The organism is Cellulomonas gilvus ATCC 13127 (assembly GCF_000218545.1).
In the GTDB taxonomy this organism is placed as follows: domain Bacteria; phylum Actinomycetota; class Actinomycetes; order Actinomycetales; family Cellulomonadaceae; genus Cellulomonas; species Cellulomonas gilvus.
On the sequence record NC_015671.1, the window covers coordinates 228,270 to 340,017 of the forward strand.

Consider the following 111,748-nt stretch of genomic DNA (forward strand, 5'->3'; position numbering starts at 1 on the left):
CGTCGTGGCCGCCCACCCCCACCAGCGCGGTGGAGGAGGCCGGGATGAACACCATCGACATGCCGACGCTCAGCACGACGAGCGCGGGCAGCACCGTGGTCCAGTAGTTCGAGTCCGGCTGGGTCCGGGTCAGCAGCAGCATCCCGACGATGCCGGCGGTGAGGCCGACCACGAGCAGCGGCTTGGGTCCCACGCGCGGCAGGAGCTGCGCGACGAGCCCGGCGACCAGGATCAGCGAGACGCTGAACGGGAGGAACGCGAAGCCCGCCTTCATGGGCTCGTACCCCAGCACGTACTGGAAGTAGAACGTCATGAACAGGAACATCGAGAACAGGCCCGCGCCCACCAGCAGGAAGATCAGGTAGGAGCCGCCGCGGTTGCGGTCGAGCACGATGCGCAGCGGCAGCAGCGGGTTGGCGACCCGCCGCTCGAGGAGCACGAACCCGACCAGGAGCGCGGCCGCCACCGCGAGCAGCGTCACCACCAGCGGGTCGGTCCAGCCGACCGCCTGGGGCAGGCCCGCGGCGTTCGTGGTCTGCTTGGCCGCCTCGGTGAAGGCGTACACGAGGACCACCAGGCCGACGCTCGACAGCAGCGCCCCGGGGATGTCGAAGTGGCGGTCACCGGTGGCGCGGGACTCACGCAGCACCCGGATGCCCACGACCGCGGTGACGAGCGCGATGGGCAGGTTCACGTACAGGCACCAGCGCCAGTCGAGGTACTCGGTGAGCGCCCCGCCCGCGAGCAGGCCGATCGCGGCGCCACCGCCGGAGATCGCACCGAAGACGCCGAACGCCTTGGCACGCTCGCGCGCCTCGGTGAACGTGACCGTGATGAGCGCGAGCGCGGCCGGGGCGAGCAGCGCACCGAAGACGCCCTGCAGGGCACGGGCGCCGAACAGCATGCCCGCGTTCTGCGCGGCACCGCCCAGGGCGGATGCCACCGCGAAGCCGATCAGGCCGATCAGCATCGCGCGCTTGCGGCCCAGGTAGTCGGCCACGCGCCCGCCGAGCAGGAGCAGTCCGCCGAACGCGAGCGTGTAGGCCGTCACGCCCCACTGGACGTCGGCGTCGGCGATGCGGAGGTCCGCCCCGGCCGACGGCAGCGCGATGTTCATGATGGACGCGTCGAGCACCAGCATGAGCTGGGTGACGGCGATGACGGCCAGGATCCGCCAGCGTCGGGGATCGGGTGCGGACGTCTCCAGCGGCGGTGCCGCCGTGACCGGGGACGTCGCCTTGGCGACGCTCACGGGCTCGGTCATGGTGTCTCCAACAGGTCACGGGCGCGCGGGCGCGCCGAGGAAGGCAAGGGGTGGTGGGCGACGATGCCGAGTGGCGGTGCCGACGCTAATGAGAGGGTCTGACACGCCCGGTTCGTCCGGTGCGACGGCGGCTGACCCAGCGTCTCGTCGGACGGGGTCCAGAAGACTCCCGGCGCCCGCGCGAGGTCAACGCAATTGGCTCACAGCAGAACGGTTGCTGCGAGCATCGACAGTGCGCCCACCTGCGGCGTCAGGCGTGCGGACCATTGCCCGGACCATACTGACGCGGTGACCGCGACCCGCTGCCCGTGCTCGAGCGGGCTGACCTACGCCGAGTGCTGCGAGCCGCTGCACCTGGGCGCAGCCCGCGCCGGGACCGCCGAGCAGCTCATGCGCTCGCGGTTCAGCGCGTTCGCGGTGGGGGACGCCGCCTACCTGGTCCGCACGTGGCACCCGACCACCCGCCCCGCCAGTGTCGAGCTCGACGACGACGTCACCTGGTACCGCCTGGACGTGCGGACGACGAGCGGCGGCGGCCCGTTCGACACCCGCGGGACGGTCGAGTTCGAGGCGTTCCACCGCGGCCCCGGCGGCCGCGGCTCGCTCCACGAGGTCAGCAGGTTCGTCCGCGACGCCGACGGCTGGCAGTACGTCGACGGCGACGTGAGCGCGACCTAGCGGGTATGCGGTGACGCGAGGGCGGCGCCCTGGGGCGGGAACTCAGGCAGGTGAGGCACCGGGGTCGGAGCTCGGGACGGCGTAGTGCTCGACGAGCTGGTCGTAGCCGCTCCAGAACTCTTCGGCCGGCAGGTCCTGGCCGGCGAGGTGCGCCGCCAGGAACTGCAGGTGACGGTGCCAACCGGCCGTGTAGGACGCTGCGTCCTCCAGGCCCTCGTGGTGCACGGAGAGCGTCGCCTCGGACGTGGTTGTCTCGGTGATCTCGAACGTGACCAGGCTCGGGCGTTCCTCGGGGAAGTCCCACGTGAGTGTGAGCACGCGTGGCGGCTCCCACTGCACGACCCGATGCCGGGACCGGACGTCATCGTCGTGCCAGAGAGTGAACTCGCCCCCCGCGGGGATCGAGCCGACGTCCAGGCGCCCCAGCCAGCTGGGGGTGCGCGTGCCGGCGGTCAAGCCCTCCCACACCTGGTCGGACGGCGCCAGCAGGCGGCACCGCAGGTGTGCCGCTCCCCGTGCCACGTCGGCTCGGCCCTCGATCGTGAACTCACGCACCCGCCCATCCTGGCGGCAGGCGGCGTGCGGGGCACCCCGCGTCTCGCAGAATCGGGACCGGTCAGGAGCCCGCCGTGCTCCGGTACGCACGCATGCCGCCCTCGTGCTGGACGTACAGCGGTGCGGCGTCGAAGAGCGACGGGAGCAGCGACCGCGTCAGGTCGAGGTCGTCGACCTCCTCGAGCGCCTCACCGGTGGTCACGTCCAGGACGTACGAGCGACCGCCACCCTCGGCGAGGACCAGGTCGCCGCCGAGGCCGTTCACGATCTGCTCGACCCCATCGGTCACGTGCGTCACCGTGCCGTCCGCGCTGATGCGGTACAGCTCGGCCTCCCACGTCCCCGGAGCCGCCAGCGTCGCGAAGATCTCGCCGTCACGGCACACGCCCGAGGCCGTGCTGTCCATGACGAGCTCCTCGCTCAACGGCGTGCGCCCGAAGGTCTCACGGTCCAGGAGGTACGCCCTCCTGTCGTCGCCCGCCCGCACGCCCGCCTGGTCGACGAGCGGGCAGCCCTCGCCGGTGTCGACGGGGGTGAACATGCTCTCGTCACCCTCCACGCCGTCGACCGTGCCGAGCGGCGTGAGCTGGTCGTCGACGAGGACCCATCCAGGAGCGTCGGCGCGGCGCGCGACGGCGCGCGTGGGCGACAGGAAGGCCTCCGGCAGGGGCGTCGTCGAGGTCTCGGCCGCGCCACCGCCCGCCCGCAGGATCTGGTTGCCGCGGTAGTAGTCGCCGTTCCAGAGCGTCGGGCCGACCGACACGGCGTCCGTCACGCCCGTCCAGGACGCCGACACCTCGCCCGTCGCGTCCAGCACCGTGAGCACGTCGCCCGCTCGGTACCACCCGGCGACGCGATGGTCTCGCGTGCTCTCGACGTCGTCCCCGACGCCACCCTCGAGCACGACGCCCATCGGCTCACCGCCCGGCACGCTCGCGATCGTCTCGAGCGTCTCGAGGTCCACCACGACGAACGAGTCCGTGGCGATCTGCGTGCACAGCATCGTCGCGTCGCCCGGCACGCAGTCGTCGGCGTAGGAGATGCCCTCGAGCGGCTGGCTGGCCAGTTCGGCGCCCGTCTCCGGGTCCAGGACGACGACGGTCGCGCCGTCGTCGCCGGCGAACAGCACGGTCCACTCGTCGTCGGCGAGGCGGAGGTACTGCCGCACGTTCTGGCCCTCCGGGCCGGCGAAGTCCCACACGTGGGCGAACAGCGAGGCGTCGTCCGTGGGCTGCGCCGACGGCTCGGCCGACCGCGACTCGGCCGGAGCCACCGGCTCGTCGCCGCTGCAGCCGGTGATGCCGAACGCGAGAGCCGCCGTGGTGAGCACTGCTGCCGCGCTCCGGGCGCGGGACTGGACCGACATCGGGGTGGTGCCTCCTCGGTGGACGCCGGGCAGGGTCTCCGCGCGGCCCGCGCGAGTCTAGGGGGCGAGCGTCCCGGGGTATGCGCCCGTGTCCACAGGTCACGACGTCGCGCGACCCCCGGCCGGGCGCCTTCGTCGTCGTGCGCACCCGCACGGCCCCGGCCGGCGCAGACACGCCCTAGTCCGATCGGCCCAGTCGCGCGCTCGCGGGCACGCCAAGATGGTCCCGTGCGCACCCAGCATCCGAGCTACCCCGACGCGGACGAGCTCGACCTCATCCGCCGGTCCGGCGCCGCCCTGCAGGTGGGCAAGCTGAGCCTGTCCGGTGGCACCGGCTCCTACCGGGTCAAGGCCTCCATGGCACGGATCGCGCGCGCCATGGGCGTCGACCGGCACGAGGCCCACGTGACCCTCACGGAGATCACCACGACCTCGCACCGCGAGCACTCGTTCCGCACCGAGGTCGCGGAGGTCCGCGCGGTGGGCGTCAACGCCGACCGCCTCGCGCTCATCGAGCGCATGGTCACGCGGTTCGAGCGGCAGCACCAGGCCACCGGCAAGCCCGTCCCGGTCGACGAGGTGCTGGTCCAGGTGCACCAGATCGCGACCCGTCCTCCGCTGTACCCGGCGGTGCTCAACGCGCTGTGGTCCGCGATCGCGTGTGCCGCGTTCGCGTTCCTCAACAACGGCGGGCCCGTGGAGATCGGCGGCGTGTTCATCGCGGCCGGGCTGGGGCAGCTGGTGCGGCGGGCGATGCTGCACCGCGGCTACAACCCGTTCGGCGTCACCATGCTCGCCGCCGCGATCGCGTGCTTCAGCTACCTGGGCCTCGTCACGGGCCTGCACGAGCTGGGCGCGCTGACCACGCGGCACGAGGCCGGGTACGTCTCCGCGGTGCTGTTCCTGATCCCCGGCTTCCCGCTGGTCGCCGGCGCTCTGGACCTGGCCCGGCTCGACTTCTCCGCCGGCCTGTCCCGGCTCACGTACGCGCTCATGGTCCTGACGTCCGCCGCGCTCGCGGTCTGGGCGGTCTCGTCGGTGGTCGGTCTGCAGCCCGACCCGCCGCCCCCGCCGGACCTCGCCCCCGTGGTCCTGTGGTCGCTCCGGTTCGTCGCGAGCTTCCTGGGCGTCATCGGGTTCGCGCTCATGTTCAACAGTCCCTGGCGGATGGCCGTGCTCGCCGCCACGGTCGGCATGGTCGCCAACGTCGGCCGCCTGCTGCTCGTCGACCTCGGCGTGGTCACGCAGGCCGCTGCCGCCGGCGCCGCGCTCGTCGTCGGCGTGCTGGCGCACTACCTGGCGCCGCGGCTGGACGTGCCGCGCGTGACCGTGTCCGTGCCGGCCGTCGTCATCATGGTGCCCGGCGTGCTGGCCTACCGGGCGATCTTCCACCTGTCCGACGGCCAGACGCTCGACGCGCTCGCGTACGGCGTGCAGGCCGCTCTCGTCGTCATCTCGTTGTCCATCGGGCTCGCGGTGGCACGCATGCTGACCGACCGGACTTGGGCGTTCGACCGCTGAGGCCCGGGTTTTGCCGCACGGCGACCCGCCCGGGTAGCCTGTGCGCACTTGGAGACGTCGCATAGCCAGGTCTAGTGCGCGGCCCTGCTAAGGCCGTGAAGGGGTCAAACCCTTCCGTGGGTTCAAATCCCACCGTCTCCGCCACAGCTCGTTCGCGCACGTCACGGCTCGAACCGGTACCCGACGCCCGGTTCCGTCAGCAGATGGCGGGGCAGGGCGGGGCTCGCCTCGAGCTTGCGTCGCAGCTGGGCGACGTAGGCGCGCAGGTAGGCCACCTCGTCGACGTACTGCGGCCCCCACACCTCCTGCAGCAGCGTCCGCTGCGTGACCACCCGGCCGGGGGACCGCAGCAGAGCCTCCAGCAGGTTCCACTCGGTCGGTGTGAGGTGCACTCGCGCACAGTCGCGCTCCACGCGCCGGGCCGTGCGGTCGATCATGAGGTGCTCGGTCTGGAAGACGATGGCCGATCGCCGGGTGCCGCACGGCGCAGCGCGGCGCGCAGCCGGGCCAGCAGCTCGTCCATCCCGAACGGCTTCGTGACGTAGTCGTCGGCGCCGGCGTCGAGCGCGCGGACCTTGTCCTGCTGCGCGTCCCGCGCGGACAGCACGAGCACGGGGATGTCTGACTGACGCCGGACGGCCTGCACGACGTCCAGGCCGTCGATGTCGGGCAGCCCGAGGTCGACGATCACGACGTCGGGCTGGGCGGTACGGGCGAGCACCAGGGCCTCGGCGCCCAGGCCGGTGGCGTGCACGTCGAAGCCGTGCACGCCGAGCGTCAGCTCCAACGTCCGGACCAGAGCCGGGTCGTCCTCGACGAGCATGAGGCGTGTCACTGCGGCGCCACCGGCGGCCGCAGCGTCATGGTGAGACCTCCGCCGGGCGTGGTCGACGGGCTCAGATCCACGCCCATGGCCTCGGTGAAGCCTCTCGCGATGGCGAGCCCGAGCCCGACGTGCGACCCGGCGTCCCGGTCGTCCAGGCGCTGGAACGCGGCGAACACCTCGTCGCGTCGCTCGGGTGGGATGCCCGGACCGTGGTCGACGATGCTCAGGTCGACGCCCGAGCGGCCCGTGGCCGCCCGGATCCGGACGCGCGTACCAGCCGGGCTGAAGCGCACGGCGTTCTCGACGAGGTTGTCCACGACTCGTTCGAGCAGCCCGGGGTCGACGAGGACGAGCGGCAGGTCGTCGGCGATCACGGTGTCCACGCTCGCACGGTGCTCGCCGAGCGTGGTGCGGGCGAGCACCTCGTCGAGCGCGATCGGTCGCACCCTGGCGGTCACGGCGTCCGAGCGCAGACGGGTCATGTCCAGGAGGTTCGCCACGAGCCGAGCCAGTCGGTCGGTCGAGTCCTCGATCGTCGCCAGCAGCTGGGCGCGAGCGTCGTCCGGCCATGCGACGTCCGTCTGCCGCAGGCTGCTGACCGCGGCCTTGGTGCTCGCCAACGGTGTCCGGAGGTCATGCCCGACCGATGCGAGGAGGGCCGTCCGTGCCCGGTCCTCGGCCGCCAGCTCGCGCGTGCGGGCCACCTGCGCGTCCAGGTCCTGCTGGTACCGCAGCCGGTCGCGCGCCGCGAGCTCGACGGTCGCTGCCACCACGACGGCGGCGACGGCGAAGACCGCCAGCTCGATCAGCGTGTCACCGCCCTCCACCGCCAGGGTGTGCAGGGGCGGCGTGAAGAACCAGTTCGCCAGGCCGAAGGAGAGCACCGCGGCGATCAGACCGGGAAGCATCCCGCCGACTGCCGACACCGCCACGACGCCGAGCAGGTAGACGAGGAGGATGCTGCCCAGCGCGACGTCGTCGCGAGTCGCGACGAGCAGCACGCTGATCACCGGCAGGCCGGCGCCGGCCAGGACGAACCCGGCGACCCGGCGACGGCGCGCGATCGCGCCGTGCACCACCAGCGCCGGGCCGCGGGCGTTCCGGCGGTTCGACACCCGGCCAGGCTCGCACACACCGCGACACGAGCACGCCACCACCGTCCGCACGTCGCCGACGCCGCGAGAACCCTGACGAAATCTTGATGCCGCTGAGCCAGGCACGGCCGGGGTGCACGGTTCGGGGCTCCGTAGGCTCGAACGTCGCACCCGGCGACCCTGCCGGCGCCGCTGGCCGCATCGGCCCGCGACCCCCCCAGCAGAGGCATCACCGGTCCGTGGCTGTCCCGCTCGGCGCGCTGCTCTGCCGTCCTCCCCGCCGTCGTCGGCTCGGCATCGACAACCCCGGGCGCACCGTCGTGGCCGGCTTCGCGCTCGGGATCGTCATCGGCGCGTCGGTGCTCCTGCTGCCGATCTCCCGCAACGGGCCCGGCGGAGCGCCGCCACTGGAGGCGCTCTTCACGGCGACCTCGGCGTTGTGCGTCACGGGGCTCGCTGTGGTCGACACCGCCACCTACTGGTCCGGGTTCGGGCAGGCCGCGATCCTGCTGCTGATCCAGGTCGGCGGTCTCGGGATCATGACGCTGGCGACGCTGCTCGGGCTGCTGATCTCACGCCGGCTCGGGCTCGGCTCGCGGATGCTCGCGGCCGCCGAGACCAAGAGCGTCGGCCTGGGCGACGTGCGCACGGTGCTGCTCGGTGTCGCCAGGATCAGCCTCACGGTCGAGGCGATCACCGCGATCGTGCTCACCGTCCGGTTCGCCACTGCGTACCACCATCCGTGGGGCACGAGCGTGTGGCTCGGGGTCTTCCACGCGGTGTCCGCGTTCAACAACGCGGGTTTCGCGCTGTTCAGCGACAGCCTCATCGGCTTCGCCACCGACCCCTGGATCTGCCTGCCGATCGCCGCCGCGGTCCTGCTCGGCGGTCTCGGGTTCCCGGTGATCCTCGAGCTGCTGCGGCAGCACCGGCGCCCGAGGCGGTGGAGCATCCACACCAGGCTCACGCTCGTGATGACCGCGATCCTGCTGCTCGGCGGGACGCTGTTCATGACCGTCGCCGAATGGTCGAACCCCCACACGCTCGGCGCGCTCGACCCGGCGGGGCGCGTCCTTGCGGGTTTCTTCCAGGCCGTGATGCCCCGGACGGCAGGGTTCAACAGCGTCGACACCGGCTCGATGAACACCGGGACGCTGCTGGGCACTGACGTCCTCATGTTCATCGGAGGTGGCAGCGCCGGCACGGCCGGCGGCATCAAGGTCGGGACGTTCGCCGTGCTGCTCCTGGCGATCATCGCCGAGCTGCGCGGCGACCGGACGTCAACCTGTTCGACCGGCGGCTGACTGCCCCCACCATCCGGCAGGCCCTCGCGGTGGCCCTGCTCAGCGTCGCCGCGGTGGTCGCCTCCACGATCGCGATCGCGATGACCAGTCGCTACAGCCTCGACCAGATCCTGTTCGAGGTCGTCTCGGCCTTCGCGACCGTCGGGCTGTCCACCGGCATCACCGCCGACCTGCATCCGGGCCACCAGCTCGTCCTGGTCGTCGTGATGTTCGCGGGGCGGCTCGGACCGGTCACCCTGGCGTCCGCGCTCGTCCTGCGTGAGCACGGGCGGTTGTTCCGGCGTCCGGAGGGACGGCCGCTGATCGGCTGACCGCCGCGCGCGCCAGACCCGCCGTAGGGCTGCGGCGGGGGACCTCGGTCCGTCGCCCGACCCCCGAGCGCGGGTCACGCTGGCGGGACAGGGGCCGAGGAGGTGACGCGATGGGTGCGTGCGAGGCGGCGACCGGCGGTGCGCCGCCGCACGTCGTGCGGCTCGCGATGCCCGACCTCGAGGCCGCTCGCCGCTGGCTCGACGCGGCACCGCACCTCCCCGCTGGTCCGGTGCGTGACGTGCTGGCGCACCAGCACGACGACGGCAGCTGGGGCGTCGCCGGCCACGCGAGCCGGCGCGTCCTCACCACGTTGTGGACCGCGGGAGTGGTGGCCGACCTCGACGAGCTCGGCGAGGTCCCCGGCGAGAGCCACTCGCTGTCCCAGGCCGTGGCCGCCGCGGCGGGGTTCCTGGGCGCGCACGCGACGACCGACCGCGGGGTGTTCTCGCGCAACGGCCGCGACGACGGCGTGCTGGCCTGCTACGTCGCGCTGGCGGCGGTCTGCTTCCTGCGCGGTGGCAGGCTCGACCTCGCCGAGCCGCAGGTGGACTGGATCCTGCGCTACCAGGACGTGCGCGTGGCGGGTCGCTCCCCTCGAGGTGAGCTCCCCGTGTACGTGCCGTCGCTGGCGACGCGGTACGGCGGGTGCCTGGCCGCCACGAGCTGCGTGATCGGGGTGATCAAGGCCGGGCTCGCCCTCACCAGGTGGCAGGAGCGCGTGCCGGTCCGCGGTGGAGCTCGAGCCCGTGAGGTCGCCGAGCTCCTGAGCCTCGTCCGTCAGGCGCTGCTCGACCGACGACTGATGCTGGCGAGCGACCGGACGATCCTGCCGTTGGGGCGCGCGGGTTCGCCCAGCGACTGGCTCATGCCCACGTTCCCGCTCGACTGGCGCACCGACCTCACCGAGGTGATCGGTGTGGTCGCGGGAGCCGGCGGCGTCGACCGACGGGTGCAACCGGCGCTCGACCACCTGACAGCCACCCAGATCCCGGGAGCGGGATGGCCCCTGACTCGCGGGTTCTGGCCGGAGGGGTGCGCCGCGGTCGAGCGGCGGGGCGCGCGCAGGTCGAGCCGTCTGGCCACCACGCGCGTGCTGCGCGCACTTGCGCCGCTCGCGGAGGGGAGGAGTTCCGCCGCTCTCGACGCGCGCGATGTTAGTCACTAACATCGCGCCCATGGGACGCCGACCGAGCACGCGTGAACGTCTGCAGGCGGCTGCACTCGACCTGTTCCTGGCCCAGGGGTACGAGGAGACGACGGTCAACCAGGTCGCCCAGGCGGCCGGCGTCTCCCACATGACGTTCTTCCGCCACTTCCCCACGAAGGAGGACGTCGTCCTGGACGATCCCTACGACGAGGTGATCGCGGGAGCCGTGCGCGCCCAGGACCGCGGGCTGCCCGTGGTCGAGCGTGTCCGGTGCGGGATCCTCGCCGCGTGGGCTGCACTGCCGGAGCCGAGCGCTGCCCAGGCCCGGGCGCGCGTCGGCCTGGTCGCCCGGACTCCCCGGCTCCGTGCGCGAGCGGCGGAGAACAACCGCCGTACCGCGAGCCTGATCTGCGAGGCCCTCGTCGCCGACGGAGCGGCGCCGGTGGACGCGGCCGTCGCCGCGGCCGCGTGCCTCGCGGCGCTCATGGAGGCGCTGCTGCTCTGGGGTGCACAGCCGGACAGCGGCGATCTGGGGACGCTCATCCGGCGCGCGCTCGACGTCCTGGCCGTGGGCGCCGACGCGGGCGGACGCGCCGTCGCGAGCGCAGGCCCGGCGTGACCGTGGTTCCCGCCGGCACAGGCGCCGCCCCGGCCGGCCGGCCGCTGCTGCGGGCATCCGGGCTGGCGCGCGCCTTCGGCGACGAACGTGCGCTCGACGGCGTCGACCTGTCCGTGCGGGCAGGGGAGATCCACGCGCTCGTCGGGCTGAACGGCGCGGGCAAGTCCACCCTCATGCGCCTGGCGCTCGGGATGCTGCGGCCGGGTGCGGGGACCGTCGCCGTGCGGCACCCCGACGGCCGGATGCTGCCGCCCTGGCGGGCACCGAAGGAGCTGTGGGCCGGGGTCGGGCACCTCGTCGAGACGCCGAGCGCGTACCCGGAGCTGACGGTGGTGCAGGCGGTGATCTGTGCCGCGCGCCTGCGCGGCCTGGAGCCGTCCGCGGCCGCCGCGGCCGCCGCGGACGTGGTCGACCGCCTCGCGCTCACGCACTGGGCCGGCCGGCGGGCCGGGGTGTTGTCGCTCGGCAACCGCCAGCGGCTCGGCCTGGCGTGCGCGAGCGTGCACCGTCCGGGCCTCCTGGTCCTCGACGAGCCGACCAACGCGCTCGACCCGTCGGGTGTGGTCGTCGTCCGGCGATGGCTGCGTGAGGCGCGTGACGCCGGTGCAGGGGTCCTGGTCTCCAGCCATCACCTCGACGAGGTGGCCCGCACGGCCGACCGGATCAGCGTCCTGCACCACGGGCGGGTGATCGGCGGGCTGCCTCCGGGTGGCGTCGACCTCGAGCGGCAGTTCTTCGCGATGGTGTACGCCGTCGATCAGGCGGAGGGCCGGGCATGATCCGCGCGGCGTGGGAGGTCGAGACCCTCAAGCTCCGGCGGTCGGCGGTCGCGCGGACCACGGCCGCCGTCCTGATTCTCGGCACCGGTGCGGCCACCGCGCTGTTCACCGCGGTGGGCCTCGGCGGCGGCGACGGGCAGATGGCCCTCAAGGTGCGACCGATGCTGCAGGGCGAGGGCTGGCACGCCTACCTCGGGATGCTCGCCCAGATCCTGTCGGTCGCGACGCTCCTCGCCGTGGGTGTCGTCGCCGCATGGACGGTCGGGCGTGAGTTCGCCGAGGGCACGGTCACCGGGCTGTGGGCGCTGCCCACCTCACCGGCGTCCGTGGTGCTCGCCAAGCTCGTTGCCGTCCTGGGCGGCGCGGTGCTGTGCGGGTTCGCGGCGGTGCTGGTCTCGATCCCCCTCGGATGTGCCATCGGGCTCGGGGCGCCCGGTGCCGACGCCGCGCGCGGTGCGGGCCGCGCGCTCGTCGTGACGCTGCTGACTGCGCTGCTGAGCCTCCCGGTCGCGTGGGTCGCGTCCCGCTGGCGGGGATACCTGCCGGGCGTCGGCGCGTTGCTCGGCCTGGTCGTGGTCACGCAGATCGCGACCGTGGCCGGAGCGGGCGCGTGGTTCCCGTGGGCCGCACCCGGCCTCTGGGCCGGGATGGGCGGGAGCGAGGCCGCCGCGGACGTGACCGGCCTCCAGCTGTGGGCGGCGGTGCCCGTCGGAGCCGTGGCTCTCGCGGCGACGACGATGTGGTGGTCACGCGCCGAGCTGTGCTGAGCCGGCTGGTCCGCCGCGCACCGGGCCACGCGACAGACGCTCGAGCCAGCTCACCCGTCCGGCCTCTCTGCCGCCGACGCGCTGCCCCGGCGCTGGCGCGTTCAGCTGCCCGTGGCGGACGGAGCGGCTAGAACCGACACAGGACGCGCGCGTTCCCGAGTCCGAGCTCGCCGTACGCGTCACCGCTGGGGTTGTGCTCGATGCGAAGCCCGGCGGCACGTCGCACGGGTCCACGCTCCCTCCGTCTGAGGTTCGTCCGCCCGACCGTAGTGCGCGCGGGCACGTGCGCGGGGCGATTCGAGCGGACGAGGCGGCCCCTCAGCCGACGCAGAGGCAGAACGGGTGACCCGCGGGGTCGAGGAACACGCGGAACGACTCGCCCGGCTGGTGCTCGGCCTTGGTCGCGCCCAGCGCGAGCACGGCTGCTTCGCCGGCGTCCAGGTCGTCGACGTCGAGGTCCAGGTGGAGCTGCTGCGGGACGTCCTGGCCCGGCCAGCGGGGCGGGGTGTACCCCTCGACCTTCTGGAACGCGAGGCTCTGGCCGTAGTCGGCCCGGATGTGCGCCCAGCTGCCGTCCTCCTCGGCCTCGACCGTCCAGTCGAGCAGGCGGGCGTAGAACGTGGCGAGCGAGGCGGGGTCCGGGCAGTCGAGGACCGTGACGGGGTAGCGCGCGATAGCCATGCCGCCGACGGTAGGCCCGCCCTCCGACACGCACGCATCGCGGATCCGGGAGGGCTCAGGCGCGGGGCGGGATCCGGAGGTACGGAACGCGCAGCGTCGGACGGAAGCCGAGCGCGACCGCCAGGCGCAGCGATGCGACGTTGTCCTCACGGCACGACCACACGGGCGTCAGACCGCGGGCCAGCAGGTCCTCGATCATCGCCGCGGCAGCGGCGGCGGCCAGCCCGCGGCGGCGCCAGGCGGCGGCCGTCTCGATGCCGACCTCCACCTCGTCGGCCACGCGGTAGGACGTGAACGCGATCGCGCCCACGGTCTGCGCCGACGCGACCACCCAGCCGCCGCCGCGGGCCAGGAACGTGGGCGCGTCGGGCCAGAACCCGCTGGGCACCACGGCGCCGGGCAGCGTGAAGTCGGCCGCCGTCGCGGGGCGTGCGCGCCACCCGGACGGAGCCGTCAGCCCGAGCCGGGCCGCCGTGAAGGCCGCGCGGTCGAACGCGAAGTTGACGCGCGTGTGGGCCACCACGCGGCCGGGGCCGGCGTGCTCGTCCAGCGGCACGGCCTCGAGCGCGGCCACCCAGTCGACGTCGCTGCGGGGGTCCACCTGCAGCCATTCGCCCGCGGTGCGTGAGCGCAGGTGGGCCAGCACGTGCTCCACGGCCTCGTCGACGGCCTCGCCCCACACCAGCGACATGCCGTACGGGTGCACGGCGTGGAACGCGCGGGGGTGGTCGTGCCGGTCTGACCACAGACCACCGGCGACGGTGCCCTCGACGACCGCCCGCGCGAAGCCGACGTTGAGGGGGACCGCGTCGAGCTCGCGCGCGGCGTGGCGGTGCAGCGGTGCGGGCATGTGCGGTCCTCCCGGTGTCGTCGCAGGTCAGGCTCGCACCCGTGCGGGAGGGGGGTGCCCGACGAAGGTCCCCGACGCCGAGCATGTCAAAGATTGTTGACACGGCCTGTGCCGCGGTCCTACGGTCGGCATGTCAAAGATTCTTCACATCGGAGCAGCCATGCAGGACGCGGTGCACGACCTCCCCGGCGACGACGAGCCGGTCCCCATGACCACCACCGAACGGTCGGTCTGGGCCTACCTGGTCGCGGTGGTGCTCACCTCCGGCGCGTACCTCCTCTACCTCGGGGTCCAGCTGGCGCGCACGCCCGCCCACGAGATCGAGTGGGTGGTCCCGATGCTGTGGACGCTGGGCGCGTCGGTGGTCGGCTCGATCCTGCTGACGATCGTCGGCACGATCGTCGGGAGCGTCACCGCGACGATCGGGCGGGCGGCCGCGGGGCGCACCGAGCACCACGCGCCCGTGGTCGAGTCCGGCACGGACGCGCGGGACGACGAGATCGGCCTGCGTGCCCACCGCGCGCACATCGGCGTCCTCGCGGCGGGGTTCGTCTGGGCGCTGGTGCTCGCGATGCTCGACGCCGACACGTTCTGGATCGGCAACCTGCTGTTCGTGGTCGGCACGGCGGGCGCGCTCGTCGAGACCACCACCAAGCTGCGGCTCTACCGGCGTGGCTTCTGATGGGCCCCAAGCCCACGCGCGTCACCAACCGGATCCGTGACCTACGGATCGAGCACGGAGAGCTCACCCAGGCCGAGCTGGCGCGGCGCATCGGGGTGACCCGCCAGACCGTCATCGCGATCGAGCACGGCCGCTACTCGCCGTCGCTCGAGCTCGCGTTCCAGATCGCGCACGTCCTGGGCCGTCCGCTGGACGACGTCTTCCAGTACGTCGCGCCCGACGAGACCGCCCGCTGACCCGGGCCGCACGCACCCACTCCACGCACCCACCCCGCGCACCACCCCGGCGCCCGCGCCGCCACGCGAGCCGGTCCGGCCACGGTCGCCGTGACCGCCGTCCGTCATGCCCACCCATCGTCACCGGGAGCACCACGTGAACGCACACCTGATCCGGACCGCCCGGCTCACCGGGCTCGCCTACCTGGGCCTCGCCGTGTTCGGCATGCTCGGCTACCTGGGGGTCCGGCAGCGGCTCTACGTCCCCGACGACGCGACGGCGACCGCCGCCAACCTGGTCGACCACCAGACGCTCGCGCACGTCGGCACGGTCGCGGACCTGACCGTGGTGGTGTGCCAGGCGCTCGCCGCGATCGGCTTCCTCGCGCTGTACCGCCGGACCCACGCCGTGGCTGCGGCCGCGGTCGCCGCGTTCGGGCTCGTCAACGCGGTCCTGATCCTGGTGGCCACCGTGTGCACCACCGCGGCCCTGCACGTCGCGCTCGCCGAGCCCGGCACGTACGCGCAGCCCGAGCAGGCCGTGCTGCTGCTGCACGACCTCGCGGAGCGCGCGTGGGGCCTCGGCGGCCTGTTCTTCGGGCTGTGGCTGGTGCCCATGGGTCTGCTCGTGCTGCGTTCCGGCCGGCAGCCGCGCCCGCTCGGCTGGGTCCTGGTCGCGGGGGGCGTCGGCTACGTGGTGAGCACGTACGTCACCGCGGTCGCGCCGGACCAGACGCTCGTGGCCACGGCGCTCACCGCCCTCGCGACCGTCGGCGAGGTCTGGATGGTCGGGTACCTCCTGTGGCGGGGGGTGCGGACGGGCGCACGCACGACGAGCGCGGCGATGGCGGGCTGAGCCGCGCCCCGGGGGCGGCGGGCCCGCTCCGGACACGTGCGTCGGGGACTCGGCATCCGCAGGACACCCGCAGGTCGCCCGGGCGCGGGCAGCCGTTCATCCGTGCTGGTGAGGCTGCGCGGCGGACCACCCCCGACCCCGAAGCGAGTCCTCATGCCCCCGCGCGCCCCCGGGGCGCGGCATCTCGCCGCGCTCGTCTCCGCGACCCTCGCCGTCACCACGCTCACCCTGGCCGCCCCCGCGGTGGCAGCACCGGACCTGCCGCCGCTGCTGATCACCGAGATCAACGTCGACTCCTCGAACCGCCCCAGCGCCACGGGGACCAGCATCGACGCGTGGGAGTACGTCGAGGTCCACAACACCACGTCCGCGGCGATCGACCTGACCGCGGACGGGTACTCCGTGGTGTACCGCAGCGGGTCGACCGAGAAGGTGCTCACCGTGCCCGACGGGACGGTGGTGCCGGGCCACGGGACCGTGGTGCTGTGGGCGTACAACAGCGGCCTCTCGGGTGCGGCAGCGCTGTCCGACGACGACTTCCGCGCGTTCTACGCGGGCAAGGGCGTCACGGGCGACTACGCGCTGGTGCGCCTCACGGGCCAGGACGGCCTGAACAACGGTGGCACGACGATGTGGCTGCGCCGGACGGTCGACGGCGTCACCTCGGACGTCGCGCAGGTGACGTGGACCGCCGCGGACAAGGGTGTGGACCTGCCCGTGCTGTTCGGCGTGCCGCCCCAGGGCAGCGCCGTGCAGCCCGTGTTCGCGCAGCAGCAGGCGCCCACCCCGGGCGTCGTCGTCCCGGAGCAGGTGGGTGCCACCGCCCCCGAGCCGGACCCGACCGGCGACCCGTCGACCGACCCGACCACAGACCCGTCGACCGAGCCGACCACCGAGCCGACGACGGAGCCGACGACTGACCCGACCACCGACCCCACGACGGAGCCGACACCCGGCCCGACGCTCCCGCCCACCGACCCGGACCTGCACGCCCCGATCCTGCAGGTCACGGAGATCGCCCCGGACACGGCCAACGTCGCAGGTGCCGACGCGTACGAGTTCGTGGAGGTCTACAACGGCTCCGACGCCCCGGTCGCGTTCGACGACTTCACGCTCGCGTACCTGTACGTGGACGCCAACGCGGTGCAGACCAGCTCGGCGCTGTGGCCCGCGACGCCCACGGACCCGGTGATCGCGCCGGGCGGGACGCTGGTGCTCTGGATCAAGAACGGCGCCAACGACGCGCTGCGCGCGGCGGACTTCAACGCGCAGTTCGGCACCGACCTGGTGCCGGGCACCGACCTGGTCGAGGTCCGCTCGGGCGGCATGGCCAACGCGGGCCCGCGCGGCATCCAGGTGATGACGAACACGGGTCAGGACGTGAGCCGCGCGTACTGGTTCACCGACGCGCAGACCACCGCCACCACGGCGATCCAGTACGCGTGGAACCCGGCGCCCGGCGCGCACCTGTGGACGCCGAAGGACCCGACGGGCTCGGAGCAGACGCTCGTCGGCCTGGCCGCGCCGACGCCCGGCCGGGTCAGCCCGGGGCAGGTGCCCGCGGGCCTCGTCGCGACGCCGCAGGACCAGACGCCCCCGGTGGTCGAGGACCTGACCGGCGGACCCGAGGCGCCGCAGGAGCCGGGTGCGCTGGACGTGCTGCTGGACGTCCAGGACGACCGGCAGGTGCGGACGGTCGCGCTCACGATCGACACGGACGTGGACGAGCCGGTGACGCACCTGCTCCAGGCGAGCGCACCGCACCGGTACGCGTACGCGATCCCCGAGGTGGACCTGTACGGCAAGGAGTGGGTCGAGTACCGGGTCCGCGCGACCGACGGCACCCGGACCACCACGTTCGGCCCGGTCCGCGTGGACCTGCGTGACGGTGAGCCCGACCCGGTCCGGCTGGACGTGACCGAGGGCCAGCACGTGGGCGGCGAGACGCGCGTCGCGGCCACGACGGACGGCGACCCGGCCGCGCTGTCGCTCGCGATCGACGGCGAGCCGGTGGCCGCACCCGTGCCGTCGCTCGAGCGCGCGCCCGTGTTCGCGTTCGAGGCGACCAGCACGGACGCGTTCTTCCGGAACGGCATCAAGCTCGGCGACCAGGTGCTCACGGTCTTCGACGAGGGACTGTACGGCCGCACCGAGACGGTCACCGCGCAGGTGCCCGTGGAGCAGGTGCGGCAGGGCCGCGAGCTCACGGTCGGCATCTACGCGGGCACCAAGGCGTGGCCGCAGCCGGACGTGAACGAGAACAACGACGACTTCTCTGGCAAGAACATGCGCCTGGCGCTGCCCGACGGCCGCGTGCTGCGGCCCACGTCCTGCGCCGTGGCGGGCGAGGCGGTCGGCGCCGAGCTCGCGACCGTGCCGTGCCCGGACCCCACCGAGGCGATCGGCTTCAAGGACGCGACGCTCGTCTACATCCTGGCGACGTTCACGCTCCCGGACGACGCGTTCACGTCCCTGGCGCACACGTGGGACACGACCGCCACCACCGACGGCGCGCACACGCTCACCGCCACGGCGGGCACGGGGTCGGACGCGACGCGCGTGACGCGCACGGTCGTCGTCGACAACACGGCCCCGCAGATCACGACCCCGCTGGTGGACGGCCGGCTGTACCGCGGCGCGTTCACGATCGACGCCTCCGCCACCGACGCGGGATCGGGTGTGGCCGCGCTCGACGCGACGCTGGACGGCGAGCCCGTCACGCTGCCGCACGCGACGTCCTCGCTCGCGCTCGAGACCGGCGACCACGTCGTCGTGCTGACCGCGCGTGACGCGCTGGGCAACCGGGCGAGCCGCACGGTCACGTTCCGCACGCCCGACGAGCAGCCGGCCGCCGAGCAGCTGACGCCCGCGCCTGGCGCGCAGGTCCGCCCCGGCGGTGTGGTGCTGCAGGCGACCCCGACGAGCCCCGAGGGTGACGCGCTCGACGTCGAGCTCCGCGAGGGGCACACGTTCGCGCCCGGCGACCCGGAGGTCACGGTCTCCTCGGGCAGCACCGGCGTCGCGGCGGGTGAGGACCTGGCCGGCACGCCGCTGGCCGCGCAGGACCTCGAGCGCCTGGTCGGCACGGACGGGCTGAGCGTCCCGGTGAGCTCGACCACCGCGTTCCCGTACCAGCTGTTCACGGTCGAGGTCCCCGCCGACGCAGGCGCCGACGCCGAGGTCCGCGTGGCCTGGGCCGGCTCCGCGAACGCGGGCGCCAAGGTGCTGCTGTACGTGCGCACCGCGGCAGGCCGCTGGCAGGAGATGGACCGTCACCTGACCACGGGCGGCGGGGCCACCGACTTCACGCTCGATGCGCTGGTGCCCGTCGCGGACCACGTCGTCGACGGCCGCGTCACGGTCCTGGTGCAGCACTCCGAGGGCTTCGCGGGTGAGGTGCGCTCCACGCGTGCGACGGCCGTCACGCCGTACCACCCGGACGCGACACCGCGTGACCAGTACGACTTCACGATCGCGTGGGAGTCGGACACGCAGTACTACAACGAGAGCCCGGACTTCTACCAGCACCAGCTCGACATCCACGCGTTCCTGCTGGCGCAGCGCGACCCGCTGAACCTGCAGTACCTCATCCACACGGGCGACATCGTCGACGACTTCGACCAGCCCGAGCAGTGGGCGCGGGCCGATGCGGCCTACCGCCAGCTGGATCAGGCGGGGCTGCCGTACGGCGTCCTCGCGGGCAACCACGACGTGGGCCACCACGCCGACGACTACACCGAGTTCTCCCGGTACTTCGGCGCGTCCCGCTACCAGGACAACCCCTGGTACGGCGGCCAGCTGCAGGACAACCGCGGCCACTACGACCTGGTCACCGCGGACGGCGTGGACCTGCTCCTGCTGTCGATGGGCTGGGGCCCCGGCGACGAGCAGATCGCGTGGATGAACGACGTGATCCGGCGCTACCCCGAGCGCAAGGTCTGGATCAACCTGCACGAGTTCATGCTCACCACGGGTGGCCTGGGCCCGATCCCGCAGCGCGTGATGGACGAGGTGGTCGCCACCAACCCGAACGTGTTCGCGGTCAGCTCGGGGCACTACCACGACGCGTACACGCGCACCGACGAGTTCGACGACGACGGCGACGGCACTGCCGACCGCACGGTCTACTCGATGCTGTTCGACTACCAGGGCCTGCCGCGCGGCGGCCAGGGGTACCTGCGGCTCCTGCACTTCGACAACGACGGGCAGCGCATCGTCGTGCGCACGTACTCGCCCTCGCTCGACGACTTCGACTCCGACGACGCGTCGCTCAACTCCCCGGCCGGGATGCAGGACTTCACCATCCCGTACGCGGCCGTAGGGCTGACCTCGAGCACCAAGACGCTCGCCACGGACTCGTTCCGCGCGGACGTCCTGACCTCGAAGGTCATCGCCTCGTTCGAGGACGTGCCGTCCGGGACAACCGTCTCCGCGGTGTGGGACGTGCCCGCGGGTGAGCACGGCTGGTACGTGCTCACCACGGGCCCGCACGGCGGCGTGGACCGCTCCGCGGTGCGCACGTTCGTCGCGACCGAGCCGCCCGTGGTCCCGGGTGCCCCGACGCCGACGATCACGGGCACGCCCGCGGTCGGCTCGACCCTGCGCGCGGTCGACGGCACCTGGCCGGCCGGCACCACCGTGACCCGGACGTGGCTCGCGGACGGCACCCCCGTCGCGGGCGCGACGGGCCCCACCCTGCGCCTGGCCCCCGCTCAGCAGGGCAAGCGCATCACCGTGCGCGTGACCGGTGCGCTCGCCGGGCACACCTCGGTGACGCGCACGTCGGCTCCGACCGCGCGCGTCGCCGCCGGTGCTCTCACCGCACCGCGGCCGACCGTCGTCGGCAAGGCGCGGGTGGGGGTGCGGCTCACGGCGCGTGCCGGCACCTGGGGTCCGGCGCCGGTCACGCTGCGCTACCAGTGGTTCGCCTCCGGCACCGCGATCCGCGGCGCCACCTCGGCGACGTTCACGCCGAAGGCCGCGCACCTGGGCAAGCGGCTCACGGTGCGCGTCACGGGCAGCCAGCCGGGCTACGCCACGGTCTCCCGGACCTCGGCCGCCACCGCGGCCGTCGCGCGGGGCACGCTGACCGGCGCGCGCCCGACTATCGCCGGCACGCCCGCGGTGGGTCACCGCCTCGTCGTGCAGCGCGGTGCGTGGACCCCCGGGACCACGTTCACCTACGCGTGGTTCGTGGACGGGAAGCGGGTCTCGACGAGCGCGACGTTCACGCCCACGTCCCGGCACGCGGGAGCGCGCGTGAGCGTGCGGGTGACCGGCACGCGGCCGGGGTACGCGCCGCTGACCCGCACGAGCGCCACGGTCGCCGTCCGCCGGTGAACGACGACGCCCGCTCGCCGCACCCGGACGGGGCGGCGAGCGGGCGTCGGTGGTCGGTCAGGCCAGCGCGGCGCGCACCAGCGTGGACAGCTTCTTGCCGTCGGCGGCCAGGCCCGCGCGGGACGTGGCCTCCTTCATCACGGCGCCCATGTCCCGCATCGTGCTGGCGCCCAGGTCCGCGACCACGGCGGTGACGAGGGCCGCGAGCTCGTCGTCGGACAGGCGTGGGGGCAGGTACGTCTCGATCGCGTCGGCCTCGGCCGTCTCGGTCGCGGCGCGCTCCGGGGCGTTCGCGGCGGCGTAGATCTGCGCGCTCTCCCGGCGCTTCTTGACCTCGCGCGCCAGCACGCCGAGCACCTCGTCCTCCGTGAGCTCGCGCTGCACGGAGCCCGTCCTGGTCTCCGCCCGGACCTCGCCGATGACCTGACGCAGCACGCTGGTGCGATCGGCGTCGCGGGCCTTCATGGCGGCGGTCAGGTCGGCGGTCAGACGGTCCAGGGTCGGGGTGCTCATGGGTCCATGGTGCCGCCGTGGTCCCCGCTGGTGCACGCGAGTTACCGGCGTGCGCACCGTCACGGCCCATCGGTTTGGGCGTGAGGCGCGCTGACCTGTATCGTCTACCCCGGCCCCGATGGGGTCATGCGCCCGTAGCTCAATGGATAGAGCATCTGACTACGGATCAGAAGGTTGGGGGTTCGAGTCCCTCCGGGCGCACGGTGTGAGGCCCCGATCAGCACAGCGTGCCGATCGGGGCCTTTCTCGTGCCGGCGGGTCGGTATAAAGGGCGCATGCATCGCATCGCCAGGGGGCCTGTCCTCGTCCTGACCGCAGCGCTCGCGCTCGTCGCCGTACCTGCCGCCGCGGAACCGGTGGCCGGTGCCACGGAGGTGACCGGCGTCGTCACCGTCGACGGCGTCCCGCTGCCCGACGCCATGGACGGGTTGGGCTCGGTCACCGTCATGTACTGGGAGCCGTCCACGGGGGAGCGGCGCACCACGGAGTCCGACCCCGACACGGGCGCGTACGCGCTCGACGTCCCGGGCACCGCCCCGTACTACCTCGCGGCGAACGTCACGCCCGACGGCGTGGGGCGGGAGTCGGACGACCTCGCGCCGGTCTTCGTCGGAGCGGACGGGACGCACGACTACGCGTGGCAGACGCTCGCTCCGGCCACGGACGCCGCCGCGACCGACGTCACGCTCGACCTGGACCGCAGCGGGACGGTCGTCGTCAAGGCGGGCGACCTGCATCAGTTCGACGACCTGACGCTGCGGACGATCGGCGGCCGGCTCATCGACCGGACGTCGAGCCTCCCCGCCACGTTCTCGGGACTGGTGCCGGGTAGGTACACGCTGCAGGCGTGGACGCCGTGGGACACGATCCAGCACCCGGCGGCGCCGTGGCAGACGGCCTCGGGCGGGGTCGTCGTCGAGGCGGGCGGGACGACGACGATCGTCCCCGCGCGCTCCGACACGACGCCCGCGCTGCGCGGCACGGTCACCAAGGGGGGCGCGCCGGTGGCGGGGGCGATGGTTCGGATCGACCGGGTCACGTCCGCGACGCACGTCGGCGACGTCGAGTGGGGGTACTCCTGGGACAAGACGGACTCCCGCGGCCGGTACGCGGTGGACTACGGCGACCTGCTGCCCGGCCGGTACCGGATCAGGGTCGAATCGGGTCAGACCACCGAGAGCTCGGACGTGTACGTGTCGCTGCGAGCGGGCGTCACGACGGTCCGCGACATCGCCGCGGCGCAGCAGGGCCGGCTCAAGGTGGTCATGACCGCGGCCGCGCGCAAGCACCAGAGCAGCGTCACGATCCTCGACTCGAAGGGGGTCCAGCGCGGTGGCATGACGTGGACCAGCACGGGTGCGGCGATCGACCGGGTGCCGCCGGGCACCCACACGCTGATCGTCCACGACAGCGTCGCCCGGACGTACGAGGCGCGTCGGGTGGTGATCACGCGGGGCAAGACCGCGACGGTGAACGTCAACCCGCGCAAGCCGACGGTGACCGTCTCCGGCCGCGTGACCGGCCCCAACGCGGCGCGCGCGGGAGTGACCCTGGTCAGCAACCGTCTGGGTGAGCTCGGCCACCGCATGACGCGCGCCTCCTCGACCGGGTGGTACTCGCTGCGCGACGTCGTCCCCGGCGCCGATCAGCTGCTCGTGGTGAAGGCGAAGCACGCGGAGGTGCAGCGTGAGATGGACCTCGTCAGCACCCGACGTCTCGATGTCAGGCTGCCTGCGACGTCGGGCGTGATCACCGGACGCCTGACGCTCGGTGGCCTCCCCTACGACGGCAGCCCCGGTGACGTCTGGGCCACGCTCGACGGGGGCGGCCGCACGGAGCGGGCGCGGGTGAACGCGCGCGGGCAGTTCTCGTTCCCGGCCGGCACCATCACCGCGGGCGTCGACCGCACGCTGGCGGTCACCACCACCGACCTGGTGAGTGGCGTCCCGTACGCGGTGCGTCTCCTCCTGGCCGACCGGACGGTCAGGACGCCCGGCGCCGCCGGCGGTGACCTCGGGACGATCGAGCTCGTGGTGCGCCGCTGACGTCCGTCCTCGCGGGGCGCGCGTGCGCGATCCGAGGAGTGGAGCCGGAACGGCTGGGGCGGTACCTGCGGCCACCGAACTACCACTCAGGCGCACATGCGGCTCGGGGGTGACATCTCTACCGCGTGTGCGGCTAGGGTGCTCGCGTGCCGACCTTCCGCGTCAAGGACGCCGCCGGGCTGCTGGGAGTCAGCGACGACACCGTGCGCCGGTGGGCCGACAGCGGCCGGCTGGCGACGACCACCGACGCGGCCGGCCGTGTGGCGGTCGACGGCGCGGAGCTGGCGCGGTTCGCCGAGGAGCTCGCGCGGGACGCGACCCAGCCGCACCCCGGTGACATCGCGGCGGCGTCGGTCCGGAACCGGTTCACGGGCCTGGTCACCCGGGTCCTGAAGGACACGGTGATGGCGCAGGTGGAGATCCAGGCCGGGCCCCACCGCGTGGTCTCGCTCATGAGCCGGGAGGCGGCCGACGAGCTCGGCCTCGAGCCCGGCGTCCTCGCGGTCGCGGCCGTGAAGGCGACGAACGTGTCCGTCGAGATCCCGCGCGCACGCTGACCCGAGCCGTCCGGAGGAGCGCCGATGCACCGTCCCACCCTGGTCGCCACCGGCCTCGTGGCCGCCGCGGTCGCGCTCTCCGCGTGCGGCACGGATCCCGCGCGGCCGACGAGCCCCGGTGCCGCATCGGCGGGCGCCGCGACCTCGACGCTCGAGGGGGACATCACCGTCCTCGCCGCGGCGTCGCTCACCGAGCCGTTCACCGCGCTCGGGGAGCAGCTGGAGGCGGACCACCCGGGCGTGCACGTGACGTTCGGCTTTGCCGCGAGCTCCACGCTGGCCCGGCAGATCGCCGACGGCGCGCCCGCGGACGTGTTCGCCTCGGCGAGCACGACGACGATGGACGCCGTCGTCACCGCGGGCGGCGCGGCCGAACCGGTCGTGTTCGCGACCAACAGCATGCAGATCGCCGTCCCGCCCACCAACCCCGGCGGTGTCACCGGGCTCCCGGACCTGGCCGACCCGGAGGTGACCACCGCGCTGTGCCAGCCCGAGGTGCCGTGCGGGGCGACCGCCGCGCAGGTGTTCGCCCAGGCCGGGCTCACCGTCACCCCCGTGACCCTGGAGCCGGACGTCAAGGCGGTGCTGAGCAAGGTCCGGCTCGGTGAGGTGGACGCCGGACTGGTGTACGTCACGGACGTCCTCGCAGCGGGCGACGAGGTGCGGGGCATCGAGATCCCCGCCGACATCGACGCCACGACGGACTACCCGATCGCGACGCTCTCCCGCTCCGCGCACCCGGACGTCGCCGCTGCGTTCATGGACCTGGTGCTCTCGGCCCGCGGCGTCCAGGTGCTCACCGCAGCGGGCTTCACGCGGCCGTGAGCGCCGTGGAACGGCCGCCCCGCCGTGCCCGCGTGCGCCGGCCGCCCCGCCGTGCCCGCGAGCGCCAGCCCGGACACGTCCGGGCTCGGTCCGCCCCGGCCCCGCTCCTGCTGCCCGCGCTGGCGGGCCTGCTCTTCCTGGTGCTGCCGCTGGCCGGTCTGCTCATCCGGGCCCCGTGGGGCGATGCGCCGACGGTCCTGCGCAGCGCCGCCGTGGGCGAGGCGCTGCGCCTGTCGCTGTGGACCTCCACCACCGCGACGGCGATCTCTCTGCTCCTGGGAGTCCCGCTGGCCTGGCTGCTGGCGCGCACTGAGTTCCCGGGGCAGCGGGTCGTGCGCGCCCTGGTGATGCTCCCGCTGGTGCTCCCGCCCGTGGTGGGGGGCGTCGCGCTGCTCATGGCGTTCGGGCGCAGCGGGTTCGTGGGGGAGCACCTCGACCAGTGGTTCGGGGTCACGCTGCCGTTCACGTCCGCCGCCGTGGTCCTCGCGGAGACGTTCGTCGCGATGCCGTTCCTGGTCGTCACCGTCGAAGGCGCCCTGCGGTCGGCGGACACCGGGTTCGAGGAGGCCGCCGCGACCCTGGGAGCGACGCGCATGACCGTGTTCCGGCGGGTCACGCTCCCCCTGATCGGCCCGTCGCTCGCGGCCGGTGCGGTCCTGTGCTGGGCCCGCGCCCTGGGCGAGTTCGGCGCCACGATCACGTTCGCGGGGAGCTTCCCCGGCCGCACGCAGACCATGCCCATCGCGGTGTACTACGCGCTCGAGACCGACCCCGACGCCGCGATCCTGCTCAGCCTGGTCCTCCTGCTCGTCTCGGTGGGCGTCCTGGTGGCCCTGCGCGACAGCTGGTTCCGCGCGGGGGCCGGGGCATGACCGGCGGGCTCGTCGTCGACGCCCGCGTCGAACGCGACGGCTTCAGCCTGGACGTCCGGCTCCGGGCGGCGCCCGGTGAGGTCCTGGCGGTGCTGGGTCCCAACGGCGCGGGCAAGTCGACCCTGCTCGGGGCGATCGCGGGCCTCACGCCGGTCACGGCGGGCCGGATCGTGCTCGACGGCCACGTGCTCGACGACGCCGACGCGGGCGTCTTCGTCGAGACCGCCCACCGGCCGGTCGGCCTCGTCTTCCAGGACTACCGCCTGTTCCCGCACCTGACCGTGCTCGACAACGTCGCGTTCGCGGCGCGCGCCCGCGGCGCGGGCAGGGCCCGCTCGCGCGCGCAGGCGCAGGTGTGGGTCGACCGGCTCGGGCTGACCGAGCTCGCCGCCCGGCGCCCCCGCGACCTGTCCGGTGGTCAGGCCCAGCGCACCGCGCTCGCGCGCGCCCTCGCCGCCGCACCCGCGGCGCTGCTGCTCGACGAGCCGCTCGCCGCCCTCGACGCCCGCACCCGCCTCGACGTCCAGGCCGAGCTCAAGCGCCACCTGGCGCAGTTCGCCGGCCCGAGCCTGGTGGTCACGCACGACCCGGTGGACGCGCTCGTGCTCGCCGACCGGCTCGTCGTCCTCGAGGACGGCCGGGTGGTGCAGGACGCCGGACCGGCCGAGGTCGCCCGACGGCCCGCGACCCCGTACGTCGCCCAGCTCGTCGGGCTGAACCTCTACCGCGGTGCGGCGGCCGGCGACGAGGTGCGCCTGGACGGCGGCGGCACGCTCACCGTCCCCGACCACGGCGAGCGCGGGGCCGTCCTGGTCTCGATCCGGCCGTCCGCGGTGGTGGTGAGCACGCACCGGCCCGAGACCACGAGCGCACGCAACGTGTGGCCCGCTACCGTCGCCGGCCTCACGATGCTGACCGACCGGGTCCGCGTCGACCTGGCCGGCCACCCGTCCGCGCTGGTGGACGTCACACCGGCCGCGGTCGCGGAGCTGGGCATCGCACCCGGCGACGTCCTGTGGCTGTCCGTGAAGGCGACCGAGGTCGAGGTGTACCCCCAACCCTGAGCTGGCTGTGGGCGCCCGTGCGCACATCTGCGACGCCCGGTCGCGGACTCGTGGCATACGGGCGTGCCGGTGCCGTGGGCCGGGCACAATCGGGGCGTGACTGACGTCCCGCCCCACGTGCTGGTGGTCGACGACGACGCGGGCATCCGCGAGCTGCTGACCTCGGCGCTCGAGTTCGCCAGCTACCGCGTCACGGCGGCCGGTACCGCCGCGGACGCGCTGCGCCTGTGGCGGGCTGCGCCGCCGGACGTCGTGGTGCTCGACGTGGTGCTGCCGGACACCGACGGCCTGGACGTGCTGCGGCTGGCGCGCGCGCAGGGCGACCAGGTGCCCGTGCTGTTCCTGTCCTCGCGGGACACGGTCGCGGACCGCGTCGCGGGCCTGGCGGCGGGCGGCGACGACTACGTGACCAAGCCGTTCGACCTGAGCGAGGTGGTCGCGCGGCTGGCGGCGCTGCGTCGTCGTGCCGCCGCCGTGGCACCCGTGCCCGACGACGACGTGCTCCGGTACGCCGACCTCGAGGTGGACGAGGCGCGGTGCGTGGTGCGCCGCGGGGGTCGCGTGCTGGACCTGTCCTCGACCGAGCTGCGGGTGCTCGCGACGCTCGCCTCGAGCCCCGAGCGCGTGTGGTCCAAGGCCCAGCTGCTGGACCGGGTGTGGTCCTACGACTTCGGCGGGGACACGTCGGTGGTCGAGAAGGTCATCTCCCGGCTGCGTCGCAAGGTGGACCCCGCGGGTGCGGTGCCGCTGGTGCAGACCGTGCGCGGGTTCGGGTACGTGCTGCGCGACCAGGGTCCGCAGGACGCATGAGGTCGCTGCGCGCCCGCGTGGGTGCGGCCGTGGCCGGGGTGGTGGTGCTCACCGTCCTGGTGGTCGCCGTGGCGGGCGTGCTGCTGCTGCGCGCGTACCTGCTGCAGCGGTCCGACGACGCGCTGGTGGCGGCGCGCGCGGGGGTGGCGCAGATCGCGGTGCAGCGTGACGGGCGGCCGTTCACCGAGCAGGCGCTGCGCCGCACGCTGCAGGCGGGGCTCGCGGTGGACGCGGTGCACCTGGTCGCCGACGGCCGCGTGGTCGCCTCCGTCGAGGCGGCGCCGAGCGCCGACGCGCCCACACCGGCCCAAGTCGCCCGGCTGCGGGCGGGTCCGGGATGGCTCGGCGGGCGCGACGAGCGCGCGCTCACGGTGGACGCGCAAGTCGCGCTGGCGACCGCGACGGGCGACGTGGTCGAGGCCGACGCGCTCGTGCTGGTCGCGGACGTCGGTGACGACGCGGCCACGGTGCGCCGGCTGGTGGAGATCGAGCTGGTGGTCGGGGGTGTGGCGCTGGCGGGCGCACTGGCGCTCACATGGTGGCTCGTGGGCCGCGGGCTGCAGCCGCTGCGCCGCATGGCGCAGGACGCGGGGCGTGTGGCGGCGGGCGAGCGCACGGTCCGGCTCGCGCGTCCGGGCGCGCCCGACGAGACCCGGGACCTGGCGCACGCGCTCGACGACGCGCTGGACGCCCGCGCGCGGGCCGAGGCGCGGCTGCGCGACTTCGTGGCGGATGCCGCGCACGACCTGCGCACGCCGCTGACCAGCGTGCACGGGTGGGCGGACCTGTACCTGCAGGGCGGCCTGGACGCCGACGGCGTGGACCGGGCCATGGAGCGGATCGGTGAGCAGACGTCCCGCATGCGTCACCTGGTGGACCGCTTGACGTTGCTGGCGCGGCTCGACGCCGACGTCGCGCCGGAACGCGCCCCGATCGACCTGCGTGGCCTGGTGGACGACGTCGTCGACGACGTCGCGGTGCTCGAGCCCGCGCGCCGCGTCGTATGGGTCCGCCCGCCCGAGCCCGTGGTGGTCGCGGGGGACCGCGCGCAGCTCGCGCACGTGCTGGCGAACCTCGTCGGGAACGTGCTGCGGCACACGCCCGAGCGCGCGACGCTCACGCTCGGGCTGGCGGCCGACGACGCCGAGGCGGTGCTCACGGTGCGGGACGACGGCCCGGGTCTGCCCCCGGAGCTCGAGGGCCGCGCGTTCGAGCGGTTCGTGCGCGGGGGTGGCGGCGAGGGATCGGGGCTGGGCCTGGCGATCGTCGCGGGCGTGGTGCGCGCGCACGGCGGGCACGTCGGGATCCAGTCGGCGCCCGGCGCGGGCACCACGGTCACGGTGCGCCTGCCGTCCCTCCCGCGCTGAGCCGGCGGTCCGCGGGCCGTCAGGCACCGTCAGGTGCGTGGGGGCGGCGCGTCAGGGGCGTGGCCGGGCGCGCCCAGACGGCGCTGGTGTGCTGCGGGCACCCGACCGATCGGAGCCTCCCGTGGCCCACTCCTCGCGCCGTACCCGGCGTGTGCTCGTCGTCATGCTGGCCGTGCTCGTGTCGCTCGGCGTGGTCGACGCCGGTGCGCGGCACGTGGTCGAGGGCCGCGCGGCCGACCGCCTGCGCGAGCGCCTGCCGGACGTCGACGTGCGCGGTGTGCACATCGGCGGCTGGCCGTTCGTCGCGGGCGCGGTGGGCCTGGTCGACGTGCCGGTCGAGGCGGACGTGCGCGTGGGCGCCGACGCGCTCGCGGACCTGGCGCCCGACTCCGCGCAGGACGCGACGTGGCGTGTCACGGACGGTGCGCTCGTCGTCGAGACCACGCTGCAGCGGCCGCGCCGCACGGTGCCCGTCGAGGTCGCGCTGGACGTGACCGCGGACGCGGGCGCGGTGCTCGTCACGCCCGTCGCGGTCTCGGTCGCGGGCATGACGCTGGGCCCCGACCTCGTCTCGTCGATGCTCGGCGACCGCGCCGCCGGTCTGCTCGAACCGCGCCGCCTGGACCCCGCGCGGCTCGCGGGCGGCTCCGTGGACGTCCGCGTCGAGGACGTCCACGTGGTCGACGACGGCCTCGCGCTCCGGCTCGCGCTGCAGCGGCCCTGACCCCTTCTGCTCTGCCGGTCCCGTCCCCCTGGAGGATCCCGTGTCCCGTCTCGTCCGTGCCCTGGCCCGCGCCTGCGCGCGCCACCCCTGGGCGGTCGTCGCCGTCTGGCTGGTGCTCGTCGTCGGCGTGCTCGCCGCGGATCGCGCGCTGGGCGCGTCCCAGCCCGAGGAGCTGAACGTGCCGGGCAGCGACAGCGCCGCGGCCGCCGACGTCGCGGCTCACGTGGGGGGACCGGCCGACGACGAGCGCGCCTCGACGGTGCTGGTGCAGGCGGCCGGCGGTGGCGTGCCCCCGGCCGCTCCGGTCGCGGCGTTCGCGGCCGCGCTCGCGGACGTCGAGGGCGTGCTCGAGGTGTCCGAGCCCGCGCCCGCGGGTGTCGATGCGGTCCAGCTGCGGGTGACCTCGGAGCGGCACGCCGCGACGCCCGCGCTGCAGGACGCCGTGGCGCAGGCCCGGCACGACGGGCTGGACGTGGGCGTCGGGCAGCCGCTGGTGCAGGACCTCGAGCCCGCGCGCTCGCACGTGAGCGAGGTGGTCGGCCTGGTCGCGGCCCTCGTCGTGCTGCTCCTGGCGCTCGGAGCGGTCGCCGCGATGCTGGTGCCGATGCTCACGGCCGTGGTGGCCGTGGCGGGCGCCCTGGGGCTCATCGGCGTGCTCGGGACCGCGGTCGCGCTGCCCAGCCTGGTGCCGACGCTCGCGGTGATGCTCGGGCTGGGCGTGGGGATCGACTACGCGCTGTTCCAGGTGGCGCGGCAGCGGGACGTGCTGGCGCGCGGGCCGGTGGGCCGCGCCGAGGCGGCGGACCGCACGGCCGCGACCGCGGGAGAGGCGGTCGCGTTCGCGGGCGTGACCGTGGCCGTGGCGATCTCCTCGCTGGTGCTCACGGGTGTCGACTTCATGGCGTGGCTGGGGCTGGGCACCGCGATCGCGGTGCTGGTGGTGCTCGCCGCGGCCCTGACGCTCACGCCCGCGCTGGTCGCGCTCGCGGGGCGCCGCGTGCTGCGCCGACGCGACCGCGGGGCCGTCGCGGAGGCGCCGGCAGCCGTGGGCGGCGGATGGGTCCGGCTCGCGGCGGGCGTCGCGCGGCGCCCGTGGACGGCCGTGGCGGCGAGCGCGGCCGTGCTCGCCGTGCTCGCCGCTCCTGCGGTGGGGCTCACGCTCGGGCAGAGCAGCGACGCGGACTGGCCCACCGGCACCGAGCGGCGGAGGGCGTACGACGTGACCGCGCGTGTGCTGGGCGAGGGTGCGAACGGCCCGCTCGCGCTCGCGGTGGCGCTCGACCCCGCGGTGACGGGTCCGTCCGACACCCGCGTCGAGGAGGTCCGCGAGGCCGTGTCGGGGGTCGACGGCGTCGCGTCCGTCGGTCAGCCGCAGGTCGCGCCGGACGGCACCGCGATGACGTTGCGCGTGGTGCCGGAGACCGGCCCGGCCGATCCGGGGACCGCGGCGCTCGTCGAGGAGCTGCGCGGGCTCGCGCCGGCCGGTGCGGACGTGCACGTGGGCGGCGGCACCGCGGTGCGGCTGGACCTGGCGGACCGGATCGCGCAGCGACTGCCGTGGCTGGTGCTGGCCACGGTGGTCGTGGCGGGTGTGCTGCTCGGGTTCGCGTACCGCTCGTTCGTCGTGCCGCTCAAGGCCGCGGTCATGGACCTGGTCTCGGTCGCGGCGGCCTACGGCGTGGTGACGGCCGTGTTCGAGTGGGGGTGGGGCGCGCGCCTCGTCGGGCTGGACGGCCCCGTGGCGGTCGACGCGTACGTGCCGATGATGCTGTTCGCGGTGCTCTTCGGGCTGTCCATGGACTACGAGGTGTTCCTGCTGTCCTCGGTGCGTGAGCACTGGCTGCGGACGCGGGACGCGACCGCGGCGGTGAGCCGCGGGCTGGCGGGCACGGGGCGGGTGATCACGGCGGCGGCTGCGATCATGTTCGCGGTGTTCGCCTCGTTCGTGCTCGTGGACAACCCCGCGGTCAAGGTGTTCGGGGTGGGCCTCGCGGTCGCGGTCGCGGTGGACGCGACCGTGGTCCGGTGCGTCCTGGGGCCGGCGGTCATGGTGCTCGCGGGCCGTCTCATGTGGGAGACGCCCCGGTCGCAGCGGGCGGAGCGGGATCGGGACGAAAGCCACATCACGGACACTCAGGTGTCGCTCGACCGGGTGAAATAGTCACCCGTATCCTGCGATTTCGCAAGAACTGCAAGGACTTTCGTCATCGCGGACACACAGAGCGTCGCTACGGTGGGTGGTGTGACCGCCAACACGACACCCCCGATCGCGACTCGCGAGCACACCGTCGACGGCTTCGTGCGAGAGTTCCTGCGCGAGCTCAACTTCGGCCAGGGCGTGGACCTGACCCGCGCCTCGGTGAACGACAAGTACCTCGCGATGGCCCGCACGGTGCGCCACTACCTGATGACGCGCTGGCTCTCCACGCTGCGCCGGCAGTCGGAGCTCCAGGCGAAGTCCGTGGCGTACCTGTCCGCCGAGTTCCTCCTGGGCCGCCAGCTGGACAACGCGCTGCTCGCCGCCGACCTGCAGGACATCGTCCGCGACGGCCTCGAGTCCCTGGGCATCGACCTCGAGGAGCTGCGCCAGGCCGAGGTCGAGCCCGGCCTGGGCAACGGCGGCCTCGGCCGGCTCGCCGCGTGCTTCATCGACTCGCTCGCCACCATGAACGTGCCGTGCATCGGCTACGGCATCCGGTACGAGTACGGCATCTTCAAGCAGACGTTCGTCGACGGCTGGCAGGTGGAGAAGCCCGACGACTGGCTGCGCCTCGGCTCCCCGTGGGAGTTCCCGCACCCCGAGGCCGCGGTGACCGTGGGCTTCGGCGGCGAGGTCGAGCAGTACCAGGACGACGACGGCGTCGTGAAGCGTCGTTGGGTCCCGGGCTGGTCGGTGCTCGGCGTGCCCTACAACTACATGGTCCCGGGGTACGAGAGCGGGCGCGTCAACACGCTGCGCCTGTGGAGCGCACGCGCCACGCGCGCGTTCGACCTGGCGATCTTCAACTCGGGCGACTACGCCGAGGCCGTGCGCGCCCAGACGTTCGCCGAGAACATCTCCAAGGTCCTGTACCCCGAGGACTCCACGCCCCAGGGCAAGGAGCTGCGGCTCCAGCAGCAGTACTTCTTCGTCGCGTGCTCCATCAAGGACTTCGTCGACCAGGTGCTGCCGCAGGACTTCGACCTGCACCACCTGCCGGACCGCATCGTGTTCCAGCTCAACGACACGCACCCGGTGATCGCGGTCCCCGAGCTCATGCGCGTCCTGGTGGACGAGAAGGGCTGGGACTGGGACGAGGCGTGGGCCGTGACGCAGAAGTGCTTCGCGTACACGTGCCACACGCTGCTGCCCGAGGCGCTCGAGGTGTGGCCGGTGGAGCTGCTGGGCCGCCTGCTGCCCCGGCACCTGGAGATCATCTACCGCATCAACGACGAGTTCCTCGCCGAGCTGCGTGAGGCCTACCCGGACGACGAGCTGCGCGTGCGCCGCATGTCGATCATCGCCGAGTACCCCGTGCGCGCGGTGCGCATGGCCTACCTGGCGACCGTCGCGGGTGCCAAGGTCAACGGCGTCGCGGAGCTGCACAGCCAGCTGCTGCGGGACAAGGTGCTCGACGACTTCGCGGCGTACTGGCCGGACAAGTTCACCAACGTCACCAACGGCGTGACGCCGCGCCGGTTCCTCAAGCTCTCGAACCCCGGGCTCTCGGGGCTCATCACCGAGGCGATCGGGGACGGCTGGGTCACCGACCTGGACCGCCTGTCCGAGCTCGAGCCGCTGGCCGACGACGCCGCGTTCCGCGCCCGCTTCCGCGAGATCAAGCAGGCGAACAAGCAGCGCCTGGCGGGCGTGCTCGAGCAGCGCGACGGCATCGTGGTGGACCCGGACACGATGTTCGACGTCATGGTCAAGCGCCTGCACGAGTACAAGCGCCAGACGCTCAAGCTCCTGCACATCGTGTCGCTGTACGAGAAGGTGACCACCGGCAAGATCGCGCTGGCCGACGTCACGCCCCGCACGTTCGCGTTCGGCGCCAAGGCCGCACCCGGCTACGTCATGGCGAAGCAGATCATCGCCCTGATCAACGCGGTGGGCCGCACGCTCAACGAGGACCCGGCGCTCGAGGGCCGGCTGCGGATCGCGTTCCCGGCCAACTACAACGTCACGCTCGCCGAGACGCTGATCCCGGCCGCCGACCTGTCCGAGCAGATCTCGCTCGCCGGCAAGGAGGCCTCGGGCACGGGGAACATGAAGTTCATGCTCAACGGCGCCCTGACCATCGGCACCGACGACGGCGCGAACGTGGAGATCCGGCGCCTGGTGGGCGACGAGAACTTCTTCCTGTTCGGGCTCGACGAGCCGCAGGTGGCCGAGGTCGTGGAACGCGGCTACCACCCGTCGGCGTACTACGAGACGAACACGGACCTGCGTCACGCGCTGGACCTCATCGCCTCGGGCGCGTTCTCGGGCGGCGACCGCGGGACGTTCGAGCCGATCGTGTCCAACCTGCTGCACGAGGACCGGTTCCTGGCCCTCGCGGACTTCCAGGCCTACGTGGACGCGCAGGCCAAGGTGGACGCGGCCTACGCCGACCCCGACGAGTGGACCCGGCGCGCGGTGCTCAACGTCGCGCGCGGCGGCTTCTTCTCCTCCGACCGCTCGATGCGCGACTACATCGAGCGCATCTGGCACACGCAGCCCGTCCCGCCGACGGCCTGACGCGTCCCGCACGACGACCGCCCCCGCCACCCACCCGGGTGCGGGGGCGGTCGTCGTCGCGGGGCTTGACCTGGAGCGCGCTCCAGGGAGCAGGCTCGTCGGCATGGAGCTCACGAACCCCCGCACCGCCGAGCCCGTGCTCGGCGCGATGTACTTCGGCTGTGGATCGCGGAGATACGTGACGCGCCTTCGGCGGCGTTCACTGTCACTGTCGCGTGACCGGAGCTCCGGACGATGGTTTCAGTAGCGCACATTTCGAGGTATAGTAAGCTCACTTACTACTAGGAGGATTGCCATGTGGACGACGAACTACACGCAGACAACCACTGCCGCCCCATCCGCGGTCTGGGGTGCGCTGGAAAGGCTGCACTCAGGCACGCCACTCGGCCCGAACTCCGACGCCTTCGAGTTGCACGGGCCATTCGCTGTCGGGACGACACTCACGATCACGCCACAAGGTCAAGAGCCGATGCAGTCGACGATCGTTTCTCTCGTGGCCGACACGACCTATGCGGACCGCACCGTTTTCGGCGACCTGGAGCTGACCTTCCGGCATGACCTCGCTCCGTCCGCTGACGGCGGGACGACGGTGACGCACACGCTCATCATCGACGGACCCGGCTCCGACGACATCGGACCCGAACTCGGGCCGCAGATCAGCGGGGACTTCCCCGTGGCGATGGCAGAACTCCTGTCCGCGGCAGAACAGTCTTCCGAGTAGTCGCGTGTCCGGAGGTCTAGATACTCGGCATCCCGACGCGCAGTCGAGTATGGGGCTCGCGTTGTGGCGAGCAACCAACGCCTGGCAGAGGCACATTCGCGCAGCTCTCGCCCCGCACGACTTGACGCACGTCCAATATGTGCTTCTCGCGTCGCTGACGTGGATGGATCGCACCGAGCCGGTGAGCCAGCGCGACCTTGCGCAGCACGCGGAACTCGACGTAATGATGACCTCGCAGGTACTCCGGGCACTCGAAGCGAAGGGCTATGTTCGCCGGGAACCTCACCCGGAAGATCGGCGAGCGATAGCGCTGGCACCGACTGCTCGCGGAGTCGAGCTGGCAAATCTGGCCACGCGGGACGTTGAGTCCACGGATGCCACCTACTTCGCCGCGTTGAATCAGAGTCAGCGCGAAGCGCTTCTCACCGCCCTCCAACGGCTCACATAAACGACCGTTCATGAGACGGTGCTCCAACGGCCGAGCTATGTGACCTTCGCCGGTAGGTGGCGGCCTGCGGCAGCCGATTCCTGGCGGGCTCACTCGACCCCGATGACGAGGGTGCTCGCGGCGGCTTCGACGACGTCGTTGGTGATGGTCTGCAGCTCGTTGATTCTCAGTACGCGTTCGATCTGGGGGAAGAGTCGTTCCAGGAGGCGGAAGTTGCCGCGGGTGATGCGGCTGATCGCGGCGATGGCCTGGGCGTCGGTGAAGTCGTCGGGGTTGAGAGTCTTGCTGAGGGTGCGCCAGTGGCGTTGCAGGACGAAGAGGAGCTCGTCGTTGCTCAGGGGGCGGTACTGGTGGGCGAACCCGACGCGGCTGTAGAACTGGGGGTAGTGGCTGAACTGCTTCTCCAGGCCCGGCATGCCGATGAGGATCAGGGCGATCTGGTCGCGGTCGTAGCGGTCCCGTAGGAGCTCGAGCGCGGTGGGGCTGAGACGTTCGGACTCGTCGACGATGACGAGCTGGACGTAGTTGGTGGTGCGCCGGGCGCCGCCCCGGTCCACAGGGGCGCGGCCCGGGGCTTCAAGGTGCTGCTGGATGCAGATGCTGGTGCGCGTGATGATCCGGTCCAGGTCCTCGCGTAGCAGCCGCGGGGTGGTCAGGACCCCGGGGGTGTAGAGGGCGGTGCGGTTCTTGGCCAGGGCGGCGTAGACCTTGGCGTCGTCGTCGCTGCGTGGGCCCCAGGCGGTGACCAACTCGTGGGCTTGGTCCCAGTGGGCGTAGCGGCGGGCGGAGACCGTCTTGCCGACCCCGGCCGGTCCGAAGCACAGCCCGATGGTGCGCCCTCGCCGGACGGAGTCGGCGAACTCGGTGAAGCGGCGGTGCTCCTTGGTCACGATGAAGCGTTCGCTCACCGTAGGTCCTCCTTGTAGACCTTGAGCTTCACCGGGCCCGAGGCTGGGGTCCGTGGCGGCAGTGGCCTGGCACGGGGGTCGGTTGTGTGGGCGCCGACCATGGCGATCCGCTCGTTGATGCCTCGGCGCAGCGCGCGGCGGCGGGCGTTGCGGGCGGCCTGGACTTCCTTGAGGCTGATCTGGCGCCCGTGGTGGTCCTGGTCGACGGCGGCGCACAGGAACTGGTCGTGGTCGAAGACGCGGATCTCGGTGATGTCTCTGGGGTCGTAGCGGATGACCACGGGGCGCCCGACGAAGCCGGCGAGGGTCGGGGAGACGTAGCGCAGGCCCTGGAAGTGGACGCCGTCGCGGCGCACCGTTCTGGATCGGGCCACGCTGAGCAGCAGCCCGTCCAGAGCCTGGAGGCTGTCGGGGGTGCGTGGCAGCCACCCGTCGGCGATCCACGCCGCCCGCGGCGAGATGCCGAGCTCGCTGTGGGTGCGGTCGTTGTAGTCCAGGACGAACGCCCCGACCACGCCGTCCAGGTCGGCCAAGGACAGGGCCGGCGCCGGCCAGCGCCCGGCACCGTGGTGGAGGTGTCCGGGCAGGGTGGTGAGCAACTCGGTGTTGACGGTTCCAAAGAACCGCTCGACCTTGCCCCGCCCCTGTGGTCGGGCGACGGCGGAGTGGATTAGGCGGATGTGCAGGTCGACGGTGGTGCGGGCCAGGTGGTCGCTGGTGAAGTCCGACCCATGGTCGACGTAGAGCACCTCGGGGATCCCGCACATCGGCCACCGTGGGTCGCTCTTGTGCCAGATCGCCTGCCGTAACGCCAAGGCGGTGTTCATCGTGGCCGGCGCGCCGAAGAAGACCATGTACCCGCAGATCGCGCGCGAGCAGTCGTCCATGACGACGGTCAGCCACGGCCGGGCCGGCTTGCCATCCGTGCCGACGAGCACGATGTCCAGCAGGGTGTGGTCGGCCTGCCACATCGCGTTGGGCCGGTCCGCCGCCCGGCGCACCGCGAGCTCGTACTTGTCCCGGTAGGAGCCTGGTCCCTCAAGGGCGAGGGTGACCATGCCGGGGTCCAGGGCGGTGATGATCGAGCGGACGACGCCGTAGGACGGGACCGGCCAGTCGGCGCCGGCGCAGACCTTCACCACCGTCCGGTGGATCGCGGCGATTGGTGGGCGGGGCCGGGTCAGGCCCAGCCCTTCGATCAGCGTGACGAGTTCCGCCGGCAGACGGTGCCCGCCGACGTCCGCCCGCGGTGTCCGGTCCAGGGCGGCCAGGCCGCCTGCGCGGTAGCGGGCGTGCCAGCGTTCCAGCGTGCGCACACCCAGGCCGTGATGCCGGGCCAGCGCGGCGAGCGGGACCTGGTCCTCGACATGCAGCCGCAGGATCTGCCACCGCCCGCCCGCATCCACGTTGCTACACGGCGCTCGTGGCTCGTCACGGCGAGGCCGGCGCAGCGGGTGGGCGGTTCAGGGCCCGGTAGATCGTGGTGCGGGAAACCCCGAGCACCTCACCGATCTGGGCGACCGTCATGTCCTTCTGCTCATACATCCGCCGGGCCGCCCGGACCTGGTCGCCGGACAGCGCCGAGGGGCGCCCACCGGTGCGGCCCCGTGCGCGGGCGGCCTCCAGGCCGGCGTTGGTCCGCTCCCGGATCAGGTCGCGCTCGAACTCGGCCAGGGCGGCGAAGACGTGGAAGACCAACCGTCCTCCTGGGGAGGTCGTGTCGATCGTCTCCTGCAGGGACCGGAACCCCACGCCGCGGTCGGATAGGACCTGCAGCTGGTCGATCAGGTGCCGGATCGACCGGCCCAGCCGATCCAGGCGCCACACCACCAGGGTGTCCCCTGGACGCAGCTGGTCGAGCAGCTTGTCCAGCTCGGGGCGCTGCTGCAGCGATCCGGAGATCGTGTCGACGAACACCCGGTAGCACCCCGCCCGATTCAGGGCGTCGATCTGCAACGCCGCGTCCTGATCAGCGGTGGACACGCGCGCGTACCCCAGCAGATGCCCCACCGGTCGAGCGTAGCGAAACTCATCCCCACCGGGAAGTTCCGAACCGTAGATTTCGGCACTGAGTTCCGCTACACGATCCGGGTCGATGTCAGACCTCACCTGTGGCTTCGTTCGCTTGGTGGCGGGGTTTTTGCAGCGCTCCGTGGCGGTCTTGTTGCCGCGATCACGCAGGACTGGCTGCAGGTAGGTGGGGTCTGCCGCACGAGTAGGTGACACCCACGTGTGGTGCCGGGAGGCGCCGCTGGAAGGATGTGCACCGTGCCCAGGCCCTATCCCAAGGAGTTCCGCGAGGACGTCGTGGCCGTGGCTCGCCGCGGGGACGCTCCGATCAAGCAGATCGCGGCGGACTTCGGCATCGCCGAGTCGTGTCTGCGGAACTGGCTGCGTGATGCCGACGTCGCGGACGGCAACCGCCCCGGGGTGACTCGGACCGAGTCGGCCGAGCTGCGAGAGGCGAACCGGCGTATCCGTCTGCTGGAGCAGGAGAACGAGGTCCTGCGCCGCGCGGCCGCGTATCTGTCCCAGGCGCATCTGCCGGGAAAAGGCTCTACCCGCTCGTGAGTGAGCTCGCCGCCGACGGGGTGCCCGTCGCGGTGACGTGCCGGGTTCTTAAGCTCGCAAGGCAGCCCTACTACCGGTGGCTCGCTGAGCCCGTCGGCGCGCGGGAGGTCGCCCGGGCGCACCTCGCTAACGCGTTGTTCGACGCCCACCGTGACGACCCGGAGTTCGGGCACCGGCTCCTGGCCGACGAGGCCGCCCGCGCCGGACTGATCGCCTGCGACCGCACGGTCTGGCGGATCTGTCGGGACAACCAGTGGTGGTCGGTGTTCGGCAAGAAGCGCTCGAAGAACGGGAAGAAGGCCGCTCCGCCGGCCCATGAGGACCTCGTGCTGCGGGTGTTCACCGCCGATGCGCCGAACAGGTTGTGGCTCTGGGACATCACCGAGCACCCGACCGCCGAGGGCAAGGTCTACCTCTGCGCGATCAAGGACGTGTTCTCCAACCGGATCGTCGGATACTCGATCAGCGACCGCATGACGTCCCAGATCGCAGTAGACGCTCTGGTCAGCGCGGTGCAGCGGCGCGGGGATGTCGCCGGCTGCGTGGTCCACAGCGATCGTGGCAGCCAGTTCCGAAGCAGGAAGGTGGCCCGTGTCCTGGCCCGCCACGACCTCGCTGGGTCGATGGGGCAGGTCGCCTCCGCCGGGGACAACGCCGCTATGGAGAGCTTCTTCTCGCTGCTGCAGAAGAACGTCCTGGACCGCCGCCGCTGGGCCACCCGTGACGAGCTGCGCCTGGCGATCATCACCTGGATCGAACGGACCTACCACCGCCGCAGACGCCAGGTCCGCCTCGGCCGCCTGACCCCCATCGAGTACGAGACGATCATGACCACTCAGGTCGCACTCGCCGCCTGAGTTTCGCTGTCACCTACTCGTGCAGCAGACCCGTGTCGCGGTCTGAACCGAGAGGGGTGCGCCCGGTCGGGGCCGTTTGGATCGCTGCCGCTACGTCAGAGTCCGAAGGCTCCGCCGCTGACGAGGATCACGATGCCGAGGCCGATGAGAACGATGGGGAAGAGGATGTGCTCCCAGCGTTCGAGCACTTCGGCGATCGGGGGGCGGGTGGCGACGAACTTTGCCAGGGCCACCAGGACCGCGACGAGCGCGAGGAAGATGATGCAGTAGGCGACTACTGCGAGAGGTTCCACGCTGAGGAAGACAGGGGTGTAGACGCCGATGTTGTCGCCGCCGTTGGCAAGGGTGACGCCTGCGACTGTCCACACGCCGACCTTCTTGCCGGCAACCTTGACCTCGTCGTCATCGTCGTCATCGTCTCCGCGCCAGGCCTGCCATGCGGCCCAGAAGCCGAGGCCCAGAGGGATGAGACCGAAGTACGGGATGGCTGCCGAGGGCAGGAATGCTCCGGCACCGATAGTCACCAGGACCGCGGCACCGAGGATGCCGGCGAATCCGAGGTACTGGCCGGCCAGAATGCGGGCGGTAGTGCCGCGCTGGCCTGCCCCTCGCGCGAAGAAGAGGGAGAGCACGATGATGTCGTCGATGTTGGTCGCTGCGAACAGGCCCATCGCCTGCAAGACCGAGGTGAGGATCATGCGCCCTCCCCAGCTGCGTCGCATCCGGGAAGCGAGCAGGCGGGATCGATGCACGGGGCGTCTTCGTCCACTGCCAGGGTGGCATCGACCAGTGCCGTCAGCGCCTGCGCCAGGTGCGAATCGGCGATCTCATATCGTGTCCGACGACCCTCGGGCTCGGAGACGACGATCCCGCAATCGCGCAGGCATGCCAGGTGGTTGGACACGTTCGGGCGTGTCAGGTCCAGATCTCGGGCCAGTTCCGCCGGGTAAGCGGGATGGTCGAGCAGGGTCAAGATGATCCGGGATCGAGTGGGGTCGGCCAGTGCACGACCCAGGCGGTTCATCACGTCGAGACGCGAAGCAATAGTCAGCATCGACTGAACTATACAGCGCGCACTGAACACTCGGTCACAGGCGTCAGCCCAGATCGCATGCCCGTAAGGGGAACCCTCACCGGACACCACCGCTACTTATCGAGAGGAACGATGTGACTCCCGGCGGAAGTTGGCGGGCTCCTGCCGGGACTAAGTGGCGGTGGGCTGGCCGGGCGTTCGATCCGCTGACCAGCTGGCCGTGGGTGCCGTCGTCGCGGTGAACGGACCTGACGGGCAGGAGTGGGGCGACGGAGCCACGACGGTGTCCGGCGCCACTGTTACCCAGCGCCTTGGCGATGGCCTCCCGGCCGGGGACTTCCAGGTCGCTTGCGCTCCGTGTCCGGTGACGGCCACCCTGTCGACGGGACCTTCCGCTTCACCGTTGAGGCGGCGCCTGAAAGCGCGAGCACATCTGAGCCGTCGCCCGAGCGTGCCGACGAAGGGGCGACACCGACCTGGCCGCCTACAACGCGATGCTCGCACGCCTGGCCCGGCGCGCCGATGCCACCGCCCCTGGGCGCACCCAGCAACCAGGGGCCCCCCAAGCGCTCGGCGGAGGTGTCGAGGGACTGAGCGGCTACCAGGTCAGGTCTGAGCACTCGTGCTGCTGCTGGGCCGTCTCCACCTGGAGCGTGGCGTGGGCGATGCCGAAGCGATCCCGCAGGATGTCCCGCGCGGCGGCCAGGACCGCGGCGTGATCCGATCCGCTGCTCGCGACGAGGTGAGCGGTGGCGACGTTCATCCCGGAGGTCAGCACCCACAGGTGCAGGTCGTGGATGGCGCTCACGCCGGGCACGGCGCTCAGCTCTCGGCTGACGGCCTCCGGGTCGATGCCGGCGGGTGCGTGCTGGCCGAGTACCGCGACGACCTGCCGCCCCAGGGTGACGGCACGCACGATGACGAAGATGGCGATCGCCAGGGCGACGACGAGGTCCCAGACCGGTCGCCCGGTGGCGATGATCAGAACACCGGCGACCATGACACCGACGGAGCCGGCAGCGTCGGCCACCACTTCGAAGTAGGCGCCCCGGACGTTGAGGCTGTCCTTGGACCCGCTGCGCAGCAGCAGCATGGAGACAAGGTTGATCACCAGGCCCACGAAACCGACCGCGAGCATCACGCCCGAGGGTAGGGACGGGTCCTCGCCGATCCGGCTGATCGCCTCGACCACCACGTACACCCCGACGCCGAGCATGATCAGCACGGTCAGGCCGGAAGCGAAGACTTCCGCGCGGTACGAGCCGTAGGTTCTTCTTCCGGTGGGGTCGGGGCGGGTGGCGATCCGGGTGGCGAGCAGGGACGCCCCCAGGGCCACGACGTCGGCGGCCATGTGCCCGGCGTCGGAGATCAGCGCGAGCGAGCCGGAGATCAGCCCCGCTGCCAGCTCGACGGCGAAGAACGTCGCGGTCAGGAAGAACGCTGCGGCGAGGCGGCGGCGGTAGCGCCCGCCGGCGTGCTCAGCGACGGGGGCGTGAGCGTGCCCGGCGCCCATCAGCGGATCCCTTCGTGTCCGGTGTGCTCGCGGCACACGTCCAGCAGCATCCGCACGTGGGTATCGGCCAACCGGTAGTACACCCGGCGGCCCTCTCGCCGGTTGCCCACCACCCCCGAGGCCCGCAGTAGACGCATCGTCTGGGACACCGACGCCTCTGGGACCTGCACCGCTGCGGAGATGTCGCACACGCACAGCTCACCGGCCTCCAGCAGCGCGTAGAGGATCTTGGTGCGCCGTACGTCACCGAGCAACCGGAACAGCTCGGCCAGCGTCCCTGCCTCGGCGTCGTCCGGGACGCTGGCGCGGACCAGCGCCACGCGCTGCGACAGGGGATCATCACCGACGCAGCCGTCCAACGGCAGGACCCGACCCATGGGCATCTCCTCATCTACGCGGATCTTCAGATAACGTCACCCTAGCGCTGCGATCGCCGTGGGGTCGCAACCGGTCGATCGGTCTTCAGACCCATGTCGCTGTCAGGGACGCAGGCGGGGAGGAACGTATGCAGGACGACCCGGGCGTCACGGGGCCGGTGTGGCTGCCGACCGCACCACCGTCCCTGGAGACGATGCTGGCCCCGACGCTGCAACCGGTGCCGGTCCTTCCGGTGCTGGCCGCGGTGCTGCTGGTGCTGTACCTGGCGGGCGCGTGCCGGCTGTGGCTGCGGGGGCGGCGCTGGTCGATCGGCGCGACCATCTCGTTCACGGTGGGTTGCCTGGTGTTGGCGGTCGTGACGGGTGCGGGCATCGAGGGGTACGGGCTGCGGCTGTTCTCGGCGTTCATGTTCCAGCAGCTGACGTTGATGATGCTCGTCCCGCCGCTGCTGGTGCTGGGGCGGCCCGGCACGTTGCTGCTGCGCGCCACACCGCACCGGGGGGTGGGCCGGCTGGTGCTGATCACTGCGCGGCGCGCCCTGCGCAGTCCGGTCAGTCGGGTACTCGTGCACCCGGCGGTGATGGTGCCGTTGTTCCTGCTGGCGTTCTACGGGTTGTACCTGGCCGAGCTCGCCGACCCGTTGCTGCGCACCTGGACCGGGCACCTGGCCCTGGAGGTGGGGTTCCTGGTGGCCGGGTTACTGTTCACGGTGCCGGTGCTGTCCACCGACCCCTTGCCGATCCGGCAGACGCATCATGGGCGGGCACTGGACCTGGTGCTGGAGATGCCCCTGCACGCGTTCTTCGGGGTGATCGTGATGATGGCTACTGCGCCGATGGTCCCCTTGTTCGCTGCGCCGCCGGCCGGCTGGGGGATCGATGCCCTGCGGGACCAGCAGCTGGCCGGTGGGCTGGCCTGGTCCTACGGGGAGGCGCCGGGACTGCTGATGCTCCTGCTGATCGCCAGCAGGTGGCAGCGCAGCGACACCCAGCGGTCCAGGGCGCGGGACCGGCAGATCGACCGTGACGGCGGCGCCGACGCCGAGCTCGAGGAGTACAACGCCTACCTCGCGCGCCTGAACGGCTCGGGGGCGCCACCGGGGCAACCGTGATGGTCGAGATTTACGGGGCCGCGGCACCGGAAGTTGTCGACACTGTGGTGGTGGTCTTCTCGACGATGTCCTGGCCGAGCCGGATCCCGGTGTAGGCCGCGACGGCCATCAGCACGAGGAGACCGACGATCAGGCGCCACTCCAGCCACGGGGGCCACACGCGGCTGATCCACACCCGGGCCGGCATCCGCAGGGCCCGCGCGCGCAGCGTCGGGGTCTGGTCGCCCGGCGCGCGGAGCCGCCGCGGGGAGGGACGCCAGCTGTGGTCGCGGCCCCGTCGTCGGCGGCCTGCCAGCGCACCGCTGACGATGGCGGCCGCCGCCAGGAGGTAGAAGGCGGTCTGCGGCGTGGTGCCCAGTCGCGCCGCCGGGGTGAGCGCGGTGCGCAGCGGGAGCGAGGCGATGAGCTCCTGGTCGGTGAACAGGCCGGTGCGTGCGACGACCGTTCCGTCCGGCCTGATCATGGCGCTGACGCCCACGGTGGAGACCTGGACGGTCGACCTGCCGTGCTCCACCGCGCGGAAGCGCGACATCGCCAGCTGCTGGGTCGACTCCGGGGTGCGCCCGAACGAGGCGTTGTTGGTCGGGATGAGAATCAGCTCTGCCTCGTCGAGGACTCCCTCGCGGATGAGGCTGGCGTAGGCGACCTCGAAGCAGATCCCGGTGGCGAGGCGCACGTCTCGTCCGAGCGCGTCGATCCGCACATCGATCACTGCGGGGGCGCCGCCGGCTGCCATGTCCGTGGCGACCCGGTCGACGAGTGGAGTCAGCTGCCGGAAGAAGGAGCGGAAGGGGACGTACTCTCCGAAGGGCACCGGGTGCTGCTTGGCATACGTGTCGCCGACCCCCGCACCGGCGGTCCAGGTGATGATCTCGTTGTAGCGGATGTCCTGCCCTTTGGGGAACCGCTGGGTCCCGAGCAGCAGTGGGGCGCCGACCGCTGCGGCGGCGCGGTCCACGGTCGAAGCCTGCGCCGGGTCGGTGCGGGGGTCGATGTCGGCGGCACTCTCCGGCCACACCACCAGGTCCAGCTGGCGCCCTCCGGCGTCGGCTGCGAGCCGCTCTGTACCTTCTGCGTGGTTGGCCGTGACGTCGCGGGCCTGCTCGGCCCAGTCGGCGCCCTGCTGCGGGACGTTGCCCTGGACGGCTCCGATCAGCAGTGAGCCGCTCTCGTGGCCGGCGTTCAGGGGAAGCAGGCCCGGGGCGCCGACCAGGAGCGCCGCAGCGAGCAGCGCCCGACCCGCGGCCGTCACCGCAGTGCGGCGCAGGTACTGCAGCGCAAGCGCCATCAGCGCCCCGGTCGCGGCGACGATCGCGGAGACCAGGACCTCCCCGCCGTAGGGCGCGAGTCGCAGCACGGGCGCCTCGGTCTGGGAGAAGGCCAGGAAGCCCCACGGGAAGCCCCCGAACGGCCAGGAGCCGCGGACCTGCTCGATGGCGGCCCACAGCACGGCTGCGGTGGCTGCCTGGGCGAGCGGGCGGCCGGTGATCCAGACGGCTCTGCGCGCGTAGGCCCACAGTGCCCCGAAGCCGGCGACGTACAGCGCTTGGAACACGCTGAGCGCGACCCACGGCAGCACCGATCCGGTGGCCTGCAGTGCCCAGTGCACCAGCGGCAGGAAGAAGGCCAGGCCCCAGACCAGGCCGATGCCTGCGGCGCGGACCGGTGGTGCGCCGCGCATCGCCAGCAGCAGGCACGCCATGCCGGCGTAGGCCAGCGGCCACCATCCCCGGTCAGGAAACGCCAGGCTCGTCGCCCAGCCACCCACGCCTGCTCCGACCAGCACCAGCCCCGGCGGCATGAGGCCAGGCAATGAGGCGCCACCGTTGCGGCGTCGCGCATTCACGCGCTCGACCTCCTGCCGGGGCGACCCGGCGCGGACACGAAGCTCCCCGCCGGCCGTACGAGCTGGACCGGGCCGCGTGTCCGACAAGGAAGGCCGTTCGGGCCCCGTGCTCACCCGGCGCCTCCCGATGGGTCGTCACGCACCTGCCGGGCGCACATCGGCGTCGGCCGGTCCTCAGACGCCGGCATAGGAATGCAGGCCCGTGATGAACAGGTTGACGCCGACGAAGTTGAACCAGAAGGCGGCGTACCCGGCCAGGGCCAGCCACCCGGCCTTCCTGCCGCGCCACCCGGCGGTGGACTGTGCGTGCAGGTAGGCGGCGTACAGCACCCAGGTGATGAAGGCCCAGGTCTCCTTGGGGTCCCAGCCCCAGTACCGGCCCCAGGAGTCCTCGGCCCAGATCGCGCCGGCCAGCACGGCGAACGTCCACACCGGGAAGGCGAACAGGTGGGCGGTGTGGGCGAGGCGCTCCAGGGTGGCGGCAGCCGGCAGCCGGCCGGCGTAGCCGCGGGTCGCCTGCCCGCCGGCGTCGCGCGCGTCGGCGCGTCGGCGCAGTAGGTACAGGCCGGTTGCGGCGGCCCCGACGGTGAAGACGCCACCGGCGATGATGGCCGCCGCGACGTGGACGACCAACCAATAGGAGTTCAGCGCCGGGACCAGGTCCCCCGCGGGGGTGTACAGCACCGTCACGGCAAGCCCCAGGCACAAGGTGACCAGCGCGAGGATCCACACACCCAGGTCCCGCACCGGCTGGCGTCGCAGGAACACCAGATAGGCGGCCGTGGCGGCCAGTGTGGCGGCGGCCGTGAACTCGTACATGTTGCCCCACGGCGCGCGGCCCGCCGCCAGGCCCCGGGCCACGACCCCGGCCAGGTGCAGCACGAACGCGAGCGTGGTCAGTGCCGCAGCGATCCGCTCCGTGCGACGCGCGGCTGCATCGCGGATCCCAGGCGGGGCCGCGGAGGCCGGCGACTGGGGGGCGAGCACGGCGCCATGTCTGCCGGCGGCGACCGGCTCAAGGCGAGGCGCGTCGTCCGCTGCCGGGCGAGATCGGCGCGCGGCCTGGTAGGCGTAGGCGAGCATCGCCAACGCGTAGACCGCGATGGCGCTGTAAATGAGCCGGTCGCTCAGCTCGGCCAGGAGGGTGGGGGTGGGCATCTTCAATCCTCTCGGTCGTGCGGGGCAGCGCCGTTGCCGGCCGGTTCGGCGCCTGGCAGGGCGGCGAGCAGCGACGAGAGCTCGCCGGGGACCGGCTCACGTCGGGTCAGGGCGTAGCTGGCTGCCTCGACAGTCGCGCCGCCGCCGCCAGCCGCTGCGGTGACACGGACCCAGACCCGGCGTCGGCGGACGGCCAGTGAGACCGTCAGGCCCAGCAGGAGGGCGACCGCGGCGACCAAGGAGAGCTCCTTGCCGGGGTCGTGGGCGATCTGGAAGTTTGCGAACCGCGAGACCGACTCGAACGTCAAGGTGCCCTGCCCGTCGGGCAACGTCATCGACTCACCGGGTCGCAGAGCGCGCGCGAACGGCTCGTCCCCGTCCATGACCTGGCTCAGATTGGTCTTGTCCAGGCGGAAGACCGACTGCGGTGCGCCGTCGCCCAGGCCGAGGTCACCGGTGTATGCGGTCAGCAGCAGCTGGGGATCGACCAGGTCCGGGTAGAGCGATCGAGGGCCGGCCGCGGGGTCGACGGAGGCGGTGGGCAGGAAGAACCCTTCGAACCCCAGCTGCGTCGGCTGCCCGTCCGGGACCTTGATCACGCCCTCGGAGGACAGGTTGCCGTCGAAGGGCACGAACACCACCGGCCCGGAGAACACCGTCTGACCGCGGCCATCGGTGACGCTGACCACCGGGGCGTAGCCGTGGCCGGTGAGGAACATCTTGGTGCCCTCCACCTGCAGCGGGTGGTTCACCTCGACGGTGACCTTCTCCGCGGCGCCGCCGGGGGTGCGCAGCACAGTCAGGTCGGCCTGGAAGTCCCGGGCGCTGCCGCGTTGGGGGCCGGCCGTCTCGAACCTGGCAGTGAAGTCGTCCAGCGTGACCGAGAACGGGCTCAGGCCCTCGGCGTCAGTCAAAGGCCCCGGGGTGAACTCGTCGTACTGCAGCCGCGTGTTCGTGAAGGAAGCACCCTCCACGACGATCACCCGCCCCTCGAAGCCGAAGAGCGACCCGATCGCGACGCCGAAGAGCAGGACCAGGAGTGACAGGTGGAACACCAGGTTGCCGGCCTCGCGCAGGTACCCCTTCTCCGCCCGCACGGAATCGTCGTCGACAACGACGCGGAACCTCCGTGCCCTCAGGTGAGACGCGGCCGCCTGCAGGACCTGCGCCCGTTCGGCGGCCACGGTCGTACGACGGTGGCCGTCCAAGCGCGCGAGATTGGTCGGCGCCCGTGGGGGTTCGGCGCGTGTCGACCGCCACAGGCGCGCGGCGCGCGGCAGGACGCATCCAGTCATGGACACCATGAGCAGTAGGTAGATCGCGGCGAACCAGGGCGAGGAGTACACCTCGAAGAACCCCAGCCGGTCCAACCACGGGCCTACCACCGGGTTGTCGGCCACGAAGCGGGTCACGGCGCCGGGATCGAACGCGACCCCCCGCTGGGGAAGCAGCGACCCGGGCACGGCGGCCAGGGCCAGCGCCAGCAAGAGCAGCACCGCGGTCCGCATGGACGTCAGCGTCCGCCACGCCCACCGGCCCCATGCCCGCAGCCCCTGCCCCGTCGGGCGCGGTGGCATCGCCATCACTCCAGGCCGAGCCGCCTCCTCAAGACGGTCACTGACCGCAGCATCCTCGAGCGCGTCCCCGGTTGGCCGGGATCCTGCGGCCTCGGCGACGGCGCTGCCGGGCCAGGCGTCGATTGGCTCGGTCACTGGCCCGTCGACACGGCTTGCCGCGCGTCGAGCATGTCGTTGAGCACCGCGAGCTCGGCGGTCTGGGAGCTGACGATCGCCTGCGCCAGACGACGGGCGTCGTCGTCCTCGACCAGGTCGAGCGCCGCCTGAGCCATGGCCACGCCGCCTTCATGGTGCGCCACCATGAGCCGCAGGTACAGCACCTCGGCGTCGACCCCTCCTGCGTCGGCGAGCCTGCCCAGGTCCGCGTCGCTCGCCATCCCGGGCATAACCGTGTCGGACCCCGGCGCCGCGGTCGCGTCAGCACCGTGCTCAATGGGCCCCATGCCGGAGTCGGTTTCGCTCATCCATTGCATCGGAGCGGCCAGGCTGGCCTGCGGAAGGTCCCACTGCTCCAGCCAGCCATACATCTGCCCAGCCTGCTGCTGCTGGGTCAGCATGATGTCCAGCGCCAGCGACCGGACCTCGGGATCCTCCGTGGCGTCACGCACCGTCGTGGACATCTCCACCGCCTGGGCGTGGTGCGCCTGCATGTCGCGGGCGAACCCAGCCTCGGCTGACCCCTCGGCCGGCCGCGAGACCCGGTCGCCTCCGCTGGTGAGGGCCGAACCGGCGACCAGGCCGGCGACCCCCACAACGGCGGCCACCAAGATCACCACCGCAACGGTCGGGACCCTGCGCGGCGCGCCAGCGCTCTCGCTCATCACGCGTCCACCCCACCCGTGCACGGCGCACCCGGCTCCGGTGTCTGCTCACCCTGCTGGTACTTGACCAGGAACTGCTCCAGGCGCGGGTCATCCGCCGTTCCCAGCGCCAGCTGGGTCCCCCAGGCGCTGGCCACCACCGGCTGCTCGGGCAGGCCATCGAAGGGGCTGAGCAGCACGTACGCGTTGCCGTCGGCCAGCTCGGCGAGCCGCTGCACCTGCTCGGCCGGCAGGTCCGAGCTGTAGGTGATCCACACGGCACCGTGCTCCAGGGAGTGGACCCCGAGCTCGTTGGCGATCGGCTCGGTGTACGTCCCGCAGTTGGCCCACACACCCGCGTGGTCGCCACCGACGGGCGGCGTCTGGTCGTACCGCACCGGCTCCTGGACATGGCTGGCCGACAGGTCGCTGAAGGTCGCAACGCCTTCGATGTCCCCCGACGCTGCCTCAGTGACTTCGGCGGCGCGCTGCTGCTCGCCGACGAGCACGACGGCCGTCGCTCCGATGAGGACCCCGGCCACGAGCACGCTCGTGCCGGTGATGACCGCCGTGCGGCGGCGCTCGGCGCGCCGCTGCTGCTCGCGGATCTCGGCCAGCCGGGCAGCGCGCTCGGCCGCTTCGTGCTTACGGGTTGCCATCAGTGGAGGCCTTTCGCTCGTCGACGTCGTTCACAGGACGGTGGTGTAGCCCGAGATCGTGGACTGCAGGCCCCGCATCAGGTGGTCCCACACCCCGGTGGCCAGCAGCAGACCGGTGGTGATGAGCATGACCGCACCAGCGCGTTTGATCCCCACGGTGTGCCCACGTGCCCACTGGGTCGCCGTCAGTGCCCGCCGCATGCCCAGACCGACCGCGATGAACGGAAGACCGAGCCCGGCGGCGTAGACCGCGGCCAGCGTCGCCCCGCGCCCGGCGCTGGCCTCGGTGAACGCCAAGGTCTGCACCGTGGCGAGAGTCGGACCCAGACACGGTGTCCAACCCAGCCCGAAGGTGACCCCCATCAGCGGGGCGCCGACCAGGCCCGACTTAGGACGCAGCCGCGGCAGCATCTGGCGCTGGGACCGGGGCAGCCAGCCGGCGAAGACCAGCCCCATGACCACGACCACGACGCCCAGGACACGGGTGAGCACCGCTTGCGAGGACTGCAGCGTCGCGCCCAGACCGCCGAAGAGGGCCCCGTAGGCGACGAAGACCGAGGCGAACCCCAGGATGAACAAGGCCGTACCCGCCACCACCGGACGTCGCCGCGTCGCGACACCCTCATCGAGCAAGGGGCCGCCAGCGACGTAGGACACGTACCCGGGCACCACGGGCAACACGCAGGGGGACACGAAGGAGACCAGCCCCGCCACGGCCGCGACGACCGCGGCCGCAAGCAACGGGCCGGTCGCGACCAGATCCTGGACCGCGCTCACGACGACCCAGCGATCGGCGCGGCCAGGACCGTGTCCACCAGCGCGGTCAGGGTCGACTCCTGCACCGCGCCCAGGACGCGCGCCGCCGGCCTCCCGTCACGGTCCAGGAGCAGGGTCACCGGGACCCCGGCTCCGGGGAGGTGCTCGGCCAGGCTCAGCAGGGCCTTTCCATTGCTGTCGTCGATGCTCGGGTAGTTGATCCCGTAGCTCTCCTCGAACGCGATCGCCGCGGCCGAATTGTCGCGCACGTTGATTCCGACGAACCGCACCCCCTGGTCCGCGTACGCAGCCGACGTGGCGGCCAGGATCGGTGCCTCCTCACGGCACGGCGCACACCACGAACCCCACACGTTGATCACCACGACATCGCCGCGCCATGCGGCGATGTCGATCGCCTCACCAGTCAGCCCGGTTCCCGACAGGGCCACCGGTTCGCCTCGGTCCTCGGGTGCGTATTCCGTCACCGTCCTGTTGCCCGCAGCCACCGGGGACCGTTCTGCCGCCGGGCCTTGGCCTGCCGACAGGAAGCCGGCCAGCTGGACCGCCACCACAGCTCCGGTGACGACGACCAGGGCCAGGAGGATTGCCCGCGGGCCGGTCAGTGGCCGGCCCGACCGTGCCGGGGCGGCCGAGCCTTGAGCCGGAGGTCCGCCGGCTGCGGTCGGCTCATCCACTGACGGACGCCTTCATCAGCTCAGACTCTGCCGCCCACAGACTCTCATCCGGTGCGGCGACGCCCAGGGCGTCCAGTAGCGCCGCGCCCAGGGATGTCAGCCGGCACATGACCAGCTTGCCTTGTCGGCGGGAGGTCACCAGGCCAGCGCGGCGCAAGACGCGCAGGTGGTGCGAGACCAGGTTCGGCGCGGCCCCGACGACCCACGCCAAATCGCAGACACACAACTCGGCCCCCAGGGCCAGGGCCATCGCCGTGCGAAGGCGCACCGGGTCCGCCAGTGCCTTGGCAGTAACCGCCATCGCCTGGGAGCGGTGCGCCTTCGGCAGGGCTGCGCGGACCGACTCGGCGCGCGCCACGTCCAGGCACAGCAGGTCGCACGCCTCGGCCGTCATGCGGTCATGGTAGCGAGCGTTGATGTGAGCACCGGCCGCCGATCGTGCTGGTGGCCACTACCGACGCGAGGCCCGCGCGAGTGCCACTCACCCGATCCCGCTCGTGCCGTCCCCGCTCGGTGTTGCGGGTGTCGGGTGGCGCAGGGTGACCAGCACCAGCAAAGCGACGCCGGTGACGATCGCGGTGTCGGCGATGTTGAAGGTCGGGAACCACCCGCTGTGCAGGTAGTCGGTGACCACCCCGTCCCCAGCCCGGTCCACGACGTTCGCGATCGCCCCACCCAGGACCAGGGCGAGGGCAGGCAACCGCCCGCGCGAAAGAGCGGCGCCGGTCCGCCAGGCGACCACACCGACCGCAGCGGTGACGAGCGCGGTGATAGTGAGCACGAGCCAGGTCGGGACGCCAGCCCCGACGGAGAATGCCACCCCCGCGTTGTAGGCCAACCTCAGCTCGACCGGACCCAAAGGGATGACCCGCTCCTGCAGCGAACCCACTGCCCAGGCCTTGACGCCCAGGTCGACAGCGGCCAACGCAGCAGCGCCCAGCCCTGCCGCCAGGCGCCGCCGCGTCGGGCTGGCCAAGCCCCGTTTCTCCTCCCTTGCGGTGCCAGCGGTCACCGCGTAGCCAGCGCCGGACGCTCGACGGCCGCAGCAGTCCCCGTGATGGCCTGCGGCAGTGGGCGAGTGCGGCCGGCGCGGACGCCGTTAGCGATCACTACGACCTCGGCCACCTCGTGCACGAGGACCACGGCGGCCAGGCCCAGGACACCGGTCAGGGCCAGGGGCATGAGCACGATGATGATCGCCAGGGACAGCCCGACGTTCTGCAGCATGATGCGCCTGGCCCTGCGGGCGTGGGCGAACGCCTGGGGCAGGTGACGCAGGTCCTCACCCATGAGCGCGACGTCGGCGGTCTCGATCGCCACGTCGGTGCCCATCGCTCCCATCGCGATGCCGAGGTCGGCGGTCGCCAGCGCGGGGGCGTCGTTGACGCCGTCACCGACCATCGCGGTGCGGCGCTGGGTGCGCAGCTGGGCGACCAGTGCGGCCTTGTCCTCCGGGCGCAGGTCCGCGTGGACCTCGTCGATGCCGACCTCGCGGGCCAGGGCGGTCGCGGTCAGCGTGTTGTCGCCGGTGAGCATGGCGACGTGGTAGCCATCGCGGCGCAGCTGGGCCACGACCTGCGCGGCCTCGGGCCGCAGCTCGTCGCGCACGGCGACCGCACCGAGCAGCGAGCCGTTCTCCTCGATCAGGACGGCGGTCGCGCCGGCCTGCTGCATCCGCTCCACCTCAGCGGCCAACGACCCGGCGTGGACCCAGCCCGGTCGCCCGAGCCGGACCGGCCGACCCTCGAACGTCCCGGTCAGGCCCGCCCCCGGGACGGCCTCCACGTCGCTGGCAGGGCTGACCGCGGGGACGGCGGCCAGGATGGCCCGTGCCAGGGGGTGCTCGCTGCGTGCTTCGAGGGCGGCCGCGACCTGCAGGACGCGCTCCTGGGTGCAGCCGGGCGCGGCGGCGACGGCCACGACGGCAGGGGCGTTGCGGGTCAACGTCCCGGTCTTGTCCAGGGCGACCCCGCGGATGGCACCGAGGGCCTCCACGGCCGCGCCGCCCTTGATGAGCACACCCTGCTTGGAGGCGGCCCCGACGGCGGCGACCACGGAGACCGGCACGGAGATCGCCAGGGCGCACGGGGACGCTGCGACGAGCACAACCAAGGCCCGCTCGATCCACGTGCCCGGGTCGCCCAGCAGGCTGCCGACGACGGCGATGAGCGCCGCGGCGATCATCACACCGGGCACCAGCGGCTTGGCGATGCGGTCCGCCAGGCGTTGGGCTTCGCCCTTGCGGGACTGCTCGGCCTCGACGATCCGCACGATCCGCGCCAGGGAGTTGTCCTGCGCGGTGGTGGTCACCTCCACCTCGAGGACGCCGGATCCGTTGATCGACCCCGCGTAGACGTTCTGCCCAGGTCCGGCCTCCACGGGCACCGACTCACCGGTGATCGCCGAGACGTCCAGGGCGGTGCGACCGGTGCGGATGATCCCGTCGGTGGCGACCCGCTCCCCGGGCCTGACCACCATCAGGTCCCCCATGCCCAGCTCAGCCGGAGCCACCGCGGTCTCTGCACCGTCGCGCAGCACCGTCGCGGTAGCGGGCACGAGGTTCAGCAGCGCCCGCAGGCCGCGGCGGGTGCGGGCCAGGGAGTACTCCTCCAGGCCCTCGCTGATGGAGAACAGGAACGCCAGCGCGGCCGCCTCGGCGACCTCACCGAGCAGCACCGCGCCGATCGCGGCGATCGTCATCAGGGTCCCGACGCCGATCTTGCCCTTGACCAGTCGCCCGATCGTGCTGGGGACGAACGTCCACCCGCCGACCAGCAGCGCCACCCAGTTCAGCACCGTCGCAACGGCGGACTGATCCCTGGACCCTGCGACCAGGCCCGCCACGAGCAGCACGCCGGCGACGGCGGCGAAGCGGAGCTCGCTGACCTCCCACAGCCGCTCGGCCTCGTGCTCCTCGGCTTCCTCGCCGCCGGGGGTGGTCTCGTCGTCGCTGCAGCCGCAGGCGTCGCTCATCGTGCACTCTCCTTGGCGATCGGGTCAGAGGTGGTGGGACTTGCGTAGGTGGGGCACAAGGCCACAGCGTTGCCGGTCGCGGCCAGCAGGCCCTCGGCCACAGCGAGAAGGTCCATCAGCTCCGGGCGGGTCAGGTGGTAGACCGACGCGCGTCCCTGCGCGCGGTAGTCGACCAACCCGCAGTCCCGCAGGCAGGCCAGGTGTGAGGACACGGTGGACTGGCTCAGGCCCAGCTCGGTGCACAGGTCCACGACCCGCGCCTCGCCCCTCGCCAGGCGGCGCACCAGCGCCAGGCGCGTCGGGTCGCCCAGGCCTCGGAACAACGCCCCTGCGGGCGCGAGCTCGGCCCGGCCACTTACATCAGGACTTGCGGTGATCATCGGCATGGGTCGATGCTAGCGCCTATCGGGTGTGGGTTCGACCCGTCGGGCTCGAGCAGGCGCAGCTCTTGGCCCGTCTCGGTGCGAGGGTGTCCCTGGTCGGGCGCGTGGCCCCCCGGGCCGAGCCGGAGCTGGCCGAACGCCTGCGTGCGGTCTTTGCCGAGGACGGCATCGGTGTCCTCGAGGAGCACGCCGTCGCCGTCTCGGTCGACGGAGGCGAGGTCGTCGTACGGGCCGCCTCGGGTGCTGCCGTCCGCGCAGAACGGCTGCTGATCGCCACCGGTCGCACGGCCCGCACCGACGGGCTGGGGCTCGCCGCAGCCGGCGTCGACGTCGACGAGCGGGGTTTCGTCGTCACGGATGAGTTCCAGCGCACGACCAACCCGCGCGTCTACGCCGCAGGCGACGTGTCCGGTGCCCCGCAGTACGTCTACGTCGCCGCCGCCGCAGGCCGCGCCGCCGCCACCAACGCACTGACCGGCCCGGACGGTCCTGGGGCGCGGGTCGACTACACCGGCCTGCCCACCGTGGTCTTCACCAACCCCCAGCTCGCCTCGGCCGGGCTGAGCGAGAAGGAGACCCTCGAGCGCGGCCACGACTGCAGGTCCCGAGTACTGAACCTCTCAGAGGTCCCGCGCGCCCTGGTCAACCGCGACACCCGAGGGGCCGTGAAGATCGTCGCCGACGCCACAACAGGCAAGGTCCTGGGGGTGCACGCCCTCGCCGACGGTGCCGGCGAGATCATGCTCGCCGCGACCTACGCCATCAGAACCGGCATGACGGTCGACGACCTCGCAGACACCTGGGCGCCCTACCTGACCATGGCCGAGAGCCTGCGGATCGCCGCAGGGCTGTTCCGCAACCATTTGCCGACGTCCTGCTGCGCCTGACCGGTCCAGCGCCCTCGACGCCGCCGCTGTCATTCCGGCCGCGCTATGTGCTGACCGCACCAAACCCGGCACTGTCGCTCGCGACCCGGATGCTGTGGCCAGCTTCGGCCCCATGCCGCCGAGCTCAGCCACACGCCCGGTTCTACACCTGGCGGCGGCTGGGCGCTCTGGGCCGCCCGCCGTTCCGCGCTGAGCCGAACCAGGCGCTGCCGCCGACCGTCTCACGCCATCGCCGGAAACGAACGTTTCCGCTACACCGGAGTCGAGATTCCGGTGAGGTCTGTGGGTTGCGCCGTTATGTGGCGGGGTTCTATCAGAGCTGTGTGGCGGCCGGATCAACTGACGCCGATGACGAGGGTGCTCGCGGTGCTACCGGTCGGCCCGCGTCAGGCGCTGTAGGGCTCGATGACGGTCTTGCCGGTGGTGTGGCCAGTCTCGACTGCGACGATGGCCTCGCCGGCTTGTTCGAGGGGGTAGCGGGCGGTGACGTGGGGGTCGACGAGGCCGTACTCGATGACCCCGGTGATCTTGGCCATGGCCTCGCTGGTGCGCTCGAGGGCGGAGCCGCCGATCTCGGTGGCCGTCGCGGGGTCGGCGGCGGAGATGATGCGCGAGGGGCTGGTGGCCAGTGCGGCGACCTGGCGCAGGGCATCCCCGCCGACCAGGTCGACGATGAGGTCCAATCCCTCGGGGGCGACCTCGCGCACACGGTCGGCCACGCCCTTCCCGGAGGGGACGAAGGTGGCCCCGGTCGACTCGACGATTTGGCGCTTGGTCTCCGAGGCGATGCCGATGACGGTGAACTGGTGGACCCGGCCGATCTGGGCGGCCATGAGCCCGACGCCGCCGCCGGCGCCGAGGATCAGGAGCGTCTGGCCGGCTTCGAGCTCGATCTGGTGGGTGGCGTCGTAGGCGGTGGCTGCTGCGACGGGGATGGTGGCGGCGTCGGCGAAGGAGATCTCCTCGGGCTTGGCCACCGCCTCGGTGGCCCGCACGATGGTGTCCTGGGCAAAGGCCCCGTATCCGGGGGCGACCGGACCGAGGATCGCATCGCCCACCGCGAAGCCTTCCACGCCGTCGCCGATGGTGGTGACGACGCCGGCGACCTCCTGACCCATGGGGGCCGGCAGCGGTAGGTCGGTGCCCAGAGCTCCGGAGCGGATCTTGTGGTCGATTGGGTTGACGCCGGCGGCGCGGACCTTGACCGCCAGCTCGCCCGGGCCCGGCGGGGGGGCCGGGCGGTCGACCAGCTGCTGGTTCTCCGGGCCACCGAAGTCATTGAATACGTACACCTTGGACATGGGGTTGCTTCTTCCTTCTTGTTGGTCGCTGAACGAGCCGAGTGTGGTCCCTGACCTGGCCGGCCGCTTCAGCCGGTGGTTGGTGTGCTCGTCAGGCGGTGGGGGGCTCGTCCTGCCCGGCTGCCTCGGCGGCGTCGGCCTCGTTCTTGGTCGGGTAGGCACCGTCGGCGGCGTGCTCGGGCGGGGCATAAACGGTGTAGAGCACGAGTGGCTCAGCACCGGTGTTGCGGAAGTTGTGCCGGGTGCCGGCTGGGATGGCGCACTGGTCACCGGCCTCGATCGGGTGGGTGTGGCCGTTGAGGTCTGCCTGACCGGTTCCGCTGATGAAGGTGAGGATCTGGTCGGTGTTCTGGTGGACCTCATCACCGATCTCACTACCCGGGGGAATGGTCATGATGACGATCTGGGCGTGCTGACCGGTCCATAGCACCCGGCGGAAGTCGGGGTTGTCCTGGGCGACGTCGGCGATGGTGAAGTGCTCGATGTTGCCTTCGATGGTGAAGTGTTCTTCGGTGCTCACCTGGTGTTTCCTCCTGAGGTAGTGCTGGTTTCCAGCGGCGGGCCGGGACGGCTGGCGCGGAGGTGTCCTGGTCCGGTGCTGCTTACGGGCGGCGGGCCATTGCCTGTGCCTCGGTGGTGGTGCTCTGCGCCGGCGCTGTCGCCACGGCGCTGGTGGTGTCCTGGTGGCGGCGCAGCAGGCGCATGGCGTTGATAATGACGACCAGGACCGAAGCTTCGTGGACGAGCATCCCGATGGCCATAGTCACCCCGCCCAGGAGGACGCCGGCCAGCAGGGCGGCCACGGTGACCAGGGCGATGGTGATGTTCTGGCGCATGTTGTTCACGGTGCGCCGGGCCAGGCCGACGGCCTCGGGGAGCTTGAGCAGGTTGTCGCCCATGAGGGCGATGTCCGCAGTCTCCACGGCGACGGCAGAGCCGGCGGCGCCCATGGCCACGCCGATGTTGGCCGTTGCCAGGGCGGGGGCGTCGTTGACGCCGTCGCCGACCATGGCCACCACGTGACCTTGACGCTGCAGGTCCGCGACCGCGTCGAGCTTGTCCTCGGGCAGCAGGCCGGCGCGGACCTCATCGACCCCGGTCGCCGCACCAACTGCCTTCGCCACCAGCGGGGCGTCACCGGTGAGCATGACCACCTTCTTCACCCCGGCGTCGTGCAGACGGGCGACCATCTGCGCCGCGTCGGGACGGACCTCATCAGCCACCGCGACCACACCAGCCACCGCATCCTCCACGGCCACGATCATCGCCGTCCTGCCCGCTGCGGCGAGCTCCTCAGCGGCCTGCCCGGCGCCAACAGTGTCCGCGACGCCGTACTGCTCCAGCAGCGCCACGTTGCCGATGAGGACCCGGCGCCCGCCGATGGTGGCAGTGATGCCCTTGCCAGGCACGGGCTCGGTGACCTCGGGCAGCCCCGACGTGGCCAGCCCCTCCGCGGCTGCTGCCTCCAGGATGGGTCGGGCGAGCGGGTGCTCGGAGCCGGCCTCGGCCCGGGCTGCCCAGGTCAGCACCTGGGCGCGATCCATGGCTGGGGCCAGGACGACGACGTCGGTCAGGTGCGGGCGGCCCTTGGTCAGGGTGCCGGTCTTGTCCACCGCGACGGCGGTGATCTTGCCGGAGGTCTCCAGGTACTCCCCACCCTTGATGAGGATGCCGTCCTTGGCGGCCCGGCCGATGCCGGCGACGATGGAGACCGGGATGGAGATGACCAGCGCGCCGGGGCAGCCGATGACCAGCAGGGTCAGCCCGAGCACGACGTCACCGGTGATGAGTCCGACCACGAGGGCCAGGACCATGATGGCCGGGGTGTACCAGGCGGAGAACCGGTCCATGAACTGGGCGGTCTTGGCCTTGGCGTCCTGGGCGTCTTCGACGCGGTGGATGATGCGGGCCAGCGTGGTGTCGGCGCCGATGCCGGTGGCGAGCACCTGGAGGAACCCACCCTTGGCGACGGTTCCGGCGAAGACGTGGTCGCCCTTGGACTTCTCCACGGGGATGGACTCCCCGGTGATGGAGGCCTCGTCCAGGGCGCCGGTGCCGGCCACGACCTCGCCGTCCACCGGGACCTTAGCGCCGTTCTTAACCAGGACGATCTCGCCCATGGCCACGCTCGCAGCGGGCACCTCCACCTGCACGCCGTCGCGCATGACCACGGCCACGTCTGGGGCCACGGCCACCAGCTCGGCCAGTGCCGAGCGGGTCTTGTTCAGCGTTGCGGACTCCAGGGCGTGCCCGATGGCGAAGAGGAAGGTCACCGCGGCGGCCTCCCAGTACTCCCCGATGATCACCGCGCCGATCGCGGCCACCGAGACCAGCAGGTCGATGCCGATGACCCGGGCCATGAGCGCCCGGGCTGCCTTGGTCACGATCGGGGTACCCGCGACCACGGCGGCGGCCACCATGAAGGCGTTGCTCCACGCATCGGAACCGAGGCCGCGGGCCACGAAGAACGAGATGAGGATCAGCGCCCCGGAGACCACTGGGATCGCCCACCTGCCGTACCACCACTGCTGCAGCTTGTTCATAGCTGTTCGACCTTCCTGTAGCTGTCCAACCCCAGTTCGGGGTGCTGACAACGACGTTATGAAGATCGGCACCGGGCAACCATGACCGGCGTCAATCAACCGCACACCCATCCGTGCACCGCCGCCGGGGCTGCTCTAGCGTGCTGGCGCAATGAAGAGCGTCACCGCCGAGTTGATCGGCGGTGACGCTTAGCTGGTCCGGCTCAGAATGCGACCGGACGAGCCACGTAGCCTCGGCCCGCGGGCGCCCATGACCACACCCCAGTCCGCGGGGCCCGTGGGGCCGGGTGTCACGCGCATGGCGGGACGGCCCCGTCAGGTTCGCCTGGTTGCCAGTTCCTCCACCATCAGGCCCAGACCGCTACCGAGCATGAAGACGTCCCGAGCGATCCCCATGCCAGCCGGCGCTGGACGGATTCCGTCATCACGGGTGAACCCTGGCGTCTTGAGGTACACGGCCATCAATGCGGCCGAGAATCCACTTAGGCCGGCCGCGGCCACCCGGGTGGGTACCATCGGGGCTAGTAGCGCCGTGCCCAGAGCGATCTCGAAGGTCGACAACGCCTTCCCGAAGCGGACCGGGTCCATCTTCTTCAAGAACGGGAACGCGTTGGCGGCCTGGTCCCGCAGCCCCGTTGCCCCGTCGACGTCCAATGACCGCTTAGTGATTCCGGTGTTCAATATGAAGGCCCCGCTCGCCAGGCGCGGCGGGACATGGTGAAGCTTGACGCTCATAGCAATCTCTCCTGAGTTCTTGGGACGTGGGTCTACCAGCGGTTCACACGTGAGAATGCAGCGGGCAGGCTTCCGCTGATCATTGACGGGCCCGGCGGCCCGGTGCGGCCCTGATGGGTGGCGGGATGACGCCCGGGCAGTGCGCTCGCGCTTGGTCTGGGCACCGGTCGACGTCCCTGGTCGCCCTAGTGGAGGCGGGTCCTAGCTGTCCTCCGAGATAACGCTTGCGGTAACGCCGGCACCGCCGACGGTCGCCAGGATGTCCTCGACGTCCAAGCGTCGGGGGTCGTAGTCGACGTCAACCCGGTGCGAGTGCAGATCGATGTGCACGGCCTGCACCCCGGAAGACGCTTCAGGTGCCGGTTGATGTCGGTGGCGCACGAGGGGAAGAAAAACTCGCCCAGGCGCAGCTGCAGCCGCATCGACTCACCCGGTCGCAGCGTGATGAAGTCGGTGCCGGTCGTGACCGCGCGGTCGGAGGCGTCCACGGCGACGGTGTGCACGGCGTCGGCGCCGAGGTCGAGCAGGCGCAGCCCCGCGAGCGCGGGCAGCTTCAGGACGGGCACGCCGCTCAGGTCGCTCGCGAGGAAGACGCCGTCGCCGTCGCCGTCGGGCATCGCCAGATCCAGCGTCAGCACCGCGAGCTCGTCGACGCGGACCACAGGCAGCACGTCGACCGTGATGTCCGTGCCGCCGAGGTGCGGAGCCTGACCCGTTTCCGTGGACACCTTCGCTGAGGTGATGATCGCCTCGGAGAGGAGTCCTGGATGCCTGCAGCCAAGCCGCCGGAGTTCCGCCGGCGAGCCGTTGAGTTGGCCCGTTCGGGTCAGCAGCCGGTCGCGAGTATCGCGGCCGATCTGGGGATCAGCGAGTCGTGTCTGCGTCGGTGGATGGCTCAGGACGACGTCGATGCCGGCCGCCGCGAGGGGTTGACCAGCGAGGAGCGCAAGGAGCTGGTCGAGTCGCGCCGGCGGATCCGGGTGCTGGAGATGGAGAACGAGATCCTCAAGCGCGCCAGCGCGTACTTCGCCCGGGAGAACGTCCTCCCAAAATGATGTTCCGGCTGGTCCGAGACCTCGCCGCGGCCGGTGTGCCGGTCGCGGTGGCCTGCCGGGTCCTGGGCGTCTCACGTTCGGGGTTCCACGCCTGGTCGACGCGGCCGCCCTCGGCGCGGTCCGTGGCCGACGCGCAGCTGTCGGCGACGATCGTGGCGGTGCACGAGATGTCGCGCCGCTCCTACGGCGCCCCGCGCGTTCATGCCGAGCTGCGCCTGGGGCTCGGAATCCGTTGCGGTCGCAAACGGGTGGCGCGGCTGATGCGCGCCGCGGGCATCGGTGGGATCTGCCACCAGCGCAAACGCGGCCGCCACCGACCCGCGCCCGCGCCGCACGAGGACCTGGTGCGTCGCAGGTTCGTCGCCGAGGAGCCGAACCGGTTGTGGTGCACCGACATCACGGAGCACCCCACGAGCGAGGGCCGCGTGTACTGCGCCGCGGTGCTGGACGTGTTCTCCCGGCAGGTCGTGGGGTGGTCCATCGCGGACCACATTCGCGCCGAACTCGTCGTCGACGCCCTGCAGATGGCGACCTGGCGACGCCGACCCGAGCCCGGCGCGATCGTCCACGCGGACAGGGGCCCGCAGTACACGTCCTGGGTCTTCGGGCACCGGCTGCGCGAGGCCGGGCTGCTCGGCTCGATGGGCCGGGTCGCCTCGAGCGTGGACAACACGATGATCGAGAGCTTCTGGTCGACCATGCAGCGCGAGCTGCTCGACCAGCAGCACTGGACCTCGAAAGCCGAACTCGCGACCGCGATCTTCGAGTGGATCGAGGCCTGGTACAACCCCCGACGCCGGCACACCAGCCTCGGGAACCTATCCCCGACCGAGTTCGAGAACCTTCACACCGCCGCGACCGCGGCGGCATGATCAACCAACCACAGGTGCCCGCGAAAGCGGGTCAGGCTCCACCGGAATCTCGACTCCGGTGTAGCGGAAACGTTCGTATGCGGGATCCGCCGAGGAGCCGGCGACGCAAGGCGCTGTCCACGCTCTTGAACCTCCTTGCGTCGCCGGGCGTCAGGCGCAGCAGCTGGTGGGCAGGTTCGAGCGAAACAGCCCGGCGGCGATGCGCAGTGCCTCGCTCATGGTGAGGTAGGGCGCCCAGGTGTCGGCGAGGTCGTCGACGGTAAGACCGAACTTGATCGCGTACGTCGCGGCGAGCATCACGTCGCCGGCTCCGTCGAGGGCGGCGTGGACCCCGAGGACCTCGCGGGTCTTCGCGTCGATGACGAGCTTGAGGGTTCCGCGGGGATCCTGGTTGACCAGTGCTCGGGGAATGTCTTGGGCGCTTAGGACCCGACATTCGCAGGAGTGCCCCAGGGGTCTGCCGCACGAGTAGGTGACACCCACGTGTGGTGCCGGGAGGCGCCGCTGGAAGGATGTGCACCGTGCCCAGGCCCTATCCCAAGGAGTTCCGCGAGGACGTCGTGGCCGTGGCTCGCCGCGGGGACGCTCCGATCAAGCAGATCGCGGCGGACTTCGGCATCGCCGAGTCGTGTCTGCGGAACTGGCTGCGTGATGCCGACGTCGCGGACGGCAACCGCCCCGGGGTGACTCGGACCGAGTCGGCCGAGCTGCGAGAGGCGAACCGGCGTATCCGTCTGCTGGAGCAGGAGAACGAGGTCCTGCGCCGCGCGGCCGCGTATCTGTCCCAGGCGCATCTGCCGGGAAAAGGCTCTACCCGCTCGTGAGTGAGCTCGCCGCCGACGGGGTGCCCGTCGCGGTGACGTGCCGGGTTCTTAAGCTCGCAAGGCAGCCCTACTACCGGTGGCTCGCTGAGCCCGTCGGCGCGCGGGAGGTCGCCCGGGCGCACCTCGCTAACGCGTTGTTCGACGCCCACCGTGACGACCCGGAGTTCGGGCACCGGCTCCTGGCCGACGAGGCCGCCCGCGCCGGACTGATCGCCTGCGACCGCACGGTCTGGCGGATCTGTCGGGACAACCAGTGGTGGTCGGTGTTCGGCAAGAAGCGCTCGAAGAACGGGAAGAAGGCCGCTCCGCCGGCCCATGAGGACCTCGTGCTGCGGGTGTTCACCGCCGATGCGCCGAACAGGTTGTGGCTCTGGGACATCACCGAGCACCCGACCGCCGAGGGCAAGGTCTACCTCTGCGCGATCAAGGACGTGTTCTCCAACCGGATCGTCGGATACTCGATCAGCGACCGCATGACGTCCCAGATCGCAGTAGACGCTCTGGTCAGCGCGGTGCAGCGGCGCGGGGATGTCGCCGGCTGCGTGGTCCACAGCGATCGTGGCAGCCAGTTCCGAAGCAGGAAGGTGGCCCGTGTCCTGGCCCGCCACGACCTCGCTGGGTCGATGGGGCAGGTCGCCTCCGCCGGGGACAACGCCGCTATGGAGAGCTTCTTCTCGCTGCTGCAGAAGAACGTCCTGGACCGCCGCCGCTGGGCCACCCGTGACGAGCTGCGCCTGGCGATCATCACCTGGATCGAACGGACCTACCACCGCCGCAGACGCCAGGTCCGCCTCGGCCGCCTGACCCCCATCGAGTACGAGACGATCATGACCACTCAGGTCGCACTCGCCGCCTGAGTTTCGCTGTCACCTACTCGTGCAGCAGACCCTTGCGTGTGTCGGCGAAGCGGCCGGTCGCGACCAGGAGCCGCTGACCCTGCGCTCGGGTGCCGGCTGTCGTGGTGACCACGACCCCGTTCTCTGTGCGCGCGACCGTGACCGCGCGCTCCTCGACCACCGTGATGCCTTCGTCGTTGAACACGCCGCGGAGTACGTCAGCAACCTCGGGCTCTGTGTGCGGGGCGAAGCGCCCGACGAGGGTGACCTCTACGCCCAGGTGCGCCCACAGCTGGGCCTGCTCCAGCCCGACGTACCCGCCGCCGACCACGACCATGGATGCGGGCAGGTCTCGCTGCTCCATTGCGGTGGTGGAGGTGAGGTAGTCGACGTCGGCCATGCCAGGCAGGTCGGGGACGTACGGCGCGGACCCGGTTGCCACGACGTAGGCCCGGGCCCGTAGTTGGTGGTCGTTGACCTGCACGGTGTGCGCGTCGAGGAACCGGGCGTGCCCGTAGACGACGCGGAGGCCGTGGGCGGCCGCTACCTCGGCGTACTTGACCTCGCGAAGATGGTCGATGAGCGCTTGCTTCTGCGCGAGCAGCGCGTCCATGACGACCCCACCGGTGCTCGTGGCCACGCCGCGGAAACGGTTCACCGCGGCGCGGTGGCGCTGGTCTGCTGCGGCCAGCAGGCTCTTGCTCGGCACGCAGCCGATGTTCAGGCAGGTTCCGCCGAGGGCGTTGTGCTCGACGAGCAGGACGCTTGCTGCGCGGGAGCGGACCTCGATCCCGGCGGCCATCGCGGCGCCTCCGGTGCCGATCACGATCACGTCGTACTCGTCCATGGGGTGCTCCTAGCGCGTCACCGACCGTGCCCACCTTCTTAGGGGGCCGACGGTAGACGTTCCACTGCGCGGGAAGGTCAAGGCGTAGGGTCATCAGATGCGTATCGGTCAGCTGGCCGCAGCGAGCGGCGTGACGACCAAGGCCATCCGGTTCTACGAAAAGGCCGGAGTGCTGCCTGCGCCTGCGCGTCAAGCGTCGGGTTATCGGCAGTACGACCACGGCGCCATCGAGCGGCTCGCGTTCGTCAGGGCAGCGCAGGCGGCGGGCCTGACACTCCGGCAGATCACCGACGTCGTCTCTGCCCGCGAGAACAGCGGGCCGCCCTGTCAGCACGTCGTCGACCTGCTGGAGCAGCACGCCGGCAGTCTCGAGCGACGGATCGCCGAGCTGACCGCTCTCCTCGCACAGGTGCGGCGCCTGGGCCACCGCGCAACCACCTTGGACCCTGCCCAGTGCCACCCGTCGCAGGTGTGTCACGTCATCCCGCCCTCCGATGTAGGAACGCCGAGCTCCTGACCCGAGCAGGTCAGGCCCGACTCTCTCAGCCGCCCCTGGCCCGCATCCGGTGCTGCCCCAGCGCGTGGCGTGGCAGCGGAGGTACGGGCCCGGCCCCGCCGTTCCGGGATGGGTTCGGGCGGTGTCGGTCGAGGTACTCAACTTGGCGCCGGTCTCCCATCGCGCCGGGACAAGGCGTCGAGGACCGACGCGGTCGTGGGCCGCCAGAAGATCGAGGGTTGTGGCGGTGCGGGCTCCTGGAAACCGCGCCGGCGCTGATCGTCGACTCTGGGCGGGGATCGACCAGCGCGCAAGCCGGAAGGGCTAGAGCCCGAAGGCGCCGCCTTCGACGAGGATGACGATGCCCAGGCCGATGAGGACCAGGGGGAACAGCACGTGTTCCCAGCGCTCGAGGACTTCGGCGATGGGGCGTCGGGTTGCGACGTAGCGGGCGGCGAGGACGAGGACGGCGACCAGGGCGAGGAACACGACCGCGTAGGCGGCGATCGCGGCGAGGCCGACGGTGAGGAAGATGGGGACGTAGACGCCGATGTTGTCCCCGCCGTTGGCGAAGGTGACGGCGGCGACGGTCCAGACGGCGACGGCCTTGCCGGGGTCGTCGTCATCGTCGTCGTCGCGGTTGCGCCAGGCCTGCCAGGCGGCGTGGAGGCCGAGGATCAGCGGGATGAGCCCGAAGTAGGGGATGGCGTCCTCGGGCAGGAAGGCGCTGGCGCCGAGCGCGACGAGGACGGACGCGATGAGGATGCCGCCGAAGCCGATGTACTGCCCGGCGATGATCTTGGCGGTGGTGCCTGGAGCGCCGGCGCCGCGGGCGAAGAACAGCGACAAGACGATGATGTCGTCGATGTTGGTCACCAGGAACAGTCCGACCGCTTGGAGGGCGGCAACTGCCAGGTCCATGGACACGCCTTTCGTTGTACTGGGGGTGGAGCAGCGCAGAGGTTGGTCTTGTCAGCGGCCCGCTAGCGGCGCAGGCGTCCGATCCAGGGGAGGAACCGCCCCACACGGGCGGCGTAGTGCGCATAGGCCTGGCCGTGCGTGGCGAGCAGGTGTGGTTCCTCGACGGCGCGGACCTGCATCTGGATGCCCGCGTGGACGACGACCAGACCGGACAGGGCCACGGCGTTCGCGGTGGTGAGGGCGAGCCCGGTGAAGGTGATGAGCGCTGCGGTGAAGATGGGGTTGCGCACGAGTGCGAAGGGCCCGGAGGTGACCAGGTCGGTGCGTTCGGTCGGGTCGACACCGATCCGCCAGGCGGTGCCCATGGCGAGCTGTGCCAGGTAGGTGGCCACGACCCCTGCGGCGGCCACGACGGCTGCTGCGGTCCGCAGGGACGGGGCGCTCAGTGCGGGGGCGACCGCGTCGAGGCCGAGGAGGTCGGCGACCGGTGCGGCGACGCCGACGAGGACCGACCCGGCGGCGCTGATCCGGTTGGCCCACCACTGCCGACTGCCCGCGGTGGCGGCCGCGAAGCGGAATCCGCTGTCCCCGGTGCGCCGGCGCTGCAGGGCCATGCGACCGACCCCGGCGAGCAGGGCCCACGTGGCGAACAGGGCCAGGGCGACGATGGCGTAGCCGCTCACCGCGGCCCAGGCCTCGTGGTCGACGGTTTGACTGCGACGCCGATGACGAAGTCACCGAAGAACCGGGTCACGGCCGGTCGTGGCAGCGTGAAGCCGATCCGTGCGAGCTCGGCGAGGAACTCCTCGGCGCTGAACCGGTCGTGCTCGGGGTGCTCGAGGAAGGTGCGGTAGGACCACCGCTGCAGTGCGTGGCGGGTCACCTCCTCGAAGACGAACTGGCCGCCCGGGCGCAGCACGCGCGCGACCTCGGCGACCGCGTCGCGCCAGGCCGGCACGTGGTGGATGACCCCGAAGTCGACCACCGCGTCGACAGCGGCGTCGGCGAGCGGGAGCTCGCACGCGTCGCCGAGCTTGACGTCGACCCGGGTCGCGTACCGGGCCAGGCGACGCTGGGCGCGCTGCACCATCGCCGGGTCCAGGTCCAGCGCGGTCACGTGGGCGGCACCCATCCGCCGGAGGAGCAGCTCGGTCCCGACACCGCGCCCGCACCCGATCTCGACCACGTCGGCCTCGTCGAGCTCGGCGCCGAGCCGCTGCAGGAGCGGTACCTCGTAGGCTCGTTGCAGCCGGGCCCGGGCCGGGTTGTTCATCAGCATCGTCTCTGCCCGGTTCATCAGCACGGCGCGTCCCCATCCCGTCTCGCAACCATCACTTCGCGCATGTATCATCAGCGTATGCAGATGATTGCGCCAAGTTCTGATGTGGCGGACCGCGCTGCCTTGGCCCCTGCTGTCGCCCTGTTCCGCGGCCTGAGCGATCCCACCCGGCTGGCGCTGGTGCGCCGACTGGCACTGGGCGAGGCACGCGTTGTGGACCTGTGCGCCGCGCTCGGGCTGGGCCAGTCGACGGTCTCCAACCACCTGGCCTGCCTGCGCGAGTGCGGCCTGGTCGACTTCCGCCCGCAGAGCCGCGCATCGGTCTACCACCTCACGCGTCCGGAGCTGATGGATCTGCTGGTCGCAGCGGAGGGCCTGCTGGTGGCGACGGGGAACGCCGTCGCGCTGTGCCCGACCTACGCAGCCCCCGCGGCTGACGACCACGACACGACCCCGGCACCCAAGGAGACGGCACGATGAGCGACGCGTGCGGCTGCAGCGACGACGAGACCACCCCCGCCGGCAAGGAGGCCGAGGAGCACGAGGCCGAGCGGCTGTGGGAGGTCAGCGAGCTGCGCTTCGCCGCGGTCGCCGGCGTCCTGCTCCTGGCCGGCCTGATCGCGGGGTCCATGGAGCAGCCCGCGGTCGCGTTGGTCCTGAACTGGGTCGCCCTGCTTGTCGGGGCGTGGACGTTCGTGCCGAGCACGTTGCGGCGGCTGGGCAAGGGCAAGATCGGCGTCGGGACGCTGATGACGATCGCCGCGATCGGCGCAGTCCTGCTGGGCGAGGTAGCCGAGGCGGCCGCGCTGGCGTTCTTGTTCTCGATCAGCGAGGGCCTGGAGGAGTACTCCCTGGCCCGCACCCGTCGAGGCCTTCGGGCGCTGCTGACCCTGGTACCCGCGCAGGCCACGGTGCTGCGCAACGGGTCGGAGTCCACGGTGTCCCCCGCGGAGCTGCGGGTCGGGGATCTGATGCTGGTCAAGCCCGGCGAGCGGGTCGCCACCGACGGGCTGATCCGCACCGGCCGGACCGCGCTGGACGTCTCGGCCATCACCGGTGAGTCCGTGCCGGTGGAGGCCGGGCCTGGGCAGGCGGTGTACGCCGGGTCGATCAACGGCTCCGGTGTGCTGGAGGTCGAGGTCACCACCACGGCCGAGGACAACTCCCTGGCGCGGATCGTGCGCATCGTCGAGGCCGAGCAGTCCCGCAAGGGCCAGGCCCAGCGCCTCGCCGACCGCATCGCCAAGCCGCTGGTGCCTGGCGTGATGATCGCCGCCGCACTCATCGCCGTCGCCGGCAGCCTCCTGGGAGACCCCGGCACGTGGATCGAGCGGGCCCTGGTGGTCCTGGTCGCGGCCTCACCGTGCGCCCTGGCGATCTCCGTGCCGGTGTCCGTCGTCGCGGCCGTGGGAGCGGCGTCCAAGCAGGGCGTGCTGATCAAGGGCGGCGCGGCGGTCGAAGCACTCGGCGCCATCCGCGGAGTCGCGCTGGACAAGACCGGGACCCTGACCCGCAACGCCCCCGCCGTGGTGGCCGTCGTCGCGGCCCCCGGACACGCCCAGGACCGCGTGCTGGAGGTCGCCGCGGCCCTCGAGGCCCGCAGCGAGCACCCCCTGGCCCGCGCCATCCTGGCCGCCGTGCCGGCGGTCACCCCCGCGACCGACGTCGAAGCCGTGCCCGGCGCCGGCCTGACCGGCACCTTCGACGGTCGACCGGTCCGGCTCGGCCGACCCGGCTGGGTGCCGTCCGGCGTACTGGCCGACGAGGTGGAGCGGATGCAGCAGGCGGGTGCCACCGCCGTCCTGATCGAGGAGGACGGGCAGCTGCTCGGTGCCGTCGCGGTGCGGGACGAGCTGCGCCCCGAGGCCGCGCAGGTCGTGGCCCAGCTGCGCCGCGACGGGTACCACGTCGCCATGCTCACCGGCGATAACACCCTGACCGCCACCGCCCTGGCCCGGGAGGTCGGCATCGACCAGGTGCATGCCGACCTGCGCCCGGAGGACAAAGCCGCACTGGTCGCCCAGCTGCGCAACCAGCGGCGCACCGCCATGGTGGGCGACGGCGTCAACGACGCCCCCGCCCTGGCGACCGCTGACCTGGGGATCGCCATGGGTGCGATGGGTACCGACGTCGCGATCGAGACCGCCGACGTCGCGCTCATGGGCGAGGACCTGCGTCACCTGCCACAGGCGTTCGCCCACGCCCGCAGGGCCCGGCACATCATGCTGCAGAACGTCGGCCTGTCCCTGGCGATCATCGTCGTGCTCATGCCCCTCGCCCTGACCGGGGCCCTGGGGCTGGCTGCGGTGGTGCTCGTCCACGAGATCGCTGAGGTCGTCGTGATCGCCAACGGTGTCCGCGCCGGGCGCACCCGCCCCCTCCCGCACGCCGCCCCGACCGGGACGCCCGTTCCCCTCGAGCGTCCGGCACCGGTCGCCCGATGACCGTGACGACGGCGACCGCACGCCAGACGGGCGCGCGCGGCCCGGCGGGGCGACGCGTCGCAGCAGCCCTGGGGGTCACGCTGGTCGCCGCCGTCGACCTGGCCGCCAAGGCGTGGGCGGTCGCAGCGCTGCAAGACCGAGTCATCCCTGTGGGCCCGGTCGACCTGCGGCTGGCCTATAACCCCGGGGTCGCCTTCTCCGTCGGGGCCGGCGCGCCGACCTGGCTCGTGCTCACCGTCACCTCCCTCGTGACTGCCGCAGTTGGCGTGGTCGCCTGGCGGACCGCCGCCGCCCCCTCGCGGGAGCGGCTGGCTGCCCTCGCCCTGGTCCTGGGTGGTGCAGTCGCGAACCTCGTCGACCGAGCCGGGGACGGGGTCGTCACCGACTACCTGCACAGCGGGTGGTTCCCGACCTTCAACCTCGCCGACACCGCCATCGTCATCGGCGCCGCGCTACTGGTGCTGACCGGCCTTCGGCACCTTGCGCCCGATGATGCCGAGCCCAGCACACGACCGAATCGCTCCGAGGGCGAGCGGTCGACATGAGCGTCGGGGACGTGCCGGCGGTTCGGCGGCACGCGGTGCGCACCACCCCTGCCCGAGTCGGGCGCACGGCGCTCCGTGGCCTGCTCTTCGGGACGATCGCCGCGATCTTCCTCGCCGGGTGCGCGTCGGCGGTGACCGGCGGGTGGACGGAGGACGGCAGCGAGGCGGGGTACGTCTCTGGGGATGGCACCGTGGCGATGTGGGATGCCGCGGACCGCGGCGAGCCGGTGCGCTTGGTCGGCAAGGACTTCGCGGGCGCCGACGTGGACACCGGTGCATGGGCCGGTGACGTCGTGGTGATCAACACCTGGTACGCGGCCTGCCCGCCGTGCCGGGCAGAGGCGCCTGACTTGGTCGCCGCCGCTACGGACTACGCCGACGAAGGGGTTCACTTCATCGGGATCAACGGGACCGACGACGTCGGCGCTGCGCAGCCCTTCGAACGCAATTTCCAGATCCCCTACCCAAGCATCCACGACGCCGACGGGTCCGCGATCGCCGCCCTGCAGGGGCGGGTGCCGGTCGAGGCGGTTCCCACGACCGTGGTGCTGGACCGGCAGGCGCGGGTGCTGGGTCGCATCATCGGTCTCCTGGACCCGACCACCCTGCGTGAGCTGATCGACACCGCGCTGGCCGAGGCGCCGTGAGCGGTGGGTTCTGGCAGGACCTGGCCAGCACGTTCCAGGAGACCGCCTTCTCCGGGCCGATGCTCCTCGCGGTCCCTGTGGCGATCATCGCCGGAGTCGTCTCGTTCGCCTCACCCTGCGTGATCCCGCTGCTGCCTGGGTACTTCGCCTTCGTCACCGGAATGAGCGGTGCCTCCACAGGCCAACGGTCCAAGGCCGTCCTACTGACCGGCGTCGGCCTGTTCGTCCTGGGCTTCTCGGCGGTGTTCGTCCTCCTCGGAGTGACCTTCGGCTCCCTCGGGGTCGCGATACGGCCATGGCTCGCGGTCGTCATGCCCGTCATGGGTGCACTGGTCGTGCTCATGGGGTTGTCGTTCCTCGGGTGGATTCCCGGCCTACAACGCGAACGCCGCATCCACCTCGCCCCCCGCCAGGGACTGCTCGGCGCACCTCTCCTCGGTATCGTCTTCGGCCTCGGATGGGCGCCCTGCATCGGGCCTACCTTGGCCACCGTGCTGTCGTTGTCCCTGAACGAGGCCAGCGCCCTGCGTGGGGCACTCCTGGCCGCGGCCTACGCCGCGGGTCTCGGGATCCCGTTCCTGCTGATCGCCCTAGGTGCGCACCGCTCCACCGCCGCGGTGACGTTCCTCCGCCAGCACCGGGTGGCGATCATGCGCATCGGCGGGGCGCTGCTGGTCGTGATCGGCATCGCCCTGATGACCGGGCTGTGGACCGCATGGACCCAGAGCCTCCAAGGGCTCATCGGAGGCTTCGTCACCGTGATCTGAGCTCGACCCGACTGCCGGTACCGACGAACGAACGGACACCCCTGTCATGCCGTCTGCCCCCAGGATGCGCCGAACGCGCCGTACGACCCTCGCTGTCGCTGCCGTCGTGGGGGCCCTAGCCAGCTGCTCGGCTCCCGCCATCGACCAGACCGATAGGGCCGCACAATCCCCGAGCGAGCAGGGCGTGCCAAGTGACCACGTGCACGGCGTCGCGTTCAACCCCGCCGACGACAAGGTCTACCTGGCCACCCACGACGGCCTATTCCGCTACGACGACACCGGCCCCGTCCGCGTCGGCCCGGTGATCGACCTGATGGGCTTCACCGTCGCCGGCCCAGACCACTTCTACGCCTCAGGGCACCCAGGGCCTGGCGTCGACATGGCCAATCCTGTCGGGCTGATCGAATCCACCGACGCCGGCGAGACCTGGTCGACCCTTTCGCGCGAAGGGCAGACCGACTTTCACACCCTCACCGCCTCCGCGGCCGGGGTCACGGGATTCGACGGAACTGCGGTGCTGAACACCACCGACGGACAGGCCTGGACCACCCTGTCACCCCCCGTCGCCACCTTCGCCCTCGCAGCCTCCCCAGACGGGACCACCCTGCTCACCACAAGCCAGTCCGGGCCCGCACGCTCCACCGACGGCGGCAAGACCTGGGCACTCGTCCCAGAAGCGCCACTGCTACAGCTCACCTTCTTCGCCGACGACCAGACCGTCGTCGGCGTCGCACCCGACGGGAACATGTTCCTCAGCACCGACGCCGGAACGACCTGGGCGGCGAAGGGCACCGTCAGCGAAGCACCCGAAGCGGTCACGGCACGGAACCAACCTGACGGCCAGCTCGAGATCCTCGTCGTAATCGAGGACGCACTGCTCCGGTCCGTGGACGGCGGGGAGACATTCACCAGCTGACACTGGCCCCGGGCACGCAAGAGCCGGACGTCGACCCGGCCACTCAGTGCGAGAAGAAAGCCGCCACGCAAGTCGCAAAGTCACAGAGCTACTTCCGCGAGTCGTGTATCACAACCCGTGTCCGCGAACTATGTAACAAACGCGGCGTTCACGTTACGCTGAGGACATGGCCACGATCGGATACGCCCGCGTCTCGACGCGCGAGCAGAACCCCGACGGTCAGACCGACGCGCTCGAAGCGGCCGGCTGCGACAAGATCTTCGTCGAGCACGCTTCCGGCACCCTGGCGAAGCGACCCGCGCTGAGCGATGCTCTCGGTTACCTGCGGGAGGGGGACTCGCTCGTCGTGACGAAGCTCGACCGGCTTGGCCGATCCGTCCGCAACCTCAAGCAGATCGCCGACGAGCTACAACGGCGCGGAGTGGGCCTTCGGGCGCTGTCCCAGGGCATCGATACGACCACACCGGGCGGGAGGTTGTTCTTCCATATGCTCGCCGCCATCGCCGAGTTCGAGCACGACCTCATCGTGGAGCGCACGCACGATGGCCTCGCGGCGGCGCGAGCTCGGGGGCGCAAGGGCGGCCCGAAGTTCAAGATGACGCCGACGAAAATCCGGCAGGCCCGCGCGATGTATGACGAGGGCGCGCACACCGTGCAAGAGATCGCCGACACTTTCGGGGTATCCCGGCCCACGATCTACCGGCACCTGGCCGAGCACGTCGAGCGAGCCTGACGAGGGATCATGGCGCACCTCAGCGACCGGCAGAAAGCCGAGCTTGTGCGCCAACACCTCGACGGTGTGCCCTGGACACGGATCGCGGAGCACTCCGGCGTCACGGTGCGAACCTTGCAGCGATGGGCTGCTCGCGTCGAGGCGGGGCAGCTCGCGAGACCGCCTCGCCGAGATAAAGGCGCCTCGCGTACCCCCGCAGAACTGGTCACAGCGATCGAAGCGCTGGCCGTTCGCCGGCCGACTCCCACCATCGCGTACATTCATCGGCGCGTCGGCGATGTCGCACGCGATCGCGGTTTACCAGCTCCCGGGTACACGACCGTTCGCCACATCGTGCACGCTCTCGAGGGCCTGGACCTGTGGGCGTACTCACCGCTGCTCACGGGCGCCTACGTGCGCGCCGACCGGCCGCTCTCCGCGGGCTACGACCACCCGGGCACCACGCGCCGGCTGCAGGCGCTCGCGGCGGTGGCCGACGAGCTCGGCGTCACGCGCAACCAGGTGGTGCTCGCCTGGCTGCTGGGTCACACGCCCGCGGTGCACCCGATCCTGGGGGTGAGCTCGGTGGCGCAGCTGTCCGAGGCGATGGCGGCCCGCGACCTGGTCCTGGACGCGTCGACGCGCGCGCGGCTCGACGACGTCCGGTGAGGCGCTGCCTAGCATGACGGGCATGACGGGGATCGCACCGGGGGAGATCGCCGAGCGCACCGGGCTGAGCCTCGACGCGCTGCGCTACTACGAGCGCGAGGGCCTCGTGGGTCCGATCGCGCGTTCGGCGGGCGGGCAGCGCCGGTACACCGACGACGACGTCGCCTGGATCGGCATCGTGACGTGCCTGCGCGATGCCGGGCTGGGCATCGCGGACCTGCGGCGATTCACCGAGCTGCTGCGGCCGGAGGCGGGCGAGACCGACCGCGTCGCGTTCCTGCGCCGGCGCCGCGACGAGCTCGAGGAGCGGGCGCAGCGCATCCGGTCCGCGCTCCACGTGCTCGACGAGAAGATCGCCTGGTACTCGGACCACCCCTGAGCACGCTCGAGGGTCCGGCGGAGAACTACCCTGGGCCCGTGCCCAAGAAGCCCCAGGAGATGAAGCCGTCCACCGCGGCGGCCAAGCTCGACGTGTACCTGCCCGCGACGCCCGAGGAGTTCCGGGCGGGGATGGTGACGCGTGACGAGCTCGCCGCGCTCCAGGCCGACCCGCCCGCGTGGCTCACGGACCTGCGGCGCAACGGCCCGCACCCGCGCAACGTGGTCGCGGCCCGCCTGCGCGTCTCCACGTCGGGCCTGGCCCGTGCGGGCGTCACCGAGGCGCTCACGACCGAGGAGATCAACGCGCTGATCGCCGAGCCGCCGGAGTGGCTCGAGCGGGAGCGGCAGACGTTCGAGGAGGTGCGCCGCGAGGAGCGTCGCATCGCCGCCCGCGACGCCGACCGCCGCGCCACCCAGCCCTGACCCCCCTCTGCGGCTTGTGGGTGGTCAGCGGCGTTTGCCGCGGGGGGCCTGGCGGGCCTTGGGGGTGCGCGCGCCCGAGCGGCCCGGGACCTGTTTGGCCTTGCCGGAGCCGGTCTTGGGGGTGCGCGCGGCGCCGCCCTTGACCGCGGGCGTGCGGGGCTCGGCCGGTGCGCCACGGCCGCGGGACGAGGCGGCCGTACGGCCGCGAACGATGCCGATGAGCTCCTCGGTGAGGTCGTCGTAGCGGTCCGTCACCCACGCGAGCCCCACCTGCGAACCGGGGGCGTCGGTCACCGGGCGCGTCACCAGGCGCCGCCGCTGGTGCAGACGCCCCACGGAGTGCGGCACCACCAGCACCGCGTGGCCGGCGGCGACCAGGTCCACCGCGTCGCCCGTCGTCGCGACGTCGCCCGCGAACCGCTCGCCGGGCGCGTCGGCCCAGCCGAGCACGTCGTCGGCGGGGACCACGAGCGTCTCGTCGGCCAGGTCCGCGGCGGTGATCTCGTCGGCCGCGGTGAACAGGTGGTCCTTGGGGACGACGACGACCGTGGCCTCGGTGTAGAGCGGGATGACGTCCAGCCCGTCGCGGTCCACGGGCAGGCGCAGCAGGCTCGCGTCGATCGTCCCGGCGTGCAGCGCCGCGACGGCGTCCGCTGCGGCCACGGGGACGAGCGTGAGCGGCGTGTCCCGCAGGCGCTCCTCCCAGACCCGGACCCACCGGCTGGGGTTGACGCCCGGGACCATGCCCAGCCGGAACGTGCGGACGGTGGGGCTGTCGGGGGTCATGCGCGCCTCCGGGCGACGACGTCGTAGGAGCGGCGGCCCTCGGCCAGCGCGCGGGACTCGAACTTGGTGACGGGCCGGTGCGCGGGACGATCGCCCAGCCCGTCGCTGACCAGGCCGGGGTCGTCGGCCAGCACCTGCGCCATCTGGTGCGCGTACGGCTCCCAGTCGGTGGCCACGTGCAGCGTGCCGCCGGGCCGCAGCCGCGAGCGCAGCAGCGCGACGTGCTCGGGCTGCACCAGGCGACGCTTGTGGTGGCGGGCCTTGGGCCACGGGTCGGGGAAGAACGCGTGCACGGCGTCCAGCGCGCCGGGGGCCAGCGCGTGACGCACCAGCTCCAGGGCGTCGCCGTGCGCCACGCGCACGTTGCTCAGGCCCGCCCGCTCGACCAGGAGCAGCAGCTGCGCCAGGCCCGGCAGGTGCACCTCGACCGCCAGGTAGTCGCGGCCCGGGTCCGCGGCGGCCATGGCGACGGTCGTGTCCCCCATGCCCGGGCCGATCTCGAGCACCAGCGGCGCGTGGCGTCCGAACAGCGTGCCGGCGTCCAGGTGGCCGTCGTCGGTGCGTGGGAAGGGCGCGGCCTCGTCGTGCACCGAGAAGCCCCAGCGGGGGAACAGGCGCGCGAGCGCGTCCTCGCGGTCACGCCCCAGCGCGGCGCGGCGCGGGTGGAACGTGCGCAGCGGCTCGTGCGGACGCGACGCGACGTGCTGGAACGCGTCCGACGGCAGGCTCACCGCCCCAGGGTACGGACCCGGGCCGGAGCGGGACTCGCGCGCGGCCCGGCCGGACCCGCGCGCGGCGGATCCGGCCGGACCGACGTCAGGGGACCTGGCAGGCGGTGGCGATGCCGCCGGGCACCGGACCCGAGCCGATGAACCCCACCTCGGTCGAGCCGCCCGCGGGCAGCCGGCCGTTCCAGGCCTGGGGTCGGACGGTGATCGCGGTGCCCTGCGCGGTCACGTCACCCGACCACGACTGCACGACGGCGCCACCCGCGGGGAGCGTGAACGTCACACGCCAGCTCTCGATCGCCCGCTCCGGGGACGTGATGCGCACGGCGGCCTGGTAGCCGCCGGGCCAGCTGCCGAGCACGCTCAGGGTCGCGACGCAGCCCTGCGCGGAGGACGTGGGCGGCGCGGTGGGCGTCGGCGAGGTGGTGGGGGTGGGGGTGGGCGTGGGAGTCGGTGTCGCAGTGGGGGTCGGGGTCCCGGTCGGGCTCGGCGTCGGGGTGGGGCCGCCGTCGGGAAGCAGCGGGTCCAGCAGCGCGGTCAGCCGCTGGGCCAGCACGCGGTGGTCGGCCAGCGACGGGTGCCAGTGGCAGCCCTGGAAGTCCAGCGGCGCCGAGCTGTAGTCCCACAGCAGCACGCGCTCGTCACCCGCGGCCTGCTGCCGTGCGACCACCTGCTGCGCGAGCACGGGGAAGTCGGCGCCGCCGTAGGACGTGGTGCTGACCACCAGGTACGTCTGCGACCCGTACCGCGCGCGCAGCGTGTCCAGGTACTGCGTGTACGCGTCCACCCACGCGGTGCGCAGCGAGGCCGTGGTCCACTGCTCGCCGCCGCCCACGGGCGTCGAGAAGTCGTTGATGCCCAGCCCGATCACCACGGCGTCCGGCGTCCAGCCCGCGGGGCGCTGCCACACGTCCCCCGCGACCGCCAGGAGCGCGCGGTCCGCGTACGTGCGGTAGCTGGTGCCCGGCTCCCCGCCCGCGTAGTTGCGCACCATCCCGCGCCCGGAGAACGCGTTGACCTGGTAGTCCGCCCCGAGCGCGCGGGCCGCGAGCGCGCCGAACGAGAGGTCGGCGTTGGTGGTCCGGTTGACCTGGTCGCCCGTGCACTCGCGGCTGGTCGACTCGTTGCCGTAGCCCGCGGTGAACGAGTCCCCGACGAGCTCGAGCTGCAGGTCCCGCGCCGGCGGCGCCGCCAGGATCCGGCCGCCGGGCACCGCGACGAACCCGCCGAACGTGCTGGTGGCCCACGGGCTCTCGTTCCGCTTGACCACGCGCACGGTGTGCGTACCGGCGGCGAGCCCGTCGACCCGGTGCGTCGTGGTGCCGGGCGTGACGAGCGTGGTGACCCGCCGTCCGTCGATCGCGACGTCGTAGTCGCCCGCGGCGTCGTCCAGCACGATGCCGACCCCGGTGCCCTCGAACCGGCCCTCGAAGTAGACGCCCGGCCAGCTGAACCGCGCCGACCCGTCCGTGCCTGCCGCGATGCGTCCCGCGGTGTGGGCCGTGGGTACGGCGCCCGGGTCGCTCGCCGCGTGTGCGGCCACGCCCGTGGCTGCCGCGAGCGTCACCGCCGCCACCAGGGCCGTCAGCCTCGTCGTCCGCCGTCCGTTCCGCACACGCACTCCCGTCCGCGGCCGGTCGGGCCGCCCGCTGCCGTGCCCGGGGCGCGGGGTGCGCGCGGGCGTGCGTCCTGGTTACCCGTCCGGCGCGCCGCGTGCCCAGGCGTGAAGCGTTTCACGCCCGGCATCAGGCCGGGACGCGGGCCTCGAGGAACCCGACCACCTGGCGCAGGTACTCATCGCGCGCCGGCAGGGGAGACAGCGCCAGGTCGTGCGCGCCGCCGGGGACGACGACGAGCCGCACGTCGGGGCCCAGCAGGGGGGCCCGCGCGGCCATGTGCGCGACGTCAAGCACCGAGTCGGTGGTGAGCAGCGCGTCGTGCTCGCGGTCGTCGGGACCCGACGCGTCGGACGTCAGAACCAGCACGGGCGCCTCGATGTGCAGCCCGCGCGCGACGCGGGCCTGGCTGCGGCGCACGGTCCGCACGAACGACGCGCGCGCGGGGAAGCCCTCGTGCGGCTTCCACGCCAGGTCGTAGTCCCACTCGCCGCCCGTGCCCGCGTGCAGCGCGCGTCCGTAGTGCGGGGCGACCCGCCCGACGACGAGATCGGGTGCCAGCCGGCCCAGCGGGTTCAGCGCCCAGGTGAGCAGGTGCCGCTCGAACCAGCTGCCGCGCAGGTCCAGCCACGGCGAGTTGAGCACGAGCGCGTCGATCCGGCCCGGCCGCGCATCGGCCCACAGCGCCGCGACCAGGCCGCCCGTGGAGTGCCCGAGCAGCGCCACGCGGTCGTGGTCCTGCCGCAGCAGCGCGACGGCCGCGTCGATCTCCTCGGTGTAGACCGCGAGCTCGCGCGTGTGGTTGGGCGGCCGGCCCTCGCGCATGGAACGCCCGTAGTCGCGCAGGTCCAGGCCCACCAGGTCCCAGCCGGCCGCGTCGAGCGCGTCGGCGACGTGCGGGTGGAAGAAGTAGTCCACGAACCCGTGCACGTACAGGACCGCGCGGCGGTGCCGGGACGGACGTGCGACGAGCGTCGCGACCGGGTCCACGCCCGAGCGTGCCGCCTCGTCGTCCGGGCGGAGCCGCAGCGTGCGCGCCTGCCAGGGCGCCCCGAGCACGTCGACGGTGGTCTGGTCAGCCATCCCCGCATCGTCGCACCGCCCGGCCCCCTGCGGGGCGGTACGACGACGCGGGTCTCAGGCGACCGGCGCGAGCGCCGGCCGGGCCGCGATGGCGCCCTGCCCCGCGACGTCCTGCGCGAGCGACGTGATCCGCGCGCCGTGCTCGTCCACCTCGACCGTGGTGACTGACGCGTTCGGCAGCGGCACCAGCCCGATGGGCTCAAGCGTGGCCAGGTAGGCGCCCAGCGCCAGGCCGTGCCCGACCACGAGCACGTGCTCGTCGGTGCCCAGGTGACGCTCGACCAGGCGCGCGAACGCGGCCTGCGTGCGCGCCATGAAGTCCGCGGAGTGCTCACCGCCCGGCAGCCCCGGGTGCGTGCCCGCGAGGACCTCGGTCACCAGCGTCGACCAGTCGACCACGGCGTCCAGGGCCGTCTCCGGGCGGCGCTCGTACCAGCCGAAGTGGTACTCGCGCAGGTCCCGGTCGGTGCGCAGGCGCAGGTCCTCGTGGTGACGCAGGATCTCCACGGCCGTGGTGACCGCGCGGCCCGAGGGTGAGGACCATGCGGCCGTGAACGGCGTGGCGGCCAGGTGCTGCGCCGTGATGCGCACGCCCTCGCGGCCCGTGCGCGTGAGCGGGGAGTCGGAGTGGCCCTGCAGGATCCGGCGTGCGTTGAAGTGGGTGCGCCCGTGCCGGACGAGCGTCAGCGTGAGGGTCATCGGTGCCCTTTCGTCGTCGTTGGTCGTCTCGGACGCTAGGGGCGTGCGATGACGCGACGACGACGAGCGTGCGGCGCCGCGGTGACGTGTGGGTGCACGCGCCGGTTCGTGGTGACGTGCAGAGTTGAGCGGAATAGGCTCAACCTTGCAGCGTTGAGTCGAGCAGGGGTGCCACGATGACGCGGATGGCACCCGCCCGTCTGGTCTAGGAGGTCTCGTGGACGCGAAGTTCACCACCCGCTCGCAGGAGGCGCTGGGCAGCGCGTTCCAGTCCGCGAGCGCCGCCGGCAACCCGCAGCTGGAGCCCGCGCACATCCTCGACGCACTGCTGCAGCAGCAGGGCGGCGTCGCCAACGGGCTCCTCGACGCGGTCGGCGCGGACCGCGCGAGCCTGGGCCGTGCGGTGCGGGGCATCCTGGTCAACCTCCCGTCGTCGTCGGGCGCCACGGTCTCCCAGCCGCCCGCCTCACGCGCGACGACGGCGGCGCTGCTGGCCGCCAACGACGAGGCGCGCACGCTGGGCGACGACTACGTGTCCACCGAGCACCTGCTGATCGGCCTCGCGGCCGGGCAGTCGGGCGTCGCGGACGCGCTGCGCGGTGCGGGTGCCTCGCGCGACGCGCTCCTGGCGGCGCTGCCGGACGTCCGCGGCACCGGCCGTGTGACCACGGCCAACCCCGAGGGCACGTACAAGGCCCTCGAGCAGTACGGGCTGGACCTCACGCAGCGCGCCGCGGACGGCAAGCTGGACCCGGTGATCGGCCGCGACGCGGAGATCCGGCGTGTGGTGCAGGTGCTCTCGCGCCGCACCAAGAACAACCCCGTGCTGATCGGCGAGCCCGGCGTGGGCAAGACCGCCGTGGTCGAGGGCCTCGCGCAGCGTATCGTCGCGGGCGACGTGCCGGAGTCCCTGCGCGGCAAGAAGCTCGTCTCGCTGGACCTCGCCTCGATGGTCGCGGGCGCCAAGTACCGCGGCGAGTTCGAGGAGCGCCTCAAGGCCGTGCTGGCCGAGATCACCGCGTCCGACGGGCAGGTGGTCACGTTCATCGACGAGCTGCACACCGTCGTCGGCGCGGGGGCGGGCGGCGAGGGCGCGATGGATGCGGGCAACATGCTCAAGCCCATGCTCGCGCGCGGCGAGCTGCGCCTGGTGGGCGCCACCACGCTCGACGAGTACCGCGAGAACATCGAGAAGGACCCGGCGCTCGAGCGGCGGTTCCAGCAGGTGTTCGTCGGCGAGCCGTCGGTCGAGGACACCGTGGCGATCCTGCGCGGGCTCAAGGAGCGGTACGAGGCGCACCACAAGGTCACCATCTCGGACGCGGCGCTCGTCGCGGCGGCGGCGCTGTCCGACCGGTACATCACGGGCCGCCAGCTGCCGGACAAGGCGATCGACCTGGTCGACGAGGCCGCGTCCCGGCTGCGCATGGAGCTCGACTCCTCGCCCATCGAGATCGACGAGCTGCAGCGCGCGGTCACGCGCCTCGAGATGGAGGAGGTCGTGCTCGCGGAGTCCGACGACCCCGGCTCGCGCGAGCGCCTCGAGCGCCTGCGCCAGGACCTGGCGGACCGTCGTGAGGACCTGGCCGCGCTCAACGCCCGGTGGGAGAAGGAGAAGGCCGGCCACAACCTGGTGGGTGACCTCAAGGCACGCCTGGACACGCTGCGCTCGGACGCCGAGCGGCTGCAGCGCGAGGGCGACCTGGAGAAGGCCGCGCGGATCCTCTACGGAGAGATCCCCACGCTCCAGCAGCAGATCCAGCAGGCCGAGGCGTCGGAGGCCGCGGCCGACGACGTGGTCGAGGGCCCGCCGATGATCGCCGAGAAGGTGGGGCCCGACGAGATCGCCGAGGTGGTCTCGGCGTGGACCGGCATCCCCGCGGGCCGGATGCTCGAGGGCGAGACCGCGAAGCTGCTGCGCATGGAGGAGGTGCTGGGTGCGCGCCTGATCGGGCAGCACCGAGCGGTCGCCGCGGTCTCCGACGCGGTGCGCCGGGCGCGCGCGGGCATCTCCGACCCGGACCGTCCCACGGGCTCGTTCCTGTTCCTGGGTCCCACGGGCGTCGGCAAGACCGAGCTCGCCAAGGCGCTCGCGGACTTCCTGTTCGACGACGAGCGCGCGATGGTGCGCATCGACATGTCCGAGTACGCCGAGAAGCACTCGGTGGCCCGGCTCGTCGGCGCGCCCCCCGGGTACGTGGGGTACGAGGAGGGCGGGCAGCTGACCGAGGCCGTGCGGCGCCGTCCGTACTCGGTGGTGCTGCTCGACGAGGTGGAGAAGGCGCACCCCGAGGTGTTCGACGTCCTGCTGCAGGTGCTGGACGACGGTCGCCTGACCGACGGCCAAGGTCGGACGGTCGACCTGCGGAACGTCATCCTCATCCTCACGTCCAACCTGGGCTCGCAGTTCCTGGTGGACCCGCGGCTCTCGCAGGACGAGAAGCGCGACGCCGTGATGGCCGCGGTGCGCTCGGCGTTCAAGCCGGAGTTCCTCAACCGCCTGGACGACGTGGTGCTGTTCGACCCGCTGTCCATCGAGGAGATCGGGCACATCGTCGAGCTGCAGGTCGAGGCGCTCGGGCGCCGCCTGCAGGACCGCCGGCTCACGCTCGACGTGACGCCCGCGGCGCGCGAGTGGCTGGCCCTCGAGGGCTACGACCCCGCGTACGGTGCGCGACCGCTGCGCCGCCTGGTGCAGCGGCAGATCGGGGACAACCTGGCGCGCGCGCTCCTGGCGGGCGAGGTGCACGACGGTCAGACGGTGCACGTCGACCGCGGCGTCGACGGCCTGGTGGTCACCTCCACCTGAGCGGGTGCACCCGGGCTCGGCGGGCGGCGGCGCGGACCCGATGGCAGCATCGACGCGATGAGCCTCGCCGCCGCCCCCGTGCCCGCCGGGATACCCGTGCTCGCGTCGGCCGCCGGGGGCGCCGAGCTCACCGGCCTGGTCGGCTGGGTGGTCGGTGTCATCGAGTCGCTCGGGCCCGTGGGTGTCGGGCTGCTCGTCGCGCTCGAGAACGTCTTCCCGCCGCTGCCGTCCGAGGTGATCCTGCCCGTCGCGGGGTACGTGGCCAGCCAGGGCGGCATGTCGCTGGTGTGGACCGTGACGGCCGCGACGCTGGGCTCGCTGATCGGGGCGTGGGCGCTGTACGGCATCGGCGCGGCGGTCGGCCGGGCGCGGCTGCGCCGGTGGCTGGGGAAGGTGCCGCTCGTCGAGGTCGAGGACCTCGACCACGCCGAGGGCTGGTTCGCGCGGCGTGGTGGTGCCGCGGTGCTCGTCGGCCGGTGCGTGCCCGTGGTGCGGTCGCTCATCTCCGTGCCCGCGGGAGTCGAGCGCATGCCGCTCGTGCGGTTCAGCGTCTACACCGGGCTCGGCTCGCTCGTCTGGAACGGCGGCCTGATCCTGGCCGGGTACGCGCTCGGGGACCGGTGGGAGGACATCGGCCGGTACTCGAGCTGGCTCAACGCCGTGGTCTACGTGATCCTCGCGTGGCTGGTCGGCCGCTTCGTCTGGACCCGCACCCGCCGACGCCGCGCCGCCACGCGGACGCGCGCGGGCGTCTGAGCCCGAGGTGGCAGGGTGGTGCCATGACGTTGCGCCTGCCCGAGCCCCGATTCCCCGACCCGGCGGAGGCGCCCGTGCTGCGCTGGGGCGTGCTCGCCCCAGGGTGGATCGCGGGCATGTTCGTCGACGGCGTGCGCCGGCACACCGGGCAGCGCGTGGTCGCCGTGGCCAGCCGCGACGTGCAGCGCGCGCAGCAGTTCGCGCACGAGCACGGGGTCGAACGCGCGGTCTCGTCGTACGAGGCGCTCGTGACGGACCCCGAGGTCGACGTCGTCTACGTCGCCAGCCCGCACAGCCACCACCTGGACCAGGCGCTCGCGGCGATCGCGGCGGGCAAGCACGTGCTCGTCGAGAAGCCGCTCACGCGCAACGCGACCGAGGCGCGCACGCTCGTCGAGGCCGCGCGGGCCGCGGGCGTGCTGGCCATGGAGGCCATGTGGACCCGGTACCTGCCGCACGTCGACGTGATCCGGCAGCTGCTGGAGAACGGTGACCTGGGCGCGCCGCGCTGGGTCACCGGGTCGTTCGCGGGGCGGACCGTGGTCCCGGACACGCACCGGCTCATGGATCCCGCGCTCGCGGGCGGGGTGCTGCTGGACATCGGGATCTACCCGCTGTCGTTCGCGTCGTTCGTCGCGACGACCGTCGGGCTGCCCGCGCAGCCGACCGCGCTGCAGGTGCTCGGGTCGCTCGCGCCCACGGGCGTGGACGCGCAGGTGGCGCTGCAGGTGGGCTACCCCGGGCTGGACGCACAGCTGTTCACGTCGATGCTCACCCCCGCGGGCGACGCGGCGACCGTGCACGGCGAGCTCGGCTGGCTCGAGACCGGTCCCCGGTTCCGCGGACCCACCAGCGTGACGCTGCACGTGGGCGACGAGCAGGCGACGTGGGACGCCAACCGCGTGCTCGAGATGGACGCGCTGTGCTTCCAGGCGGCCGCGCTCGCGCGGTACGTCGCCGAGGGACGCACCGAGTCGCCGTGGCACCCGCTGGACGAGGTGGTCGCGATCCTGGACACCGCCGACGAGGTGCGCCGCCGCCTCGGGGTCGTGTACCCGGGGGAACCGACCGCCTGACACGCGCGCGGCCAGGAGCGGTCGCCGACGCCACGGCGCTGACCCGGGTCAGTCGCCCGCGGTGATCACCAGGCACAGGCCCGTGCGGTCGCCCCGGCCCCAGCTCTCCTGCGTCGGGGACCACGTCACGGTGCGGGCCCCGGCGTCGACCTCGTCGGGCGTCAGCACGCACGAGCGCGCCACGAGGTCGTCGGCATCCCGCTGGCCGGTCCACACGGCACGCTCCGCGAACCGGTACTCGCTGGTCACGCGCGCGACGTGCGCGTCGTCGCACGGGACCACGCGCACCAGCGAGACGTCACCGTCGTCGGGCAGCGTCGCCAGGCAGTTCCCCACGACCACCTGACCCACGTACGCGTCGCGGGCCGCGGACACGTCGGCCGGCAGCGGGCGCGACTGCGACCACGCCGTCCACAGGACGGCGCCGCCGACGACGAGCGCGACGGTCTGCAGCGCACCCAGCACCAGCCCCGCGACCGCGAGGCCACGGCCGCGCCTGCCGGACCGCCGTGTCCGGGACATCCCCGCGATGCCGAGCGCGAGGGGCACCGGGCCCAGGCTCAGCACACCCGTGACGAGCGCGGCGACCGCGACGCCGTCCACCGGGGCGGGCGGCGGCGCCTCCTGCCACCCGCCCGCGTGGTACGGCTCCGGGTAGCCGAGCGGGCTGCTGGTCACCCTGCGGCGTCCCAGGACGACTCGTACGTCCACGTGGAGCTGTCGTTGGTGATCGCCCAGATGATGAGAGCCGCGAACACCGCGAGCAGGAGCGTGCCGATCGCCCCGATCACCACGGCCGCGAGCGCGAAGCCCCGGCCTCCGGCACCGCTGCGGCGGATGCGCCGCTGCGCGACGATGCCGAGGATCAGGCCGAGGGGCGAGAGCAGGCCGCTGGTGGCGATCAGCCCGACCAGGCTCACGACGAAGGACGCGATCGCCATGCCGTCGTTGGGCGGGCTCGCGGCGTAGCCCGGGTAGCCCTGCGGCGGGTAGGAGTACTGCGCGGGGTACGGGGTGCCGTACTGCGGCGCTCCGTAGGGGGGCGGGGGCGCCGGTGCGGCGTAGGGCTGCTGGGGGTACGCCGGCTGCGGGTAGGGCTGCTGCGCCCCGTACGGCGAGGGCGCCGGGGCGTCGGTCTGCTTCTGGAGCGACGGGCCGGTGGGCGGCGTGCCGTACGACGGTGCGCTCCACGAAGGCTGCGCCTCGTACCCGCTCGGGCTGGGGGCAGCCGGGAGGTCCCCGCGGCCGTCCCGGGGCAGGTACGGGTTCTCGTCGCCGGACGCGTTGCTCATGCGCGCAACGTAGCCGACGCGGGGCCGTCCTGGGCGACGTCCAGCACCACGGGCACGTGGTCGGACGGCTGCTTGCCCTTACGCTCGTCGCGCTCGATGCGGGCGCCCTGCACGCGCGCCGCGAGCGCGGGTGAGGCGTACGTGAGGTCGATGCGCATGCCCTTGTTCTTGGGGAACCGCAGCTGCTGGTAGTCCCAGTACGTGTAGGTGTGCTCGGCGGGGACGTGCACGCGGGACACCTCGGTGTAGCCCGCTTCGGCGATGGCCGCGAACGCCGCGCGCTCGGCGGGCGTCACGTGCGTGCGGCCCGCGAACCACGCCATGTCCCACACGTCGGTGTCCAGCGGGGCGATGTTCCAGTCGCCGACGAGCGCGACCTGCGCGGCCGGGTCGGTGGCGAGCCAGCCCGCCGCGGCGTCCTTGAGCGCGGCCAGCCACTCGAGCTTGTAGGTGAAGTGCGGGTCGTCGATCTCCCGGCCGTTCGGCACGTACAGGCTCCACACGCGCACGCCGCCGCACGTGGCTCCGATCGCGCGGGCCTCCGCCTGCGCGGGGTCGCCCCACGTCGGCATGCCCGGGAAGCCGACCTCGACGTCCTCGATGCCCACGCGGGAGACGATCGCGACGCCGTTCCACTGGCTGTGGCCCACATGGGCCACCTGGTAGCCCAGGGCCTCGAACGGCTCGTGCGGGAACTGCTCGTCCTTGCACTTGGTCTCCTGCAGCGCGAGCACGTCCACGCCGCTGCGTTCCAGGAACGCGGTCGCCCGGTCCACGCGCGCCCGGACCGAGTTGATGTTCCACGTCGCCACCAGCACGCGCCGACCCTACCCACGCCCACCACCCCCACGACGCCGAACTGGTAGTTGTCCGCCAGTTCGCGGGTGGGGGGTGGGTGCGACGACGCCGAGCTGGTACCTGGGTACCAGCTCGGCGTCGGGTGGGGGTGGGGCGGGGGGTCAGACGACGTCGTCGTCGACCCAGTCGAAGGTCTTGGTCACGGCCTTCTTCCACAGGCGGTACTGCCGGTCACGCTCGGCCGGGTCCAGCTGCGGGGTCCAGCGCTTGTCCTCGGCCCAGTTGTCGATGACGTCCTGCTCGCCCGACCAGTAGCCCACCGCGATGCCGGCCGCGTACGCGGCGCCCAGCGCGGTGGTCTCGGCGATCTTGGGCCGCACCACGTCGACCCCCAGGATGTCGGCCTGGAACTGCATGAGCGCCTCGTTGGCGATCATGCCGCCGTCCACCTTGAGCTCGGTGAGGTCCACGCCCGAGTCGGCGTTCATGGCGTCGAGCACCTCACGCGTCTGGAACGCGGTCGCCTCGAGCGCGGCGCGGGCGATGTGGCCCTTGTTGACGTACCGCGTGAGCCCGACGAGCGCGCCGCGCGCGTCCGAGCGCCAGTACGGCGCGAACAGGCCCGAGAACGCGGGCACGAAGTACGCGCCACCGTTGTCCTCGACGCTCGCCGCGAGCTTCTCGATCTCGGGCGCCGACGAGATGATGCCCAGGTTGTCGCGCAGCCACTGGACCAGCGAGCCGGTCACCGCGATCGACCCCTCGAGCGCGTAGACCGCGTCCTTGTCGCCGATCTTGTAGCAGACCGTGGTCAGCAGGCCGTTCTTGCTCGGCACCGGCGACGTGCCGGTGTTGATGAGCATGAAGTTGCCCGTGCCGTACGTGTTCTTCGCGTGGCCCACCTCGAAGCACGCCTGCCCGAACGTCGCGGCCTGCTGGTCGCCCAGGATCCCGGCGATCGGGACGCCCGCGAGCAGACCGCGCTCGCGCCCGGTGCCGTACACCTCCGACGACGAGCGGATCTCGGGCAGCATCGAGACGGGGATGCCCATCTCGCCCGCGATCTCCTCGTTCCAGGACAGCGTGTCGAGGTTCATGAGCATGGTGCGGGACGCGTTGGTGACGTCGGTGACGTGCACGCCGCCGTCCGGTCCGCCGGTCATGTTCCACAGGAGCCAGGAGTCGGTGTTGCCGAACGCCAGGTGGCCCGCCTCGGCCTTCTCGCGCGCGCCCTCGACGTTGTCCAGGATCCAGCGGATCTTCGGGCCCGAGAAGTACGTGGCCAGGGGCAGGCCCACGCGGTCCTTGTACCGGTCGGCGCCTCCGCCGAGCGCGGCGAGCTCGTCGCAGATCTTCTGCGTGCGCGTGTCCTGCCAGACGATCGCGTGGTAGACGGGCTCGCCCGTGCGGCGGTCCCACACCACCGCGGTCTCGCGCTGGTTGGTGATGCCGACGGCCGCGATGTCCTTGTTCTGCAGGCTCGCGCGGCCCAGGGCCTGGCCGACGACGTCGCGCGTGTTGGTCCAGATCTCCGCGGCGTCGTGCTCGACCCAGCCCGCCTTCGGGAAGATCTGCTCGTGCTCCTTCTGGCCGACCGCGACGATGTTGGCGTGCGCGTCGAAGATCATGGCGCGCGTGCTCGTGGTGCCCTGGTCGATCGCCAGGACGTACTGGGTGTCAGACATGGGGGTGGTTCCTCCGTGGGGCTGCGGGGGTGGGGTCAGAAGACGTAGACGTTCGCGAGCAGGCCCGCGAGGACGCCGCCGACGATCGGTCCGAGGACCGGCACCCACGCGTAGGACCAGTCGCTCGAGCCCTTGCCGCGGATCGGCAGGACGGCGTGCGCGATGCGCGGACCGAGGTCACGTGCGGGGTTGATCGCGTAGCCCGTGGGGCCGCCGAGCGAGGCGCCGATGCCGACCACCAGCATCGCGACCGCGAGCGGGCCCAGGCCGGACGGGTTGGGGCCGAAGCACAGGATGACGAACACGAGCACGAACGTCGCGATGACCTCCGTGACGAAGTTCCACGCGTACGAGCGCAGCTCGGGGCCGGTGGAGAAGACGGCCAGCTTGATGCCGGGGTCGGCGTCCTCGTCGAAGTGCTTCTTGTACGCCAGGAACGCGATCGTCGCGCCCAGGAAGGCGCCGATCATCTGGGCCAGGATGTACCAGAACGCGTTGGCCACGGTCGGGTCGATCACGCCGGTGACGGCACCCGCGGTGTCCTTCATGGTCGCGAAGTCCTGGTCGGCGGTCAGCAGGCCGAGCGTGACCGCCGGGTTGAGGTGCGCGCCGGACTTGAACGACACGTACACACCGGCGAAGACGGCCAGGCCCCATCCGAAGTTGATGAGCAGCCAGCCACCGCCGTTGCCCTTGGTCCTCGGCAGGATGACGTTGGCGACCACACCTGCACCGAGCAGGAGCAGCATCGCGGTTCCGACGATCTCCGACCAGAACGCGTCTTGCATCAATGTGTCCACGGCCTATCCCTTCTGACGGACCTCGTTGTCACGTGCACCCCGCTCGACGGGCGGGGGGATCTGGCGGGGCCGGCCGTCGGCCGGCCCCGGGCCTGCCTCAGGACTCCAGCGGCCTCATGGGGGCCAGGTCCTTCGCGCGCAGGCGCTCCTTCACGGCGGCGGCGTCCTCGTGCTCGAGCGCGGCGGCGTCCTCCGCCTCGGCCCGCGCGCGGTACGCCTCGATCTCGCGGCTGCGCGTGCGCTCGTCCCAGCCGAGCACGGGGGCGATCAGGTCCGCGATCTCCTCGAGCGCGCCCACGCCCTTGTCCGCCTGCTCGTAGTTGAGCCGCGTGCGGTGCATGAGCACGTCGTCCAGGTGCAGCGCGCCCTCGTGGCTGGCCGCGTAGACGATCTCGGCGCCGATGTAGGCGGGCGCCCCGGCGAGCGGCCGGGCGAGCTCGGGACGCTCGTCGACCAGGTCGGTCAGCTCGTTCAGCAGCGAGCCGTACCGGTGCAGCAGGTGGTCCATGCGCGGGCGGTCCCAGCCGTAGCGGCGGCCGATCGCGCGCGCCTGACGCTGCACCACGCGCAGCCCCTCGGCGCCGACGAGCGGCACGTCGTGCGTGAGCGAGGGCAGCGTGGTCGCACGCGAGCCGATCGCGAAGTCCACCGCGTCCTTGGCCATGACCCGGTACGTCGTGAGCTTGCCGCCCGCGATCACGGTGAGCCCGGGCGTCGGGGAGGCGACCGTGTGCTCGCGTGAGACCTTCGCCGACGACGTGCCCTCCTTGGTGCCGGGCTGCAGCAGCGGCCGCAGGCCCGCCCAGGTCCCGATGACGTCCTCGCGCGTGAGCGGCCGGGACAGCACGGAGTTGGCGTGGTCGATCACGTAGTCGATGTCCGCGCTGGTGGCGACGGGGTGCGTGAGCTCCTGCTCCCAGGGGGTGTCGGTGGTGCCGATCACCCAGTAGCGGGACCACGGGATGATGAACAGCACGGACTTCTCGGTCTGCAGGATCAGGCCAGTGTTCCCGGCGATGCGCGAGCGCGGCACGACGATGTGGATGCCCTTGGACGCGAGCACCCGCAGGCCGCCCTCGGTCCCGGCGAGCGCCTCGGTCTGCTCGGTCCACACGCCGGTGGCGTTGATGACCTGGCGCGCCCGGACGTCGATGGTCTCGCCGGTCTCCAGGTCCTGCACGACCGCGCCGGTCACGGCGCCGCCCGCGGTGGTCTGCAGGTCGAGGACCTGGGTGCGGCTCGCGGCGTGCGCGCCGTAGCTGACGGCCGTGCGGACCAGCGTGGAGACCAGGCGCGCGTCGTCGACGCTCGCGTCCCAGTACCGCACCGCGCCGATCGCGGCGTCGTGGCGCAGGTCCGGGAACAGCCGCTCCATGCCCTTGCGCGTGAGGTGCCGGTGCATGGGCATCGCGCGCTTGGAGCCCGAGACGGTCGCCAGCGTGTCGTACAGCGCGACGCCCGCGCCCACGTACGCCCGTTCCCAGACCCGGTTCTCCAGCGGGTAGAGGAAGGACACCGGCTTGACCAGGTGCGGTGCGATCCGCGTGATCAGCAGGTCGCGCTCGGTGAGCGCCTCGCGCACCAGGTGGAAGTCGAGCATCTGCAGGTAGCGCAGGCCACCGTGCACCAGCTTGGAGGACCGGCTGGACGTGCCGGAGGACCAGTCCTGCGCCTCGACGATCGCGGTCGACAGCCCGCGCGTCTGCGCGTCGAGCGCGATGCCGGCACCCGTGACGCCGCCGCCGACCACCAGCACGTCGAGCTCGTCGCCCTGCCGTGCCGAGTCGCGCAGCCTGGTCAGGGCGTCCTGCCGGGCCTGGGCCGTCAGCGGCGCGGTCCTCATGGTGGTCCTCCTCGGGGTGGGGCCGGCGCCGCCGGGGCGCCCGTGCTCTCGCCGGCTGTGCGGCGCCCGCTATCGTCATCACGCGCAGAACGAATGCGCAACCGGAGTGCACAAACGTGCGTGCAGGTGCAGCATGGACGGACCGCGCCGCGGCGCACGGGTGTGCAGCGGCAGGCGGGCCGGACCGGCAGGACGACGAGGCGGCGGAGGGATCCGGGATGGACACCGAACGCGAGCAGGACGTGCTGCGGGCTGCGTCGATGTACTACCTGCAGGACCTCAAGATGGAGGTCATCGCGCGCCACCTCGGCACGTCGCGCTCCACGGTGTCGCGCCTGATCAAGCGCGCCCGCGAGACGGGTCTGGTGGAGATCACGCTGCGCCCCGCGAGCACACGTGCACCCGGCCTGGGCCGCTCGTTGGCCGCGGCGTTCGGCATCGACGCGTACGTGGTGCCCGTGCCGGACCACGCGTCCCACATCGAACGCCTCGAGCAGGTGTCGATGACCGCGGCCCGCCTGCTGTCCTCGTGGTTCGACTCGGACATGGTGCTGGGCGTGGCGTGGGGGACCACGCTCGCCTCGGTGTCCCGCTACCTCGCGCCCAAGCCGACGCGCGGCTCGGCCGTGGTCCAGCTCAACGGCGCGGCGAACATGCGCACGTCGGGCATCGACTACGCGAGCGACCTGATCTCGTCGTTCGGCACCGCGTTCGGTGCGGGTGTGCACCACTTCTCGGTGCCGGCCTTCTTCGACTTCTCCGACACCAAGGCGGCCATGTGGCGCGAGCGCTCGGTGCGCCGCGTCCTGGACATGCAGCGGCGGGCGGACATCGCGCTGTTCTCGGTCGGTGCCGTGGCCGGTGCGGTGCCGTCGCACGTGTACTCGGCGGGCTACCTCGACGAGGCGGACGTGCGCGTGCTGCACGACGAGGGCGTCGTCGGGGACGTGTGCACGGTCTTCCTGCGCGCCGACGGCTCGTGGCAGGACGTCCCGCTGAACGCGCGGGCGACCGGGCCGACGCCCACCGAGCTGCAGCGGCTGCCCCGGCGCGTGTGCGTGGTCGCGGGTGACAACAAGGTGGCGCCGTTGCTCGCGGCACTGCGCGCGGGCGTGGTGACCGACCTCGTCGTCGACGAGGTCACGGCGGGCCTGCTGGCCGACTCGGCCGAGCAGGCGACGCCACGGCGGACCCGCGCGCCGCGCACCTGACCTGCGTGGGTACCGTGAGCGGATGACCTCCGACGCGTTGCTGGTCCGGCCCGCCCGCCCCGCCGACGTGCGCGCGATCCGCGGCCTGGTCCAGCCCTACGCCGACGAGCGGATCCTGCTGGCCAAGGAGTGGGTCGGCTACTACGAGGCGGTGCAGGAGTTCCTGGTGGCGCAGGACGCCGACGGCACGGTCGTCGGGTGCGGCGCGCTGCACGTCATGTGGCAGGACCTGGCCGAGATCCGCACGCTCGCGGTGGACCCCGGGCACCGCGGCCGCGGCGTCGGGCACGCGCTGCTCGACGCGCTCGTGGCGCGTGCGCGGGACCTGGGCCTGGCGCGGCTGTTCTGCCTGACGTTCGAGGTCGAGTTCTTCGCCGCGCACGGCTTCGCGTCGATCGAGGGCACACCCGTCACGCCCGACGTGTACGCCGAGCTGCTGCGCTCGCACGACGACGGCGTCGCCGAGTTCCTGGACCTCGCGCGGGTCAAGCCCAACACCCTGGGCAACACGCGCATGCTCCTGACGCTCTGACGCGGCGCTCAGGCGGGCAGCGCGTACGCGGGGCCGTCGGGGGTGTCGAGCTCGGCCACGAGCCCGTCCGCGACCAGCGAGCGCACGCAGCGGTCACGCTGCGCGGTGTCCGGCCACGCGTCGCTCAGCGCGGCCGCGGGGACCGGCTCGGGCGCGCCCCGCAGCAGCGCCATGACCCGCCCCCGCACCTGCCGGTCCGTGCCCGCCCAGGGCTGCGCGCGGCGCCGGTGCGCATGCGCGTCGTCGGGCCGGCCCGCGGCGAGCCAGCGGCACGACGACGCGAGCGGGCACTGCGGGCAGCGTGGCGCGCGTGCGGTGCACACGAGCGCGCCGAGCTCCATGCTCGCCTGCGCCCAGCGGGCCGCCGTCGCGTCGTCGGCCGGCACCAGCGCCGCGGCGCGCGCGACCTCCGCGACCGTCTGCGCGGGTGCGGGCAGCGCGACCCCGTCCACCGCGCGCGCCAGCACCCGGCGCACGTTGGTGTCCAGCACCACGGCGCGCCGGCCGAACGCGAACGCGCGCACCGCGGCGGCGGTGTACGCGCCGATACCGGGCAGCGTCAGGAGCGCGGCCTCGTCGTCCGGGACGTGCCCGCCGTGCCGCTCCACCAGGACCCGCGCGCACTCCTGCAGCCGCAGCGCCCGACGCGGGTAGCCCAGCCGGTCCCACGCGCGCAGCACGTCGGAGGTGGGCGCGGCCGCCAGGTCCGCGGGCGTGGGCCAGCGCTCGAGCCACGCACGCCATGCCGGCTCCACGCGGGCCACGGGCGTCTGCTGCAGCATCACCTCGCTGACCAGCACGCCCCACGGGGTGCGGTCAGGTGCACGCCACGGCAGCTCGCGCGCATGCTCGTCGTACCACGCCAGCACCGGTGCGACCGGGTCCACGACGGGCGCGGGCGGGGGCGCGGCGGGCGTGGGCACGCGGCGAGTGTAGGAGCGGCCCCGCGCGCCCGCCGCGCCGCGCCGGTGGTCCGCACGGCGCGCCGGGGCCCCTTGCGCGCGCGACGGGCCGCGACTTCGTACCGTGGACCGCGCCGCCATGGTCGGGCGGCCGGGGAGGGGTACGGGTGACGACGACGAGCGCGCGCGGGGGACCGCGCCGGCCCGCGCGTCCGCCCCGGCGCGTCTACGTGATCCGCCGGCTGGTGGTGCTCGGCGTGCCGCTCGCGCTGCTCGGCCTGCTCGTCGTGTGGCTCGCGGGACGTGGCGGCGATGCGCCGACCGATGCGCGTCCGTCGAGCACCACGTCCGCACGTCCGACCCCGAGCCCGACGCCCACCGCACCGGCCGCCGCCGACGAGCTCACCGCGGTCGAGGAGGCCGCGCTCGCGGCCGGGGTGTCGGTGTGCGCGGGCGATCTCGTCCGCGTGACGATCAAGGCCACGGCCGAGACGTTCGCGGACAAGAACCCGTCGTTCAGCATCAAGGTCGCGAACACCGGCGAGGAGGCGTGCCTGCTCGACGCGGGCGACGGCAACCGGCGCCTGGTGATCCGGTCCGGCGGGGACACCGTGTTCAGCACGACGCACTGCCGGCCCGCCGAGCCCGAGGGCAAGCCGCTGCTGCTCGGCCCGGGCATGGCCAGCAAGGAGACCTACACCTGGCGCCGCGTCCGCTCCGCGCAGGGCTGCGAGCAGGGGCTGGCCGCGCCCGGCGCCGGCACCTACACGGCCACCCTGGAGGTCGCGGGCGTCGAGGCCTCACCCACCACGTTCACCCTCGGCTGACACGCTCGACCGCTGGGTCGCCGCGACCAGCCGTGACTAGAATCACGGTCATGACGACTACGTCGCTCGCCAAGGTCAAGGCCGGCCTGTCCGCCTTCGTCGACTCGGTGCATGACACGCACGAGCGCGTCACGATCACGCGCAACGGCGAGCCCGCTGCGGTCCTCATCGCCCCCGACGACCTGGCATCGCTCGAGGAGACCATCGCGATCCTGTCCGACCGGGGCCTGATGGACGACGTGCGCACCGCCCAGCGTGAGATCGCCGACGGGGATGTGATCGACGGAGACGCCTTCCTCGCTGACTGGCGGGCCACTCACCAGTGACGTATCGGATCGTCCTGTCCAGATCCGCGGCTCGCGCCGTCCACGAGTCGCTGCCGCCCCATGCGGCAGCAGCGGCGGTCGAGTTCATCTTCGGGGCGCTCGCGACCAACCCCCGCCGCGTCGGTCACCCCCTGCGGACCGAGCTGGACGGCCACTGGTCCGCCCGCAGAGGCGAGTACCGGGTCATCTACACGATCGACGACGACCGGGTCGTCGTGCGGGTCGTGCTCGTCGCCCACCGCGCGGACGCCTACCGCCGTCGCTGACTCGGCAACCTCGGCCGCGAGCGCCGCAGAGCCATCGCCTCGTCAGCCTGAGCCGCTCTGCCGCCCTGCCCGCAGGATGCGCACCGCCCCGACCACGGTGGCGCCGACGGTGGCCGCCAGGCCGGTGACCACGAGCATGAACGTCGACATGCCCAGCGTCATGCCGGTCAGGCCCGCGAGCCCCGGTGAGCACGGCCGAGCCCCACCGCACCGCGGCCGTCACCCGTGCGGCCGGGCCGAGCGGTGTGCGCGCGGCGCCGCCGGGGCCGGGCGCGTCAGGCACGTGGGGCTGGACCACGCGCCGAGCCTAGGGCGGCCGTCACCAGCGCGACGGGACGCAGGTCCCCGTCGGGTCAGACGTAGCGCTCGAGGATGCTCGACTCCGCGAGGCGGGACAGGCCCTCGCGCACGGCGCGTGCGCGCTGCTCACCCACGCCGTCGACCGCCATGAGGTCGTCGATGTTCGCCGCGAGCAGCTTCTGCAGGCCGCCGAAGTGCGAGACCAGGCGGTCGACGATGGCGCCGGGAAGGCGCGGCACGCGGGACAGCAGGCGGTAGCCCCGCGGGCCGACGGCCGCGTCGAGAGCGTCACCCGCGCCGGGCAGGCCCAGGATCCGCGCGATGCGCGCGATGTCGAGCAGCTCGGTCGCGTCGAGCTCGCCGAGCGAGGCGAGCACCGAGTCGAGGTCGTGGCGGGACGTCTCCACGTAGTCGCGGATCACCAGCTCGCGGTCGGAGCCGATGGTGCCCACCAGCTCGTCGTGCTGGAGCGTGAGCAGGCGGCCGTCGGTGCCGAGCTCGACGACGTAGCCCTCGATCTCCTCGGAGATGCGCCGCACCATCTCGAGGCGCTGCACCACCGCGGACACGTCGCGCACGGTGACGAGGTCCTCGATCTCGAGCGCCGAGAGCGTGCCGGACACCTCGTCCAGGCGGGCCTTGTACCGCTCGAGCGTCGCCAGCGCCTGGTTCGCGCGGGACAGGATCGTGGTCGAGTCCTCGAGCACGTAGCGCTGGTTCTCGACGTACAGCGCGATGATGCGCATCGACGCGGACACCGAGATCACGGGCAGGCCCGTCTGCTTGGCCACGCGCTCCGCGGTGCGGTGCCGCGTGCCGGACTCCGAGGTCTCGATGGTCACGTCCGGCAGCAGCTGCACGGCCGCGCGCACGATCTTCGAGATGTCCCGGTCCACCACGACCGCGCCGTCCATCTTGCACAGCTCGCGCAGGCGCGTGGCCGAGAACTCCACGTCGAGCACGAACCCGCCCGAGCAGATGCTCTCGACCGTCCGGTCGAAGCCCAGCACGATGAGTGCGCCGGTGCGGCCGCGCAGGATGCGCTCCAGCCCGTCACGCAGGGCGCCACCGGGCGCGACCGCTGCCAGCGTCGAGCGCAGCAGGTCGTCGGGGGGGTGCGAGGCGGCCACGGGACGATGGTAACGACGCCATCGGTCCCCCACGGCAGCGACGCGGGTGAGGTCCGGTGCGGTGGCCGACGTCACGAGGCCGACGCGGCCTCGACAGGCGGTGCCACGAGCCGCACCGCCTCGGCCAGGTCGGCCGCGCCGAGCACGTGCATGCCGTCGGGAGGGACCACGTCGTCGATCGAGGACGCGGGCACGATGGCGCGGCGGAACCCCAGGCGTGCGGCCTCCGCGAGCCGGCGGCCGATGCCCGGAACGGCCCGGATCTCCCCCGCGAGCCCGACCTCACCCAGCGCGACCAGCCCACGCGGCAGGGCGACGTCCTCGCGCGAGCCGACCGCTGCGAGCGCGAGCGCGAGGTCCCCCGCGGGCTCGACCACGCGTGCGCCGCCGACCGTCGAGAGGTACACGTCCTGGTCCGCGAGCCGCGCGCCGAGCCGGCGCTGCAGGACCGCGAGCACCATCGCCAGACGTGCCGAGTCGACGCCGCTGGTGGTGCGGCGCGGGTTGGGGGCCGCGGACGGCGCGACGAGCGCCTGGACCTCCACGGCGAGCGGACGACGCCCCTCGAGCGTCACGGTCAGGCACGTGCCCGGCACGGAGTGCAGCGCCTGCGAGACGAACAGGCCCGACGGGTCCGGCAGCCCGACGATGCCCTGCTCGGACAGGTCGAAGCACCCGACCTCGTCGGTGGGTCCGTAGCGGTTCTTGGTCGCGCGCAGCAGGCGCAGCCGCGAGTGCCGGTCACCCTCGAACTGGCACACCACGTCCACCAGGTGCTCGAGCGTGCGCGGACCCGCGACCGAGCCGTCCTTGGTCACGTGCCCGACGATCACCGCGGGCATGCCGCGGGACTTGGCCGCCTGGATGACGGCCGAGCTCACCTCACGCACCTGCGCGACGCCGCCCGCGGTGCCCTCCACCTGGGCCGACGCGACGGTCTGCACCGAGTCGAGCACGAACAGGTCCGGCTGCGACTGCTCGATGTGCCCGAGCACCGCGCCCAGGTCGGTCTCGTCCGCCAGCAGGAGCGTGGGGGCCAGCGCGCGGATGCGGCCCGCGCGCAGGCGGACCTGCGCGACGGACTCCTCACCCGTCACGTACAGCACCCGGCGCCCGCCGCGCGCGGCCCGGGCCGCGACGTCCAGCAGCAGCGTGGACTTGCCCACGCCGGGCTCGCCGGCCAGCAGCACCACCGCCCCCGGCACCAGGCCGCCGCCGAGCACGCGGTCCAGCTCGTCGACGCCCGTGGCGCGGGCCTGCGCGGACTCGACCGAGATCTGGTCGATCGGGAGCGCGGGCCCCCGGGACGGGGGTGCCGCGACCGTGCGCGGCGCGCCGCCGCCCGGACCCGCGTCCTCGACCACCGAGCCCCAGGACTGGCACTCGCCGCACCGGCCGACCCACTTGCTCGCCGTCCACCCGCACTCGGTGCAGCGGAAGCCCGCGCGTGCGCTGCGCGTCCCGCTCTTCGTCGTCGCCACGCCGCGCACGCTAACCGGCCCCGCCCACACGACGGTGCTTGCCCGCCACGGGATGCGGTCCTAGCGTCCGAGACGTGCACCCACGGGTGGCGTGGCTCCGCACACCGGGGAGTGAGCATGACCGACGCGATCGCGATCGACGCCCTCGTGAAGTCCTTCGGGCGGAAGCGCGCGCTGGACGGGCTCGACCTGCACGTCGCCACGGGCGAGGTGCACGGGTTCCTGGGCCCGAACGGTGCGGGCAAGTCGACGACCATCCGCGTGCTGCTCGGCCTGCTGCGGCCCGACTCCGGGAGCGTGCGGCTGCTGGGCGGCGACCCGTGGGGCGACGCCGTGGCGCTGCACCGCAGGCTCGCGTACGTGCCGGGTGACGTCACGCTGTGGCCCACGCTGACCGGAGGGGAGTCGATCGACCTGCTGGGGCGGCTGCGCGGTGGCCTGGACCCGCACCGGCGCGACGACCTGGTCGAGCGGTTCGAGCTCGACACGCGCGTCAAGGGCCGCGCGTACTCCAAGGGCAACCGCCAGAAGGTCGCGCTGGTCGCCGCGCTGGCCGCCGACGTGGAGCTCCTGCTCATGGACGAGCCGACCAGCGGCCTCGACCCGCTCATGGAGGCGCTGTTCCAGGAGGTGGTGCGTGAGGCCGCGGCCGACGGCCGCACCGTGCTGCTCTCGAGCCACGTCCTCGCGCAGGTGGAGGCGCTCGCGGGCCGCGTCACGATCATCCGCAACGGCCGCGCGGCCGCGACCGGCACGCTCGACGACCTGCGCGGCCTGACCCGGACATCCGTCACCGCCTCGGTGCACGACCTGGTGGGCGCGCAGACGGCGCTCGGCGGGCTGCCGGGCGTGCACCACCTGCGCCACGACGACGAGCGCGTGACGTTCGAGGCGGAGGCGACCGCGCTCGACGCGGTGCTGAGCGCGCTCGCGCGCGCGGGTGTGCGCTCGTTCGTCGCGCACCCGCCCACGCTCGAGGACCTGTTCCTGCGCGAGTACGCCGACGAGCTCGCGGCCGCGCGCGTGCCCGAGGACGAGCGGTGACGCTCGCCGCACCGCCGCGCACGGGCGGCACGACGAACGCGCTGGCCGGGACGCGCGGACTGGTCCGGCTCGCGCTGCGGGCGGACCGGTTCCGGGTACTGGTCTGGGCGCTCGCGGTGGGGTGGCTGGTGACCGTCTCCGTCCAGGCGTTCGAGGGTCTGTACGCCACGCCCGAGTCGCGTGCGGCCCGCGCGCGCCTCATCTCCTCACCCGCGGCCACCGCGCTGGGCGGTCCCGGGTTCGGGCTCGAGGACTACACGACCGGCGCGATGACCGCCAACGAGCTCGGGCTGTGGGTCATGCTGCCCGTCGCGATCATGGCCGCGCTCGCCGTCACGCGGCACCTGCGCGCACCCGAGGAGGACGGCCGCCTGGAGCTGGTGCGCTCGCAGCCCGTGGGGCGTGACGCCCCGGTCGTCGCGGGCCTCGTGGCGGCCGCTGTGGCGACCTTCGCGGTCGGTGCCGCGACGTTCGCAGGGCTGCTCACCACGAGCCTCGACCCGCGGGGCAGCGCGGTGCTGTGCGCCGCGGTGGTGGTGCAGGCGCTGGTGTTCGCCGCCGTCTCGGCCATCGCCTCGCAGGTCTCCGGCTCGGCGCGCGGCGCGTCGGGCCTCGCGCTGGCGGCCGTCGGGGCCGCGTTCGTGCTGCGCGCGGTCGGGGACGTGCGAGGACCGCGGTCCACCAGCGTGTGGACGTGGCTCTCGCCGTTCGGGTGGAGCCAGGCCACCGCGCCCTACGTGCTGGACCGGTGGTGGCCGCTGCTGGTGGGCCTCGCGGCGGCGGGGCTCGCGACGGCGGGCGCGTTCGCGCTGGTCGGACGCCGCGACCACGGGTCGGGTCTGCTGCCCGAGCGCCTCGGCCGCGCGCACGGGCGCCTGGCCTCCGTGACGGGGCTGCTGTGGCGGCGGCAGCGGGTGCCCGTCGCGTCCTGGTCGCTGGCGATCGTGCTGTGCGCGCTGCTGGTGGGGCTGCTCGCGGACGGCGTGGTCGAGTTCGTCGACGACGACCCGGACCTGGCGCGGCTGTTCCCGGCCGGTGCGGCGGGTGCGGTCGCGTCGGTGCTGACGCTGTACGTCGTGTTCCTCGCGGTGCTCGCCGCGGCGTACGTGGGCACGGCCGTGGGTGCGGCGCGCAGCGAGGAGGTCTCCGGCCGTTCGGCCGCGCTGCTCGCGCTCCCGGTCTCCCGCACGCGCTGGCTCGGGGCCCAGGTGGGCCTGGCCGCGCTGGTGGCGACGGCCTCGCTCGGGGTCGCGGGCCTGGTGATGGGTCTCGCGGCGGCCCGCACGCTCGACGACCCGGACCAGGTGGCGCGCCTGCTCGGCGCGGCCGCGGTGACGGTGCCGGGCGTGCTCGTCGTGCTCGGGGTGGCCGTCGTGGTGCTCGGCTGGGCGCCGCGCGCGTTCGGGCTGGTGTGGGCGTACGTCGCGTACGTGGGCGTGTGGTCGATGTTCGGCGCGATCCTGCCCGACGGCACCGGCGTGGCGTCGCCGTTCACGTACCTGCCCGGGCTGCCCGCGGAGCCCATGGACTGGTCGGGCGCGATCGGCGTGACGGCCACGGCCGCCGTGCTGGTCGCATTCGGCCTGGCCGGGTTCCGGCGCCGCGACCTGGCCGCGTGACGCGTGCTCGGTAGGCTGCGGGAGGTCCGGCCGCCCGCCGGTCCGCCAGCCGAGGGGGAGCGATGACCGACAGCGCACGGCCCGGAGCGAGCACGCGTCCGCGGTGGCTGCTGCCCGCGGTGATCGGCGGCAGCGGAGCACTCGTGGCGACGGCCGTCGTCGGCGGGATCGTGCTGGCGAACCAGGGCGGCTCCGCCGAGCCCGTGCCGGTGACCGCCAGCACCATCCGCCTGCCGTCCCCGACGCCGTCGATCGAGCCCGTGGCGCGCAAGGCGAGCACGCCGTTCGCGAAGGCGCTGCCGACGTCCGTGCTGCAGTACGCGCTCGCGACGTCCCAGGAGGCCTCGGGCTGGCTCGAGGCGGGCGCGCTCGAGGCCTACGCCGAGACGTTCACCGACGGCGGTACCGGTGAGGTGACCGTCCAGTCGGGTCAGTTCGCGACCGTCGACGAGGCACGCGCCCAGTTCCAGGCGCTCATGGCCGAGCTCCCGATGGCCGAGATCGCCCAGGCGGCGACGGCCACCGAGGACGCCGAGAAGCCCGCACCCGCGCCGACCACGGGCCGCGACCAGCTGCCGCAGACGGGTCCGGTCCAGGTGGGCGGCAAGCGAGCGGGCACGTACGCCGCGGCCGACCTGGGTGACGGCACCGCCGCGGTCGTCTGGTTCAACGGCACGGCCGCGTTCCGCGTGGTCGCACCGCTCGCCGACGCGCTCGACGTCTACCGCGCGTTCCCGCTGTGACCCGCGGGCGCGCGCGTCACTCGGCCGGGCGCAGCACGTAGCCCAGCCCGCGCTGCGTGTGCAGCATCGGGCTGCGGCCCTTGTCGATCTTGCGGCGCAGGTAGCTGACGTACAGCTCGACCACGCCGGCCTCGCCGCCGCGGTCGTGCCGCCACACACGGTCCAGGATCTGCCGCTTGGACAGGACCCGGCGCGGGTTGCGCATGAAGTACGTGAGCAGGTCGCGCTCGGTGGGGGTGAGGTGGATGGGCTCGCCCGCGCGCGTGACCTCGCCGGTCGCCTCGTCGAGGCTGAGGTCGCCGACGACGAGCGTGCGCTGGTCGGTCGTGGCTGTCATGCGTCCACCGTGGGACGCGGTCCTGAGCCCCTCCTGGGCCGAACCTGGGAGAAGCCTGGGAATACCGGTCAGGCGAGCGGCGGGATGTCGACGTCCGGGCACGCCGCGCGCAGGATCGCCTCGATCGCGAACTGCGTCGCCGTCGCCAGGTCCACGGTGCCGTCCAGGAGCCACTGCACCTGCAGGCCGTCCATCACGCCGATGACCGCGCTCGCGGCCCGGAGCGCCGCGGCGTCGTCGACCTTCGGCCCGCCCACCTCGCGCACGGCGTCGGCGATCTCTCCGCGCAGCACCGAGAAGCGGTCGGTGACCCAGCCGCGCGCTGGGTGGTTCTCGGTGACGGCCTCACCCGTGAGCACGGTGTACCCCTGCACGATGCCGGCACGGTCCTCGTTGGCGTGCGCGGTGCGCACCAGGTGGCGGAACAGGTCCAGGCCGCCGGGGATGTGCTGACCCTCGAGGTCGCGCACGTCCTCCTTGTCGCGGAACTCGAGCACCTCGACCAGCAGCTGGTCCTTGGAGCCGAAGTGGTGCAGCACACCCGCGTGCGTGATGCCGACCTGCTCGGCGACCTCCGCGAGCGAGCCGTTCTTGTAGCCCTTGGAGCCGAACGTGTGCGCCGCGGCGCGCAGGATCTCGGCGCGCCGCTCGGCGGTCGCCTGACGGGGCCGTCGCTTGCGCGCGGGGCGTGCGTCGCGCGCCTGCGTGGCGGGGCCGTCGCCCGCCTCGCCGCCCGCCGTCGCGGGCGTGACCTCGTCGTCCATGACCGCAACCATACTGTGACCTACCGACTTACTGACAAGTCAGTAAGTTGTGATTGGATCGCCGCCAGACGACAACGACGTCGACGAAGGAGAACCACCCCGTGTCCCTCGACACCTCGGCACCCGCAGCGCTCGACGCGCTGCGCGCCCGCCTCACGCTGGAGGAGAAGGTCCGCCTCGTCGTGGGCGCCGGGCTGTGGTCCACCACGGCCGTGCCGCACATCGGTCTGCGCGCGATGCAGCTGTCCGACGGCCCCGCCGGGGTGCGCGGCGTCAGCGACGACCCGGGCGAGACGTCCGCGTCGTTCCCTGCGCCGAGCGCGCTCGCGGCCACGTGGGACCTCGGGCTCGCGGACGAGGTGGGCGCGGTGTTCGCCGCCGAGGCCCGCCGGCACGGCGTCGACGTGGTCCTCGCGCCCCAGGTCAACCTGCAGCGCACGCCCGTGGGCGGCCGGCACTTCGAGTGCTACTCCGAGGACCCCGAGCTGACCAGCGCGATCGCGGTGCATGTGGTGCGCGCCGCGCAGGAGCGCGGCGTGGGGATGTGCGTCAAGCACTTCGTCGCCAACGACTCCGAGACGCAGCGCACGTCCTACCTCTCCCGCGTCGACGAGCGCACGATGCGCGAGGTCTACCTCGCGCCGTTCGAGCGCCTGGTGCACCAGGCCCGCGCGTGGTCGGTCATGGGTGCGTACTCGGGGGTCGACGACGGCACCACGGCCGCCCCCGTGCTCGAGCACCGACCGCTCCTGACCGGCGTCCTCAAGGACGAGTGGGGCTTCGACGGCGTGGTCGTGAGCGACTGGGTCGCCACCAAGTCCGTCGCGGCCGCCGTGGACGGCGGTCTGGACCTGCAGATGCCCGGGCCCGACGGCGTGTGGGGCGACGGCCTGCTGGCGGCGGTCCGCGCGGGCGAGGTCGACGAGGCCGCGATCGACGAGAAGGTGGACCGGCTCCTGCTGCTCGCCCAGCGCGTGGGCGCGCTCGACGGGCTCGCCCCCGACGGGCCGCTGCGCGACACGCTCGACCAGGTGGACGTCGCGGGCACGCTGCGTCGCCTCGTCGGCCGGTCGATGGTCGTGCTGCGCGACGACGACGCGACGCTCCCCCTCGGCGCGGACGCGGTCCGGACCGTCGCGCTCGTCGGGCCCAACGCGGTCGCCCCGTTCGTGCAGGGCGGCGGCTCGGCCTACGTGCGCCCCGAGCGGCACGTGACGCCGCTCGACGCCATGCGTGACGCGTTCCCGGACGCGCAGGTCACGGTGCACGCGGGCGCCGTCTCCCGGATGCTGCCCCCCGCGCTCGACCTCGCGGCGCGGTGCACCACGCCCGCGGGTGAGCCGGGTGCGCTGCTCGAGGTGCTCGATGCCGAGGGCGTGGCGCTCGAGTCCCGAGCGGTCACCACCTGGACGGGATGGCTGCGCGACGTGCCCGAGGCCGCCCGCACGGTCCGCATCCGCGCGACCGTCACGCTCACCGAACCCGGCCGGCACGAGATCGGCGTCGGGACCGTGGGCCGGCACCGGATCGTCGTGGGCGGGCAGGAGCTGTCCGCCGCGGACGACCTGGTGGGAGCCGAGGTCATCCTCGACTCGAGCGTCAACGCACCCACGCCCGCGACGCTCGTCGTCGAGACGCTCGAGCCCACCACCGTGGAGCTCGACGCGACCGTGCAGGCGGTGCACCCGGTGGGGTACGCGTCGTTCGCGCGCGCCGAGCTGGTGCACCGCACACCCGGCACGTCACCCGACGAGCTGCTCGCCGACGCGGTGCACGCCGCGGCGCGCGCGGACCTCGCGGTCGTGGTGGTCGGCACCAACGAGGAGATCGAGTCCGAGGGCTACGACCGGACGTCGCTCGCGCTGCCCGGCACGCAGGACCAGCTGGTCGAGGCCGTGCTCGCGGCCAACCCCCGCACGGTCGTCGTCGTGAACGCGGGAGCGCCCGTGATCCTGCCGTGGCTGGATGAGGTGCCGTGCGTCCTGTGGGGCTGGCTGGGCGGTCAGGAGTGGCCCGACGCGCTCGGTGACGTGCTGACCGGCCGCACGGAACCCGCGGGCCGGCTCCCGTGGACGCTGCCCGCGCACGAGACCGACGTGCCCGTGCCGCACGCCGTCCCGGTCGACGGCGTCGTCGACTACCACGAGGGCGTGCACGTCGGGTACCGGTCCTGGCTGCGCCTGGGGCGGACGCCCGCGGCGCCGTTCGGGCACGGGCTCGGCTGGACCACGTGGGAGCACGACGAGGCCACGGCGCTCGTCGGGGCCGACGGGAGCGTCGACGTCGTCGTGCCCGTCCGCAACACCGGACCTCGCGCGGGGCGCGAGGTCGTCCAGGTCTACGTCGAGCCGCCGGCGGGGTCGCACGACCGCCCCGTGCGCTGGCTCGGCGGTTTCGCCGGTGCGCACGTCGCACCCGGCGCGACGACGCAGGTCCGGGTCCGGGTGGACGCCACGGCGTTCCCGGTCTGGGACACGGAGCGCGGCGGCTGGGTGGTCCCGGCCGGCACGTACCGCCTGCACGCGGGTCGCTCGTCGGGCGACCTGCGCACCTCGGTCGACGTGGTCCTGCCGGCCACGGCGTCCGACCCCGGGCCCCGGCCCGGCCGCTCCACCTGAACCACCTGTACGACCGCACGACCATGCACCACCTGTGACACCCCGCATCACCTGAAAGCGGTCCGACGGCACCTCCGCAGCGTCGTCGGGCCACCCACTCGGGCAACACCAAGTGCAAGGAGGCACTCCCGTGAGGATGCGCACGTTCGCGACGACCGCAGCCAGCGCCGCTGTCATCGCCCTGCTGGCGACCGCCTGCTCCGGCGGCGGCAGCGGCACCGAGGACCCCAAGCCCGGCCAGACGCAGGCCACGAGCAACGAGCGTTCGGACAAGGTCCTGACCGTCGGCATGCCCAACGGCGAGGCGTCGGCCAACCAGAACCCGATCGCACCGGGTTCGGGCTCGACGTCGTTCGGCTACGCCTACGCGATCTACGAGTCGCTCATGCAGGTCAACGAGGTCAAGCCGACCGACCCGCCGGCGCCGTGGCTCGCCGAGAAGATCGAGTGGAACGCCGACTACACGCAGGCGGTCATCACGCCGCGCGCGGGCGTCACGTGGAGCGACGGCGAGCCGTTCACGGCGGAGGACATCGCGTACTCGATCCAGATCCGCAAGGACAACCCCGAGCTCAACGTCGACTTCCCCGACCAGTACGGCGAGATCACCACCGACGGCTCCACCGTCACGGTGGGCTTCACGACCGGTCAGCTGGTCAACGAGGTCAAGCTGTACAAGCTCCTGATCGTGCCCAAGCACATCTGGGAGAACGAGGACCCGGTCACCTACACAGCCGACACGATGATCGGCACGGGGCCGTTCACGCTCAAGAGCTTCACGCCGCAGGCGGTCACGCTCGTGCCGAACGACGGCTACTGGGGCGACAAGCCGCTGGTCGGCGAGCTGCGCTACGACGCGTTCAAGGACAACGCGGGCCTGACGACCGCGCTGACCTCGGGCGATGCGCAGTGGGGCTGGACGTTCATCCCCGACTTCGAGAACACGTTCATCGCGCAGGACCCCGAGCACTTCCACCAGGTCGCCGGCGGCGGGTTCGGTGTGGACGTCCTCTACCTCAACAACGAGGAGAAGCCGTTCGACGACGTCGCGTTCCGCAAGGCGCTCAACATGGTCGTCGACCGGGCCGACATCTCCGCGACCGCCGGGTACGGCGTGTGGCCGCAGATCACGTCCGTCACGGGGCTGCCCGAGCCGTCCGGCGACGCGTTCATCTCGGACGAGTTCGCCGGTCAGGAGCTGTCCGTGGACGTGGACGGCGCCAAGCAGGTGCTGACGGAGGCCGGCTACACGTGGGACGGCGACGCGCTCGTCGACCCCGACGGCGAGAAGGTCTCGTTCACGCTGACCAACCCGCAGGGCTGGACCGACTACCTGGACGCGCTCAGCATCATCGCCGAGGGTGCCAAGTCGCTGGGCGCCGACGCCACGGTCGAGCCCGTCGTGCAGGACACGTGGTTCAACCAGATCATCAACCTCGGTGACTTCCAGGCGTCGCTGCACTGGACCGACGGCGGCTCCACGCCGTGGAACCTGTACTCGAACATCATGGACGGCGCGTCCTACGTGAAGCGCGGCGAGCCGGCCAACTGGAACTTCGGTCGGTACAAGAACGACGAGGTCACGCAGGCGCTCGCGACGTTCAAGTCGAGCGCCGACGAGGGTGAGCGCATGGCCGCGCTCGCCACGGTCCAGAAGCGCTTCGTCGAGGACGTCCCCGGCCTGATCATCTGGTCGCGCCCCGCCGTCGCGCAGTACTCGACGGTCAACTACACGGGCTTCCCGACCGCGGAGGACCCGTACGCCAACCCGCAGCCCACGGGCCCGCAGGCGGCGCTGATCCTCACGAGGCTCAAGCCCACGGCGTGAGCCGCCCGGGCCGCAACCCGGCCTGACCGCCCGACGGTCCCGGGGTGCGCGGCACGACCGCGCACCCCGGGACCACGGCCCACGTCCCTCAGGTGAGACCCGTGAACCCCATGCCCCCCACGCCCCGTGGCCCCCACGACGACCCGGACGACCGCGTGCCCGTCCTGCAGGCGGTCGACCTGCGCAAGCACTTCCCGGTCCGCGGCCTGCGCAGCACCGCCGTGGTGCACGCGGTCGACGACGTGACCATCGAGCTGTACCGCGGGCACGTCGTCGCGCTCGTCGGCGAGTCCGGCTCCGGCAAGTCGACGATCGCCCGGCTGCTCGCGCAGCTCATGCCCGCGACCAGCGGCCGGATCCTGCTGCACGGCGAGGACGCCACCGCGCGCGGGCGCCGCGCGTTCCGCGCCTACGTGCGGCGCGTGCAGATGATCTTCCAGGACCCGTTCGGGTCCCTGAACCCGATCCACACCGTGCGCTACACGCTCACGCGCAGCATCCGGATCCACCAGGGCCGGCTGCGCGGTGCGGAGCTCGAGGCCGCGCTCGAGGAGCTGCTCACGCGGGTGCAGCTCACGCCCCCGGCCCGGTACGTGGACAAGTTCCCGCACGAGCTGTCCGGCGGGCAGCGCCAGCGCGTCGCGATCGCGCGTGCGCTCGCCGCCGACCCCGAGGTCCTGCTGGCCGACGAGCCGATCTCGATGCTCGACGTCTCGATCCGGCTCGGCATCCTCAACCTGCTGCGCGACCTGCGCGACCGGCTGCACATCGCGATCCTCTACATCACGCACGACATCGCGTCGGCGCGCTACTTCGCCGACCGGACGATGGTCATGTACGCGGGCCGCGTGGTGGAGCAGGGCGACAGCGAGGCGGTCACGCAGGACCCCAAGCACCCGTACACGCAGCTGCTCATCAGCTCCGCGCCGGACCCGGACGACCTGGACGCGCGCGCCCGCGGCGCCCGCGGCGAGGCGCCCAGCCTGGTCCGACCGCCCGCGGGCTGCCGGTTCAACCCGCGCTGCCCGTTCGCCACCGACGTGTGCCGCACCGAGGTGCCGCCCCTGCTGCCGGTCGGGGAGGGCCGCGAGGCCGCGTGCTGGGGCTACTCCGACCGCCCCGACCGGCCCCGGGTCGGCTCGGTGCTCGAGACCTACGGCGCCCGCAAGGAGGCCGACCGATGAGGTTCTTCGTCCGCCGCACGATCTTCTACGCGATCACGTTCTGGGCCGCGATGACGATCAACTTCTTCATCCCGCGCCTCATGCCGGGCGATCCGGTCTCGGCGCTCATCGCGGCCAACCAGGGCAAGATCAGCCCCGACGCGATCGCGGCGCTCAAGGCGCTGTTCGGGCTCGACGCGCACACGTCGTTGTGGCAGCAGTACGTGAGCTACTGGTCGCTGCTGTTCCAGGGCGACCTGGGCATCTCGTTCTCGGCGCGTGAGCCGGTGGTGGACATCCTGGCCCGCTCGCTGCCGTGGACCATCGGCCTCGTCGGGATCGCGACGATCCTCAGCTTCACGATCGGGACGCTCGCGGGCATCGCGATCGGCTGGCGGCGCGGCACGCGCGCCGACATCCTGCTGCCCATCTCGACGTTCTTCTCGACCGTGCCCTACTTCTGGCTCGCGCTCGTGGTCATCGCGCTGTTCGCGGTCCGGCTGCAGTGGTTCCCCGCGAGCGGCAGCTACGACCGCAGCATGGTGCCCACCCTGTCCTGGGAGTTCGTGGGGTCCGTCCTCACGTACGGCACGCTGCCGGCGCTGACCATCGTCGTGACGTCGGTCTCCGGCTGGATCCTGGGGATGCGCAACATGATGGTGACCGTCTCGTCCGACGACTACGTGACGGTCGCGCAGGCCAAGGGTCTGCCCGAGCGCACGGTCATGTTCGGCTACGCCGCGCGCAACGCGATCCTGCCGCAGCTCTCGAGCTTCGCGCTGTCGCTCGGGTTCATCGTGGGCGGCACGCTCGTCATGGAGACGGTCTTCTCCTACCAGGGCATCGGCTACCAGCTGCTCAAGGCGACCGCCGCCAAGGACTACCCGCTCATGCAGGGCTGCTTCCTGGTCATCACGCTGGCCGTGCTGCTCGCCAACGTCATCGCCGACTTCGCCTACGGCGTGCTCGACCCGCGCACGCGTCAGGAGGGCTGACCCATGGCCGCCGAGATCATCGTCGAGCCCGACACGCTCCCGCTGCAGGACGCGGCGCCGTCGGGCAGGAAGCGGCGCTTCCTGTGGATGCGCAACGCCAAGGCGCTCACGGGCGTCGCGATCCTCGCGTTCTTCGTCGTCATCGCCGTCGTCGGGGAGTGGATCGCGCCGTACGACCCCGACGCACGCAGCAGCGACCTGCTGCAGCCGCCGTCGTGGGAGCACTGGATGGGCACCACGCACATGGGCCAGGACGTCATGTCCCAGGTGATCCTGGGGACGCGCTCGGTGCTGCTGATCGCGTTCGTCGCGGGCTTCCTGGCCACGTTCATCGGCATCGTCGTCGGCATCACCGCCGGGTACGTGGGCGGGGTGGGCGACGAGGGGCTGTCCGCGCTGTCCAACGTGTTCCTGGTGATCCCGCAGCTGCCGCTCATCATCATCATCGCGGGGCTGCTCCCGTCGGCCGGCGGCCTCACGGTCGCGGTCGTCATCGCGATCACCGGCTGGGCGTGGGGCGCGCGCGTACTGCGTGCCCAGACGCTGTCGCTGCGCAAGCGGGACTTCGTCGAGGCGGCCCGCGCCAACGGCGAGAGCACGTGGCGGATCATCCTGTCGGAGATCCTGCCGAACCTCACCGCGATGATCGCCGCGGGCTTCGTCGGCACCGTGTCGTTCGCCGTGCTGTCCCAGATCACGCTGTCGTTCATCGGCATCACGCCCACCGACACGTGGAACTGGGGGACCGTCCTGTACTGGGCGCAGGCGCAGCTCGCGCTCCAGCGCGGGGCCTGGTGGTGGTACATGTTCCCGGGCGTGTGCATCGCACTCGTCGGGATCTCGCTGACCCTCATCAACTTCGGCATCGACGAGTTCGTCAACCCCCGCCTGCGGTCCACGGGCCTGAACGCCAAGACGCTGCGCAGGCGCGGCATCCGTCCCCGCATCGGCTTCACGCCGGTGGTCCACGAGGCCAAGGAGGACCGGGCATGAGCGCCCTGGCCGACCAGCCCCGCGCCTTCGCCCCCGCGAAGGACCCGGTGCTCGAGATCACGAACCTGTCCGTGGACTACGGGTACGACGAGCCGACGCACGTGCTGCGCCAGGTCTCGCTGACCCTCAACCGCGGGGAGGTGCTGGGCCTGGCCGGCGAGTCCGGCTGCGGCAAGTCCACGCTCGCGTACGCCGCGACGCGGCTGCTGCCCCCGCCGGGGCTCATCACGGGCGGTCAGGTGGTGTTCACCGACCGCGACGGCACGCGGCGCGACGTGCTCGCGCTCGACGACGCGGCGCTGCGCAGGTCCCGGTGGCAGGACATGGCGATCGTGTTCCAGGGGGCGATGAACTCGCTCAACCCGGTGCACCGGATCGGGCGGCAGATCGCCGACGCGATCACGGCGCACGAGCCGCGCACGTCCAAGGCCGACGCGCTCGCGCGGTCCGCCGAGCTGCTCGACCTGGTGGGCATCAACCCGGACCGCCTGCGCGACTTCCCGCACCAGCTGTCGGGGGGCATGCGCCAGCGCGTGATGATCGCCATGGCGCTCGCGCTGGACCCGCAGGTGCTCATCATGGACGAGCCGACCACCGCGCTCGACGTGGTGATGCAGCGCCAGATCGTCGAGCAGATCGCGGACCTGCGGGAGCGCCTCGGGTTCTCGGTCGTGTTCATCACGCACGACGTCTCGTTGCTGATCGAGATCGCCGACCGGATCGCGATCATGTACGCGGGCGAGATCGTGGAGGACGCCGCGGCCCAGGACGTGTACCGCCGGCCGCGGCACCCGTACGCCGACGGCCTGCTGCACTCGTTCCCGCCGCTGCGCGGTCCCCGGCGCGAGCTGGGTGGCATCCCGGGGTCGCCGCCCGACCTGGCGAGCCTGCCCACGGGCTGCCCGTTCCGGGACCGGTGCGCGTTCGCGTTCGACGCGTGCGCCGCGGTGCAGCCCGAGCTCGCGCCGTCGCTGGTGCCGGGTGACGACCCGGCCCGCGCGGTGGCGTGCCACCTGCACACGCCCGAGCTGGTCGCGGCCGCGGGGTTCGCACCGCGCCCGCTGCCGGACCGCCTCACCCTGACCTGACCCGGCCGAACAGGCTGTGCGCGTCCTGCGCACCCGGTGCGGACGTCCTGCGTGCGCACCGGGTGCGGGCCGTGCCGTCCCGGCCGCGTGCCGCCGACCGTGGCCTAGCGTGGGCGGGTGCGGAGCAGGAACGGGTCGGCGGCGGGGCGGTGGTGAGCGGGGTGGCGACGGTGGACGAGCCCGCCGCGACGACGGGCGCGGGGCCGCTGCCGGGCGGGCCGCGTCCGCGCTGGCCCGTGGTCACCGCGTGCCTGGCCGTGTGGGCCGCCTCGATGGTGGGCGTGTGGGCGCTGTGGCGCGTCTTCGTGGTCACCGAGAAGGGCCAGCTGGTCGAGGCGGCGGTGCTGCAGGGTGCCTGGTACGGGCGGACCGACCTGTGGCGCTTCGCGGAGAAGGTGCTCGACGTCGTCTCCGTGGGCGCGATCGCCGTCGTCCTGCTGACCGCGATCGTCATCGCCGTGGTGCGCCGCCGCTGGGAGCTCGCGGCTCAGGTCGCGCTCGTCGCGGGCGGCGCCAACATCACCACGCAGGTGGTCAAGCACGTGCTGCTGAGCCGTCCGGACCTGGGCGTGGAGGTGGGCGCGCGCGACAACTCGCTGCCCAGTGGGCACACCACCGCGGCCATGTCGATCGCGGTGGTCCTGCTCCTGGTGGTGCCGGCGCGCGCGCGTCCCTGGGTCGGGGTGCTCGGGGCCGCGTACGCCGCGGCCACCGGGGTCTCGACGCTCGTCGGGCGGTGGCACCGGCCGTCGGACGTGCTCGCGTCCGTG

At 72.6% G+C, this 111,748-nt stretch carries 111 protein-coding genes, 2 tRNA genes and 2 pseudogenes (2 of these 115 only partly in view); 62 read left to right on the forward strand and 53 right to left on the reverse strand.

Going from position 1 to position 111,748, the window contains the following annotated elements; translation table 11 throughout:
• Positions 1-1,264, reverse strand: the 5' portion of a protein-coding gene (locus CELGI_RS01010) for an MFS transporter (RefSeq protein ID WP_013882256.1). It extends 293 nt beyond the left edge of the window; the window shows 1,264 of its 1,557 coding nt (coding positions 1-1,264); it begins with the start codon at positions 1,262-1,264; the stop codon falls past the left edge of the window.
• A 288-nt stretch (positions 1,265-1,552) separates the two neighbouring features.
• Here CELGI_RS01010 and CELGI_RS01015 point away from each other — a divergent pair, with 288 nt between their 5' ends.
• Positions 1,553-1,942 carry a YchJ family protein gene (locus CELGI_RS01015; protein WP_013882257.1) on the forward strand — a complete coding sequence of 130 codons (390 nt, stop codon included), beginning with the start codon at positions 1,553-1,555 and terminating at the stop codon, positions 1,940-1,942.
• 42 nt (positions 1,943-1,984) lie between these two features.
• Here CELGI_RS01015 and CELGI_RS01020 read toward each other — a convergent pair whose 3' ends face one another.
• Positions 1,985-2,497, reverse strand: a complete 513-nt coding sequence (locus tag CELGI_RS01020; RefSeq protein WP_013882258.1) for an SRPBCC domain-containing protein — start codon at positions 2,495-2,497, stop codon at positions 1,985-1,987.
• A 61-nt stretch (positions 2,498-2,558) separates the two neighbouring features.
• Positions 2,559-3,863 carry a hypothetical protein gene (locus CELGI_RS17495; RefSeq protein WP_013882259.1) on the reverse strand — a complete coding sequence of 435 codons (1,305 nt, stop codon included), beginning with the start codon at positions 3,861-3,863 and terminating at the stop codon, positions 2,559-2,561.
• A 228-nt stretch (positions 3,864-4,091) separates the two neighbouring features.
• On the opposite strand from CELGI_RS17495, the gene CELGI_RS17500 reads away from it, so the two are divergent.
• Together CELGI_RS17500 and CELGI_RS01035 are read left to right on the forward strand one after the other, a co-directional pair.
• Positions 4,092-5,384: a threonine/serine exporter family protein gene (locus CELGI_RS17500; protein ID WP_013882260.1), complete on the forward strand. Its 1,293-nt coding sequence runs from the start codon at positions 4,092-4,094 to the stop codon at positions 5,382-5,384.
• A gap of 50 nt (positions 5,385-5,434) precedes the next feature.
• Positions 5,435-5,528, forward strand: a tRNA-Ser gene (locus CELGI_RS01035).
• 17 nt (positions 5,529-5,545) lie between these two features.
• Here CELGI_RS01035 and CELGI_RS17735 read toward each other — a convergent pair.
• From CELGI_RS17735 to CELGI_RS01045, 3 genes are read right to left on the reverse strand one after another with little or no spacing between them, the layout of a single operon-like run.
• The gene (locus CELGI_RS17735) at positions 5,546-5,776 is read right to left on the reverse strand and encodes a winged helix-turn-helix domain-containing protein (protein WP_321572173.1); all 231 of its coding nucleotides are present in this window, start codon (positions 5,774-5,776) and stop codon (positions 5,546-5,548) included.
• A gap of 41 nt (positions 5,777-5,817) precedes the next feature.
• Positions 5,818-6,207, reverse strand: coding sequence for a response regulator (locus CELGI_RS17740; protein ID WP_321572174.1), 390 nt, complete (start codon positions 6,205-6,207; stop codon positions 5,818-5,820).
• Positions 6,208-6,215: 8 nt separating this feature from the next.
• The gene (locus CELGI_RS01045) at positions 6,216-7,430 is read right to left on the reverse strand and encodes a sensor histidine kinase (protein ID WP_245528137.1); all 1,215 of its coding nucleotides are present in this window, start codon (positions 7,428-7,430) and stop codon (positions 6,216-6,218) included.
• On the opposite strand from CELGI_RS01045, the gene CELGI_RS01050 reads away from it, so the two are divergent.
• The 6 genes from CELGI_RS01050 to CELGI_RS01070 all read left to right on the forward strand — a co-directional run bounded on the left by CELGI_RS01050 (position 7,412) and on the right by CELGI_RS01070 (position 12,232).
• Entirely contained in the window at positions 7,412-8,608 is a 1,197-nt protein-coding gene (locus tag CELGI_RS01050) for a TrkH family potassium uptake protein (protein WP_321572175.1), read from the forward strand. The two genes, CELGI_RS01045 and CELGI_RS01050, sit on opposite strands and share 19 nt — an antisense overlap.
• 29 nt (positions 8,609-8,637) lie before the next feature.
• Positions 8,638-8,919: a potassium transporter TrkG gene (locus tag CELGI_RS17745; RefSeq protein WP_321572176.1), complete on the forward strand. Its 282-nt coding sequence runs from the start codon at positions 8,638-8,640 to the stop codon at positions 8,917-8,919.
• Between the two features lie 110 nt (positions 8,920-9,029).
• A complete protein-coding gene (locus CELGI_RS01055) occupies positions 9,030-10,085 on the forward strand; it encodes a hypothetical protein (protein WP_013882262.1) in 1,056 nt (351 codons plus the stop codon).
• Positions 10,086-10,095: 10 nt separating this feature from the next.
• Entirely contained in the window at positions 10,096-10,686 is a 591-nt protein-coding gene (locus tag CELGI_RS01060; protein WP_049785497.1) for a TetR/AcrR family transcriptional regulator, read from the forward strand.
• Positions 10,683-11,465 (forward strand): ABC transporter ATP-binding protein, encoded by a 783-nt coding sequence (locus CELGI_RS01065; RefSeq protein WP_013882264.1) that lies wholly within the window; start codon positions 10,683-10,685, stop codon positions 11,463-11,465. The genes CELGI_RS01060 and CELGI_RS01065 overlap by 4 nt, the downstream gene beginning before the upstream one ends.
• Positions 11,462-12,232: an ABC transporter permease gene (locus CELGI_RS01070; RefSeq protein ID WP_013882265.1), complete on the forward strand. Its 771-nt coding sequence runs from the start codon at positions 11,462-11,464 to the stop codon at positions 12,230-12,232. Before CELGI_RS01065 ends, CELGI_RS01070 begins: the two co-directional genes overlap by 4 nt.
• Positions 12,233-12,550: 318 nt before the next feature.
• Here the strand turns inward: CELGI_RS01070 and CELGI_RS01075 are convergent, their stop codons facing one another.
• Positions 12,551-12,913 (reverse strand): VOC family protein, encoded by a 363-nt coding sequence (locus CELGI_RS01075; RefSeq protein WP_041574046.1) that lies wholly within the window; start codon positions 12,911-12,913, stop codon positions 12,551-12,553.
• Positions 12,914-12,968: 55 nt separating this feature from the next.
• Positions 12,969-13,763 carry a GNAT family N-acetyltransferase gene (locus CELGI_RS01080; protein ID WP_013882267.1) on the reverse strand — a complete coding sequence of 265 codons (795 nt, stop codon included), beginning with the start codon at positions 13,761-13,763 and terminating at the stop codon, positions 12,969-12,971.
• 130 nt (positions 13,764-13,893) lie between these two features.
• Between CELGI_RS01080 and CELGI_RS01085 the strand changes: the two genes are divergently transcribed.
• The 4 genes from CELGI_RS01085 (at position 13,894) to CELGI_RS01100 (ending at position 20,856) form a co-directional block, all read left to right on the forward strand.
• Positions 13,894-14,445, forward strand: a complete 552-nt coding sequence (locus tag CELGI_RS01085) for a hypothetical protein (RefSeq protein WP_150104629.1) — start codon at positions 13,894-13,896, stop codon at positions 14,443-14,445.
• Positions 14,445-14,681, forward strand: a complete 237-nt coding sequence (locus tag CELGI_RS01090) for a helix-turn-helix transcriptional regulator (protein ID WP_013882269.1) — start codon at positions 14,445-14,447, stop codon at positions 14,679-14,681. The genes CELGI_RS01085 and CELGI_RS01090 overlap by 1 nt, the downstream gene beginning before the upstream one ends.
• Positions 14,682-14,817: 136 nt before the next feature.
• Positions 14,818-15,516 carry a DUF4386 domain-containing protein gene (locus tag CELGI_RS01095; RefSeq protein ID WP_013882270.1) on the forward strand — a complete coding sequence of 233 codons (699 nt, stop codon included), beginning with the start codon at positions 14,818-14,820 and terminating at the stop codon, positions 15,514-15,516.
• Between the two features lie 153 nt (positions 15,517-15,669).
• Complete coding sequence (locus tag CELGI_RS01100) at positions 15,670-20,856, forward strand: lamin tail domain-containing protein (RefSeq protein WP_013882271.1); 5,187 nt, start codon at positions 15,670-15,672, stop codon at positions 20,854-20,856.
• Positions 20,857-20,913: 57 nt separating this feature from the next.
• Here CELGI_RS01100 and CELGI_RS01105 read toward each other — a convergent pair whose 3' ends face one another.
• On the reverse strand, positions 20,914-21,369 hold the full coding sequence (locus tag CELGI_RS01105; protein ID WP_013882272.1) for a GatB/YqeY domain-containing protein: 456 nt from the start codon (positions 21,367-21,369) through the stop codon (positions 20,914-20,916).
• Positions 21,370-21,497: 128 nt separating this feature from the next.
• Between CELGI_RS01105 and CELGI_RS01110 the strand changes: the two genes are divergently transcribed.
• The 13 genes from CELGI_RS01110 to CELGI_RS01170 all read left to right on the forward strand — a co-directional run bounded on the left by CELGI_RS01110 (position 21,498) and on the right by CELGI_RS01170 (position 35,522).
• A tRNA-Arg gene (locus CELGI_RS01110) sits at positions 21,498-21,570 on the forward strand.
• A gap of 74 nt (positions 21,571-21,644) precedes the next feature.
• Positions 21,645-23,414, forward strand: coding sequence for a carboxypeptidase-like regulatory domain-containing protein (locus tag CELGI_RS01115; protein ID WP_150104630.1), 1,770 nt, complete (start codon positions 21,645-21,647; stop codon positions 23,412-23,414).
• A gap of 146 nt (positions 23,415-23,560) precedes the next feature.
• Positions 23,561-23,971 (forward strand): TOBE domain-containing protein, encoded by a 411-nt coding sequence (locus CELGI_RS01120; RefSeq protein WP_013882274.1) that lies wholly within the window; start codon positions 23,561-23,563, stop codon positions 23,969-23,971.
• A gap of 24 nt (positions 23,972-23,995) precedes the next feature.
• Positions 23,996-24,796 (forward strand): molybdate ABC transporter substrate-binding protein, encoded by an 801-nt coding sequence (gene modA / locus CELGI_RS01125; RefSeq protein ID WP_013882275.1) that lies wholly within the window; start codon positions 23,996-23,998, stop codon positions 24,794-24,796.
• A 32-nt stretch (positions 24,797-24,828) separates the two neighbouring features.
• Entirely contained in the window at positions 24,829-25,668 is an 840-nt protein-coding gene (locus CELGI_RS01130) for an ABC transporter permease (protein WP_150104631.1), read from the forward strand.
• Entirely contained in the window at positions 25,665-26,732 is a 1,068-nt protein-coding gene (locus CELGI_RS01135) for an ABC transporter ATP-binding protein (RefSeq protein ID WP_013882277.1), read from the forward strand. Before CELGI_RS01130 ends, CELGI_RS01135 begins: the two co-directional genes overlap by 4 nt.
• A 96-nt stretch (positions 26,733-26,828) precedes the next feature.
• Entirely contained in the window at positions 26,829-27,542 is a 714-nt protein-coding gene (locus tag CELGI_RS01140; protein WP_041574048.1) for a response regulator transcription factor, read from the forward strand.
• On the forward strand, positions 27,539-28,909 hold the full coding sequence (locus CELGI_RS01145) for a sensor histidine kinase (RefSeq protein ID WP_013882279.1): 1,371 nt from the start codon (positions 27,539-27,541) through the stop codon (positions 28,907-28,909). The genes CELGI_RS01140 and CELGI_RS01145 overlap by 4 nt, the downstream gene beginning before the upstream one ends.
• 121 nt (positions 28,910-29,030) lie before the next feature.
• The gene (locus CELGI_RS01150; protein WP_013882280.1) at positions 29,031-29,633 is read left to right on the forward strand and encodes a hypothetical protein; all 603 of its coding nucleotides are present in this window, start codon (positions 29,031-29,033) and stop codon (positions 29,631-29,633) included.
• A 40-nt stretch (positions 29,634-29,673) separates the two neighbouring features.
• On the forward strand, positions 29,674-31,794 hold the full coding sequence (locus tag CELGI_RS01155) for an MMPL family transporter (RefSeq protein WP_013882281.1): 2,121 nt from the start codon (positions 29,674-29,676) through the stop codon (positions 31,792-31,794).
• An 81-nt stretch (positions 31,795-31,875) separates the two neighbouring features.
• Positions 31,876-34,353: a glycogen/starch/alpha-glucan phosphorylase gene (locus CELGI_RS01160; protein ID WP_013882282.1), complete on the forward strand. Its 2,478-nt coding sequence runs from the start codon at positions 31,876-31,878 to the stop codon at positions 34,351-34,353.
• A gap of 295 nt (positions 34,354-34,648) precedes the next feature.
• On the forward strand, positions 34,649-35,074 hold the full coding sequence (locus CELGI_RS01165) for an SRPBCC family protein (protein ID WP_013882283.1): 426 nt from the start codon (positions 34,649-34,651) through the stop codon (positions 35,072-35,074).
• A 49-nt stretch (positions 35,075-35,123) separates the two neighbouring features.
• Positions 35,124-35,522 carry a MarR family winged helix-turn-helix transcriptional regulator gene (locus tag CELGI_RS01170; RefSeq protein ID WP_049785499.1) on the forward strand — a complete coding sequence of 133 codons (399 nt, stop codon included), beginning with the start codon at positions 35,124-35,126 and terminating at the stop codon, positions 35,520-35,522.
• An 89-nt stretch (positions 35,523-35,611) separates the two neighbouring features.
• Here the strand turns inward: CELGI_RS01170 and CELGI_RS01175 are convergent, their stop codons facing one another.
• The 3 genes from CELGI_RS01175 to CELGI_RS01185 are packed head-to-tail and all read right to left on the reverse strand — an operon-like array spanning position 35,612 to position 38,440.
• A complete protein-coding gene (locus tag CELGI_RS01175; protein ID WP_013882285.1) occupies positions 35,612-36,430 on the reverse strand; it encodes an AAA family ATPase in 819 nt (272 codons plus the stop codon).
• Positions 36,427-37,836: a Mu transposase C-terminal domain-containing protein gene (locus tag CELGI_RS01180; RefSeq protein WP_013882286.1), complete on the reverse strand. Its 1,410-nt coding sequence runs from the start codon at positions 37,834-37,836 to the stop codon at positions 36,427-36,429. The genes CELGI_RS01175 and CELGI_RS01180 overlap by 4 nt, the downstream gene beginning before the upstream one ends.
• 25 nt (positions 37,837-37,861) lie before the next feature.
• Positions 37,862-38,440 (reverse strand): recombinase family protein, encoded by a 579-nt coding sequence (locus CELGI_RS01185; protein WP_013882287.1) that lies wholly within the window; start codon positions 38,438-38,440, stop codon positions 37,862-37,864.
• Between the two features lie 258 nt (positions 38,441-38,698).
• On the opposite strand from CELGI_RS01185, the gene CELGI_RS01195 reads away from it, so the two are divergent.
• A protein-coding gene (locus CELGI_RS01195; RefSeq protein WP_169315122.1) for an IS3 family transposase occupies positions 38,699-39,858 on the forward strand; the annotation gives its coding sequence in 2 pieces (ribosomal slippage) (positions 38,699-38,977 and positions 38,980-39,858; 1,158 coding nt in all).
• 95 nt (positions 39,859-39,953) lie between these two features.
• Here CELGI_RS01195 and CELGI_RS01200 read toward each other — a convergent pair.
• The 4 genes from CELGI_RS01200 to CELGI_RS01210 all read right to left on the reverse strand — a co-directional run bounded on the left by CELGI_RS01200 (position 39,954) and on the right by CELGI_RS01210 (position 42,781).
• Entirely contained in the window at positions 39,954-40,556 is a 603-nt protein-coding gene (locus CELGI_RS01200; protein WP_013882288.1) for a cadmium resistance transporter, read from the reverse strand.
• Positions 40,553-40,912, reverse strand: coding sequence for a Cd(II)/Pb(II)-sensing metalloregulatory transcriptional regulator CmtR (gene cmtR, locus CELGI_RS16695; protein ID WP_006590980.1), 360 nt, complete (start codon positions 40,910-40,912; stop codon positions 40,553-40,555). The genes CELGI_RS01200 and cmtR overlap by 4 nt, the downstream gene beginning before the upstream one ends.
• Positions 40,913-41,489: 577 nt before the next feature.
• Complete coding sequence (locus tag CELGI_RS01205) at positions 41,490-42,404, reverse strand: cation diffusion facilitator family transporter (RefSeq protein WP_013882289.1); 915 nt, start codon at positions 42,402-42,404, stop codon at positions 41,490-41,492.
• Positions 42,404-42,781 (reverse strand): ArsR/SmtB family transcription factor, encoded by a 378-nt coding sequence (locus CELGI_RS01210; protein ID WP_013882290.1) that lies wholly within the window; start codon positions 42,779-42,781, stop codon positions 42,404-42,406. The genes CELGI_RS01205 and CELGI_RS01210 overlap by 1 nt, the downstream gene beginning before the upstream one ends.
• Before the next feature lie 128 nt (positions 42,782-42,909).
• Here CELGI_RS01210 and CELGI_RS01215 point away from each other — a divergent pair, with 128 nt between their 5' ends.
• Positions 42,910-43,893: a cytochrome c oxidase assembly protein gene (locus CELGI_RS01215; protein ID WP_013882291.1), complete on the forward strand. Its 984-nt coding sequence runs from the start codon at positions 42,910-42,912 to the stop codon at positions 43,891-43,893.
• A 10-nt stretch (positions 43,894-43,903) separates the two neighbouring features.
• Here the strand turns inward: CELGI_RS01215 and lnt are convergent, their stop codons facing one another.
• The 11 genes from lnt to CELGI_RS01270 all read right to left on the reverse strand — a co-directional run bounded on the left by lnt (position 43,904) and on the right by CELGI_RS01270 (position 54,743).
• Positions 43,904-45,694, reverse strand: coding sequence for an apolipoprotein N-acyltransferase (gene lnt, locus CELGI_RS01220; protein WP_081465309.1), 1,791 nt, complete (start codon positions 45,692-45,694; stop codon positions 43,904-43,906).
• 219 nt (positions 45,695-45,913) lie between these two features.
• A complete protein-coding gene (gene ccsB / locus CELGI_RS01225; protein WP_013882293.1) occupies positions 45,914-46,897 on the reverse strand; it encodes a c-type cytochrome biogenesis protein CcsB in 984 nt (327 codons plus the stop codon).
• Between the two features lie 2 nt (positions 46,898-46,899).
• The gene (resB, locus tag CELGI_RS01230) at positions 46,900-48,405 is read right to left on the reverse strand and encodes a cytochrome c biogenesis protein ResB (RefSeq protein ID WP_211206545.1); all 1,506 of its coding nucleotides are present in this window, start codon (positions 48,403-48,405) and stop codon (positions 46,900-46,902) included.
• Positions 48,406-48,605: 200 nt separating this feature from the next.
• Complete coding sequence (locus tag CELGI_RS01235; protein WP_013882295.1) at positions 48,606-49,295, reverse strand: DUF305 domain-containing protein; 690 nt, start codon at positions 49,293-49,295, stop codon at positions 48,606-48,608.
• Positions 49,295-49,933, reverse strand: a complete 639-nt coding sequence (locus tag CELGI_RS01240) for a DUF3105 domain-containing protein (protein ID WP_013882296.1) — start codon at positions 49,931-49,933, stop codon at positions 49,295-49,297. The genes CELGI_RS01235 and CELGI_RS01240 overlap by 1 nt, the downstream gene beginning before the upstream one ends.
• Before the next feature lie 30 nt (positions 49,934-49,963).
• Entirely contained in the window at positions 49,964-50,710 is a 747-nt protein-coding gene (locus CELGI_RS01245) for a cytochrome c biogenesis CcdA family protein (RefSeq protein ID WP_013882297.1), read from the reverse strand.
• Positions 50,707-51,258 (reverse strand): TlpA family protein disulfide reductase, encoded by a 552-nt coding sequence (locus CELGI_RS01250; protein WP_013882298.1) that lies wholly within the window; start codon positions 51,256-51,258, stop codon positions 50,707-50,709. Before CELGI_RS01250 ends, CELGI_RS01245 begins: the two co-directional genes overlap by 4 nt.
• A gap of 118 nt (positions 51,259-51,376) precedes the next feature.
• Positions 51,377-51,778: an ArsR/SmtB family transcription factor gene (locus tag CELGI_RS01255; RefSeq protein ID WP_013882299.1), complete on the reverse strand. Its 402-nt coding sequence runs from the start codon at positions 51,776-51,778 to the stop codon at positions 51,377-51,379.
• Positions 51,779-51,865: 87 nt separating this feature from the next.
• Positions 51,866-52,360, reverse strand: a complete 495-nt coding sequence (locus tag CELGI_RS01260) for a signal peptidase II (protein ID WP_013882300.1) — start codon at positions 52,358-52,360, stop codon at positions 51,866-51,868.
• A 32-nt stretch (positions 52,361-52,392) separates the two neighbouring features.
• Positions 52,393-54,357: a heavy metal translocating P-type ATPase gene (locus CELGI_RS01265; protein ID WP_013882301.1), complete on the reverse strand. Its 1,965-nt coding sequence runs from the start codon at positions 54,355-54,357 to the stop codon at positions 52,393-52,395.
• Positions 54,354-54,743 carry an ArsR/SmtB family transcription factor gene (locus CELGI_RS01270; protein WP_013882302.1) on the reverse strand — a complete coding sequence of 130 codons (390 nt, stop codon included), beginning with the start codon at positions 54,741-54,743 and terminating at the stop codon, positions 54,354-54,356. Before CELGI_RS01270 ends, CELGI_RS01265 begins: the two co-directional genes overlap by 4 nt.
• Before the next feature lie 23 nt (positions 54,744-54,766).
• Between CELGI_RS01270 and CELGI_RS01275 the strand changes: the two genes are divergently transcribed.
• Complete coding sequence (locus CELGI_RS01275; protein ID WP_265338694.1) at positions 54,767-55,627, forward strand: FAD-dependent oxidoreductase; 861 nt, start codon at positions 54,767-54,769, stop codon at positions 55,625-55,627.
• A 386-nt stretch (positions 55,628-56,013) separates the two neighbouring features.
• Here CELGI_RS01275 and CELGI_RS01280 read toward each other — a convergent pair whose 3' ends face one another.
• From CELGI_RS01280 to CELGI_RS01300, 5 genes are all read right to left on the reverse strand, one after another.
• Positions 56,014-56,928 (reverse strand): NADP-dependent oxidoreductase, encoded by a 915-nt coding sequence (locus tag CELGI_RS01280; RefSeq protein ID WP_013882303.1) that lies wholly within the window; start codon positions 56,926-56,928, stop codon positions 56,014-56,016.
• Between the two features lie 91 nt (positions 56,929-57,019).
• A complete protein-coding gene (locus tag CELGI_RS01285) occupies positions 57,020-57,448 on the reverse strand; it encodes a cupin domain-containing protein (RefSeq protein WP_013882304.1) in 429 nt (142 codons plus the stop codon).
• An 82-nt stretch (positions 57,449-57,530) separates the two neighbouring features.
• Positions 57,531-59,471, reverse strand: a complete 1,941-nt coding sequence (locus tag CELGI_RS01290; protein WP_013882305.1) for a heavy metal translocating P-type ATPase — start codon at positions 59,469-59,471, stop codon at positions 57,531-57,533.
• A 315-nt stretch (positions 59,472-59,786) separates the two neighbouring features.
• A complete protein-coding gene (locus CELGI_RS01295; protein ID WP_013882306.1) occupies positions 59,787-60,206 on the reverse strand; it encodes a hypothetical protein in 420 nt (139 codons plus the stop codon).
• A gap of 185 nt (positions 60,207-60,391) precedes the next feature.
• Positions 60,392-60,934 (reverse strand): hypothetical protein, encoded by a 543-nt coding sequence (locus CELGI_RS01300; protein WP_013882307.1) that lies wholly within the window; start codon positions 60,932-60,934, stop codon positions 60,392-60,394.
• Between the two features lie 39 nt (positions 60,935-60,973).
• Between CELGI_RS01300 and CELGI_RS01305 the strand changes: the two genes are divergently transcribed.
• Together CELGI_RS01305 and CELGI_RS01310 are read left to right on the forward strand one after the other, a co-directional pair.
• Positions 60,974-61,261 (forward strand): IS3 family transposase, encoded by a 288-nt coding sequence (locus CELGI_RS01305; protein WP_013882308.1) that lies wholly within the window; start codon positions 60,974-60,976, stop codon positions 61,259-61,261.
• Positions 61,258-62,133 (forward strand): IS3 family transposase, encoded by an 876-nt coding sequence (locus CELGI_RS01310; RefSeq protein WP_013882309.1) that lies wholly within the window; start codon positions 61,258-61,260, stop codon positions 62,131-62,133. The genes CELGI_RS01305 and CELGI_RS01310 overlap by 4 nt, the downstream gene beginning before the upstream one ends.
• Before the next feature lie 150 nt (positions 62,134-62,283).
• On the opposite strand, the gene CELGI_RS01315 is transcribed toward CELGI_RS01310, so the two are convergent.
• Positions 62,284-62,616: a hypothetical protein gene (locus CELGI_RS01315; RefSeq protein ID WP_041574051.1), complete on the reverse strand. Its 333-nt coding sequence runs from the start codon at positions 62,614-62,616 to the stop codon at positions 62,284-62,286.
• A 38-nt stretch (positions 62,617-62,654) separates the two neighbouring features.
• Here CELGI_RS01315 and CELGI_RS01325 point away from each other — a divergent pair.
• Positions 62,655-63,814, forward strand: a protein-coding gene (locus CELGI_RS01325) for an IS3 family transposase (protein WP_169315122.1) whose coding sequence is annotated in 2 segments (ribosomal slippage) — positions 62,655-62,933 and positions 62,936-63,814 — 1,158 coding nt in all. Because the reading frame shifts where the segments join, the coding sequence is not laid out codon by codon here.
• A 13-nt stretch (positions 63,815-63,827) separates the two neighbouring features.
• Here CELGI_RS01325 and CELGI_RS01330 read toward each other — a convergent pair.
• Entirely contained in the window at positions 63,828-64,640 is an 813-nt protein-coding gene (locus tag CELGI_RS01330; protein ID WP_081465310.1) for an FAD-dependent oxidoreductase, read from the reverse strand.
• Positions 64,641-64,737: 97 nt separating this feature from the next.
• Between CELGI_RS01330 and CELGI_RS01335 the strand changes: the two genes are divergently transcribed.
• The gene (locus CELGI_RS01335) at positions 64,738-65,157 is read left to right on the forward strand and encodes a heavy metal-responsive transcriptional regulator (protein ID WP_013882310.1); all 420 of its coding nucleotides are present in this window, start codon (positions 64,738-64,740) and stop codon (positions 65,155-65,157) included.
• A gap of 303 nt (positions 65,158-65,460) precedes the next feature.
• On the opposite strand, the gene CELGI_RS01340 is transcribed toward CELGI_RS01335, so the two are convergent.
• The 3 genes from CELGI_RS01340 to CELGI_RS01350 form a co-directional block, all read right to left on the reverse strand.
• Positions 65,461-66,057, reverse strand: a complete 597-nt coding sequence (locus CELGI_RS01340) for a cadmium resistance transporter (RefSeq protein ID WP_013882311.1) — start codon at positions 66,055-66,057, stop codon at positions 65,461-65,463.
• A 62-nt stretch (positions 66,058-66,119) separates the two neighbouring features.
• Positions 66,120-66,740, reverse strand: coding sequence for a methyltransferase family protein (locus CELGI_RS01345; RefSeq protein ID WP_013882312.1), 621 nt, complete (start codon positions 66,738-66,740; stop codon positions 66,120-66,122).
• Complete coding sequence (locus tag CELGI_RS01350; RefSeq protein WP_013882313.1) at positions 66,737-67,354, reverse strand: class I SAM-dependent methyltransferase; 618 nt, start codon at positions 67,352-67,354, stop codon at positions 66,737-66,739. Before CELGI_RS01350 ends, CELGI_RS01345 begins: the two co-directional genes overlap by 4 nt.
• 60 nt (positions 67,355-67,414) lie before the next feature.
• Between CELGI_RS01350 and CELGI_RS01355 the strand changes: the two genes are divergently transcribed.
• The 11 genes and pseudogenes from CELGI_RS01355 (at position 67,415) to CELGI_RS01400 (ending at position 74,840) form a co-directional block, all read left to right on the forward strand.
• Entirely contained in the window at positions 67,415-67,816 is a 402-nt protein-coding gene (locus CELGI_RS01355) for an ArsR/SmtB family transcription factor (protein ID WP_041574302.1), read from the forward strand.
• On the forward strand, positions 67,813-69,780 hold the full coding sequence (locus tag CELGI_RS01360; RefSeq protein ID WP_013882315.1) for a heavy metal translocating P-type ATPase: 1,968 nt from the start codon (positions 67,813-67,815) through the stop codon (positions 69,778-69,780). The genes CELGI_RS01355 and CELGI_RS01360 overlap by 4 nt, the downstream gene beginning before the upstream one ends.
• Complete coding sequence (lspA, locus tag CELGI_RS01365) at positions 69,777-70,325, forward strand: signal peptidase II (protein ID WP_013882316.1); 549 nt, start codon at positions 69,777-69,779, stop codon at positions 70,323-70,325. Before CELGI_RS01360 ends, lspA begins: the two co-directional genes overlap by 4 nt.
• A complete protein-coding gene (locus CELGI_RS01370) occupies positions 70,322-70,972 on the forward strand; it encodes a TlpA family protein disulfide reductase (protein WP_013882317.1) in 651 nt (216 codons plus the stop codon). The genes lspA and CELGI_RS01370 overlap by 4 nt, the downstream gene beginning before the upstream one ends.
• Positions 70,969-71,739, forward strand: coding sequence for a cytochrome c biogenesis CcdA family protein (locus CELGI_RS01375; RefSeq protein WP_013882318.1), 771 nt, complete (start codon positions 70,969-70,971; stop codon positions 71,737-71,739). Before CELGI_RS01370 ends, CELGI_RS01375 begins: the two co-directional genes overlap by 4 nt.
• 199 nt (positions 71,740-71,938) lie before the next feature.
• The gene (locus tag CELGI_RS01380) at positions 71,939-72,655 is read left to right on the forward strand and encodes a F510_1955 family glycosylhydrolase (protein WP_245528143.1); all 717 of its coding nucleotides are present in this window, start codon (positions 71,939-71,941) and stop codon (positions 72,653-72,655) included.
• Positions 72,656-72,821: 166 nt separating this feature from the next.
• A complete protein-coding gene (locus CELGI_RS01385; RefSeq protein ID WP_013882320.1) occupies positions 72,822-73,388 on the forward strand; it encodes a recombinase family protein in 567 nt (188 codons plus the stop codon).
• A 9-nt stretch (positions 73,389-73,397) separates the two neighbouring features.
• Positions 73,398-73,553, forward strand: a pseudogene (locus CELGI_RS17505) (helix-turn-helix domain-containing protein); the annotation flags it as partial.
• A gap of 168 nt (positions 73,554-73,721) precedes the next feature.
• The gene (locus tag CELGI_RS17450; protein WP_049785500.1) at positions 73,722-74,036 is read left to right on the forward strand and encodes an aldo/keto reductase; all 315 of its coding nucleotides are present in this window, start codon (positions 73,722-73,724) and stop codon (positions 74,034-74,036) included.
• Between the two features lie 22 nt (positions 74,037-74,058).
• Entirely contained in the window at positions 74,059-74,415 is a 357-nt protein-coding gene (locus CELGI_RS01395) for a MerR family transcriptional regulator (protein ID WP_041574307.1), read from the forward strand.
• 59 nt (positions 74,416-74,474) lie between these two features.
• Complete coding sequence (locus CELGI_RS01400; protein ID WP_041574053.1) at positions 74,475-74,840, forward strand: DUF5997 family protein; 366 nt, start codon at positions 74,475-74,477, stop codon at positions 74,838-74,840.
• Positions 74,841-74,864: 24 nt separating this feature from the next.
• Here the strand turns inward: CELGI_RS01400 and CELGI_RS01405 are convergent, their stop codons facing one another.
• From CELGI_RS01405 to CELGI_RS01425, 5 genes are all read right to left on the reverse strand, one after another.
• Positions 74,865-75,626: a LysR family transcriptional regulator substrate-binding protein gene (locus tag CELGI_RS01405; RefSeq protein WP_013882323.1), complete on the reverse strand. Its 762-nt coding sequence runs from the start codon at positions 75,624-75,626 to the stop codon at positions 74,865-74,867.
• A complete protein-coding gene (gene trmB, locus CELGI_RS01410; protein WP_013882324.1) occupies positions 75,623-76,357 on the reverse strand; it encodes a tRNA (guanosine(46)-N7)-methyltransferase TrmB in 735 nt (244 codons plus the stop codon). Before trmB ends, CELGI_RS01405 begins: the two co-directional genes overlap by 4 nt.
• 85 nt (positions 76,358-76,442) lie before the next feature.
• On the reverse strand, positions 76,443-77,921 hold the full coding sequence (locus tag CELGI_RS01415; protein ID WP_245528144.1) for a cellulose binding domain-containing protein: 1,479 nt from the start codon (positions 77,919-77,921) through the stop codon (positions 76,443-76,445).
• A 178-nt stretch (positions 77,922-78,099) separates the two neighbouring features.
• The gene (locus CELGI_RS01420; RefSeq protein WP_013882326.1) at positions 78,100-79,053 is read right to left on the reverse strand and encodes an alpha/beta hydrolase; all 954 of its coding nucleotides are present in this window, start codon (positions 79,051-79,053) and stop codon (positions 78,100-78,102) included.
• A gap of 54 nt (positions 79,054-79,107) precedes the next feature.
• Positions 79,108-79,752, reverse strand: a complete 645-nt coding sequence (locus CELGI_RS01425; RefSeq protein WP_013882327.1) for a histidine phosphatase family protein — start codon at positions 79,750-79,752, stop codon at positions 79,108-79,110.
• A 217-nt stretch (positions 79,753-79,969) separates the two neighbouring features.
• Between CELGI_RS01425 and clpB the strand changes: the two genes are divergently transcribed.
• From clpB to CELGI_RS01440, 3 genes are read left to right on the forward strand one after another with little or no spacing between them, the layout of a single operon-like run.
• Positions 79,970-82,561: an ATP-dependent chaperone ClpB gene (clpB, locus tag CELGI_RS01430; RefSeq protein WP_013882328.1), complete on the forward strand. Its 2,592-nt coding sequence runs from the start codon at positions 79,970-79,972 to the stop codon at positions 82,559-82,561.
• Positions 82,562-82,618: 57 nt separating this feature from the next.
• Complete coding sequence (locus CELGI_RS01435; protein ID WP_013882329.1) at positions 82,619-83,317, forward strand: DedA family protein; 699 nt, start codon at positions 82,619-82,621, stop codon at positions 83,315-83,317.
• Positions 83,318-83,340: 23 nt separating this feature from the next.
• Positions 83,341-84,393 carry a Gfo/Idh/MocA family protein gene (locus tag CELGI_RS01440; RefSeq protein WP_013882330.1) on the forward strand — a complete coding sequence of 351 codons (1,053 nt, stop codon included), beginning with the start codon at positions 83,341-83,343 and terminating at the stop codon, positions 84,391-84,393.
• Positions 84,394-84,441: 48 nt separating this feature from the next.
• Here CELGI_RS01440 and CELGI_RS01445 read toward each other — a convergent pair whose 3' ends face one another.
• The 6 genes from CELGI_RS01445 to CELGI_RS01470 all read right to left on the reverse strand — a co-directional run bounded on the left by CELGI_RS01445 (position 84,442) and on the right by CELGI_RS01470 (position 90,811).
• The gene (locus tag CELGI_RS01445) at positions 84,442-85,071 is read right to left on the reverse strand and encodes a DUF4190 domain-containing protein (protein ID WP_013882331.1); all 630 of its coding nucleotides are present in this window, start codon (positions 85,069-85,071) and stop codon (positions 84,442-84,444) included.
• Entirely contained in the window at positions 85,068-85,685 is a 618-nt protein-coding gene (locus CELGI_RS16220; protein ID WP_013882332.1) for a DUF4190 domain-containing protein, read from the reverse strand. The genes CELGI_RS01445 and CELGI_RS16220 overlap by 4 nt, the downstream gene beginning before the upstream one ends.
• On the reverse strand, positions 85,682-86,503 hold the full coding sequence (locus tag CELGI_RS01455) for an exodeoxyribonuclease III (protein ID WP_013882333.1): 822 nt from the start codon (positions 86,501-86,503) through the stop codon (positions 85,682-85,684). Before CELGI_RS01455 ends, CELGI_RS16220 begins: the two co-directional genes overlap by 4 nt.
• Positions 86,504-86,644: 141 nt before the next feature.
• On the reverse strand, positions 86,645-88,168 hold the full coding sequence (gene glpK / locus CELGI_RS01460; protein ID WP_013882334.1) for a glycerol kinase GlpK: 1,524 nt from the start codon (positions 88,166-88,168) through the stop codon (positions 86,645-86,647).
• Positions 88,169-88,203: 35 nt separating this feature from the next.
• Positions 88,204-88,956 (reverse strand): MIP/aquaporin family protein, encoded by a 753-nt coding sequence (locus CELGI_RS01465; RefSeq protein WP_013882335.1) that lies wholly within the window; start codon positions 88,954-88,956, stop codon positions 88,204-88,206.
• 109 nt (positions 88,957-89,065) lie between these two features.
• Complete coding sequence (locus CELGI_RS01470; protein ID WP_013882336.1) at positions 89,066-90,811, reverse strand: glycerol-3-phosphate dehydrogenase/oxidase; 1,746 nt, start codon at positions 90,809-90,811, stop codon at positions 89,066-89,068.
• 218 nt (positions 90,812-91,029) lie between these two features.
• On the opposite strand from CELGI_RS01470, the gene CELGI_RS01475 reads away from it, so the two are divergent.
• Together CELGI_RS01475 and CELGI_RS01480 are read left to right on the forward strand one after the other, a co-directional pair.
• Positions 91,030-92,022, forward strand: a complete 993-nt coding sequence (locus tag CELGI_RS01475) for a sugar-binding transcriptional regulator (RefSeq protein ID WP_013882337.1) — start codon at positions 91,030-91,032, stop codon at positions 92,020-92,022.
• A 22-nt stretch (positions 92,023-92,044) separates the two neighbouring features.
• Positions 92,045-92,554 carry an amino-acid N-acetyltransferase gene (locus CELGI_RS01480; RefSeq protein ID WP_013882338.1) on the forward strand — a complete coding sequence of 170 codons (510 nt, stop codon included), beginning with the start codon at positions 92,045-92,047 and terminating at the stop codon, positions 92,552-92,554.
• 8 nt (positions 92,555-92,562) lie between these two features.
• Here the strand turns inward: CELGI_RS01480 and CELGI_RS01485 are convergent, their stop codons facing one another.
• On the reverse strand, positions 92,563-93,477 hold the full coding sequence (locus CELGI_RS01485; protein WP_013882339.1) for an HhH-GPD family protein: 915 nt from the start codon (positions 93,475-93,477) through the stop codon (positions 92,563-92,565).
• Positions 93,478-93,623: 146 nt separating this feature from the next.
• Between CELGI_RS01485 and CELGI_RS01490 the strand changes: the two genes are divergently transcribed.
• The 3 genes from CELGI_RS01490 to CELGI_RS01500 are packed head-to-tail and all read left to right on the forward strand — an operon-like array spanning position 93,624 to position 94,875.
• Positions 93,624-94,283, forward strand: a complete 660-nt coding sequence (locus CELGI_RS01490; protein ID WP_013882340.1) for a hypothetical protein — start codon at positions 93,624-93,626, stop codon at positions 94,281-94,283.
• A 50-nt stretch (positions 94,284-94,333) separates the two neighbouring features.
• On the forward strand, positions 94,334-94,609 hold the full coding sequence (locus CELGI_RS01495) for a type II toxin-antitoxin system Phd/YefM family antitoxin (RefSeq protein WP_013882341.1): 276 nt from the start codon (positions 94,334-94,336) through the stop codon (positions 94,607-94,609).
• A complete protein-coding gene (locus tag CELGI_RS01500) occupies positions 94,606-94,875 on the forward strand; it encodes a type II toxin-antitoxin system RelE family toxin (RefSeq protein ID WP_013882342.1) in 270 nt (89 codons plus the stop codon). The genes CELGI_RS01495 and CELGI_RS01500 overlap by 4 nt, the downstream gene beginning before the upstream one ends.
• A 353-nt stretch (positions 94,876-95,228) precedes the next feature.
• Here CELGI_RS01500 and disA read toward each other — a convergent pair whose 3' ends face one another.
• Together disA and radA are read right to left on the reverse strand one after the other, a co-directional pair.
• Positions 95,229-96,305, reverse strand: coding sequence for a DNA integrity scanning diadenylate cyclase DisA (gene disA / locus CELGI_RS01505; protein ID WP_041574055.1), 1,077 nt, complete (start codon positions 96,303-96,305; stop codon positions 95,229-95,231).
• 71 nt (positions 96,306-96,376) lie between these two features.
• On the reverse strand, positions 96,377-97,786 hold the full coding sequence (gene radA / locus CELGI_RS01510; protein ID WP_041574311.1) for a DNA repair protein RadA: 1,410 nt from the start codon (positions 97,784-97,786) through the stop codon (positions 96,377-96,379).
• Between the two features lie 117 nt (positions 97,787-97,903).
• On the opposite strand from radA, the gene CELGI_RS01515 reads away from it, so the two are divergent.
• From CELGI_RS01515 to CELGI_RS01525, 3 genes are all read left to right on the forward strand, one after another.
• Complete coding sequence (locus CELGI_RS01515; protein WP_013882346.1) at positions 97,904-98,830, forward strand: ABC transporter ATP-binding protein; 927 nt, start codon at positions 97,904-97,906, stop codon at positions 98,828-98,830.
• Positions 98,827-100,449, forward strand: a complete 1,623-nt coding sequence (locus CELGI_RS01520; RefSeq protein WP_013882347.1) for an ABC transporter permease — start codon at positions 98,827-98,829, stop codon at positions 100,447-100,449. Before CELGI_RS01515 ends, CELGI_RS01520 begins: the two co-directional genes overlap by 4 nt.
• A 62-nt stretch (positions 100,450-100,511) precedes the next feature.
• Positions 100,512-101,192 carry a hypothetical protein gene (locus tag CELGI_RS01525; protein WP_013882348.1) on the forward strand — a complete coding sequence of 227 codons (681 nt, stop codon included), beginning with the start codon at positions 100,512-100,514 and terminating at the stop codon, positions 101,190-101,192.
• A gap of 16 nt (positions 101,193-101,208) precedes the next feature.
• Here the strand turns inward: CELGI_RS01525 and CELGI_RS01530 are convergent.
• Together CELGI_RS01530 and CELGI_RS01535 are read right to left on the reverse strand one after the other, a co-directional pair.
• Positions 101,209-101,505 (reverse strand): annotated as a pseudogene (locus CELGI_RS01530) (winged helix-turn-helix domain-containing protein); the annotation flags it as partial.
• A 92-nt stretch (positions 101,506-101,597) separates the two neighbouring features.
• Complete coding sequence (locus CELGI_RS01535; protein ID WP_013882349.1) at positions 101,598-102,305, reverse strand: TetR/AcrR family transcriptional regulator; 708 nt, start codon at positions 102,303-102,305, stop codon at positions 101,598-101,600.
• A gap of 89 nt (positions 102,306-102,394) precedes the next feature.
• Here CELGI_RS01535 and CELGI_RS01540 point away from each other — a divergent pair, with 89 nt between their 5' ends.
• The 7 genes from CELGI_RS01540 to CELGI_RS01570 form a co-directional block, all read left to right on the forward strand.
• Positions 102,395-104,911, forward strand: coding sequence for a beta-d-glucosidase (locus CELGI_RS01540; protein WP_013882350.1), 2,517 nt, complete (start codon positions 102,395-102,397; stop codon positions 104,909-104,911).
• 136 nt (positions 104,912-105,047) lie between these two features.
• Entirely contained in the window at positions 105,048-106,739 is a 1,692-nt protein-coding gene (locus tag CELGI_RS01545; RefSeq protein WP_041574056.1) for an ABC transporter substrate-binding protein, read from the forward strand.
• 110 nt (positions 106,740-106,849) lie between these two features.
• Positions 106,850-107,923, forward strand: coding sequence for an ABC transporter ATP-binding protein (locus CELGI_RS01550; protein WP_013882352.1), 1,074 nt, complete (start codon positions 106,850-106,852; stop codon positions 107,921-107,923).
• Positions 107,920-108,897 carry an ABC transporter permease gene (locus CELGI_RS01555; protein WP_013882353.1) on the forward strand — a complete coding sequence of 326 codons (978 nt, stop codon included), beginning with the start codon at positions 107,920-107,922 and terminating at the stop codon, positions 108,895-108,897. The genes CELGI_RS01550 and CELGI_RS01555 overlap by 4 nt, the downstream gene beginning before the upstream one ends.
• A gap of 3 nt (positions 108,898-108,900) precedes the next feature.
• Positions 108,901-109,890 carry an ABC transporter permease gene (locus tag CELGI_RS01560; RefSeq protein WP_013882354.1) on the forward strand — a complete coding sequence of 330 codons (990 nt, stop codon included), beginning with the start codon at positions 108,901-108,903 and terminating at the stop codon, positions 109,888-109,890.
• Positions 109,887-110,978 (forward strand): ABC transporter ATP-binding protein, encoded by a 1,092-nt coding sequence (locus CELGI_RS01565; RefSeq protein WP_013882355.1) that lies wholly within the window; start codon positions 109,887-109,889, stop codon positions 110,976-110,978. The genes CELGI_RS01560 and CELGI_RS01565 overlap by 4 nt, the downstream gene beginning before the upstream one ends.
• Positions 110,979-111,139: 161 nt before the next feature.
• Positions 111,140-111,748 carry the 5' portion of a phosphatase PAP2 family protein gene (locus tag CELGI_RS01570; RefSeq protein ID WP_150104634.1) on the forward strand. It continues 333 nt past the right edge of the window, so only the first 609 of its 942 coding nucleotides appear in the window; the start codon lies at positions 111,140-111,142; its stop codon lies off the right edge, out of view.

What these genes read in the sequence shown, in the direction of transcription:
- CELGI_RS01135 (WP_013882277.1), top strand. Translation starts at nt 25,665, where the DNA reads ATGACCGGCGGGCTCGTCGTCGACGCCCGCGTCGAACGCGACGGCTTC.
- CELGI_RS01055 (WP_013882262.1), top strand. Translation starts at nt 9,030, where the DNA reads ATGGGTGCGTGCGAGGCGGCGACCGGCGGTGCGCCGCCGCACGTCGTG.
- CELGI_RS01385 (WP_013882320.1), top strand. Translation starts at nt 72,822, where the DNA reads ATGGCCACGATCGGATACGCCCGCGTCTCGACGCGCGAGCAGAACCCC.
- CELGI_RS01060 (WP_049785497.1), top strand. Translation starts at nt 10,096, where the DNA reads ATGGGACGCCGACCGAGCACGCGTGAACGTCTGCAGGCGGCTGCACTC.
- CELGI_RS01085 (WP_150104629.1), top strand. Translation starts at nt 13,894, where the DNA reads ATGTCAAAGATTCTTCACATCGGAGCAGCCATGCAGGACGCGGTGCAC.
- CELGI_RS01240 (WP_013882296.1), bottom strand. Translation starts at nt 49,933, where the DNA reads ATGGCAACCCGTAAGCACGAAGCGGCCGAGCGCGCTGCCCGGCTGGCC.
- CELGI_RS01090 (WP_013882269.1), top strand. Translation starts at nt 14,445, where the DNA reads ATGGGCCCCAAGCCCACGCGCGTCACCAACCGGATCCGTGACCTACGG.
- CELGI_RS01425 (WP_013882327.1), bottom strand. Translation starts at nt 79,752, where the DNA reads ATGACCCTCACGCTGACGCTCGTCCGGCACGGGCGCACCCACTTCAAC.
- ccsB (WP_013882293.1), bottom strand. Translation starts at nt 46,897, where the DNA reads ATGCCCACCCCCACCCTCCTGGCCGAGCTGAGCGACCGGCTCATTTAC.
- CELGI_RS01495 (WP_013882341.1), top strand. Translation starts at nt 94,334, where the DNA reads ATGACGACTACGTCGCTCGCCAAGGTCAAGGCCGGCCTGTCCGCCTTC.
- CELGI_RS01255 (WP_013882299.1), bottom strand. Translation starts at nt 51,778, where the DNA reads ATGACGGCCGAGGCGTGCGACCTGCTGTGCCTGGACGTGGCGCGCGCC.
- CELGI_RS01550 (WP_013882352.1), top strand. Translation starts at nt 106,850, where the DNA reads ATGCCCCCCACGCCCCGTGGCCCCCACGACGACCCGGACGACCGCGTG.
- CELGI_RS01115 (WP_150104630.1), top strand. Translation starts at nt 21,645, where the DNA reads ATGCATCGCATCGCCAGGGGGCCTGTCCTCGTCCTGACCGCAGCGCTC.
- CELGI_RS01100 (WP_013882271.1), top strand. Translation starts at nt 15,670, where the DNA reads ATGCCCCCGCGCGCCCCCGGGGCGCGGCATCTCGCCGCGCTCGTCTCC.
- CELGI_RS01400 (WP_041574053.1), top strand. Translation starts at nt 74,475, where the DNA reads ATGAAGCCGTCCACCGCGGCGGCCAAGCTCGACGTGTACCTGCCCGCG.
- CELGI_RS01280 (WP_013882303.1), bottom strand. Translation starts at nt 56,928, where the DNA reads ATGTCCAAGGTGTACGTATTCAATGACTTCGGTGGCCCGGAGAACCAG.
- CELGI_RS01470 (WP_013882336.1), bottom strand. Translation starts at nt 90,811, where the DNA reads ATGAGGACCGCGCCGCTGACGGCCCAGGCCCGGCAGGACGCCCTGACC.
- CELGI_RS01535 (WP_013882349.1), bottom strand. Translation starts at nt 102,305, where the DNA reads ATGGTTGCGGTCATGGACGACGAGGTCACGCCCGCGACGGCGGGCGGC.
- CELGI_RS01515 (WP_013882346.1), top strand. Translation starts at nt 97,904, where the DNA reads ATGACCGACGCGATCGCGATCGACGCCCTCGTGAAGTCCTTCGGGCGG.
- CELGI_RS01480 (WP_013882338.1), top strand. Translation starts at nt 92,045, where the DNA reads ATGACCTCCGACGCGTTGCTGGTCCGGCCCGCCCGCCCCGCCGACGTG.
- CELGI_RS01290 (WP_013882305.1), bottom strand. Translation starts at nt 59,471, where the DNA reads ATGAACAAGCTGCAGCAGTGGTGGTACGGCAGGTGGGCGATCCCAGTG.
- CELGI_RS01310 (WP_013882309.1), top strand. Translation starts at nt 61,258, where the DNA reads ATGATGTTCCGGCTGGTCCGAGACCTCGCCGCGGCCGGTGTGCCGGTC.
- CELGI_RS01080 (WP_013882267.1), bottom strand. Translation starts at nt 13,763, where the DNA reads ATGCCCGCACCGCTGCACCGCCACGCCGCGCGCGAGCTCGACGCGGTC.
- modA (WP_013882275.1), top strand. Translation starts at nt 23,996, where the DNA reads ATGCACCGTCCCACCCTGGTCGCCACCGGCCTCGTGGCCGCCGCGGTC.
- CELGI_RS01215 (WP_013882291.1), top strand. Translation starts at nt 42,910, where the DNA reads ATGCAGGACGACCCGGGCGTCACGGGGCCGGTGTGGCTGCCGACCGCA.
- CELGI_RS01165 (WP_013882283.1), top strand. Translation starts at nt 34,649, where the DNA reads ATGTGGACGACGAACTACACGCAGACAACCACTGCCGCCCCATCCGCG.
- CELGI_RS01070 (WP_013882265.1), top strand. Translation starts at nt 11,462, where the DNA reads ATGATCCGCGCGGCGTGGGAGGTCGAGACCCTCAAGCTCCGGCGGTCG.
- CELGI_RS01270 (WP_013882302.1), bottom strand. Translation starts at nt 54,743, where the DNA reads ATGCCGATGATCACCGCAAGTCCTGATGTAAGTGGCCGGGCCGAGCTC.
- CELGI_RS01350 (WP_013882313.1), bottom strand. Translation starts at nt 67,354, where the DNA reads ATGAACCGGGCAGAGACGATGCTGATGAACAACCCGGCCCGGGCCCGG.
- CELGI_RS01050 (WP_321572175.1), top strand. Translation starts at nt 7,412, where the DNA reads ATGCCGCTGAGCCAGGCACGGCCGGGGTGCACGGTTCGGGGCTCCGTA.
- CELGI_RS01200 (WP_013882288.1), bottom strand. Translation starts at nt 40,556, where the DNA reads ATGATCCTCACCTCGGTCTTGCAGGCGATGGGCCTGTTCGCAGCGACC.
- CELGI_RS16220 (WP_013882332.1), bottom strand. Translation starts at nt 85,685, where the DNA reads ATGAGCAACGCGTCCGGCGACGAGAACCCGTACCTGCCCCGGGACGGC.
- CELGI_RS01370 (WP_013882317.1), top strand. Translation starts at nt 70,322, where the DNA reads ATGAGCGTCGGGGACGTGCCGGCGGTTCGGCGGCACGCGGTGCGCACC.
- lnt (WP_081465309.1), bottom strand. Translation starts at nt 45,694, where the DNA reads ATGCCGCCGGGGCTGGTGCTGGTCGGAGCAGGCGTGGGTGGCTGGGCG.
- CELGI_RS01170 (WP_049785499.1), top strand. Translation starts at nt 35,124, where the DNA reads ATGGGGCTCGCGTTGTGGCGAGCAACCAACGCCTGGCAGAGGCACATT.
- CELGI_RS01330 (WP_081465310.1), bottom strand. Translation starts at nt 64,640, where the DNA reads ATGGACGAGTACGACGTGATCGTGATCGGCACCGGAGGCGCCGCGATG.
- CELGI_RS01560 (WP_013882354.1), top strand. Translation starts at nt 108,901, where the DNA reads ATGGCCGCCGAGATCATCGTCGAGCCCGACACGCTCCCGCTGCAGGAC.
- CELGI_RS01565 (WP_013882355.1), top strand. Translation starts at nt 109,887, where the DNA reads ATGAGCGCCCTGGCCGACCAGCCCCGCGCCTTCGCCCCCGCGAAGGAC.
- CELGI_RS01295 (WP_013882306.1), bottom strand. Translation starts at nt 60,206, where the DNA reads ATGAGCGTCAAGCTTCACCATGTCCCGCCGCGCCTGGCGAGCGGGGCC.
- CELGI_RS01465 (WP_013882335.1), bottom strand. Translation starts at nt 88,956, where the DNA reads ATGCAAGACGCGTTCTGGTCGGAGATCGTCGGAACCGCGATGCTGCTC.
- CELGI_RS01395 (WP_041574307.1), top strand. Translation starts at nt 74,059, where the DNA reads ATGACGGGGATCGCACCGGGGGAGATCGCCGAGCGCACCGGGCTGAGC.
- CELGI_RS01235 (WP_013882295.1), bottom strand. Translation starts at nt 49,295, where the DNA reads ATGAGCGAGAGCGCTGGCGCGCCGCGCAGGGTCCCGACCGTTGCGGTG.
- CELGI_RS01265 (WP_013882301.1), bottom strand. Translation starts at nt 54,357, where the DNA reads ATGAGCGACGCCTGCGGCTGCAGCGACGACGAGACCACCCCCGGCGGC.
- cmtR (WP_006590980.1), bottom strand. Translation starts at nt 40,912, where the DNA reads ATGCTGACTATTGCTTCGCGTCTCGACGTGATGAACCGCCTGGGTCGT.
- CELGI_RS01210 (WP_013882290.1), bottom strand. Translation starts at nt 42,781, where the DNA reads ATGGGTCGGGTCCTGCCGTTGGACGGCTGCGTCGGTGATGATCCCCTG.
- CELGI_RS01435 (WP_013882329.1), top strand. Translation starts at nt 82,619, where the DNA reads ATGAGCCTCGCCGCCGCCCCCGTGCCCGCCGGGATACCCGTGCTCGCG.
- CELGI_RS01105 (WP_013882272.1), bottom strand. Translation starts at nt 21,369, where the DNA reads ATGAGCACCCCGACCCTGGACCGTCTGACCGCCGACCTGACCGCCGCC.
- CELGI_RS17495 (WP_013882259.1), bottom strand. Translation starts at nt 3,863, where the DNA reads ATGTCGGTCCAGTCCCGCGCCCGGAGCGCGGCAGCAGTGCTCACCACG.
- CELGI_RS17740 (WP_321572174.1), bottom strand. Translation starts at nt 6,207, where the DNA reads ATGCTCGTCGAGGACGACCCGGCTCTGGTCCGGACGTTGGAGCTGACG.
- glpK (WP_013882334.1), bottom strand. Translation starts at nt 88,168, where the DNA reads ATGTCTGACACCCAGTACGTCCTGGCGATCGACCAGGGCACCACGAGC.
- CELGI_RS01305 (WP_013882308.1), top strand. Translation starts at nt 60,974, where the DNA reads ATGCCTGCAGCCAAGCCGCCGGAGTTCCGCCGGCGAGCCGTTGAGTTG.
- CELGI_RS01335 (WP_013882310.1), top strand. Translation starts at nt 64,738, where the DNA reads ATGCGTATCGGTCAGCTGGCCGCAGCGAGCGGCGTGACGACCAAGGCC.
- CELGI_RS01555 (WP_013882353.1), top strand. Translation starts at nt 107,920, where the DNA reads ATGAGGTTCTTCGTCCGCCGCACGATCTTCTACGCGATCACGTTCTGG.
- resB (WP_211206545.1), bottom strand. Translation starts at nt 48,405, where the DNA reads ATGCGGACCGCGGTGCTGCTCTTGCTGGCGCTGGCCCTGGCCGCCGTG.
- CELGI_RS01360 (WP_013882315.1), top strand. Translation starts at nt 67,813, where the DNA reads ATGAGCGACGCGTGCGGCTGCAGCGACGACGAGACCACCCCCGCCGGC.
- lspA (WP_013882316.1), top strand. Translation starts at nt 69,777, where the DNA reads ATGACCGTGACGACGGCGACCGCACGCCAGACGGGCGCGCGCGGCCCG.
- CELGI_RS01440 (WP_013882330.1), top strand. Translation starts at nt 83,341, where the DNA reads ATGACGTTGCGCCTGCCCGAGCCCCGATTCCCCGACCCGGCGGAGGCG.
- CELGI_RS01405 (WP_013882323.1), bottom strand. Translation starts at nt 75,626, where the DNA reads ATGACCCCCGACAGCCCCACCGTCCGCACGTTCCGGCTGGGCATGGTC.
- CELGI_RS01205 (WP_013882289.1), bottom strand. Translation starts at nt 42,404, where the DNA reads ATGGGCGCCGGGCACGCTCACGCCCCCGTCGCTGAGCACGCCGGCGGG.
- CELGI_RS01340 (WP_013882311.1), bottom strand. Translation starts at nt 66,057, where the DNA reads ATGGACCTGGCAGTTGCCGCCCTCCAAGCGGTCGGACTGTTCCTGGTG.
- CELGI_RS01075 (WP_041574046.1), bottom strand. Translation starts at nt 12,913, where the DNA reads ATGGCTATCGCGCGCTACCCCGTCACGGTCCTCGACTGCCCGGACCCC.
- CELGI_RS01545 (WP_041574056.1), top strand. Translation starts at nt 105,048, where the DNA reads ATGCGCACGTTCGCGACGACCGCAGCCAGCGCCGCTGTCATCGCCCTG.
- CELGI_RS01475 (WP_013882337.1), top strand. Translation starts at nt 91,030, where the DNA reads ATGGACACCGAACGCGAGCAGGACGTGCTGCGGGCTGCGTCGATGTAC.
- CELGI_RS01145 (WP_013882279.1), top strand. Translation starts at nt 27,539, where the DNA reads ATGAGGTCGCTGCGCGCCCGCGTGGGTGCGGCCGTGGCCGGGGTGGTG.
- CELGI_RS01420 (WP_013882326.1), bottom strand. Translation starts at nt 79,053, where the DNA reads ATGGCTGACCAGACCACCGTCGACGTGCTCGGGGCGCCCTGGCAGGCG.
- CELGI_RS01355 (WP_041574302.1), top strand. Translation starts at nt 67,415, where the DNA reads ATGCAGATGATTGCGCCAAGTTCTGATGTGGCGGACCGCGCTGCCTTG.
- CELGI_RS01525 (WP_013882348.1), top strand. Translation starts at nt 100,512, where the DNA reads ATGACCGACAGCGCACGGCCCGGAGCGAGCACGCGTCCGCGGTGGCTG.